Origin of the sequence: Actinomadura sp. B10D3, assembly GCF_039871695.1 — a bacterium.
Taxonomy (GTDB): Bacteria; Actinomycetota; Actinomycetes; order Streptosporangiales; family Streptosporangiaceae; genus Spirillospora; species Spirillospora madurae.
Genome location: NZ_JBDPLY010000009.1, coordinates 57,258 through 170,553 on the forward strand (window position 1 = coordinate 57,258; position 113,296 = coordinate 170,553).

At 71.5% G+C, this 113,296-nt stretch carries 108 protein-coding genes and 1 riboswitch (1 of these 109 running past the window's edge); of the genes, 25 read left to right on the top strand and 83 right to left on the bottom strand.

The genetic code is table 11. From position 1 onward, the window contains the following. Positions 1–270: the 3' portion of a DUF742 domain-containing protein gene (locus ABGB11_RS16070; RefSeq protein ID WP_347633400.1), read on the top strand. It extends 165 nt beyond the left edge of the window; the window shows 270 of its 435 coding nt (coding positions 166–435); its start codon lies beyond the left edge, outside the window; it ends in the stop codon at positions 268–270. After that, the gene (locus ABGB11_RS16075) at positions 251–865 is read left to right on the top strand and encodes an ATP/GTP-binding protein (protein WP_347633402.1); all 615 of its coding nucleotides are present in this window, start codon (positions 251–253) and stop codon (positions 863–865) included. The genes ABGB11_RS16070 and ABGB11_RS16075 overlap by 20 nt, the downstream gene beginning before the upstream one ends. 302 nt (positions 866–1,167) lie before the next feature. Here ABGB11_RS16075 and ABGB11_RS16080 read toward each other — a convergent pair whose 3' ends face one another. The 19 genes from ABGB11_RS16080 to ABGB11_RS16170 all read right to left on the bottom strand — a co-directional run bounded on the left by ABGB11_RS16080 (position 1,168) and on the right by ABGB11_RS16170 (position 21,838). Further along, positions 1,168–2,208, bottom strand: coding sequence for a polyprenyl synthetase family protein (locus tag ABGB11_RS16080; RefSeq protein ID WP_347633404.1), 1,041 nt, complete (start codon positions 2,206–2,208; stop codon positions 1,168–1,170). Positions 2,209–2,218: 10 nt separating this feature from the next. Continuing rightward, positions 2,219–3,808, bottom strand: a complete 1,590-nt coding sequence (gene nuoN / locus ABGB11_RS16085; protein WP_347633406.1) for an NADH-quinone oxidoreductase subunit NuoN — start codon at positions 3,806–3,808, stop codon at positions 2,219–2,221. Continuing rightward, entirely contained in the window at positions 3,805–5,385 is a 1,581-nt protein-coding gene (locus ABGB11_RS16090; protein ID WP_347633408.1) for an NADH-quinone oxidoreductase subunit M, read from the bottom strand. The genes nuoN and ABGB11_RS16090 overlap by 4 nt, the downstream gene beginning before the upstream one ends. Next, a complete protein-coding gene (nuoL, locus tag ABGB11_RS16095) occupies positions 5,382–7,298 on the bottom strand; it encodes an NADH-quinone oxidoreductase subunit L (protein WP_347633410.1) in 1,917 nt (638 codons plus the stop codon). Before nuoL ends, ABGB11_RS16090 begins: the two co-directional genes overlap by 4 nt. A 10-nt stretch (positions 7,299–7,308) precedes the next feature. Continuing rightward, complete coding sequence (gene nuoK, locus ABGB11_RS16100) at positions 7,309–7,608, bottom strand: NADH-quinone oxidoreductase subunit NuoK (RefSeq protein ID WP_021593191.1); 300 nt, start codon at positions 7,606–7,608, stop codon at positions 7,309–7,311. After that, entirely contained in the window at positions 7,605–8,525 is a 921-nt protein-coding gene (locus tag ABGB11_RS16105) for an NADH-quinone oxidoreductase subunit J (RefSeq protein WP_347633413.1), read from the bottom strand. The genes nuoK and ABGB11_RS16105 overlap by 4 nt, the downstream gene beginning before the upstream one ends. Further along, positions 8,522–9,187, bottom strand: a complete 666-nt coding sequence (gene nuoI, locus ABGB11_RS16110) for an NADH-quinone oxidoreductase subunit NuoI (RefSeq protein ID WP_347633415.1) — start codon at positions 9,185–9,187, stop codon at positions 8,522–8,524. Before nuoI ends, ABGB11_RS16105 begins: the two co-directional genes overlap by 4 nt. Then, a complete protein-coding gene (gene nuoH / locus ABGB11_RS16115; protein ID WP_347633417.1) occupies positions 9,174–10,523 on the bottom strand; it encodes an NADH-quinone oxidoreductase subunit NuoH in 1,350 nt (449 codons plus the stop codon). The genes nuoI and nuoH overlap by 14 nt, the downstream gene beginning before the upstream one ends. Beyond that, the gene (locus ABGB11_RS16120) at positions 10,520–12,982 is read right to left on the bottom strand and encodes an NADH-quinone oxidoreductase subunit G (protein WP_347633419.1); all 2,463 of its coding nucleotides are present in this window, start codon (positions 12,980–12,982) and stop codon (positions 10,520–10,522) included. The genes nuoH and ABGB11_RS16120 overlap by 4 nt, the downstream gene beginning before the upstream one ends. Further along, entirely contained in the window at positions 12,979–14,277 is a 1,299-nt protein-coding gene (gene nuoF, locus ABGB11_RS16125) for an NADH-quinone oxidoreductase subunit NuoF (protein ID WP_347633421.1), read from the bottom strand. Before nuoF ends, ABGB11_RS16120 begins: the two co-directional genes overlap by 4 nt. After that, entirely contained in the window at positions 14,274–15,053 is a 780-nt protein-coding gene (gene nuoE, locus ABGB11_RS16130; protein ID WP_347633423.1) for an NADH-quinone oxidoreductase subunit NuoE, read from the bottom strand. Before nuoE ends, nuoF begins: the two co-directional genes overlap by 4 nt. After that, a complete protein-coding gene (locus tag ABGB11_RS16135) occupies positions 15,050–16,396 on the bottom strand; it encodes an NADH-quinone oxidoreductase subunit D (RefSeq protein WP_347633425.1) in 1,347 nt (448 codons plus the stop codon). The genes nuoE and ABGB11_RS16135 overlap by 4 nt, the downstream gene beginning before the upstream one ends. Next, a complete protein-coding gene (locus tag ABGB11_RS16140) occupies positions 16,393–17,172 on the bottom strand; it encodes an NADH-quinone oxidoreductase subunit C (RefSeq protein WP_347633427.1) in 780 nt (259 codons plus the stop codon). The genes ABGB11_RS16135 and ABGB11_RS16140 overlap by 4 nt, the downstream gene beginning before the upstream one ends. 95 nt (positions 17,173–17,267) lie before the next feature. Then, positions 17,268–17,813 carry an NADH-quinone oxidoreductase subunit B gene (locus tag ABGB11_RS16145; RefSeq protein WP_021593182.1) on the bottom strand — a complete coding sequence of 182 codons (546 nt, stop codon included), beginning with the start codon at positions 17,811–17,813 and terminating at the stop codon, positions 17,268–17,270. A 1-nt stretch (position 17,814) separates the two neighbouring features. Next, positions 17,815–18,174 carry an NADH-quinone oxidoreductase subunit A gene (locus tag ABGB11_RS16150; RefSeq protein WP_132201706.1) on the bottom strand — a complete coding sequence of 120 codons (360 nt, stop codon included), beginning with the start codon at positions 18,172–18,174 and terminating at the stop codon, positions 17,815–17,817. A gap of 145 nt (positions 18,175–18,319) precedes the next feature. Next, complete coding sequence (locus ABGB11_RS16155; protein WP_347633430.1) at positions 18,320–19,576, bottom strand: geranylgeranyl reductase family protein; 1,257 nt, start codon at positions 19,574–19,576, stop codon at positions 18,320–18,322. Between the two features lie 148 nt (positions 19,577–19,724). Continuing rightward, positions 19,725–20,441, bottom strand: a complete 717-nt coding sequence (locus ABGB11_RS16160; RefSeq protein WP_347633432.1) for a demethylmenaquinone methyltransferase — start codon at positions 20,439–20,441, stop codon at positions 19,725–19,727. A gap of 92 nt (positions 20,442–20,533) precedes the next feature. Beyond that, positions 20,534–20,788, bottom strand: coding sequence for a DUF4229 domain-containing protein (locus tag ABGB11_RS16165; protein WP_347633434.1), 255 nt, complete (start codon positions 20,786–20,788; stop codon positions 20,534–20,536). Positions 20,789–20,845: 57 nt separating this feature from the next. Beyond that, the gene (locus tag ABGB11_RS16170) at positions 20,846–21,838 is read right to left on the bottom strand and encodes a threonine/serine dehydratase (RefSeq protein WP_347633436.1); all 993 of its coding nucleotides are present in this window, start codon (positions 21,836–21,838) and stop codon (positions 20,846–20,848) included. A 261-nt stretch (positions 21,839–22,099) separates the two neighbouring features. Here ABGB11_RS16170 and ABGB11_RS16175 point away from each other — a divergent pair, with 261 nt between their 5' ends. After that, positions 22,100–22,303: a BldC family transcriptional regulator gene (locus ABGB11_RS16175; protein ID WP_021593176.1), complete on the top strand. Its 204-nt coding sequence runs from the start codon at positions 22,100–22,102 to the stop codon at positions 22,301–22,303. 76 nt (positions 22,304–22,379) lie between these two features. Here ABGB11_RS16175 and ABGB11_RS16180 read toward each other — a convergent pair whose 3' ends face one another. The 9 genes from ABGB11_RS16180 to ABGB11_RS16220 form a co-directional block, all read right to left on the bottom strand. Beyond that, complete coding sequence (locus ABGB11_RS16180; RefSeq protein ID WP_347633438.1) at positions 22,380–22,679, bottom strand: hypothetical protein; 300 nt, start codon at positions 22,677–22,679, stop codon at positions 22,380–22,382. 50 nt (positions 22,680–22,729) lie between these two features. Then, complete coding sequence (locus tag ABGB11_RS16185; RefSeq protein WP_347633440.1) at positions 22,730–23,722, bottom strand: hypothetical protein; 993 nt, start codon at positions 23,720–23,722, stop codon at positions 22,730–22,732. Positions 23,723–23,856: 134 nt separating this feature from the next. After that, the gene (ccsB, locus tag ABGB11_RS16190) at positions 23,857–24,879 is read right to left on the bottom strand and encodes a c-type cytochrome biogenesis protein CcsB (RefSeq protein ID WP_347633442.1); all 1,023 of its coding nucleotides are present in this window, start codon (positions 24,877–24,879) and stop codon (positions 23,857–23,859) included. A 4-nt stretch (positions 24,880–24,883) separates the two neighbouring features. Beyond that, on the bottom strand, positions 24,884–26,590 hold the full coding sequence (locus tag ABGB11_RS16195) for a cytochrome c biogenesis protein ResB (protein ID WP_347633444.1): 1,707 nt from the start codon (positions 26,588–26,590) through the stop codon (positions 24,884–24,886). 1 nt (position 26,591) lies between these two features. Further along, positions 26,592–27,326, bottom strand: a complete 735-nt coding sequence (locus ABGB11_RS16200) for a cytochrome c biogenesis protein CcdA (RefSeq protein WP_347633683.1) — start codon at positions 27,324–27,326, stop codon at positions 26,592–26,594. A 5-nt stretch (positions 27,327–27,331) separates the two neighbouring features. Next, entirely contained in the window at positions 27,332–27,925 is a 594-nt protein-coding gene (locus ABGB11_RS16205; RefSeq protein ID WP_347633446.1) for a TlpA disulfide reductase family protein, read from the bottom strand. A gap of 49 nt (positions 27,926–27,974) precedes the next feature. Then, positions 27,975–28,613: a histidine phosphatase family protein gene (locus tag ABGB11_RS16210; protein ID WP_347633448.1), complete on the bottom strand. Its 639-nt coding sequence runs from the start codon at positions 28,611–28,613 to the stop codon at positions 27,975–27,977. Between the two features lie 65 nt (positions 28,614–28,678). Then, positions 28,679–30,466 (bottom strand): serine/threonine-protein kinase, encoded by a 1,788-nt coding sequence (locus ABGB11_RS16215; protein ID WP_347633450.1) that lies wholly within the window; start codon positions 30,464–30,466, stop codon positions 28,679–28,681. 75 nt (positions 30,467–30,541) lie between these two features. Continuing rightward, positions 30,542–31,468 (bottom strand): LysR substrate-binding domain-containing protein, encoded by a 927-nt coding sequence (locus ABGB11_RS16220; RefSeq protein ID WP_347633452.1) that lies wholly within the window; start codon positions 31,466–31,468, stop codon positions 30,542–30,544. 72 nt (positions 31,469–31,540) lie between these two features. Between ABGB11_RS16220 and ABGB11_RS16225 the strand changes: the two genes are divergently transcribed. Together ABGB11_RS16225 and ABGB11_RS16230 are read left to right on the top strand one after the other, a co-directional pair. Next, positions 31,541–32,476, top strand: coding sequence for an EamA family transporter (locus ABGB11_RS16225; protein ID WP_347633454.1), 936 nt, complete (start codon positions 31,541–31,543; stop codon positions 32,474–32,476). 5 nt (positions 32,477–32,481) lie between these two features. Further along, positions 32,482–33,369, top strand: coding sequence for a dihydrodipicolinate synthase family protein (locus ABGB11_RS16230; protein ID WP_347633456.1), 888 nt, complete (start codon positions 32,482–32,484; stop codon positions 33,367–33,369). Here ABGB11_RS16230 and hemL read toward each other — a convergent pair. After that, positions 33,366–34,667 (bottom strand): glutamate-1-semialdehyde 2,1-aminomutase, encoded by a 1,302-nt coding sequence (gene hemL / locus ABGB11_RS16235; protein WP_347633458.1) that lies wholly within the window; start codon positions 34,665–34,667, stop codon positions 33,366–33,368. The genes ABGB11_RS16230 and hemL overlap by 4 nt on opposite strands. An 87-nt stretch (positions 34,668–34,754) precedes the next feature. Between hemL and ABGB11_RS16240 the strand changes: the two genes are divergently transcribed. Continuing rightward, positions 34,755–36,446 (top strand): serine/threonine-protein kinase, encoded by a 1,692-nt coding sequence (locus ABGB11_RS16240; RefSeq protein ID WP_347633460.1) that lies wholly within the window; start codon positions 34,755–34,757, stop codon positions 36,444–36,446. Between the two features lie 70 nt (positions 36,447–36,516). Here ABGB11_RS16240 and ABGB11_RS16245 read toward each other — a convergent pair whose 3' ends face one another. From ABGB11_RS16245 to ABGB11_RS16280, 8 genes are all read right to left on the bottom strand, one after another. Then, a complete protein-coding gene (locus ABGB11_RS16245) occupies positions 36,517–37,161 on the bottom strand; it encodes a bifunctional DNA primase/polymerase (protein WP_347633685.1) in 645 nt (214 codons plus the stop codon). 143 nt (positions 37,162–37,304) lie between these two features. Then, positions 37,305–38,288: a porphobilinogen synthase gene (gene hemB, locus ABGB11_RS16250; protein ID WP_347633462.1), complete on the bottom strand. Its 984-nt coding sequence runs from the start codon at positions 38,286–38,288 to the stop codon at positions 37,305–37,307. Positions 38,289–38,314: 26 nt separating this feature from the next. Further along, positions 38,315–39,844: a uroporphyrinogen-III synthase gene (locus ABGB11_RS16255; RefSeq protein ID WP_347633687.1), complete on the bottom strand. Its 1,530-nt coding sequence runs from the start codon at positions 39,842–39,844 to the stop codon at positions 38,315–38,317. A gap of 185 nt (positions 39,845–40,029) precedes the next feature. After that, on the bottom strand, positions 40,030–40,950 hold the full coding sequence (gene hemC, locus ABGB11_RS16260) for a hydroxymethylbilane synthase (protein WP_347633464.1): 921 nt from the start codon (positions 40,948–40,950) through the stop codon (positions 40,030–40,032). After that, positions 40,947–42,434, bottom strand: a complete 1,488-nt coding sequence (locus ABGB11_RS16265; RefSeq protein WP_347633466.1) for a glutamyl-tRNA reductase — start codon at positions 42,432–42,434, stop codon at positions 40,947–40,949. The genes hemC and ABGB11_RS16265 overlap by 4 nt, the downstream gene beginning before the upstream one ends. Positions 42,435–42,573: 139 nt before the next feature. Beyond that, entirely contained in the window at positions 42,574–43,314 is a 741-nt protein-coding gene (locus tag ABGB11_RS16270) for a redox-sensing transcriptional repressor Rex (protein WP_347633689.1), read from the bottom strand. 365 nt (positions 43,315–43,679) lie between these two features. Next, a complete protein-coding gene (locus ABGB11_RS16275) occupies positions 43,680–43,931 on the bottom strand; it encodes a glutaredoxin family protein (RefSeq protein WP_347633468.1) in 252 nt (83 codons plus the stop codon). Between the two features lies 1 nt (position 43,932). Further along, positions 43,933–45,240, bottom strand: a complete 1,308-nt coding sequence (locus tag ABGB11_RS16280; RefSeq protein WP_347633470.1) for an antibiotic biosynthesis monooxygenase — start codon at positions 45,238–45,240, stop codon at positions 43,933–43,935. A 132-nt stretch (positions 45,241–45,372) separates the two neighbouring features. Here ABGB11_RS16280 and ABGB11_RS16285 point away from each other — a divergent pair, with 132 nt between their 5' ends. The 4 genes from ABGB11_RS16285 to ABGB11_RS16300 all read left to right on the top strand — a co-directional run bounded on the left by ABGB11_RS16285 (position 45,373) and on the right by ABGB11_RS16300 (position 50,603). Beyond that, positions 45,373–46,050, top strand: coding sequence for a sigma-70 family RNA polymerase sigma factor (locus tag ABGB11_RS16285; protein WP_347633472.1), 678 nt, complete (start codon positions 45,373–45,375; stop codon positions 46,048–46,050). A gap of 178 nt (positions 46,051–46,228) precedes the next feature. After that, on the top strand, positions 46,229–46,417 hold the full coding sequence (locus ABGB11_RS16290; RefSeq protein WP_347633474.1) for a hypothetical protein: 189 nt from the start codon (positions 46,229–46,231) through the stop codon (positions 46,415–46,417). Between the two features lie 9 nt (positions 46,418–46,426). Then, on the top strand, positions 46,427–47,314 hold the full coding sequence (locus tag ABGB11_RS16295; protein ID WP_347633476.1) for an HAD-IB family hydrolase: 888 nt from the start codon (positions 46,427–46,429) through the stop codon (positions 47,312–47,314). 112 nt (positions 47,315–47,426) lie between these two features. Beyond that, positions 47,427–50,603, top strand: coding sequence for a BTAD domain-containing putative transcriptional regulator (locus ABGB11_RS16300; RefSeq protein ID WP_347633478.1), 3,177 nt, complete (start codon positions 47,427–47,429; stop codon positions 50,601–50,603). Here ABGB11_RS16300 and ABGB11_RS16305 read toward each other — a convergent pair. Further along, complete coding sequence (locus ABGB11_RS16305; RefSeq protein WP_347633480.1) at positions 50,581–51,366, bottom strand: ABC transporter permease; 786 nt, start codon at positions 51,364–51,366, stop codon at positions 50,581–50,583. The two genes, ABGB11_RS16300 and ABGB11_RS16305, sit on opposite strands and share 23 nt — an antisense overlap. After that, positions 51,363–52,340 carry an ATP-binding cassette domain-containing protein gene (locus ABGB11_RS16310; RefSeq protein WP_347633482.1) on the bottom strand — a complete coding sequence of 326 codons (978 nt, stop codon included), beginning with the start codon at positions 52,338–52,340 and terminating at the stop codon, positions 51,363–51,365. The genes ABGB11_RS16305 and ABGB11_RS16310 overlap by 4 nt, the downstream gene beginning before the upstream one ends. Before the next feature lie 491 nt (positions 52,341–52,831). On the opposite strand from ABGB11_RS16310, the gene ABGB11_RS16315 reads away from it, so the two are divergent. After that, a complete protein-coding gene (locus ABGB11_RS16315) occupies positions 52,832–54,310 on the top strand; it encodes a DUF222 domain-containing protein (protein WP_347633484.1) in 1,479 nt (492 codons plus the stop codon). An 895-nt stretch (positions 54,311–55,205) separates the two neighbouring features. Here the strand turns inward: ABGB11_RS16315 and ABGB11_RS16320 are convergent. Further along, the gene (locus ABGB11_RS16320) at positions 55,206–55,418 is read right to left on the bottom strand and encodes a hypothetical protein (protein ID WP_347633486.1); all 213 of its coding nucleotides are present in this window, start codon (positions 55,416–55,418) and stop codon (positions 55,206–55,208) included. On the opposite strand from ABGB11_RS16320, the gene ABGB11_RS16325 reads away from it, so the two are divergent. Beyond that, positions 55,417–55,770, top strand: a complete 354-nt coding sequence (locus ABGB11_RS16325) for a hypothetical protein (RefSeq protein ID WP_347633706.1) — start codon at positions 55,417–55,419, stop codon at positions 55,768–55,770. The genes ABGB11_RS16320 and ABGB11_RS16325 overlap by 2 nt on opposite strands. Here ABGB11_RS16325 and ABGB11_RS16330 read toward each other — a convergent pair. Together ABGB11_RS16330 and ABGB11_RS16335 are read right to left on the bottom strand one after the other, a co-directional pair. Continuing rightward, positions 55,734–56,126: a hypothetical protein gene (locus tag ABGB11_RS16330; RefSeq protein ID WP_347633488.1), complete on the bottom strand. Its 393-nt coding sequence runs from the start codon at positions 56,124–56,126 to the stop codon at positions 55,734–55,736. The two genes, ABGB11_RS16325 and ABGB11_RS16330, sit on opposite strands and share 37 nt — an antisense overlap. 186 nt (positions 56,127–56,312) lie before the next feature. Beyond that, a complete protein-coding gene (locus tag ABGB11_RS16335) occupies positions 56,313–57,413 on the bottom strand; it encodes a hypothetical protein (RefSeq protein WP_347633490.1) in 1,101 nt (366 codons plus the stop codon). Positions 57,414–57,757: 344 nt separating this feature from the next. Here ABGB11_RS16335 and ABGB11_RS16340 point away from each other — a divergent pair, with 344 nt between their 5' ends. Beyond that, the gene (locus tag ABGB11_RS16340) at positions 57,758–58,609 is read left to right on the top strand and encodes an SDR family NAD(P)-dependent oxidoreductase (protein WP_347633492.1); all 852 of its coding nucleotides are present in this window, start codon (positions 57,758–57,760) and stop codon (positions 58,607–58,609) included. Between the two features lie 459 nt (positions 58,610–59,068). Here the strand turns inward: ABGB11_RS16340 and ABGB11_RS16345 are convergent, their stop codons facing one another. After that, entirely contained in the window at positions 59,069–59,671 is a 603-nt protein-coding gene (locus tag ABGB11_RS16345) for a helix-turn-helix domain-containing protein (RefSeq protein WP_347633494.1), read from the bottom strand. Between the two features lie 249 nt (positions 59,672–59,920). Next, on the bottom strand, positions 59,921–60,766 hold the full coding sequence (locus tag ABGB11_RS16350; RefSeq protein ID WP_347633496.1) for a cytochrome P450: 846 nt from the start codon (positions 60,764–60,766) through the stop codon (positions 59,921–59,923). Positions 60,767–61,212: 446 nt separating this feature from the next. Here ABGB11_RS16350 and ABGB11_RS16355 point away from each other — a divergent pair, with 446 nt between their 5' ends. After that, positions 61,213–61,671, top strand: coding sequence for a hypothetical protein (locus ABGB11_RS16355; protein ID WP_347633498.1), 459 nt, complete (start codon positions 61,213–61,215; stop codon positions 61,669–61,671). 328 nt (positions 61,672–61,999) lie between these two features. On the opposite strand, the gene ABGB11_RS16360 is transcribed toward ABGB11_RS16355, so the two are convergent. The 6 genes from ABGB11_RS16360 to ABGB11_RS16385 all read right to left on the bottom strand — a co-directional run bounded on the left by ABGB11_RS16360 (position 62,000) and on the right by ABGB11_RS16385 (position 67,103). Beyond that, complete coding sequence (locus ABGB11_RS16360) at positions 62,000–62,929, bottom strand: lysophospholipid acyltransferase family protein (RefSeq protein ID WP_347633500.1); 930 nt, start codon at positions 62,927–62,929, stop codon at positions 62,000–62,002. A 13-nt stretch (positions 62,930–62,942) separates the two neighbouring features. Then, the gene (locus ABGB11_RS16365; protein WP_347633502.1) at positions 62,943–63,944 is read right to left on the bottom strand and encodes an NAD-dependent epimerase/dehydratase family protein; all 1,002 of its coding nucleotides are present in this window, start codon (positions 63,942–63,944) and stop codon (positions 62,943–62,945) included. 47 nt (positions 63,945–63,991) lie between these two features. Next, the gene (locus tag ABGB11_RS16370; protein ID WP_018654693.1) at positions 63,992–64,090 is read right to left on the bottom strand and encodes an AURKAIP1/COX24 domain-containing protein; all 99 of its coding nucleotides are present in this window, start codon (positions 64,088–64,090) and stop codon (positions 63,992–63,994) included. 389 nt (positions 64,091–64,479) lie between these two features. Beyond that, positions 64,480–64,683 carry a helix-turn-helix domain-containing protein gene (locus tag ABGB11_RS16375; RefSeq protein WP_021591693.1) on the bottom strand — a complete coding sequence of 68 codons (204 nt, stop codon included), beginning with the start codon at positions 64,681–64,683 and terminating at the stop codon, positions 64,480–64,482. Positions 64,684–65,035: 352 nt separating this feature from the next. Then, on the bottom strand, positions 65,036–65,881 hold the full coding sequence (locus tag ABGB11_RS16380; RefSeq protein ID WP_347633505.1) for a phosphatase: 846 nt from the start codon (positions 65,879–65,881) through the stop codon (positions 65,036–65,038). A gap of 7 nt (positions 65,882–65,888) precedes the next feature. After that, positions 65,889–67,103 carry an acetoin utilization protein AcuC gene (locus tag ABGB11_RS16385; RefSeq protein WP_347633507.1) on the bottom strand — a complete coding sequence of 405 codons (1,215 nt, stop codon included), beginning with the start codon at positions 67,101–67,103 and terminating at the stop codon, positions 65,889–65,891. Between the two features lie 154 nt (positions 67,104–67,257). On the opposite strand from ABGB11_RS16385, the gene ABGB11_RS16390 reads away from it, so the two are divergent. Beyond that, positions 67,258–68,235 carry an alpha/beta hydrolase gene (locus tag ABGB11_RS16390; protein WP_347633509.1) on the top strand — a complete coding sequence of 326 codons (978 nt, stop codon included), beginning with the start codon at positions 67,258–67,260 and terminating at the stop codon, positions 68,233–68,235. On the opposite strand, the gene ABGB11_RS16395 is transcribed toward ABGB11_RS16390, so the two are convergent. The 9 genes from ABGB11_RS16395 to ABGB11_RS16435 form a co-directional block, all read right to left on the bottom strand. Beyond that, positions 68,232–68,387, bottom strand: coding sequence for a hypothetical protein (locus ABGB11_RS16395; RefSeq protein WP_347633511.1), 156 nt, complete (start codon positions 68,385–68,387; stop codon positions 68,232–68,234). The genes ABGB11_RS16390 and ABGB11_RS16395 overlap by 4 nt on opposite strands. A 113-nt stretch (positions 68,388–68,500) precedes the next feature. Continuing rightward, complete coding sequence (locus ABGB11_RS16400) at positions 68,501–68,938, bottom strand: hypothetical protein (protein ID WP_347633513.1); 438 nt, start codon at positions 68,936–68,938, stop codon at positions 68,501–68,503. A gap of 80 nt (positions 68,939–69,018) precedes the next feature. Next, entirely contained in the window at positions 69,019–69,813 is a 795-nt protein-coding gene (gene proC / locus ABGB11_RS16405; protein ID WP_347633515.1) for a pyrroline-5-carboxylate reductase, read from the bottom strand. Positions 69,814–69,901: 88 nt separating this feature from the next. Continuing rightward, positions 69,902–70,822: a proline dehydrogenase family protein gene (locus ABGB11_RS16410; protein WP_347633517.1), complete on the bottom strand. Its 921-nt coding sequence runs from the start codon at positions 70,820–70,822 to the stop codon at positions 69,902–69,904. Positions 70,823–70,882: 60 nt separating this feature from the next. Further along, positions 70,883–72,040, bottom strand: coding sequence for an LCP family protein (locus ABGB11_RS16415; protein WP_347633519.1), 1,158 nt, complete (start codon positions 72,038–72,040; stop codon positions 70,883–70,885). A gap of 110 nt (positions 72,041–72,150) precedes the next feature. Continuing rightward, positions 72,151–72,885, bottom strand: a complete 735-nt coding sequence (locus ABGB11_RS16420; RefSeq protein WP_347633522.1) for an ABC transporter permease — start codon at positions 72,883–72,885, stop codon at positions 72,151–72,153. Next, positions 72,882–73,631, bottom strand: coding sequence for an ABC transporter ATP-binding protein (locus tag ABGB11_RS16425; RefSeq protein ID WP_347633524.1), 750 nt, complete (start codon positions 73,629–73,631; stop codon positions 72,882–72,884). The genes ABGB11_RS16420 and ABGB11_RS16425 overlap by 4 nt, the downstream gene beginning before the upstream one ends. Before the next feature lie 51 nt (positions 73,632–73,682). Next, positions 73,683–74,288 carry a TetR family transcriptional regulator gene (locus ABGB11_RS16430; protein ID WP_347633526.1) on the bottom strand — a complete coding sequence of 202 codons (606 nt, stop codon included), beginning with the start codon at positions 74,286–74,288 and terminating at the stop codon, positions 73,683–73,685. Beyond that, a complete protein-coding gene (locus ABGB11_RS16435; RefSeq protein WP_347633528.1) occupies positions 74,285–75,172 on the bottom strand; it encodes a sugar phosphate isomerase/epimerase in 888 nt (295 codons plus the stop codon). Before ABGB11_RS16435 ends, ABGB11_RS16430 begins: the two co-directional genes overlap by 4 nt. A gap of 145 nt (positions 75,173–75,317) precedes the next feature. Here ABGB11_RS16435 and ABGB11_RS16440 point away from each other — a divergent pair, with 145 nt between their 5' ends. From ABGB11_RS16440 to disA, 4 genes are all read left to right on the top strand, one after another. Next, positions 75,318–76,016 (top strand): class I SAM-dependent methyltransferase, encoded by a 699-nt coding sequence (locus ABGB11_RS16440; RefSeq protein WP_347633530.1) that lies wholly within the window; start codon positions 75,318–75,320, stop codon positions 76,014–76,016. Between the two features lie 27 nt (positions 76,017–76,043). Then, positions 76,044–77,144, top strand: coding sequence for an alpha/beta hydrolase (locus ABGB11_RS16445; protein WP_347633532.1), 1,101 nt, complete (start codon positions 76,044–76,046; stop codon positions 77,142–77,144). Positions 77,145–77,204: 60 nt separating this feature from the next. Continuing rightward, complete coding sequence (radA, locus tag ABGB11_RS16450; RefSeq protein WP_347633534.1) at positions 77,205–78,626, top strand: DNA repair protein RadA; 1,422 nt, start codon at positions 77,205–77,207, stop codon at positions 78,624–78,626. Positions 78,627–78,739: 113 nt separating this feature from the next. Continuing rightward, positions 78,740–79,822 carry a DNA integrity scanning diadenylate cyclase DisA gene (gene disA / locus ABGB11_RS16455; protein WP_024935731.1) on the top strand — a complete coding sequence of 361 codons (1,083 nt, stop codon included), beginning with the start codon at positions 78,740–78,742 and terminating at the stop codon, positions 79,820–79,822. A 128-nt stretch (positions 79,823–79,950) separates the two neighbouring features. Here disA and ABGB11_RS16460 read toward each other — a convergent pair whose 3' ends face one another. After that, the gene (locus tag ABGB11_RS16460; RefSeq protein WP_347633536.1) at positions 79,951–80,559 is read right to left on the bottom strand and encodes a hypothetical protein; all 609 of its coding nucleotides are present in this window, start codon (positions 80,557–80,559) and stop codon (positions 79,951–79,953) included. A 68-nt stretch (positions 80,560–80,627) separates the two neighbouring features. Between ABGB11_RS16460 and ABGB11_RS16465 the strand changes: the two genes are divergently transcribed. Further along, positions 80,628–81,506, top strand: coding sequence for an A/G-specific adenine glycosylase (locus ABGB11_RS16465; RefSeq protein ID WP_347633538.1), 879 nt, complete (start codon positions 80,628–80,630; stop codon positions 81,504–81,506). A 1-nt stretch (position 81,507) separates the two neighbouring features. On the opposite strand, the gene ABGB11_RS16470 is transcribed toward ABGB11_RS16465, so the two are convergent. Next, positions 81,508–82,629: an NADAR family protein gene (locus ABGB11_RS16470; RefSeq protein WP_347633691.1), complete on the bottom strand. Its 1,122-nt coding sequence runs from the start codon at positions 82,627–82,629 to the stop codon at positions 81,508–81,510. Between the two features lie 154 nt (positions 82,630–82,783). Between ABGB11_RS16470 and add the strand changes: the two genes are divergently transcribed. Then, entirely contained in the window at positions 82,784–83,761 is a 978-nt protein-coding gene (gene add / locus ABGB11_RS16475; protein ID WP_347633540.1) for an adenosine deaminase, read from the top strand. A gap of 28 nt (positions 83,762–83,789) precedes the next feature. Here add and ABGB11_RS16480 read toward each other — a convergent pair whose 3' ends face one another. The 6 genes from ABGB11_RS16480 to ABGB11_RS16505 all read right to left on the bottom strand — a co-directional run bounded on the left by ABGB11_RS16480 (position 83,790) and on the right by ABGB11_RS16505 (position 90,618). Then, positions 83,790–84,458: a hypothetical protein gene (locus ABGB11_RS16480; protein WP_347633542.1), complete on the bottom strand. Its 669-nt coding sequence runs from the start codon at positions 84,456–84,458 to the stop codon at positions 83,790–83,792. A 105-nt stretch (positions 84,459–84,563) separates the two neighbouring features. Continuing rightward, positions 84,564–87,098, bottom strand: a complete 2,535-nt coding sequence (locus tag ABGB11_RS16485) for an ATP-dependent Clp protease ATP-binding subunit (RefSeq protein WP_250373036.1) — start codon at positions 87,096–87,098, stop codon at positions 84,564–84,566. A 359-nt stretch (positions 87,099–87,457) separates the two neighbouring features. Next, a complete protein-coding gene (locus tag ABGB11_RS16490) occupies positions 87,458–87,781 on the bottom strand; it encodes an Lsr2 family protein (protein ID WP_024936089.1) in 324 nt (107 codons plus the stop codon). An 896-nt stretch (positions 87,782–88,677) separates the two neighbouring features. Further along, on the bottom strand, positions 88,678–89,298 hold the full coding sequence (locus tag ABGB11_RS16495; RefSeq protein ID WP_347633544.1) for an RDD family protein: 621 nt from the start codon (positions 89,296–89,298) through the stop codon (positions 88,678–88,680). Between the two features lie 7 nt (positions 89,299–89,305). After that, positions 89,306–90,085, bottom strand: a complete 780-nt coding sequence (locus tag ABGB11_RS16500; RefSeq protein ID WP_347633546.1) for an RDD family protein — start codon at positions 90,083–90,085, stop codon at positions 89,306–89,308. A 5-nt stretch (positions 90,086–90,090) separates the two neighbouring features. Beyond that, positions 90,091–90,618 (bottom strand): amino-acid N-acetyltransferase, encoded by a 528-nt coding sequence (locus ABGB11_RS16505; RefSeq protein ID WP_347633548.1) that lies wholly within the window; start codon positions 90,616–90,618, stop codon positions 90,091–90,093. Between the two features lie 160 nt (positions 90,619–90,778). Continuing rightward, a riboswitch (cyclic di-AMP (ydaO/yuaA leader) is annotated at positions 90,779–90,981 on the top strand. Between the two features lie 57 nt (positions 90,982–91,038). Here ABGB11_RS16505 and ABGB11_RS16510 point away from each other — a divergent pair. Then, on the top strand, positions 91,039–91,980 hold the full coding sequence (locus ABGB11_RS16510) for an NlpC/P60 family protein (protein WP_347633550.1): 942 nt from the start codon (positions 91,039–91,041) through the stop codon (positions 91,978–91,980). A gap of 237 nt (positions 91,981–92,217) precedes the next feature. On the opposite strand, the gene ABGB11_RS16515 is transcribed toward ABGB11_RS16510, so the two are convergent. Then, positions 92,218–92,448 carry a LuxR C-terminal-related transcriptional regulator gene (locus ABGB11_RS16515; protein ID WP_021591725.1) on the bottom strand — a complete coding sequence of 77 codons (231 nt, stop codon included), beginning with the start codon at positions 92,446–92,448 and terminating at the stop codon, positions 92,218–92,220. 414 nt (positions 92,449–92,862) lie between these two features. On the opposite strand from ABGB11_RS16515, the gene ABGB11_RS16520 reads away from it, so the two are divergent. Both ABGB11_RS16520 and ABGB11_RS16525 read left to right on the top strand, forming a co-directional pair. After that, positions 92,863–93,957 (top strand): LacI family DNA-binding transcriptional regulator, encoded by a 1,095-nt coding sequence (locus tag ABGB11_RS16520; RefSeq protein ID WP_347633553.1) that lies wholly within the window; start codon positions 92,863–92,865, stop codon positions 93,955–93,957. A 14-nt stretch (positions 93,958–93,971) separates the two neighbouring features. Then, the gene (locus tag ABGB11_RS16525) at positions 93,972–94,538 is read left to right on the top strand and encodes a cytochrome P450 (RefSeq protein ID WP_347633693.1); all 567 of its coding nucleotides are present in this window, start codon (positions 93,972–93,974) and stop codon (positions 94,536–94,538) included. Here the strand turns inward: ABGB11_RS16525 and lysX are convergent. The 12 genes from lysX to ABGB11_RS16585 form a co-directional block, all read right to left on the bottom strand. Next, the gene (gene lysX, locus ABGB11_RS16530; RefSeq protein WP_347633695.1) at positions 94,525–95,979 is read right to left on the bottom strand and encodes a bifunctional lysylphosphatidylglycerol synthetase/lysine--tRNA ligase LysX; all 1,455 of its coding nucleotides are present in this window, start codon (positions 95,977–95,979) and stop codon (positions 94,525–94,527) included. The two genes, ABGB11_RS16525 and lysX, sit on opposite strands and share 14 nt — an antisense overlap. Positions 95,980–96,090: 111 nt before the next feature. Beyond that, positions 96,091–96,873, bottom strand: a complete 783-nt coding sequence (locus ABGB11_RS16535) for a type III pantothenate kinase (protein ID WP_021591730.1) — start codon at positions 96,871–96,873, stop codon at positions 96,091–96,093. A 14-nt stretch (positions 96,874–96,887) separates the two neighbouring features. Continuing rightward, entirely contained in the window at positions 96,888–97,745 is an 858-nt protein-coding gene (nadC, locus tag ABGB11_RS16540) for a carboxylating nicotinate-nucleotide diphosphorylase (RefSeq protein WP_347633556.1), read from the bottom strand. Next, positions 97,742–99,460 (bottom strand): L-aspartate oxidase, encoded by a 1,719-nt coding sequence (locus tag ABGB11_RS16545; RefSeq protein WP_347633558.1) that lies wholly within the window; start codon positions 99,458–99,460, stop codon positions 97,742–97,744. The genes nadC and ABGB11_RS16545 overlap by 4 nt, the downstream gene beginning before the upstream one ends. Positions 99,461–99,557: 97 nt before the next feature. Further along, a complete protein-coding gene (gene panD / locus ABGB11_RS16550; RefSeq protein WP_347633560.1) occupies positions 99,558–99,974 on the bottom strand; it encodes an aspartate 1-decarboxylase in 417 nt (138 codons plus the stop codon). Beyond that, positions 99,974–100,825: a pantoate--beta-alanine ligase gene (gene panC / locus ABGB11_RS16555; RefSeq protein WP_347633697.1), complete on the bottom strand. Its 852-nt coding sequence runs from the start codon at positions 100,823–100,825 to the stop codon at positions 99,974–99,976. Before panC ends, panD begins: the two co-directional genes overlap by 1 nt. A gap of 19 nt (positions 100,826–100,844) precedes the next feature. Then, the gene (locus ABGB11_RS16560; protein WP_347633562.1) at positions 100,845–101,819 is read right to left on the bottom strand and encodes a DUF2520 domain-containing protein; all 975 of its coding nucleotides are present in this window, start codon (positions 101,817–101,819) and stop codon (positions 100,845–100,847) included. 107 nt (positions 101,820–101,926) lie between these two features. Continuing rightward, positions 101,927–104,422 (bottom strand): FtsX-like permease family protein, encoded by a 2,496-nt coding sequence (locus ABGB11_RS16565; RefSeq protein WP_347633564.1) that lies wholly within the window; start codon positions 104,420–104,422, stop codon positions 101,927–101,929. A 3-nt stretch (positions 104,423–104,425) separates the two neighbouring features. Then, entirely contained in the window at positions 104,426–105,199 is a 774-nt protein-coding gene (locus ABGB11_RS16570; RefSeq protein WP_347633566.1) for an ABC transporter ATP-binding protein, read from the bottom strand. A gap of 263 nt (positions 105,200–105,462) precedes the next feature. Beyond that, positions 105,463–105,747 carry a chaplin family protein gene (locus ABGB11_RS16575; protein ID WP_347633568.1) on the bottom strand — a complete coding sequence of 95 codons (285 nt, stop codon included), beginning with the start codon at positions 105,745–105,747 and terminating at the stop codon, positions 105,463–105,465. Between the two features lie 159 nt (positions 105,748–105,906). Continuing rightward, the gene (locus tag ABGB11_RS16580) at positions 105,907–106,611 is read right to left on the bottom strand and encodes a response regulator transcription factor (RefSeq protein ID WP_347633570.1); all 705 of its coding nucleotides are present in this window, start codon (positions 106,609–106,611) and stop codon (positions 105,907–105,909) included. Between the two features lie 75 nt (positions 106,612–106,686). After that, positions 106,687–107,856, bottom strand: coding sequence for a sensor histidine kinase (locus ABGB11_RS16585; protein WP_347633572.1), 1,170 nt, complete (start codon positions 107,854–107,856; stop codon positions 106,687–106,689). A 110-nt stretch (positions 107,857–107,966) separates the two neighbouring features. Between ABGB11_RS16585 and ABGB11_RS16590 the strand changes: the two genes are divergently transcribed. After that, on the top strand, positions 107,967–108,998 hold the full coding sequence (locus ABGB11_RS16590; protein ID WP_347633574.1) for an SAM-dependent methyltransferase: 1,032 nt from the start codon (positions 107,967–107,969) through the stop codon (positions 108,996–108,998). 227 nt (positions 108,999–109,225) lie between these two features. Here ABGB11_RS16590 and ABGB11_RS16595 read toward each other — a convergent pair whose 3' ends face one another. The 3 genes from ABGB11_RS16595 to ABGB11_RS16605 form a co-directional block, all read right to left on the bottom strand. Beyond that, positions 109,226–110,434 carry a cytochrome P450 gene (locus ABGB11_RS16595; RefSeq protein ID WP_347633576.1) on the bottom strand — a complete coding sequence of 403 codons (1,209 nt, stop codon included), beginning with the start codon at positions 110,432–110,434 and terminating at the stop codon, positions 109,226–109,228. Between the two features lie 99 nt (positions 110,435–110,533). Beyond that, entirely contained in the window at positions 110,534–110,758 is a 225-nt protein-coding gene (locus ABGB11_RS16600) for a hypothetical protein (RefSeq protein WP_347633579.1), read from the bottom strand. A gap of 298 nt (positions 110,759–111,056) precedes the next feature. Then, complete coding sequence (locus ABGB11_RS16605) at positions 111,057–112,370, bottom strand: SGNH/GDSL hydrolase family protein (RefSeq protein WP_347633581.1); 1,314 nt, start codon at positions 112,368–112,370, stop codon at positions 111,057–111,059. Positions 112,371–113,296: the final 926 nt, after the last annotated feature.

Consider the following 113,296-nt stretch of genomic DNA (forward strand, 5'->3'; position numbering starts at 1 on the left):
CTGATCACCCTCGTGGTCGCGGTCGGCCCGGAGCCGGAGACCACCGTCGGGCTCGGCCCCGAGCACCTGGAGATCATCAGGCTCTGCCAGAACGTCATGTCGGTCGCCGAGCTCACCGGCCACCTCGACCTTCCCGTCGCGACCGTCCGGGTCATGCTCGGCGACCTGCTCGACAAGGGATTCGTCTCCATGCAGGAACCCGAACCGGAGGCGGACATGCACGACATCAGGCTCTACAAGGCGGTGATCGATGGTCTCCGGGCCCTCTAGGCGCGACATGCGCGCGCGCCGGCTCCCCACCGCGGTCAAGATCGTGATCGCGGGCGGTTTCGGGGTGGGGAAGACCACCATGGTGGGCACGGTCTCGGAGACCCAGCCGCTGCGCACCGAGGAGATCCTCACCGACGAGAGCATCGGCGTCGACGACATCTCCGGGGTGGAGCGCAAGAACACCACCACCGTCGCCATGGACTTCGGCCGCATCACCATGCGGGACGAGTACGTCCTGTACCTGTTCGGCACCCCCGGCCAGGAGCGCTTCTGGTTCATGTGGGACGAGGTCTCCCTCGGCGCGCTCGGCGCGGTCGTCCTCGCCGACACCCGCCGCCTGTCCGACTGCTTCCCCTCGGTCGACTACTTCGAGCGCCGCGGCACCCCGTTCATCGTCGCGGTGAACTGCTTCGACGGAGCCAAGCAGTACGACCTCGCGGAGATCCAGCTGGCCCTCAACCTGGGCCCCAAGGTCCCCGTCATGCTTTGCGACGCCCGCCGCCTCGACTCCTGCAAGCAGGTCCTCATCGACCTCGTCCTGCACGCCATGAAGTCCCGCGGCGTCACCGAAGACCCAGAACCCCAGAACGCCTGAACGCAAGAAGCGGGGCCGGTTGCGCGTCGACTGCCGTCGACGCGGGGCCGGCCCTGCGCAGTCACACACCTCGCCCGTGACACAGCCCACGGGGCGACGTACCCGCACGATGGCACGGCCCGCGCACTCGCCCGGCCCGCCTGTCACGAAGCTCGCGGATTGACAAGCTCGCACGACGACACGCCGCGGACGGCTACACGGCTCACGGACTCCCCGACCCGCCTGTCACATGGCCCGCAGGGTGACGTGCCCGCGCGATGGCGCGCCGTGGGGGACGACGCGGCTCGCGCGGTGACGACGGGTCAGCCGGTTCGGGTTATGACGTAGTCGCAGAGGTTGGTGAGGGACTCTCGGGCGGGGATTTCGGGGAGGGTGAGGAGTTCGGTGCGGGCGTCCTCGGCCCAGCGGCGGAGGTCGGCGCGGGCGCGGTCCATGGCGGGGTGGGCGCGCAGGAGGGTGAGGGCCTCGGCGTGGAGGGCGTCGTCCGTGAGGTCCTGGGTGAGGAGTTCGCGGAGGCGGGCGTCGTCGGAGCCGGAGGAGGTGCCCGCGAGGACGTGGTGCATCGGGAGGGTGCGGATGCCTTCGCGGAGGTCGGTGCCGGGGGTCTTGCCGGACTCCTCGGTCTCGGAGGCGATGTCGAGGATGTCGTCGGAGAGCTGGAAGGCGATACCGATCTTCTCGCAGGCGGAGGTGACGGTGTCGACGACGTGCGCGGGGGCGCCTGCGAGCAGGGCGCCGAACTGGCCGGAGACGGCGATGAGGGACGCGGTCTTGTCGGCGACGACCTGCAGGTAGTGCTTGAGGGGGTCGGCGTCGGGGGTGGGGCCGACGGTCTCCTGGATCTGGCCGCGGACGAGGCGGGCGAACGCGCGGGCCTGGATGCGGACGGCCTCGGGGCCGAGGTCGGCGAGCAGGTCGGACGCGCGGGCGAACAGGTAGTCGCCGGTGAGGATCGCGACGGTGTTCGTCCAGCGGGAGTTCGCGGACTGCTGGCCGCGGCGGACGGTCGCCTCGTCCATGACGTCGTCGTGGTAGAGGGTGCCGAGGTGGGTGAGTTCGACGACGACGGCGGCGGGGACGACGCCCGGCGCCGACGGGTCGCCGAAGTGGGAGGCGAGCAGCACCAGCATCGGCCGGAACCGCTTGCCGCCCGCCTCGACGAGGTGCCGTGAGGCCTCGGTGAGCAGCGGGTCCTCGCCGCGCACGCACTCCTGGAGGAGGGCTTCGACGGCGGCGAGGCGCTCCCTGGCGTCGGCCGCGAGGGCGGCGTCGACGGGAAGCCCGAACGGGCCGGTCTCCTCGAAGGCCGGCCCGCCGGGCTTCTCAGCGGATGGGTTCGTCACCCAAGACTCCCTACCGGACGAACATGTGGGTCGTGGCGGTCCCCGCGAGGTCCAGGACGGGCTGCGGGATCACGCCGAGTACCACAGTAGCCGTCACTCCGAGGGCGACCGCGACCGCGGTCGCCGGCCCGGCCACCACGACCGGGCCTTCGGCGTCCGGCTCGCTGAAGAACATGACGACGATCACACGGACGTAGAAGAACGCGGCGACGGCGGAGGAGACGACCGCGACGATGACCAGGGGTGTCGCGCCCTCCTCCACGGCCGCCTTGAACACCGCGAACTTGCCGGTGAACCCGCTGGTGAGCGGGATGCCGGCGAACGCCAGGAGGAAGAACGCGAACACGCCCGCGACGACCGGGGAGCGCTTGCCGAGGCCCGCCCAGCGGGACAGGTGCCCGGCCTCGCCGCCCGCGTCCCGCACCATCGTGACGACGGCGAACGCGCCGACCGAGGTGAAGCCGTAGGCGACCAGGTAGAACATGGTGCTGGACAGCCCGTCCGGGGAGCTGGCGATCACGCCCATGAGCAGGAAGCCCGCGTGCGCGACGGAGGAGTAGGCCAGCATCCGCTTGATGTCGGTCTGCGTGATCGCGATGATCGACCCGGCGACCATGGTGAGAATGGCCACACCCCACATGACGGGCCGCCAGTCCCAGCGCAGCGTCTCGAACGCGACGTAGTAGACGCGCAGGATCCCGCCGAACGCGGCGACGACGGTGCAGGACGCCATCAGCGCCGTGATCGGGGTGGGGGCGCCCTGGTAGACGTCCGGCTTCCACATGTGGAAGGGGACGCCGCCGAGCTTGAACAGCAGCCCGACCGACAGCAGCGCGACGCCCGCGAGGAGCAGGGTCTCGCTGCCGGCGTCCTTGCCGATCTGCGCGGAGATGTCCGACAGCCGCACCGACCCGGCGTACCCGTACAGCAGCGCGGCGCCGTAGAGGAAGAACGCCGAGGAGAACGCGCCGAGCAGGAAGTACTTGACCGCCGCCTCCTGGGAGAGGAGGCGCCGCCGGCGGGCGAGCCCGCACAGCAGGTACAGCGGCAGGGACATGACCTCCAGCGCCACGAACATCGTGAGCAGGTCGTTGGAGGCCGGGAACATCATCATGCCGCCGACCGCGAACATCATCAGCGGGAACACCTCGGTCTGGGTGAACCCGGCCGCGGTGGTGCGCTGCTCGGCCTCGGTGCCGGGCAGGGCGGACGCCTGCGCGGCGAAGTGCCCGCCGGCGGCGCGGCCGTCGCCCCGCTCGGCGATCAGCAGCGTGCTGACGAGCGCCAGCACGAGGATGGTGCCCTGGATGAACAGGGTGGGGCCGTCCACGCCGAGCGCGCCCTCGGCGGCGACGTGGTGCGGGTCGTCGCGCCACGCCAGCACGATGGTCCAGACGAGGCCGCCGGCGAGGCCGAGGAACGCGACCGGCACCTGCGTCCAGTACCGCCCCCTCCGGCCGATGAACGCCTCGACGAGCACGCCCAGGACGGCGGCGCCGAGGACCACGAGCAGCGGGCCGATCTGCCCGTACTCGATGTGCGGCGCGGGGATGTCACCCCCCTGGGCGAGGACGCCGCTCACCTGACTGGTGGTGCTCATGGACGGGCTCCGTTCTCGGCGACGTTACCGGTGATGTCCGGCGCCGGATCATGCTTGTCGACGCGGGCCAGCGTGTGGTCCACCGACGGGTTGATCACGTGCAGCACCGGCTGCGGGAAGAGGCCCATCGCGACGATGATCGCGATGATCGGGGCGATCGCCCACTTCTCCCGGGCGGACAGGTCCTTCATGCCCTCGACCGCGGGCGCCTTCGGGCCGCCCATGGTCCGCTGGTACATCCACAGGATGTAGATGGCGGCGAGCACGACGCCGCTGACCGCGAGGACCGCCGCCCACCGGTGGGTGCTGAACGTGCCGACGATGACGAGGAACTCCGACACGAAGGTGGACAGGCCCGGCAGCGACAGCCCGGACAGGCCGGCGATCAGGAACGTCCCGGCGAGGACGGGCGCCGCCTTCTGCACGCCGCCGTAGTCGGCGATCCGCGCCGACTTCCGCCGGACGATGAGGAAGCCGACGATGAGGAACAGCGCGCCGGTGGAGAACCCGTGGTTCACCATGTAGAGCGCGGCGCCGGACTGCCCCTGCGACGTCATCGCGAAGATGCCGAGGACGATGAACCCGAAGTGCGACACCGACGTGTAGGCGATGAGGCGCTTCATGTCGACCTGGCCGATCGCGAGGATCGCGCCGTAGATGATGCTCAGCACCGCGAACGCGAGGACGACCGGGGTGGCCCACTTCGCGGCGCCGGGGAACAGCTCCAGGCAGAACCGGAGCATGCCGTACGTGCCGACCTTGTCCAGCACGCCGACGATCAGCACCAGCGCGCCGGTCGGGGACTGCTGCGCCGCGTCCGGCAGCCAGGTGTGCACCGGCACCATCGGCGCCTTGATCGCGAACGCGACGAAGAAGCCGAGGAACAGCCACTTGGCCGTCGTCGGGTCGATGTTCATCGTCGACAGCTCGTCGAACATGAACGTGCCGTGCCCGAGGCCGCCCTGGTCGACGGACTTCGCCGACAGCGGGTACAGCCAGATGACGGCGACGAGCATCAGCAGGCCGCCGAACAGCGAGTACAGCAGGAACTTGACCGCCGCGTAGGAGCGCTGGGCGCCGCCGTAGTACCCGATGATGAAGTACACCGGGATGAGCATCGCCTCGAAGAAGACGTAGAAGAGGAACACGTCGGTCGCCGCGAAGACGCCGATCATGGCCGCTTCCAGCGACAGCAGCAGCGCGAAGTAGGTCTTCAGCGACCGCTTCGCGGGGACGTCCACCCCGCCGGACCGGTCGGCCTCGCTCCAGGACGCCAGCATGACCAGCGGGACGAGGATCACCGACAGCAGGATCATCACCAGCGCGACGCCGTCGACGCCGAGGGCCCAGTGGACCCCGAACTCCTTGATCCACCAGTACTTCTCGGTGAACTGGAAGCGGTCGCCGCCCGCGTCGAAGCCCGCCGCCATGACGCCGGCGAGGGCGGCGACGACGAGGGAGACGCCGAGCGCGAACTGCTTGACCAGCGCCTCCCGCTCGCGCGGGATGACGCTGAGCAGCACGGCGCCGGCGAGCGGCAGCGCGATGAGGACGCTCAGCCAGGGAAAGTCGCTCATGACACGTTCACCACCAGGAGCGCCGCCACCACGAGGGCGGCGCCGCCGAGCATCGACAGGGCATAGGAGCGGGCGAAGCCGGTCTGGACGCGCCGGAGCCGGCCGGAGCTGCCGCCGACCCCGGCGGCCGTGCCGTTCACGGCGCCGTCGACGCCGCGTCCGTCGAACCAGACCGCGAGCCGGGTCAGCCACTGGCCGGGGCGCATCAGCAGCGACTCGTTGAGCGCGTCGCCGTAGAGGTCCTTGCGGGCCGCGACGGTGACGAAGGAGCCCTTGGGCGCCTCGCGCGGCACCTTCCGGCTCCCGTACTGGACCCAGGCGATCCCCGCGCCGACGATCATCAGCACGAAGGTGGCGGCGCTGGCGGCGGTGAAGGGCTGGAACTCGTGCTCGTGCTCGGGCGCGCCCACGACCGGTTCGAGGAAGTGGGCGAACGGGCCGAGGACGAGGTAGCCGCCCGCGAAGACGGACCCGACGGCGAGCAGGATCAGCGGCCACGTCATGACGGCCGGCGACTCGTGCGGGTGGACGTCGTCCTCCCAGCGCTTCTCACCGAAGAACGTCATGAACATGACGCGCGACATGTAGTACGCGGTGATGCCGGCGCCGATGAGCGCGCACGAGCCGAGGATCATCCCGGACGTGCCGCCCTTGTCGTACGCGGCCTCGATGATGCCGTCCTTGGTGAACCAGCCGGACAGGCCGGGGAACCCGATGATGGCGAGGTACCCGAGCCCGAACGTCGCGTAGGTGATCGCCATCACCGAGCGGAGCGCGCCGTAGTGGCGCATGTTCACGTCGTCCTTCATGCCGTGCATGACCGAGCCGGCGCCGAGGAACAGGCCCGCCTTGAAGAAGCCGTGCGCGATGAGGTGCGCGATGGCGAAGACGTAGCCGGGCTTGCCGAGGCCCGCGGCGAGGTGCATGTAGCCGATCTGCGACATCGTCGACCCGGCGAGGGCCTTCTTGATGTCGTCCTTGCCGCACCCGATGATCGCACCGGCGAGCAGCGTGGCCGCACCGACGATCGTCACCACGAGCTGCGCGGTGTCGGACATCTCGAAGATCGGCCCGGACCGGACGATGAGGTAGACGCCCGCGGTCACCATCGTCGCCGCGTGGATGAGGGCCGACACCGGGGTGGGGCCCTCCATCGCGTCCAGCAGCCAGGACTGGAGCGGGAGCTGCGCCGACTTGCCGCAGGCACCGAGCAGGAGCAGGAGCCCGATCGCGGTGGCGGTGCCGGTGCCGAGCTGGGACGCGAGGCCCAGGTGCTCGGCCCCGGTGCCGAGGACCGGCCCGAAGTCGATGGTGCCGAACGTGGCGAAGATCAGCGCAATCGCGATGATCAGCCCCATGTCGCCGACGCGGTTGACGACGAACGCCTTCTTCGCCGCGGTCGCCGCGGTCGGCTTGTGCTGCCAGAACCCGATGAGGAGGTACGAGGCGAGGCCGACGCCCTCCCAGCCGAGGAACAGGATCAGGAAGTTGTTCCCGAGCACCAGCAGCAGCATCGCCGCGACGAACAGGTTCAGGTAGGCGAAGAACCGCCGCCGGTCGGGGTCGTCGGCCATGTAGCCGATCGAGTAGATGTGGATGAGCGAGCCCACCCCGGTGATCAGCAGGACGAAGCTGATGGACAGCGGGTCCACCAGCAGGTCCATGCCGATCTTGAACGTGCCGACGTCGATGAAGTCCCACAGGTGCAGGGTGCGGCGCCGCGCCTCGGCGTCGTACCCGATCATCTGCGCGAACATCGCGACGCCGACCGCGAACGACGCGACCGACATCGCGGCGCCGAGCAGGTGGCCCCACTTGTCGGTGCGCCTGCCTCCCAGCAGGAGGATCGCGGCGCCCGCGAGCGGGAGCGCGATGAGGAGCCAGGACGCGGCCTGGACGCCTTCCGCTTTCATCCCAGGCCTCTCAGTACTTCAGCAGGTTCGCGTCGTCGACCGACGAGGACCTGCGGGTCCGGAAGATGGTCATGATGATCGCCAGGCCCACCACGACCTCCGCCGCGGCCACCACCATCACGAAGAACGCGATGATCTGGCCGTCCAGGTTGCCGTGCATGCGGGAGAACGAGACGAACGCGAGGTTCGTCGCGTTCAGCATGAGCTCGACGCACATGAACACCACGATCGCGTTGCGCCGCACGAGGACGCCGAGCGCTCCGATGGTGAACAGGATCGCCGAGAGCGCCAGGTAGTGCCCCGGACTCATTGACCAGCCTCGCCTTCACTCGCGCCGCCGCCCGCGGCCGGCGACCCCGACTTGACCGCGCGTGACTCGGCGTCCGCGTCCTCGGCCTCTTCGGTGGCCGCCTTCACCGCGGCCACGTCCCGTTCGAGGGCCTCCTCCTCGGTGCCGCCGAACAGGTCGGCGTGCCGCTCCGCGGTGTCGGTGCGGGCGGCGATGACCGGGTTGACCGACAGCTCCGACGGCGTCCCGTCCGGCAGCAGCGCCGGCATGTCGACGGCGTTGTGCCGGGCATAGGTGCCGGGGCCGGGCAGCGGGCCCGGGTGGTCGCCGGACAGGAACCGCGCCTTGGACAGGTCCCGCTGCGTCGCCTTCGGCTCGGTGCGCTCCCGGTGCGCCAGCACCATCGCGCCCAGCGCCGCGGTGATCAGCAGGGCGCTGGTCGCCTCGAACGCGAACACGTACTTGGAGAACAGCAGCCGGGCCAGGCCGATCACGTTGCCCTCGGCGTTGGCCTGGTTCAGCCCGGCCGAGTCGCCGAGCGCGGCGTTGCCGAGCCCGACCGTCAGCAGGACGATGAAGCCGACCGCGGCGATCACCGCCCAGAAGCGCTGGCCCCGGATCGTCTCCACCAGCGAGTCGGTGGAGCTGACCCCGACGAGCATCAGCACGAACAGGAACAGCATCAGCACCGCGCCGGTGTAGACGATCACCTGGACGAACGCCAGGAACGGCGCGTTCTGGATCGCGTACAGCGCGGCGAGGCAGAGCATCACGGTCGCCAGCAGCAGCGCCGAGTGCACCGCCTTCCGCATGAAGATCATGCCGAGCGCGGCGAGCACCGACACGACGGCGAGCAGCCAGAAGAAGAACGGCTCGCCCGACTGCTTGTCGGCGACGTCGGCCGCGAGGACCTGCGCGCCGGCCAGGGAGGGCGTCATTTCCGATCACCGCCCTTGCGCGCCTTCTCCCGCTTGACGGCTTGGTCGACGCCGGCGCGTCCGCCGCCCTCGGAAGGCACGTTCGGAGCCGAAGGCGCTCCGGGGGGCGTGGGGGGTCGTCCCCCCTCGGAAGGCACGTTCGGCGCGTCTTCCGACTGGAGGCCGAGACGGTAGTAGTCCTCCTCGGTGTCGCCGAGCCGCATCTCGTGCGGCGGCGCCTCCATGCCCTCGCGCAGCGGCGCCAGCAGCATCTCCTTGGTGTAGATGAGGCTCTCGCGGCTGTCGTCGGCGAGCTCGTACTCGTTGGTCATCGTCAGCGCCCGGGTCGGGCACGCCTCGATGCAGAGACCGCAGAGGATGCACCGCAGATAGTTGATCTGGTAGGTGCGGCCGTACCGCTCGCCCGGCGAGTACCGCTCCTCCGCGGTGTTGTCGGCGCCCTCGACGAAGATCGCGTCAGCGGGGCACGCCCACGCGCACAGCTCGCAGCCGATGCACTTCTCCAGGCCGTCCGGCCACCGGTTGAGCTGATGGCGGCCGTGGAAGCGCGGCGCCGTCGGCTTCTTCACCTCGGGGTACTGAACGGTCTCGCTCTTCATGAACATCTGGTGGAACGAGACCCCGAACCCCTTGACCGGGTTCAGGAAATCAGTGAGTCCCACTGGTGACCTCCTCGGGAGGGTTTTCGATCGTGGCCTGCCCGCGCGGCTCCCGGGCGCGGCCGTGGTAGTGGGGCGCGTCCATCGGCGGCACCGGGTACCCGCCCGCGGCCGGGTCGGTCCGCGTGCCCGCCGCGGCCCCCGGGACGATCTCCTTGTCGTCCTCGCCGCGGAACATCTCCCAGACCACCGTGGCGACCAGCACGACCGCGGCGGCCACGGCGGCGACGATGACGATCTGCCGCATGTCGTAGCCGTCGTTGCGCAGCGCGCGGATGGTCGCGACCAGCAGGATCCAGCCGAGCGAGAAGGGCATCAGCACCTTCCAGCCGAGCTTCATCAGCTGGTCGTAGCGGACGCGCGGCAGCGTGCCGCGCAGCCAGACGAAGAAGAAGATGAACAGGAAGATCTTGACCAGGAACCACAGCACCGGCCACCAGCCGGAGTTGGCGCCGGCCCAGACCGTGGAGATCGGCGCGGGAGCGCGCCAGCCGCCGAGGAACATCGTGGTGGCGAGCGCCGACAGCGTCGCGAGGTTGATGTACTCCGCGAGGAAGAACATCGCGAACTTCAGCGACGAGTACTCGGTGTGGAAGCCGCCGACCAGCTCGCCCTCGCCCTCGGGCAGGTCGAACGGGATGCGGTTGGACTCGCCCATCATCGTGATCACGTAGACGACGAAGGACGGCGCGAGCAGCACCACGAACCACTTGTCCTGCTGCGCCGCGACGATCTGCGAGGTGGACATCGAGCCCGCGAACATGAACACCGCGACGAACGACAGGCCCATGGCGATCTCGTAGGAGATCATCTGCGCGGACGAGCGGAGCCCGCCGAGCAGCGAGTACGGCGACATCGACGACCAGCCGGCCAGCACGATGCCGTAGATCGCCATCGACGACATCGCGAGGACGAGCAGCACCGCGACCGGGAGGTCGGTGCCCTGCAGCGCCGTCTCGTGCCCGAAGATCGACACGCGCGGGCCGAACGGGATGATGATGAACGAGATGAACGCCGGGACGGCCGCCATCACCGGCGCGAGGATGAACACGACCTTGTCCACCTGGCGGGGGACGATGTCCTCCTTCAGCGCCAGCTTGATGCCGTCGGCGAGACCCTGCAGCAGGCCGAAGGGCCCGGCGCGGTTCGGGCCGACGCGCAGCTGCATCCGGCCGATGATCCGCCGCTCGATCCACATCGTCATCAGCACGGTCACGACGAGGAACGCGAAGATGACGAGGACCTTGCCGCCGATCAGCCACCACGGGTCGGTGCCGAAGCCCTCCAGCGCGGGGTCGGCCGCCGGCGCGGCCGGGACGGCGGCGGGGAGCGGGCTCATTCGGCACCTCCAGCGTTCCCGTTCGCGCTCGCGAGCGCCCCGCTCGCGATCTTGACGATGCCGCCCGCGGCCGCGCCCAGGTCCCGGTACAGCGCGCAGCCGGCCGAGTTCGTCGGCAGCCACACCACCCGGTCGGGCAGGTCGGGGGTGATCTCCAGCGGGAGCGTGACCTCGCCGCGCGGCCCCGACACCGTCACCGCCGCGACCGCGCCGATCTCCGCGGCCGTCGCGGGCGACAGCCGGGCGACCGCGTCCTTGGCGGTGCCCGCGAGGAACGGCTCGCCGTCCTGGAGGCGGCCCCGGTCCAGCAGCAGCCGCCACGTCGCGAGCAGCGCCTCGCCCTGCTCGGGGTGCGGAGGCAGCGGCTGCGCCACGTCCGGCGCGTCCGAGCGGGTGCCGCGGTAGGCGCCGAGGGCGGTCAGCTCGCGGCGCGCCGCGTCCGGCCCGGGCAGGCCGAGGTGGACGTCCATCTCGTCGGCGAGCGCCTGCAGGACCCGCAGGTCCGACATCCGCCCGGCCGACTTCAGCACGACGTCGAACGGCCGGCCGCGGCCCTCCCAGTCGACGAACGTCCCGGACTTCTCCGCGACCGCCGCGACCGGCAGGACGACGTCGGCGCGGTCGGTGACCGCGCTCGGCCGCTGCTCCAGGCTCACCACGAACGGGGCGGCCTCCAGCGCCCGCAGCATCGCCTCCGGGTCGGGCAGGTCGTAGGGGTCGACGCCGCCGACGAGCAGCGCGCCGCGCCGCCCCTCCACCGCCGCCGCGATGATGCCCGCGGTGTCCTCGCCGGGCCCGGTGGGCAGCTCCGCGACGCCCCACGCGCGGGCGACCTCGGCGCGCGCCTCCGGGTCGGTGACCGGACGGCCGATCGGCAGCAGCCCGGGCAGCGCCCCGGCCTCGATCGCGCCGCGCTCCCCGGCCCGGCGCGGCACCCATGCCAGCCTGGCGCCGGTGACCTGCGCCACCCGGACCGCCGAGGTGAGGGCGCCGGGGCTGGTGGCGAGCCGCTCGCCGACCAGGATGACGGCGCCGGGCGTCTCCAGCAGCGTCCGGACGTCGGCGCGGTCGTCGTCGCCGATGAGCGAGCCGAGCGTTTCGGCCTCCGCGCCGGGCGCGGTCGGCAGCAGCGTGCCGCCGAGCTTCGCCAGCCCGCGCGTCGCGAACGGCGCGGCGGCGTACACCGGGAGCCGGTTCTTGCGGAACGCCTTGCGGAGCCGCAGGAACACGATCGGCGACTCCTCCTCCGGCTCCAGGCCGGCGAGGAGGACGACCGGCGCCTTCTCCAGGTCGGAGTACGACACCTCGATGGAGCGTCCCGCCACGGACGAGGCGAGGAACCGCGACTCCTCGTCCGACAGCGGGCGGGCCCGGAAGTCGACGTCGTTGGTGCCGAGCGCGATCCGGGCGAACTTGGCGTAGGCGTAGGCGTCCTCAAGGGTGACGCGGCCGCCGGCCAGCACACCCGCGGAGCCGCGCGCCTCGGCGAGGCCGCGCGCCGCGATCGTGAGCGCCTCCGGCCACGACGCCGTCTCCAGCACGCCGTCCTCGTTGCGGACGAGCGGGTGGGTGAGGCGGTCGGGTTGCGTCCCGTAGGTGAAGGCCCAGCGGCCCTTGTCGCAGTTCCACTCCTCGTTGACCTGCGGGTCGTCCCCGGCCAGCCGGCGTGTGACCTTCCCGCGCCGGTGGTCGGTGCGCAGCGAGCAGCCGGACGCGCAGTGCTCGCAGACGCTCGGCTGCGACACGAGGTCGAACGGCCGGGACCGGAACCGGTACGCGGTGCCGGTCAGCGCGCCGACCGGGCAGATCTGCACGGTGTTGCCGGAGAAGTAGGAGTGGAACGGGTTACCGTCGGCGGTCCCGACCTCCTCCTTCGCACCCCGGGCGAACAGGTCGATGAACGGGTCGCCGGCGATCTGCTCGGAGAACCGGGTGCAACGCGTGCACTGGATGCAGCGTTCCCGGTCGAGCAGCACCTGGCTGGACAGCGGAAGCGGCTTCGGCCAGGTGCGCTTGGTCTCGGTGAACCGCGTCTCGCCGCGCCCGTTGGACATCGCCTGGTTCTGCAGCGGGCACTCGCCGCCCTTGTCGCAGATCGGGCAGTCCAGCGGGTGGTTGATGAGCAGGAACTCCATGATGCCGTGCTGGGCCTTGTCGGCCACCGGCGAGGTGAGCTGGGTCTTGACGACCATGCCCGGCATCACGGCGGTGGTGCAGGACGCCTGCGGCTTCGGCATCCCGCGGCCGTTCCCGGCGTCGGGGATCTCCACCAGGCACTGCCGGCAGGCGCCGATCGGGTCGAGCAGCGGGTGCTCGCAGAACCGGGGGATCTGGATGCCGAGCAGCTCGGCGGCCCGGATGATCAGCGTGCCCTTCGGCACCTCGATCTCGAAGCCGTCGATGGTGCAGGAGACCATCTCGACCTTCTCCACCGCCGACGCGTCGTCGGTGACGGTCACTTGGCACCTCCCCAGAGGGTGGACTTGGCCGGGTCGAAGGGGCAGCCGCGCTGCTCGAAGTGCTGGAGGTACTCGTCCCGGAACAGCTTGATGGACGAGACGACGGGGCTGGTCGCGCCGTCGCCGAGGGCGCAGAACGCGCGGCCGAGGATGTTGTCGGAGATGTCGAGCAGGGTCTCCAGGTCCTCCTCGGTGCCCTGGCCGGCCTCCAGCCGCTTCAGCATGAGCTTGTACCAGTAGGTGCCCTCGCGGCACGGCGTGCACTTGCCGCACGACTCGTGCGCGTAGAACTCCGACCAGCGCAGCACGGCCCGGACGACGCAGGTCGTCTCGTCGAAGATCTGCAGGGCGCGGGTGCCGAGCATGGACCCGGCGGCGCCGACGGACTCGAAGTCCAGCGGCACGTCCAGGTGCTCCTCGGTGAAGAGCGGCGTGGACGACCCGCCGGGCGTCCAGAACTTCAGCCGGTGGCCCTCCCGGACGCCGCCCGCCATGTCGAGCAGCTCCCGCAGCGTGATGCCGAGCGGCGCCTCGTACTGGCCGGGCCGGGTGACGTGCCCGGACAGCGAGAAGATCCCGAACCCCTGGGACTTCTCGGTGCCCATCGCGGCGAACCATTCCGGCCCGTTCCCGATGATCGCGGGAACCGACGAGATCGACTCGACGTTGTTGATGACGGTGGGTCCGCCGTACAGGCCCGCCACGGCCGGGAAGGGAGGCTTCAGCCTGGGCTGACCGCGGAAACCCTCAAGGGAGTCCAGCAGCGCCGTCTCCTCGCCGCAGATGTAGGCCCCGGCGCCGCTGTGGACGACGACGTCCAGGTCGTAGCCGGACCCGAGGATGTCCTTGCCGAGGTAGCCGGCCTCGTACGCCTCCGCCACCGCCTGGTGGAGGCGGCGGATGACGTGCAGCACCTCGCCGCGCACGTAGATGAACGCGACGTTCGACCTGATCGCGTACGAGCTGATGACGATGCCCTCGACGAGCACGTGCGGATTGGCCATCATCAGCGGGATGTCCTTGCACGTGCCCGGCTCGGACTCGTCCGCGTTCACCACCAGGTAGCGCGGGTTCGGGCTCGTCGGCGGCAGGAAGCCCCACTTCATCCCGGTGGGGAAGCCGGCGCCGCCGCGGCCGCGGAGGCCGGAGTCCTTGACCGCCTGGACGATCTCGTCCGGCTCCATGCCGAGCGCCTTGCGCAGCGCCTTGTAGCCGCCGCCGCGCTCGTAGCCTTCGCGGGTGAAGGAGTCGGCCTGATCCCAGTTCTTGGTGAGGATCGGGGTCAGCGTGGTCACTTGTTCCGCCCCTCCTGGCTCCCGGGCTTCGCCTCGCCGGGGACGGGCCTGCCCGGCTCGTGCGGCGGCGCGGAGATCTGCTCCGGCTTCACCGGCTCCTCCGGGCGCTCGCGGTCGACGTCGCTGGACGGCGCCGTCCACCCCCGCTCCTGCGCGATCTTCAGGCCGACCAGCGACTCCGGCCCGGCCTGGACGCCCTCGCCGGCGCGCCCGTCCGGGAACCCGGCGAGCACGCGGGACGCCTCCTTCCAGGTGGCCAGGTGCTCGGCGCCGCGCGACGGAAGCACCTGCTTGCCCGAGCGCAGGTCGTCGACGAGCCGCTTCGCCTTCTCGGGAGTCATGTTGTCGAAGAACTCCCAGTTGACCATCATCACCGGCGCGAAGTCGCAGGCGGCGTTGCACTCGATCCGCTCCAGGCTGACCCTGCCGTCCGGGGTGGCCTCGTCGTGCCCGACCCCGGTGTGCTCGCTCAGCTCGTTCCAGATCTGGTCGCCGCCCATGATGGCGCACAGCGTGTTGATGCAGACGCCGACGTGGTACTCGCCGACCGGCGCGTGCTTGTACTGCGTGTAGAAGGTGGCGACGCCCATCACCTGCGCCGGGGTGATGCCGAGCTGCTCCGCGCAGAACTCGATCCCGTCCTCGGTGACGTGCCCCTCCTGCGACTGCACCAGGTGCAGCAGCGGCAGCAGCGCCGACCTCGGCCGCGGGTAGCGGCCGATGATCGCCTTGGCGTCCGCCTCCAGCCGCTCCCGAATCTCCGGTTCGTACGTCATCGGTCCACTCCCCCCATGACCGGGTCGAGGCTGGCGACCGCGGCGATGACGTCGGCGACCATGCCGCCCTCCGCCATCGCCGGGGTGGCCTGCAGGTTGACGAAGGACGGCTCGCGGAAGTGGACGCGGTACGGCCGGGTACCGCCGTCGCTGACCACGTGGGCGCCGAGCTCGCCGCGCGGCGACTCGATCGGCGCGTACGCCTGCCCCGCCGGCACCCGGAAGCCCTCCGTCACCAGCTTGAAGTGGTGGATCAGCGCCTCCATCGAGGTGCCCATGATGTGCGCGATGTGCCGGGGCGAGTTGCCCATGCCGTCCGCGCCGATGGCGAGCTGCGCCGGCCAGCCGATCTTCTTGTCCTCGATCATCACCGGGCCCTTGGCGGACTGCAGCCGGTCCAGGCACTGCTCGACGATCTTCAGGGACTGCTCCATCTCGTCCATCCGGACGAGGTAGCGGCCGTACACGTCGCAGGTGTCCTGCGTCGCGATCTCGAAGTCGTAGGTCTCGTAGCCGCAGTAGGGCTGCGACTTGCGCAGGTCCCACGGGATCCCGGTGGCGCGCAGGACGGGGCCGGTGACGCCGAGCGCCGTGCACCCGGTCAGGTCCAGGTACGCGACGTCCTTCGTCCGCGCCAGGTAGACCGGGTTGGCGTCCATCAGCTTGCGCAGCGCCTGGATCCGCTTCGGCATCCGGTCCAGGTAGTCGCGGATCTTGCTGGTCGCGCCGCTCGGCAGGTCCTGCGCGACCCCGCCCGGGCGGACGTAGGCCATGTTCATCCGCAGCCCGGTGATCTCCTCGAACAGGTCGAGGGTGTACTCGCGCTCGATGAAGCCGTTCAGCATGACCGTCGTCGCGCCGAGCTCCAGCCCGAACGTGGCGATCGCGACCAGGTGCGAGGAGATCCGGTTCAGCTCCATCATCATCACGCGGATGATCTGGGCCCGCTCCGGGACCTGCTCGGTGATGCCGAGCAGCTTCTCCACGCTCAGGCAGTACGCCGTCTCGTTGAAGATCGGCGCCAGGTAGTCCATCCGGGTGCAGAACGTGGTGCCCTGCGTCCAGGTGCGGAACTCCATGTTCTTCTCGATGCCGGTGTGCAGGTACCCGATGCCCACCCGGGCCTCGTTCACCGTCTCACCGTCGAGCGTCAGGATGAGCCGGAGCACGCCGTGCGTGGACGGGTGCTGCGGGCCCATGTTGACGACGAGCCGCTCGTCGCCGAGGTCCTCGGCGCCCGCGACGACCTGGTCCCAGTCCTGCCCGTTGACGTCGAAGACCTTGCCCTCGGCCGCCTCTTCCGCGGCGTAGGCGTCGTACTCGGTGTACTTCGTGGAGCTCATGCGTACGACCGCCTTTCGTCGGGCGGCGGGATCTCCGCCCCGCGGTATTCGACGGGGATGCCGCCGAGAGGGTAGTCCTTGCGCTGCGGATGCCCCACCCAGTCGTCGGGCATCTCGATCCGCGTGAGCGCCGGGTGACCGTCGTAGACGATCCCGAAGAAGTCGTAGGTCTCCCGCTCGTGCCAGTCGGCGGTCGGGTACACCGGCACCAGCGACGGGACGTGCGGGTCGGCGTCGGGGCAGGTCACCTCCAGCCGGACGCGCCGGTTGTGCGTGATCGACAGCAGGTGCACGACGGAGTGCAGCTCGGCGCCCTCGTCCTTCGGGTAGTGGACGCCCGACACGCCGGAGCACAGCTCGAAGCGCAGCGACGGGTCGTCGCGCATCGTCCGGGCGACCTCGACCAGGTACTGGCGCCGCACGAAGAACGTGAGCTCACCGCGGTCGACGACGACCCGCTCGATCGCGTCCCCGAAGTCGGGGCCCGCCTTCTCCGCGGACGACTCCGAGGAGCCGAGCGCCCGTTCGAGCTCGTCGGCGATCTCGTCGAACTCGCCGGCCTCGGCCGCGCCGCCGGGCCCGCCGTAGGGGCGCTGCGCGGACACCTTCGGACTCTGCCGGACGACCAGGCCGCCGTAGCCGGACGTGTCGCCGGTCGTCTTCGCGCCGAACATCCCCTTGCGGACGACCGGTTGTTCCTGACGGTCTTCAGGGGCGTGCGCGGGAAGCTGGTCGGCGCCCTGCTCGGCCCGCTGCTCAGGATGCTGCGAACTCATCGCGACCACCTCCTGGGGGGCCGACCCCCCAGACCCCCCGGCAACTGCGCGTGAACGCTGACCTGCACTCCGCTGCGCTCCGTTCCGGTCATCGTTCACGCTCCCTGTCCCAGCAAAGGCAGCTGGCGGCGCTTGGCCTCTTCGAGCTCGGCGATCTGCTTCGCGCGCTGCGCCCCGAGCTTGGTGTTGTTGATCTTGTCGTGCAGCTTCAGGATCGCGTCCAGCAGCATCTCCGGCCGCGGCGGGCAGCCCGGCAGGTAGATGTCGACCGGGACGATGTGGTCCACGCCCTGCACGATCGCGTAGTTGTTGAACATGCCGCCCGACGACGCGCACACGCCCATCGCGATGACCCACTTCGGCTCGGTCATCTGGTCGTAGATCTGCCGCAGCACCGGCGCCATCTTCTGGCTCACCCGGCCCGCGACGATCATCAGGTCGGCCTGCCGCGGCGTCGCCGAGGCACGCTCCATCCCCCAGCGGGAGAAGTCGTGCCGGGGGTCGCCGGTCGCCATCATCTCGATCGCGCAGCAGGCCAGGCCGAACGTCGCCGGCCACATCGAGCTGCTGCGCCCCCACCCGGCGAGCTTCTCGACCGTGGTCAGCAGGAAGCCGCTGGGGAGTTTCTCCTCAAGACCCATCTCAGTCCCACTCCAGACCGCCGCGCCGCCAGATGTAGGCGTACGCCACGAGGACGGTGACGATGAAAAGAACCATCTCGACAAGGCCGAACAGCCCCATCCGGTCGAACGCGACCGCCCAGGGATAGAGGAAGATGATCTCAATGTCGAAGACGATGAACAGCATCGCCGTCAGGTAGTACTTCACCGGGAAGCGCCCGCCGCCCACCGGCTGCGGGGTCGGCTCGATGCCGCACTCGTAGGCGTCCAGCCGGGCCCGGTTCCACCGCTTGGGCCCCGTGAGCGCGGCCATTCCCACCGAACCGGCCGCGAAGGCGAAGGCGAGCACCCCAAGCACGATGATCGGAATATAGAGATCCATATCCCTACAGCCTCTCCTCGGGACGTACGACGTTGTACGGGGCGGGCCGTCTGCGACCCGCCACCCTAGCCAAGGTGATCAATAGCGCTCCCCTCAGGGGGTCGGGTACTGCACTTTAGTCCGCTCACCTGCGGAAGCTTGCATTTCATGCCGCCGGCGCCACCTTCTGCATCGCGTTGATGACCCGGTCCATCGCGTCCCCGCCCTTCGGGTCGGTCAGGTTCGCCAGCAGCTTGAGCGTGAACCGCATCAGCGTCGGGTGCGGCAGGCCGTGCGCGGTGAGGAACTTCATGATCCGCGGGTCGCCGATCGCCTGCACGAACAGGCGGGCGAGCGTGAAGTAGCCGCCGTGCTGGTCCTTCAGGATGCGCGGGTACTCGTACAGGGTCCGCTCGCGCTGCGCCGGGGTACGGCGGGCGAGCGCCTGCACCATGATGTCGGCGGCCAGCCGGCCGGACTCCAGCGCGTAGTCGATGCCCTCGCCGTTGAACGGGTTGATCATGCCGCCGGCGTCGCCGACGAGCAGCATCCCGCGGGTGTAGTGCGGCTGCCGGTTGAAGCCCATCGGCAGCGCCGCGCCGCGGATCTTGGACGTCGCGTGGTCCTCGTCGAACTGCCAGTCCTCCGGCATCTGCGCGCACCAGCGCTTCAGCATGCCGCGGTAGTCGACGCTCTGGAACGCCTTGCTGGTGTTGAGCAGGCCGAGCCCGACGTTGGACGTCCCGTCGCCGACGCCGAACACCCAGCCGTAGCCGGGCAGCAGGCGCTGGCCGTCCCACAGCTCCAGCCACGCCTCCATGAAGTCGTCGTCGTGGCGGGGGGTCTGGAAGTAGCGCCGGACCGCGACGCCCATCGGGCGGTCCTCGCGCCGGCGCAGCCCCATGGCGAGCGACAGCCGCGTCGAGTTGCCGTCGGCCGCGACGACGAGCGGCGCGCGGAACTCGATCTCCTCGCCGCCGTACTCGGCGGTGACGCCGACGATGCGGTCGGTGCGCTCGTCCAGGATGGGGCCGGTGACGGTGCAGCCCTGCAGGAGCTTGGCGCCGGCCTTGGCGGCGTGCTCGGCGAGGAGCTGGTCGAGGTCGGTGCGCTTGCGGACGAGCCCGTAGTCGGGGAAGGACGCGAGCTCCGGCCAGGGCAGCTCGACCTTCACGCCGCCGCCGTAGATGCGCAGGCCCTTGTTGCGGCCCCAGCCCGGGTCGTTGACGTCGACGCCCATGCCGATGAGGGCGCGCACGGCCCGCGGGGTGAGGCCGTCGCCGCAGATCTTGTCGCGCGGGAAGGTGGCCTTCTCCAGCAGGTGGACGTCCAGTCCGGCCTGCGCGAGCCAGTAGGCGGTCGACGATCCGGCGGGGCCCGCCCCGACGACGATGGCATCCGCGTGTCGGGTGGAGTCGGTCACGATGGTTCCTTCGCTCGTTCGCTTGTGAAGTACTTCACAAGGATCCGTTGGGGAGTCTATTCCTTTATCACGACTGGTGGGTACTTCTGGGGCGGTCCGAGTTTGGAGCGGTCCGGGCCCCCGGGCCTGTCGCCGGCCCGGGGAGGGCTCAGCCGGGGTTGACGGCGTGGTGCAGCGCGGCGACCCCGAACGTGAGGTCGCGCCAGCGCACCTCGCCCCAGCCCGCGTCCTGGATCAGCCGCGCCAGCGCCGCCTGGTCCGGCCAGGCCAGCGTCGACTCGGCGAGGTAGCGGTAGGAGTCGGGGTTGGAGCTGACCCGGGCCAGCAGCGGGAGCCCGTACCGCAGGTGCGCCCGGTGGCCGAGCGCCAGCAGCGCGTTCGGGGGGTGGCTCACCTCGCAGACCAGCAGCCGCCCGCCCGGCTTGGCGACCCTGCGGAGCTCGCGCAACGCGCGTCCGGTGACGGCGACGTTGCGCAGGCCGAAAGAGATGGTGACGGCGTCGAAGGAGGCGTCCGCGAAAGGGAGGCGCAGCGCGTCACCCGCCACGAAGCTCAGCCCCCGGGCGCCGCCCGGCCGCCCCCGGCCGTGCCGGCGCACCCCGACGCGCAGCATGCCGAGCGAGAAGTCGCACGCGACCGTGTCGGCGCCGGCCTCGGCGAACGGCACCGACGAGGTGCCCGTCCCCGCCGCGAGGTCGAGGACGCGCTCACCCGGCCTGGCCGCCAGCGCCCGGACGACCTCCCGGCGCCAGCGCCGGTCCTGGCCGCCGGTCATCAGCGTGTTCAGCAGGTCGTACCGCTCGGCGGTGCCGTCGAACATCGCCGCGACGTCGGCGGGCTGCTTGTCGAGTGAGGCGCGGGTCATGCCCCCACCCTAAGAGGCCGCCCGCACCGCCGGACGCGAGGGGCGCGCGGTGTCGGCCGGCGCGGTGTCACTCGACGCGGAGGCGCGCGGTGTCACTCCGCGCGGGGCGCGCCGTCCTCCTTGCCGATCGACTTCTCGAAGCGCTCCCGCTGGGCGCGCACGCCCCGGGTGACGGTGGCCGACATCCTGTCCCGCTGGGCGGACAGCAGCACGTAGCTGACGATCCCGCTGATCAGCAGGGCCAGCAGCAGGAGCAGGTATCCGCGGGCCCCGAAGAGCGCGAGCACGCCCGCGGTGGCCGCGAAGATCGCGAGCCGCGCGAGGGTGTAGAAGAGGACGGAACGCATGACCCTTCGAGGGTATCCCCGCGATCCCGCCGCCCCCGCCCGGGGTCGCGGAGGCGGCTACCCCCGCTCCAGCACCTCCAGCAGGAGGGCGGGGTCCACGTTGCCGCCGGAGAGGATCGAGACGTAGGTCCGGCCCTCCGGAAGCTCCGCGCGGTGGTGGAGGTAGGCGGCGGTGGCCACGGCCCCGGCCGGCTCGGCGATGAGGCGCGCCTCGCGGGCGAGGCGGCGCATCGTCCGGCGGATCTCGTCCTCGGTCACCGTGACGATGCCGTCCACGTACGCGCGCATGTGCGCGAACGGCAGGTCGCCGACCTGCTGGACGCGCAGCGCGTCGGCGACCGTGCGGGCGGTCTCCTCCGCCGTCCAGGCGACCGGGCGCCCGGCGGCCATCGACTCGCGGGCGTCCGCGGCCAGCTCCGGCTCGACGCCGATCACCTTCGCCTCGGGGCGCAGCTCCTTCACCGCCGTGGCGATGCCCGCGAGCAGCCCGCCGCCGCTGACCGGGACGAGCACCACGTCCACGTCCGGCCGGTCCTGGACGATCTCCAGCCCGGCGGTGCCCTGGCCCGCGATGACCCGCGCGTCGTCGTAGGGCGGGATCATCGTGAAGCCGTGCGCGGCCTGGAGCTTGCGAGCGGTCTCCACGCGGGCCTGCGACGTCGGCTCGACGTGGACGACCTCGGCGCCGAGCGCGATGCACGCGTCGACCTTCACGCCCGGGGCGGTGTGCGGCATGACGAGGACGGCCCGGATGCCGAGGGCGCGGGCGGCGTAGGCGACGGCCTGCGCATGGTTGCCGCTGGAGTGGGTCACGACGCCGCGCTCGCGCTCCCGCGGTTCCAGCGACGCGATCGCGGAGTACGCGCCGCGGATCTTGAAGGCGCCGATCGGCTGCAGCGACTCGGCCTTCACGAACAGCGACGGCTCTTCCGCGCCGCCGCCGGCGGGGGCGGGGTCGCGGGGAAAGGGGACGAGCGGTGTCCGGAGGGCGACGCCCGCGATGCGCTCGGCGGCCCGCTCGATATCCGGCGGCGAAACGAGATCCGACATGTCCGGGAGACTACTTCGGGCGCCGTTCCTCCCGATCCGCCGGGGACGGCCTTTCGGGACGCGTCTCGGGCGTGACTTGGCAGGTCAAACGGGGTCAGCGTGATCCCTGTGACCCATGCCGCGATTACCGTTCGTCATCGCGCCAGCTCGGCGAACTACGGTCGGTGATCTTTTGCGAAAACAAGGGAGAAATCGGTCTTGACCCGCCACACTGTAAACAGTCCACCCGCGCCGAGAGCGGGACAAAGGGGGAGAGAAAACGTGGAGAGCACGAGCGAGCGCCTGCTGACCCCTGGGGAGGTCGCCGCCCTCTTCCGGGTCGACCCGAAGACGGTCACCCGGTGGGCCGCCGCGGGCCGGATCAGCAGCATCCGCACTCCGGGAGGCCACCGGCGCTTCCGCGAGTCCGAGGTGCACGCGCTGCTGCGCGGCGAGGAGCCCGTCGCCGAGCATTCGGCCCGCTGACGAGGACCCAGCCGCCCGGACTGCCGCGCCGAAAGGCAGTCCCTCCGCCGGGCGGCCGGGACGCCTCCCCGCGCGCTCAGTCCTCCCGGCCCCCCGCCTTCCACTCCTCGAACCGGCGGAGCAGATCCGCGTCCTCGTCCCGCCACCGGCGCCGCCGGTCCTCCAGCTCCTCCTCCGTGAGCGACTCGTCGAGCAGCCGGTCGTAGTCGGGGTCGTCCGGACCGATCTCGATGTACGCGTCGGCGATGATCCGTCCCTCGCGCGCCTCGTCCCCGGCCTCACCGGACCCGCCCTCGGCGGACTCCGCGTCGCCGGACTCGGCGAGCACGCTGTGGGGCACCCGGAGCGTGCCGTCGGGGAGCCGGATCACGTACATCGTCGTTCCCCTTCGCTCTGCGCCGCCGCACGGCCTGCCACCGCGGCCTCCTAGATCCCGTACCGGCGGTTGAAGAACAGCATGACCTCCAGGGCCGTCCGGATGTTGCCGGCGAGCATATCCACCAGCGCCGGCCGCTGCCGGGACGAGATCGCGGCGAACGCGTCGGCGAAGAACTCGCGGCGGCCGAGCGCGTCCGGCTGCCGGTGGAACTCGCTCGCGAGGTGCGGGCGGCACTCCTCGTACAGCGCGCGGAAGGCGGGGCTGTCGGAGGTCCACTCGCCGTCGTCGCCGTCGATGTCGTCGAGCGCGTGGCCGACCTCGTGCAGCATGACGTCCGGCGTCGGGGACGGCCGGTCCCCCACGACGATCTTGTGGTCGCCGTAGGCGCCGGCGCAGATGTCCCATGTGGCGCGGCCCGACGGCAGCGGGCGGTCGCGCAGGTGGCCCATGTCGTCCAGCTGCGGGACGCCGCCGGGGCCGACGTAGATGCCGTCCAGCCCGTCCGCGAGCTTCTCCTTCAGCGGCTCCGGCAGCGACGCCAGGCTGTCGACGGCCCCGATCACCTCCGGGGGCGGCGGGCCCTCCCGGACGTCCCACTGCCGGTAGAGGACGCTCTCCAGCACGCCGCAGTGGCGGCGGCCGTCGGCGGCGTGCGGCGTGCCCGGCGGGTAGGGCTCCACGCGCAGCCGCTCGTCCTCCAGCTCGAAGTCGCGCCAGGAGTAGTCGCCCGCCCGCGGCCGGCCGTGCCCGCGCCGCCCGAACCGGCCGGTCAGCCCGCGCGGCCCGCCCGCCGTGTCGACGGGCCCGGCGGCGTCGGGACGGTCCCGTCCGACCGCGTAGTCGTCGTCGCGGCCCGCCTTGCGGAAGCGGCCGAACCGGTCGCGGGGCTGGTTGCTGCGCGGCCGCACCTGCCCGGAGTCGGGCGGGGACGGCGCGTAGGCGACGTCGTCCGCGGCCGCGTCCGGGCGGTGCCGGCCGCCGCGGAACGCCTCCCGGGGTCGCATCTCCCGGGTCTTGCGGTGCACGCCTTTGAAGCGCATCGGGCTCCTCTGTCAGCGGGGACCCGCGGGGGTGCCGCGCGGCGTCCGCGCGACCGGGTCCCGGAGGAAGGGTAAGCCGGAACCCGACATTCCGTCATCCCGGGGAGTCACGGGACAGGGCCGCCCAGGAGGTGTCAGGCGTAGGAGTGCAGGCCGGAGAACATGTAGTTCACGCCGAAGAAGTTGAAGAGCAGCGCCGCGAACGCCAGCAGCGACAGGTACGCGGCCTTGCGGCCCCGCCACCCGGCGGTGGCGCGGGCGTGCAGGTAGGCGGCGTAGACGACCCAGGTGATGAAGGACCAGATCTCCTTGGGGTCCCAGCCCCAGTAGCGGCCCCACGCCTGGTCGGCCCAGATCGCGCCCATGATGATCGCGGCCGTCCAGATCGGGAACGCGAACATCGTGACCCGCATCGAGAGCCGGTCGAGGCTCTCCACCGACGGGATGCGCGCCAGCACGCCGCCCGCGGCGACGCCGCCGCGCGCCTCCGCGCGGTCCTTGACCAGGTACAGGACGGTGGCGGCGCCCGCGACGGTGAACGCGCCGGTCGCGACGATCGCGGCGGTCACGTGGATGGCGATCCAGTAGGAGTTCAGCGCCGGGCTGACCGGGCCCACCGAGTCGTACAGCCAGATGTTGGCGACGCCCAGCGCGATGGCCGCGGCGGCCATCACGAACGCGCCGAGGAACCGCGCGTTGTACCGGACCATCACGACGATGAACGCGGTGACGGCGGCGAACGAGATGGCGGTGAGGAACTCGTACATGTTGCCCCACGGCCACCGGTTCGCGGCCAGCCCGCGGGTCACCAGGACGCCGAGGTGCGCGCCCCAGCCGAGCACGTTCAGCAGCACGGCGAGGCGGATCCAGTCGACCCGGGGACGCTCGGCCGCGTCCCCGGCGCTGTCCCCTTCCGCGACCGTTTCCGGGTCCACCCTGGCGGGGGAACCGTCGGAGGCCGCGGCCCCGGCGGAGCCCACCAGCACCTTCGCCCCCGCCTTCGCCGGGACGGCCTCGGCCCCCGCGGCGGTGCCGGCCACCGCGCGGCGGCGGCCGAAGCCCAGGTCGGCGGCGTAGGCGACCAGCGCGATGACGTACATCAGCACGGTGGTCAGCATGAGCTTGTCGCTCAGGTTCGCGAGGTCGGCGTTGCTCACCTCGTCACTCCTTCGGTTCGGTCGCCGGCCCGGAGGGGCGGTCGGCGGGCTCGGTCTCGCCGGACTCGGTGCCGGCCCCGTCTCCCGGGGCGGGCTCGCCGTCCAGGGCGGGCTCGTCGTCGGAACCGCGCAGCGCGGCCACGATCTCGTCGAACTCGGGGGTCGGGTTCCCCAGCGTGAGGCCGCCGACCTCCACCACCGTACGCCCGCTCTCTCCGGCGCTCGCACGGACCCACACCCTGCGGCGCCGGACCATGAACGAGGTCGCGACGCCGAGCACCGCGAGGACGGCGGCGATCAGCGCGGGGATGCGTCCGGGGTCGTGGTTGACCGACAGGCTCGTCCACTCCCGGAGCCCGTCGAACGTGATGGAGCCGGCCCCGTCGGGGAGCGTGAACGTCTCCCCCGGCTCCAGCAGCTTCTGGCCGCCCTTGACGGGATGGAGCGTCTTGCCGATGCCCTCCAGCTTGTAGACCGACTGGGGGCTGCCGGAGTCCAGCCCGATGTCGCCCTTGAAGGAGGAGATCGTGACGACGGGGCGGATCGGCGCGGGGAACGCCGAGACGATCTGCTTGCCGTCCTCGCTGGCGACCGCGGTCGGCCACAGGATCGCGTAGAAGGCGAGCTGGTCGGGCTGCGAGTCCGGGACCTTGATGACACCCTCGGACGTCAGGTTCCGCGGCTCCAGTTCCAGGAACGGCACCGAGTCCTGGAACGCCACGTTGCCCTTGGCGTCCCGGACGGTGAACACCGGCGCGTACCCGTGCCCGAGCAGGTACACCTTGGCGCCGCCGACCTTCAGCGGATGGTTCAGCCGCAGGTCGTACTTCTTCTCCTTGCCGTCCGGCGTCGCCCGGTAGCGGATGTGCGCGTCGAACGCGGTGGCCTGACCGCGCTTGTCGCCCTTGGGCTCGTACTCGGCCTTGAAGTCGTCGAGCGTGACCGTGAACGGGGCGAGCTCGCCGCCCTGGAAGGCCCGTCCGGGCGTGAACTGGTCGTACTGGCTCAGCGAGTTCGCGAACGTCTTGCCCTCGCCGAGCAGGACGTTGCCGCGGTAGCCGAACAGGTTCCCGAGGCCGAGCGCGAACAGCAGGGCGAGCAGCGCCAGGTGGAACAGCAGGTTGCCCGACTCGCCCAGGTAGCCCTTCTCGGCGGACGCGGCGCCGCCGGAGACGTCCACCCGGAACCTGCGCCGCCGCAGGACCTGCCGGGCCTCGGCGAGGACGTCGTCGGGCGCCGCGTCCGTCTCGTACGTCGCGGACTGCGGCAGCCGGCCCAGGTTGCGCGGCGCCGCCGGGGGGCGCGCCCGCATCGACCTGTAGTGCTTCACGGCGCGCGGGATGACGCAGCCCGCCAGCGACACGAACAGCAGGATGTAGATCGCCGCGAACCAGGGCGCGGCGAACACGTCGAACATCGAGAACCGGTCGAGCCACGGCCCGAGCGCCTCGTGCTCCTCCAGGTAGGCCGCTACCTTCTCGGGGGCCTGCCCGCGCTGCGGAAGGACCGAGCCCGGCACCGCGCCGAGCGCGACCAGGAACAACAGGATCAGCGCGGTCCGCATCGTGGTGAGCTGCCGCCAGCCCCACCGCAGCCAGCCGAGCGGCCCGATGCCGGAGGGCCGCGGAACCTCCTCCGGCGCCTGCCGCCCGGCCGGGGAGTCCATGGCAGAAGACTCGGTGGCCTGGACGTCGTGCTCGATCTCAGTCATCTCATATCACCGGTTCGAAGCCGCTGATCCACGACTTCAGCTCGATGGTCAGGTCACCCCACAGGCCGCTCACCAGCAGCACCCCGATGAGGACGAGCATCCCCCCGCCGGTCCGCATCACCAGGGGGTAGTGGCGCTTCACGGCGCCGAACGCGCCGAGCGCGTAGCGGTAGGCGAGCGCGGTGGCGACGAACGGAAGCCCGAGCCCCGCACAGTACGCCAGGGACAGCAGTGCGCCCCGTCCGGCGCTCGCCTCCGTGACGGCGAGGCTCTGCACCGCCCCGAGCGTCGGGCCGATGCACGGCGTCCAGCCGAGGCCGAACAGGACGCCGAGGAGCGGCGCCCCGGCGAGGCCGGCGGCCGGGAGGCGCCCCGACTTCATCGTCCGCTGCAGGCCGGGGACCAGACCCATGAACGCCAGCCCGAACACGATCGTGACGGCGCCGAGGACGCGGGTGATCGAGTCCTGGTACTCCAGCAGCCACCGGCCGAGGCCACCGAAGATCACCCCGTAGCTGACGAACACGGCGCTGAACCCCGCGACGAACAGCAGCACGCCGGCGAGGAGCCGCCCGCGCCGCTGCTCGGCGATGTCGACGCCGGTCATCCCCGTCACGTACGACAGGTAGCCGGGGACGAGCGGCAGGACGCAGGGGGAGGCGAACGAGACCAGCCCGGCGAGGGCCGCCAGCGGCGCCGCCACCACCAGCGACCCGCTCGCGACCGTCTCGCCGATGGGGCTCACCGCTCTGCGAGGGCCTTGGCGACCAGCGGGTTCAGCTTCGAGTACGTCGTCGCGCCGATGATCCGGGCGGCGACGCGGCCCTGCCGGTCCAGCACCAGCGTGCTCGGGATCGCGCTCGGCGGGACCTCCCGGAACGCCAGCGTGACCTGGCCGTCCGCGTCGAACAGGCTCGGGTAGGTGACCTTGAACTTGCGCTCGAACGCCTGCGCGTTGGGCTTGGAGTCCTTGAAGGCGACGCCGAGGAACTCCACGCCCTTCGCCTTGTTCTCGTCGTAGACGTGCTGGAGGGACGGCGCCTCGCCGCGGCACGGCGCGCACCACGACGCCCAGAAGTTGACGACCACGACCTTGCCCTTGAACTCCGACAGCGCGAACGGCTTGCCGTCGAGGCGCTGCCCGCCGACGTCCCGGACGCTCTTGCGGTCGGCGGGCTTGTACTCGGTCACGTTCCCGTCGCCGGCGATGAAGCGGTTCTCGCCGCCGTCCGGCCCGTTCTCCGCGGCGCCCGTCCCGGCGCAGCCGGCCAGCAGCCCGGCCAGCGCGACGGCAGCGGCGGCGGCGCGGAGCGGGGGGGTTCGGCGGGGGTTCAACGGACCCTCCTCCTACTACTACAGGACGTAGTACAACTTACCGGTGCGGTCAGGCGCCCGCGACACTGGGGCCCTTCGCGATCCCGGCCGCGGGCTCGCAGTAGGCGACCTCGACCAGCCGGCTGCCCTCGAACGTGAGGCTGGTGAGGCTGGCGAGCGCGCACTGCCGCCTGCTCGGATGGTGCCAGAGCCGGCGCCGCTCGGCGTGCAGCCGCAGGATCCAGATCGGCAGCTGGTGGCTGACGCACACGGCCTCGTGGCCGCGCGCCGCCTGCCTTGCCCGGATCACGGCGGCGCGCATCCGGGCGGCCAGCTCCCGGTACGGCTCGCCCCAGGACGGCCGGAACGGGTTGACCAGGTGCCGCCAGTGCTCGGGGCGGCGCAGCGAGCCGGCCCCGGCGCCGAACGTCAGCCCCTCGAAGTGGTTGTCGGCCTCGATCAGACGATCGTCCACCGTGACGGGCAGGTCCAGCGCGTCGGCCAGCGGCGCCGCCGTCTCCAGCGCCCGCTGCATCGGCGAGGAGAACAGCGCGGCGACGTCCCGGTCGCCGAACCACTTCGCGGCGGCCTTCGCCATGAGGACGCCGTCCTCGCTGAGGCGGTAGCCGGGCAGCCGCCCGTAGAGGACGCCCTCGGGATTGTGCACCTCGCCGTGCCGCAGGAGGTGAACGGTAGTCGTCTCAGTCATCGCCAGGTCAGATTACCCGCGCCACCAGCCGCTCCCGTCCACCGGCCGGGCCACTGGGACACGGCTCAGCGGCGGGTGGACGCGACGAAGTCGGCGATGCGCTTCGCGGCGCGGTCGAGGTCGGCCTTGGCGGGTCTGCCCTCCTGCACGCCCTGGATGTACCAGTAGGTGAGCGCGGCGGTGCAGATGTCGGCGTTGGCCAGCGGCGCGGTGCAGGAGATCGGCCACGCCACGCCCTTGGTGCCGAGCGTGGACAGCCTGGCCGACACGTAGGGGGACGGCGGCGCCTCGCTCGGCGTCTCGGCGACGATCATCGCCCGCACGCCGGAGACCCCGGTCGGGATGTCCTGCCGCCCGGTCAGGGAGGACGTGCAGTCGCCGGTCTCCTCGCGCTCCCGCACGGCCTGCGGGGAGTCGGGGAAGTACTGGCACAGCGAGCTCCTGATCCCGCCGACCGACCCCTGCCACTCCTGGACGACCCTCGCGGTCCGGACGTCCCCGGCGGTGCTGAGGCCCGAGTTGACGCCCATCGACCCCTCGCATCCGCCGCCCTCGGGGCCGATCACCGGACCCTGCTGCGTCCAGTAGACGACGGTGTCGCGGGGCATCCGCACCTGGACGGGGAGCGTCACCCTCGCCGGGCCCGGCGACACGCTGATCGGCCCGCCGCCCGGCCCGGTGACCGGGCAGCTCCGCACGTCCGCCACCGTGGCCGCCGCCCTCGTCGCGGTGGGCCTCGGCTCGGGGTCCTGCCGGGTGACGCGGTCGACGCCGACGGCGGTGACGCCGACGACCACGACCGTCCCGACGGAGACCGCGGTCAGCCCGGCGCCGCTGCCGAGGAACGCCTTCACCGCGGAGCCCCCGGCGACCTTGCCCGCGGTGGACGCCGTCCCCGACACCGCGCCGGCCGTGCCCCCCGCGCCCGCGGTGCCCGCCGCACCCGCGGTACCCGCCGCGCCGGCCGCCCCGGCGCCGGGCACCAGCCAGGCGGCGAGCGGGAACAGCGCGGCGAGGGCGGCGGCGGACACGGCGAGGGTCCGGACGCCGCGCGCCTCCCAGTCCGCGCCGTAGGTCTCGCGGGCGGTGCGCTCCAGGTCGTCCACGAAGGGGGCGGCGCCGTCCGGGCGGTCCTCGGGCGCCTTGGCCATCCCGCGCCGGACCAGGTCGCGGAGCGCCTCCGGCACGTCCCCGACCGGGACGTCACCGGTCAGGTGGGCGCTCATCAGCGCCGCCCGGTCGCCGGTGTAGGGTCGCCGCCCGGTCACGCACTCCACGAACACGCAGGTCGCCGCGTACACGTCGGACGCGGGCGTGGCGACGTGCCGGCTCCACTGCTCGGGCGCCATGTAGTACGGGGTCCCGGCGCCGCCGGCCTCCCGCCCGGCCGGGGCGGCGATGCCGAAGTCGACGAGGCGGCTGCGCCCGTCCGCCGGGACCACCACGTTCGCGGGCTTGTAGTCGCGGTGGACGACGCCGACGGCGTGCGCGGCGGCCAGGCCCAGCAGCGAGCCCTTCAGGACGGCCAGGGACGCCTCAGGGCCGAGCGCCCCGTGCCGCGCCAGCAGCTCCTTGAGGGAGACCCCGTCGACGGCCTCCATGATGATGGCGCTGGTCTCCGGGCCCTCGATGAGCCGGAAGAGCCGCGCGACGTGCGGGCTGTCCGCCTGGCCGAGCATCAGCGCCTCGTGCCGCAGCCGCTCCCGCTCGGCCTCGTCCGCACCGGTCGCCAGGTACTTGATCGCGACGGGCGTGCCGGACGCCTCGTGCCGGGCGAGCACGACCCGCCCCTGCGCGCCCGCGCCGAGCTCCCGCACCTCCGCGAACCCGTCGGCCCGCCATTCGCCGTCCACGTGCCCACCGCCGCCACTCGATCCAGGGGAAAACGTCCGGTAAGACGATCATGCCCCGAACTAGGTTCGGACGGATCACCCGGGCGCGCCCACCAGCTCCGCGGCATCGGCCGGGACGGCGGCGCGCAGCGCGGTGAGGGCGGCGCGGATCGCGGGACGCCGGGCGGCCTCCTCGCGCCACACCGCGTACACGCGGCGGGACAGCGGAGCCGACAGCGGCACGATCGCCACCCCCGGCGGCACGTCGCAGCGGCCGAGGCGGGGCAGGATCACGTTGCCGAGCCCGGCGGCCACGAGCGACAGCTGCGTCGCGAACTCGTAGGCCATGTGGTCGATGCGGGGTTCGCTGTCGATGGCGCGCAGCGTGCGCAGGAGCCAGTCGCAGCAGATGCTGTCGGGCGAGGAGCTGATCCACGGGTCGCCGGCGAGCTCCTTCAGGTCGATCGTGTCGCGCCCGGCCAGCTCGTGGCCGGCCGGCAGCGCCACGTCGGCGACGTCGTCGCAGATGACGCCCTTGTGCAGGCCCTCGGGCAGCGGCAGCGGCTCGTTGTTCCAGTCCTGGACGACGGCCATGTCGAGGTCGCCGCGCAGCACGAGCGGCATGCTCTGCATCGGGTCCTCTTCGCGGAGCAGGACGCGCAGGTCGGGGTGGTCGGTGCGCAGGGTCCGCAGCGCGGCGGGCATGAGCCCGCGGACGGCGGTGGGGAACGCGGCGACGGTGAGCTGCCCGACGACGGAGCCGCGGTGCGCCTCCAGGTCGGCCTGCGCCTGCTCGACCAGCGACAGGATCCGCTCCGCGTGCGCGACCAGCAGCTCGGCCGCGTCGGTGAGGCGGACGCCGCGGCCGTTGCGTTCGAGGAGCTTCTGGCCGGTCTCGCGCTCCAGCTTGGCGAGCTGCTGGGAGACCGCCGACGTGGTGACGTGCAGGACGTCGGCGGCGGCGCTGACCGACCCGTAGGTCGCGACGGAGTGCAGGGCGCGCAGCCGTTCCAGATCAAGCATGAAGCAATACTAAAGCGAGGTGTCAAGAAGTTCTCGCTTGTCCTAAAGCAAGTGTTTCCTCACGATCGGGTTATGAGCACCCGCCACGTCCTGCTGGCCACCCTGATCGCCGCGCTCTGGGGCTTCAACTTCGTGCCGATCAAGGTGGCGCTGGACGACCTGCCGCCGCTGCTGATGGGCGCGGTGCGGTTCACGGCCGCGGCGGTGCCCGCCGTCTTCTTCGTCCGGCGGCCGCCGGTCGCGGCGCGCTGGCTCGTCCTGGTGGGGGTCCCGCTCGGCGTGGGCCAGTTCGGGCTGCTCTTCCTCGGCATGAGCCTCGGCATGCCCGCGGGCCTGGCCTCGGTCGTCCTCCAGGTCCAGGCGATCTTCACGGCGCTGTTCGCGGCCGTGCTGCTGCGCGAGCGGCCCGGCGCCCGGCAGATCGGGGGGATGGTCGTGGCGTTCGGCGGCGTGACGCTGCTCGGCCTGGCGCAGGCGGAGGGCGGCAGCCCGGTGGGCGCGTTCCTGATCAGCCTGCTGGCCGCGGCCAGCTGGGGGCTCGCCAACGTGGCGATGCGCCGGATGAACCAGACCGCCGGGGAGCCGGTCGACGCGTTCGGGTTCATGGTGTGGATGTCGCTCGTCCCGCCCCTCCCGCTCTTCGCGCTGTCGCTGATCTTCGAGGGTCCGGCGGCCGTTCCCGCCGCGGCGCGCGACCTGACGCTCCCGGGCGCCGCCTCCATGGCGTTCATCGCCTACGTCTCGACGCTGTTCTGCTTCGGCGCCTGGGGCTGGCTGATCCGCCGGTACGAGGCCGGCACGGTCGCCATGTACTCGCTGCTCGTCCCGCCGTTCGGCCTCGCCTCCGCGACCGTCCTGCTCGGCGAGCACGTGGACCCGGTGCGGCTCACCGGCGCCGCGCTGGTCATCGCGGGGGTCGCGGCCGGCAGCCTCCGCCTGCGGCTCCGCCGCCCCGCGGCCGCGGACGTCCCGCCGGCACCCGGCATCGCTCCGGCACGCACGAGGTGAGACCCATGCACGGAATCCACGCGTCGCTCGTGACGCCGTTCACCCGCTCCGGCGAGGTGGACGCCAAGTCGCTCGAACGCCTCGCCTCCCACTGCCTGGAGGGCGGCGCGGACGGGCTGGTCGCGCTCGGCACGACCGGCGAGGCCGCCCTGCTGAGCGCCGCCGAGCAGCGGACGGTGCTGGAGGTGTGCCGCGCCGTCTCGCTCGAACACGGGACCCCGCTGACGGTGGGCGCCGGGACGATGGGCACCGAGGACTCGATCCGGCAGGCCCGCGAGCGCGCCCCGCTCGCCGACGCGCTGCTCGCGGTCGTCCCGTACTACCTGCGCCCGTCGGACGACGGCGTCGTCGACCACTTCGCCGCCGTCGGCGCCGCCGTGGACGTCCCCCTCGTCCCCTACAACGTGCCGTACCGGACGGCGAAGCCCCTGTCCGCCGAGACCCTCCTGCGGATCCTCGACCTCGACTGCGTCGCGGGCATGAAGCACTGCGCGGGGGCGATCGACCAGGACACCCTCGCGGTGCTCGCGTCCCGTCCGGACAAGGCCGTCCTGTGCGGGGACGACGCGTACATCTACCCCATGCTCCAGCTCGGCGCGTCCGGCGGCGTCGCCGCGTGCGCGTGCCTGGCGCCGGCCGCCTACGCCGCGATGGCGGAGGCGGCGCGCCACGGGAACGCGGCACGCGCGCTGGCGCTCCACAACGCGCTGCTGCCGATGGCGGTGGCGCTGTTCAGCGAGCCGTCGCCGGCGGTGCTCAAGGCCTGCCTGGCCGAACAGGGCCTCATCGACGACCCCGCGGTGCGCGCACCCCTGCACGCACCGCGCCCTGAGCCGGTCACCGAGGCCCTGGCGGCGTTCCGGGCGCTGCCCCCTCTGGCCGGGCCCGTCTAGGTTGCGGCGGACGCCCGTGCCGCGGCCTTGGCGGCATGCGGGAGGGCGTCCAGGATCCGCCCCAGAGCCTCCTCGTCATGCGCGGACGAGAGGAACCACACCTCGTACGCCGACGGCGGCAGGTACACGCCGCGCTCCAGCGCGGCGTGGAAGAACGCCCCGTAGGCGGCGGAGTTCTGGCGCTGCGCCGCGGCGAAGTCGCCCACGGCACCGTCGGTGAAGAAGATCGAGAACAGGGTGCCGGCGGTCTGCAGCGAGTGCGGGACCCCCTCCCGCTCCAGCGCCTCGGACGCGGCCTTCGACACGACCTCCGCCGCATGGCCGACCGCGGCGTACACCTCGTCGGTGGCGTGCCGCAGGGTGGCGAGCCCGGCGGCGGTGGCGAGCGGGTTCCCCGACAGGGTGCCGGCCTGGTAGACGGGCCCGGCGGGGGCGAGGTGGTCCATGACGTCGGCGCGCCCGCCGAACGCGGCGGCGGGCAGGCCGCCGCCCATCACCTTCCCGAACGTCATCAGGTCGCCCGGCACGCCCTCGATCCCGAACCACCCGGTCCTGGACGCGCGGAACCCGGTGAGCACCTCGTCGATCACCAGCAGCGCCCCGTGCCGCTCGCACAGCCGCTTGAGCAGCGCGTTGAATCCGGCGATCGGCGGGACGACGCCCATGTTGCACGGCACCGCCTCGGTGATGACGCAGGCGATGTCGGGGCCGTGCTCGTGGAAGGCCGTCTCCACGGCGGTGACGTCGTTGTAGGGCAGGATCAGCGTGTCGGCGGTGGCCGCGCCGGTCACGCCCGGCGTGTCGGGCAGCCCGAACGTGGCGACGCCCGAGCCCGCCGCGGCGAGCAGCGCGTCCACGTGCCCGTGGTAGCACCCCGCGAACTTCACGATCTTGCTGCGGCCGGTGAAGCCGCGGGCCAGCCGGATCGCCGTCATCGTCGCCTCGGTGCCCGAGTTGACGAGCCGGACCCTCTCCGCGGGCGTCCGGGCGACGATCTCCTCGGCCAGCGCGACCTCGCCCTCGGTCGGCGCCCCGTAGGAGGTGCCGCGGCCGGCCGCGTCCCGCACGGCCTCCACCACGGCCGGATGGGCGTGCCCGAGGATCAGCGGTCCCCAGGAGCACACCAGGTCGACGTACTCTGTGCCGTCGGCGTCGGTGAGGTACGGGCCCCGCGCGGACGCCATGAAGCGGGGGGTCCCGCCGACGGCTCCGAAGGCCCGCACGGGCGAGTTGACGCCGCCGGGGGTCACCGCGGCGGCACGGTCGAACAGCTGCCGGGAGCGATCGAAATCAGTCACGGTCGCAGTCTCTCAGTTGCAGTTCGGCGACTTGCCTTGACCTCATGCCGTACGGGCCGATATTCCACCAAGTACGACATCGGAGGGATGGCTTTCACCGTGGTTGACGGCTGGACGGTCCCGGGCTTCACCCACGAGCGGGAGCTGGGTGACGGCGCCGCGGGCCGGGTGGTGCTGGCGGTCGACGATCTCACCAGCACGCGGGTCGCGATCAAGTACCTGGACAGGGCGCTCGGCGCCGACGAGTCCTTTCTGGCGCGGTTCCGGGCGGCGGCCCGGAACCTGTCCCAGCTCGAGGACCCCAACGTGGTCGACTTCTACGACTTCGTGGAGACCGCGGACGGCGCCGCGATCGTGATGCAGTGCGTGGAGGGCGTGAGCCTGCGCCGCGTCCTCGCCGCGCAGGGGCCCACCGGCCCGCTCGCGGCGCTGTCGATGCTGGGCGGAACGCTCCTCGGGCTCGCCGCGGCGCACGAGCACGACGTGGTGCACGGCTCCATGCGCCCGGCGAACGTGCTCGTGGACGGCGAGGGCAACGCGCGCCTCACCGACTTCGCGACCGCGCCGGCGGGCACCGAGGCGCAGCTCGGTCCGCCGTACGCGGCGCCCGAACTGTGGGACGGCGCGCCCGCCACGGTCGCCACCGACCTGTACGCCGCCACGGCGATCTTCTACGAGTGCCTGACCGGCCATCCTCCCTACGCCGGGCGGAACATGGCCCGGCAGCACCGCGAGGCGCCCATCCCCGCCGACGAGGTCCCCGGGCCGCTGCGCGGGCTGATCCACCAGGGGCTCGCGAAGGACCCGGAGCAGCGCCCGAAGTCGGCCGCCGACTACCTCGCCGCCCTGGAGGAGGCCGCCGTCTCCGCGTACGGGCCGTCGTGGGAGGCGCAGGGCCGCGGCCGCCTCACCGAGCTGTGCGCGCAGGCCGCGCAGCGGCCGGAGCCGCCGAAGCCGAAGCAGTCCCGCAGCAGCGGCCGCAACGCGATCGTCGCCGGCGGGCGGCCGGGCGGCGGGTCGCGGGTGCGCTGGGTCCTCGCCGCCGTCGCCGTCCTCGTGATCGCGGGCGCCGGGGCGGGCGCGGCGGCGGTGCTGAAGAAGGACGACAAGCAGCCTCCCGAGCCGACGCCCGCGCAGAGCAGCTCCCCGCAGCCGACGCTGCCGGCCGGCGGCGTCGACCCCGCGCCCCTCGTCGCGCGGATCGACCAGGCCATCGCGCAGGCGCCCGGCGCCGCGTTCAGCTACCGGCAGACGGGCTGCTGCGGCTTCCCCGTCAACGGCCGGGGGACGTTCGGGCTGGCCCAGGGCGGGCAGGCGTCGTACACGCTGACGCTCGCCGGGACGGGCTCGGCCCGCAAGCCGGTGCGGGCCGTCATCGTCCAGGACCGGCTGTACGTGCGCGCGGGCAAGAAGTGGCGGTCCTCGCCGCTCGGCGGGCGCGGCTACGCCGGGGCGGCCGACCAGGTGCGGCAGGGCTCGTCCGTCGGGAACCTGACGGCGCTGCTGCGGGCGGCGACCAAACTCACCCGGTCCGGGTCGATCTACGAGGGCGAGGCCCCGGCCGCGAAGCTGGCGCAGGCGCCCGGCGTCGGCCCGATCTACGCGCGGATGTCGCAGTCGACCGGCGCCCAGCAGATCGCCTTCGCCATCAAGTTCGACTCCGGCTACCGCCCGGTCCGGTTCTGGGTGCGCGCCGGTCCCGAGAAGGGCCGCAACCAGATGCAGCACGGCTCCTACTCCAAGTGGGGCCGCAAGCCCGCCGTCAAGGCACCCCGCTGACCCGCCCGCCGACCACACCCGCTGGTCGTCCGCCGCCCTCGCGGCGGGCGGCCAGGCGCCGTCGGGCGTCCTAGGCGCCCTCACAGGCGTCCGAGAGGACCTCCAGGAGCCGCAGCGGGTCGGGCAGCGGGTCACGGGACGGCGGGCGCAGCCAGCCCACCTCACGCCCGTACGGGAGGACGGACGGCGCCGCGACGACGTAGCTGTCGCGGCAGTGCCAGCGCATGCCGGGCGTCTCGGCGACGTCCTCCGGCAGGGTGTCCAGGTGGCACGACCACCACTCGTCCTCGTCGACGGGAGCGCCGCGCGTCGCGACGAAGAACAGGTGCCGGTCGCCCCCGAACGACGCGACCGGACCGACGGGAAGGTCGTCCCGCTCGATCCGGTCGAGGGCGATGGTCCCGGCGGCGGCCGGGATGTCGAACACGTCGAAGACCCGGCCCGTCGGCAGGATGATGTTGGCCTGCGGGCGCTCCTCCCACCACCGTGTGATCACGTCCGCGTCGACGCTGGCCTGATGCGCCCAGGCGGCCGACACCGGATGCGCGCCCGGGTCGGGACAGCCGATCCGGTCGCACGAACACGCCCGGTCGCCCCCGGCCGGGGAGTGGGCCCCGGGATAGCAGGGCCAGCCGAGATCCGCGTACTCCCGCGCCGCCGCGGCCATCCGGTCACGCGCCGCCTTCAGCCGCCTGTTCCCCGAGACCGCCAGCATCTCGCCCCCCAATACCCAAGGTCGCACGCAGGTTCCTTGGTTATCGATGATGCCCGGCGGCGGGAAGCGCGGACACGGCAACCCCCGGAAAACGACCCCAAGTGACTAGAGGGAGTCCCGGGATACCTGTGATCAGGAGATGATCAGGAGAGCCTGCGGGCCACCTCCGTGGCCCAGTAGGTGAGGACGATGTCGGCGCCCGCGCGGCGGATCGCCAGCAGCGACTCCATGATCGTCCGGTCGCGGTCGATCCAGCCGTTCCCGGCGGCGGCCTCGACCATCGCGTACTCGCCGCTCACCTGGTAGGCGGCGACGGGCACGTCCACGGCGTCGCGGACGCGGCGGACGATGTCGAGGTACGGGCCGGCGGGCTTGACCATGACCATGTCGGCGCCCTCGTCGAGGTCGAGGAGCGCCTCGCGCAGCGACTCGTCGGCGTTCGCCGGGTCCTGCTGGTGGCTGGCGCGGTCACCGGACCGCGGGGCGCACTCGGCGGCCTCGCGGAACGGCCCGTAGAAGGCGGAGGCGTACTTCACAGAGTACCCCAGGATCGCGATGTCGGCCTGGCCGGCGCCGTCGAGCGCCGCCCGGATCGCGCCGACCTGGCCGTCCATCATCCCGGACGGCGCGAGCACGGCGGAGCCCGCCTCGGCCTGCGCCAGCGCGATCGAGGCGTACCGCTCCAGGGTCGCGTCGTTGTCGATCTCGTCCGCGTCGGTGAGGATGCCGCAGTGCCCGTGGTCGGTGTACTCGTCCAGGCACAGGTCCGAGATGAGCACGGTCGCGTCGCCGAGGTCGGACGCCAGGTCGCGCAGCGCCCGCTGGACGATGCCGTCCGGGTCGTCGGCGGCCGAGCCCCGCGCGTCCTTCACCGCCGGGATGCCGAACAGGATGATGCCGCCGACGCCGGCCTCGACCGCCTCGTGCGCGGCCTTGCGGAGGCTGTCGCGGGTGTGCTGGAACACGCCCGGCATCGACGAGACCGGCTGCGGCTCGGAGATGCCCTCCTTGACGAACATCGGCAGCACCAGCTCGGACGGGCTGAGCCGGGTCTCGGCGACGAGGCGCCGCATCGCGGGGGTGCGCCGCAGCCGCCGCGGGCGCGCGACGGGGAACTGAGCAGACATGATCCCTCTGGATTTCCTCGGGTGTGCTATCTCCTGCGCCGGGCCCCCCGGCGCATCTGGCTGGGCTTGCGGAGCGGATCCCCCGCCTCGATCTGGGCCGCCCGCCGCTTGGCACCGTACTCCGCGAGCGCCTCAGCGAGGGCGGATACCGACGGCTGGTCCGCCTGGACGTCCACGCGGAGCCCGTACTCGCGCGCCGTCTTGGCCGTCTGCGGGCCGATCACGGCGATGACCGTCACGTTGTGCGGCTTGCCGGCGATCCCGATGAGGTTTTTCACCGTGGAGGACGAGGTGAACAGCACCGCGTCGAACCCGCCGCCCTTGATCGCCTCACGGATCGGCGCGGGCGGCGGCGCGGCCCGGACCGTCCGGTAGGCGGTCACGTCCTCGCACTCCCAGCCGAGCTCGGTCAGCCGGGCGATGAGCACGTCGGTGGCGATGTCGGCGCGCGGCAGCAGCACCCGGTTGATGGGGTCGAGGTCCTCGTCGTAGGGCGGCCACTCCCGCGCCAGGCCCTCGCCGGACTGCTCCCCGGACGGCATCAGGTCGGGCTGGACGCCGAACTCGACCAGCGCGGCGGCGGTCTGCTCGCCGACGGCGGCGACCTTGAGGCCGGCGAACGCGCGGGCGTCCAGACCGTAGTCGGTGAACTTCTCCCGGATCGCCTTCACCGCGTTCGTGGAGGTGAACACCACCCACTCGTAGCGGCCGGTGACGAGGCCCTTCACGGCCCGGTCCATCTGCTGCGGGGTGCGCGGCGGCTCGACGGAGATCGTCGGGACCTCGTCCGGGACGGCCCCGTACCCGCGCAGCTGGTCCGACAGCGACGCGGCCTGCTCCTTCGTCCGCGGCACGAGCACCCGCCAGCCGAACAGCGGCTTGGTCTCGAACCAGGACAGCTTGTCGCGCCAGCCCACCACGTCCCCGACGATGATCAGGGCGGGCGCCTCCATGCCCTTGGTGTCGGACGCGAGCTTCTGCAGCGTGGAGACCACGGTCTCCTGCTCGGTCGTCGTGCCGAGGCTCGTCATCGCGGCGAGGGTGGAGTCGGGACGCCCCGCGGCGACGAGGCCCTTCGCGACCTCCGCCACGGCGCCCTCGGCGCCGAGGATGACGAGGGTCGTGTCCCGGGCCGCGTAGCGCTCCCAGTCGACGCCGCCCTCGGAGGCGTCCACGATCCGGATCTCGCGGTTCTTGTCGTCCGTCAGCGGGATGCCCGCGTAGCCGGGCACGCCCGTCACCGACGACACGCCGGGCACCACCTCGAACGGGACGCCGGCCTTGGCCAGCGCACCGCCCTCGGCGGCGAAGCTGCACGCCACGCCCGGGTCGCCGCGGAACAGCCGGACCACCCGGCGGCCCGCCTTCGCGGCGCGGGCGGCGTGCTTCACCGGGTCGCCCTCCGCCGTGTCGATGATCTCGGCGTCGGGGCGGCAGTGCGTCAGGATCTCGGCCGGGCAGTGCGCCCGGCTCACGATGACCGTGTCGGCGCGCTCCAGCTCGGCGGCGGCGCGCAGGGTCAGCAGCCCGGGGTCGCCCGGGCCCATGCCGACGATCGCGACCGTGCCCGGGTCGGCCGTCCGGCGGGCGGACCCCGCCCCGGCGGCCCGCGCCGGGGCGCCCTTCGCGGTCGTGGCGGTGCTCTCAGCCGTGCTCCCCGCGGCGGACCTGCCTGCAGCGGGCTTGTCGGCGGGCTCGTCGGTGGTGGTCTTCTCGGCGGCGGTGGACTTCGCGGCGGGGCTCAATCTCGCTCCCCCATCAACTGGTCGGCCCCCTGCGCGAGCAGCCGGGACGCGAGGTCGCGCCCGATCTGCTCGGCGGCGTCCGGGTGGCCGCTTGCGGACAGCCGCACCTGCCGGCTCCCGTCGTACGCCGCGACGGTCGCCGTGAGATGCAGCTTTTCATCTATCTCGGCAGCGTATGTTCCCACGGGAGCGGAACAGCCCGCCTCCAGCACGGCCAGCACCGTGCGCTCGGCGGTGACGGCCCGCCGGGTCGGCGGGTCGTCGACCGTTCCGAGCAGCTCGCGGAGGTCGTCCCGGTCGGCGCGGCATTCGAGCGCGAGCGAGCCCTGCCCGGGGGCCGGCAGCATCTGGTCCGGCTCGAAGACCTCGCCGACCGCGTCCAGCCGGCCGATCCGCTTCAGGCCGGCGTGCGCCAGCACCACGGCGTCCAGCTCGCCGTCCGTGACCTTGCGCAGCCGGGTGTCGGCGTTGCCGCGGATCGGGATGATCTCCAGGTCGGGGCGCAGCGCCCGCAGCTGCGCGACGCGGCGCGGCGACCCGGTGCCGATGCGCGCCCCGCGGCGCAGGTCGGCGAGCTTCGCGGGCGCGCAGAGGGCGTCGCGCGGATCGTCGCGGACCGGCGTCGCCGCCAGCGCGATCCCCGGCGTCTCGGATGTCGGCAGGTCCTTCAGCGAGTGCACCGCGAAGTCCACCTCGCCGGACAGGATCCTGTCGCGGAGCGCGTTGACGAACACTCCGGTCCCGCCGATCTGGGCGAGCAGGGCCTTGGAGACATCACCCTGCGTGGTTACCCCGACCAGCTCGACGGCATGCCCCGTCAACTGCGACAACGCGTCCGCGACGCCCCGGGACTGGGTCATCGCCATCAGGCTCTTGCGGGTGCCCAGCCGCAGCGGGCCCCTGCTCGCCGTACTCACTTCTCGTCTCCTTCACGCCCCGGGACCGTGTCCCGGGCGCTGACCGCCCGGACGCTCGCGGCCTGGGCGTTCACCGTCTCCACGTTCACGCCGTCCGGCGCCGTGGCACTCCTCGGTGCGGACACCGGGCTGACGCAGTCGGCCTCCGCGCATCCCGGGTCCAGCTTGGGCTCCTCCTCGCGCATGTCCGCGCGGGCCACCGCCTCGGGGGCCTTCGGGTCCAGGTCGAACAGCTCGCGCAGCGCGTCGGCGTAGGAGTCGCCGCCCGGCGCCGCCGCCAGCTCCTTCACCCGGACGGTCGGCGCGTGCAGGAGCTTGTCCACGACGCGCCGGACCGTCTGCTCGATCTCCCCGCGGGCCCGGTCGTCCATCCCGGGCACCCGGCCGGTGAGCCGGGCCAGCTCGGCCTCGACCACCTCGGCCGCCTTGCTGCGCAGCGCGACGACGGTCGGCGCGACGGCGGCGGCACGGGCGGCGCTGAGGAACGCCTCGACCTCCTCGCACACGATCCGCCGGACGGCCTCGACCGCCTCCGGGCCGATCGCCTGGGCGGCCTCCTGCGCGGTGCGCAGGTCGTCCAGCCCGGCCAGCTCCACGTCAGGGAGGTCGCCGGCGCTCCGCTCGACGTCGTGCGGCAGCGCGAGGTCGAGGAAGAAGCGGCGCCGCCCGTCCGAGCCGACGCCGCGGGACGTCAGCTGCCCGGTGGTCACCACCAGCCCGGTCGCGCCGGTGCACGACACCACCAGGTCGGCCTCGGCGATCGCCGCGTCCAGGACGGACAGCTCGATCGCGCGGGACGGGACGTCCAGCGACCCGGCGAGGCGCACCGCGTTCGCGTGGGTGCGGTTGGCGACCACGACCTCGCGCGCCCCGGCCCGGCTCAGCGTGGTGGCGGCCAGCGAGCTCATCGATCCGGCGCCGACGACGAGCGCGCGCACGCCGGTGAGCGGCCCGAGGTGCCGGGCGGCGATGTCCAGGCCCACGCTGACCAGCGACGCGCCGGCCTTGTCGATGCCGGTCTCGTGGTGGGCGCGCTTGCCGACCCGCAGGGACTGCTGCAGGACGTCGTGCAGGTCGCGGCCGAGCGTGCCCTCGTCCTGGGCGAGCCGGAACGCCTGGCGGATCTGCCCGAGGATCTGGCCCTCGCCGACGACCATCGACTCCAGGCCGCACGCCACCGCGAACACGTGCTGGACGGCGCGCTCCTCGTAGTGCACGTAGAGGTGGCGCGACAGGTCGTCCAGGGGGACGCCCGAGTGCAGGGCCAGCAGTTCGGAGATCGCCGAGACGCCGCCGTGGAACTTGTCGACGACCGCGTAGATCTCCACCCGGTTGCACGTCGAGACGATCGCGGTCTGGGCGACGTTCGCGGACTCGTGCACCGCGTGCAGCAGCTTGACCAGATCGTCGCCCGCGACCGCCGCGCGCTCCAGCACCGCCACGGGCGCGCTCCGGTGGCTGAGGCCCACGACCAGAATGCTCATTTGCCGTCTCCAGCGTCTCCGCTTGCCCGCCCTGCCTCGCTTGCCAGTCCTGCTCTGTTGGCCCGTTCCCTGCTGGCCCGTTCCCCGCTTGCCCGTTTTGCCTTGCTTGCCCGTGTTGCCCGTGTTGTTGCTGTACGGCTCATAGTTCCACCGTCTCCACGTACTGCGTCGCGCCGGGGGGTTCCTCGGAGCCGGCCAGCGGGGCGACCCCGTCCGGCCCGCCCGCCTTGCGCTGCTCGTGGAACGCGAGGATCTGCAACTCGATGGAGAGGTCGACCTTGCGCACGTCCACCCCGTCCGGCACCGACAGCACCACCGGGGCGAAGTTCAGGACGCTCGTCACTCCGGCGGCCACGACGCGGTCGCACACGCCCTGGGCGGCGCCCGCCGGGGTCGCGATGACCGCGATGGACACGCCGTGGTCGGCGATGATGTCCTCCAGCCGGTCGATGTGCTCCACCGTCATGCCGGAGATCTCCTGGCCGACGATGGACTCGTCCGCGTCGAGCAGGCCCGCCACGCGGAAGCCGCGGGACGCGAAACCGCCGTAGCCCGCCAGCGCACGGCCCAGGTTACCGACACCGATGATGGCGACGACCCAGTCCTGGGTGAGGCCGAGCTCGCGGGAGATCTGGTAGACGAGGTACTCGACCTCGTAGCCGACGCCGCGCGTCCCGTAGGAGCCGAGGTGGGACAGGTCCTTGCGGAGCTTGGCCGAGTTGACGCCGGCCGCCGCCGCGAGCTCCTCGGAGGAGACGGTCGCGACGCCGCGCTCCTGCAGGCCGGTGAGGGCCCGGAGGTAGACCGGGAGCCGCGCCACGGTGGCTTCGGGGATACCGCGGCCCGCGCGGTCGCGGTGGCGGTTCTGTCGAGGTGTCACGGCCTGCTCTTCGGGCTCGACGCTGGGAATGGTCATGGGGATGACCAGCGGCCCTCGGCACGCGCGGGCGGGCGGCGGCCTCACGGCCGCGCCCCGGCCGCCCCAGGGCCGTCCACCAGGTTAAGCCTTTGTGAATACACGCACAAAGTCACCCCCCGGTTGTGGGGTCCGCGGGCGATCCGCCTGATTTACCGAAAGGCCCGTCTAGCAGGGTCTTCCACACTAAATCCGGAAAGGCTCGGCGGAGCAGGGATGTGACCGACGAGACAAAATTTGTCCTATCGTCCCACGCGCTCGTCCCGCGCGCCCGCGGGCGGCGGCGGGGCGAGGGGGCCGCGGTCGGCGGCGACGGTGAACGGCGGCGGTCAGCGGAGCTTCGCGATGGCGGCGCGGAGGCGGGCCTCGTCGACGCGCCAGAAGTCGTGCTGGACACCGTTGATCAGAGTGACGGGGATCTGCTCCCAGTACCGCTCGGTGTCCTGCTCCGACCGCGTGATGTCGCGCTCCTCCCACGGCACGTCCAGGTCGCGGGCGACGCGCTCGATCACCGCGCGGGCGTCCTCGCACAGGTGGCAACCGGGCTTGCCGAGCAGCGTGATCATGATATGCGCCGGCATGTCACCTCCCGGGGTACTCCGGCGCGGGCAGCGGCACCTTGGCCGCGCCGAGCTTCAGCTCGATCACGTTGGTGGCGATCACGTGGGTGCGGGACTCGGCGAGGAAGCGCTGCAGGTGCGGCTGGCGGCGGTGCGCGGCGAACGCCGCCTCGTCCCGGAACATCTGGTAGAAGATCCGCTGCGTGGGGGCGCCCACCACCTCGTGCGAGGCGAAGATCAGCGTCTCCGGCTCGGCGGCGAGGGCCGCCTTCACCAGGTCGGCGGCGAGCCGGTCGAAGGCGCTCTCGCGCCCGTCCAGCAGCGTGTAGACGGTGATCTGGCCGCACGCGTTCGCCAGCTCGCCGCCGAGCGCGCCCTGCCTGGCGAGGCCGGCGAGCGGTGACTGGCCGATCCCGTCGACGGCCGTGGGACCGGCCGGGTTGGGCGCCGGGCTCTCGGGATAGGCGGGCTGCTCGGGGACCGGGATGCTGGTGTTCTCGGGGAAGCGCAGCTCTTCGGAGGACGGTTCGGGGAAGCGCAGCTCGCCGCGCCGCTGGTCAGGCGGCGGGGTCGGCGCCGGGACGGGCTCCGGCCGGGACGCGGGCGCGTAGCCCTGCTCCTCGTAGCCGGTGGCGGGCTCGTCCTCGTAGTCGTCGTAGCCCTCTTCGTCGTACACCGGGATCGTGCGCATCGCGCCGTACCAGACGAGCCCGGCGGCGGCGCCGAGCGCGATGACGGCGAGCGGCGCGGGCAGGAACCCGCGGGTGCCGCTGACCACCAGGACGCCGGCGAGGGCGACGAGCGCGACCGGGATGAGCAGCTCCGCGGCCTCCTGGTCCTGCTTGCTGGCCAGCCAGGCGGTCACGCCGGTGCAGCCCGCGAGCGCGAGGACCGCGACGACGTGCGCGCCGTCGATCAGCAGCAGCGGCAGCGCGTCGTAGGTGTCGCCCGGCTTGGGCAGGCTCTTGGACAGCGAGCCCTTGAGCGGGTCGAGGATCAGGATCACGATCGCGACGACCGTGTAGGAGATCGCGAACAGCCAGGCGGCGAAGCGGACCTGCACGTACCGCGCGATCAGCTCGATCATGCCGAGCGCGAGCCACACCGGCCCGATCAGCGCGGCGCCGAGCTCCATGACGCGGAACAGCAGGCCGTTGTACCCGGCGAGGAAGCCGACGCCCATGGACAGCAGGGCGAGCGTGAGCCCGACCTGCGTGAACGACCAGGCGATCAGATAGAGCAGCCGGTCTTTGGAGGCGCGCTGGATCAGCAACCCGGTCGCCGCGAGGGCACCAAGGGTCGCCAGTAGCGCGAGAAGAGCATCGACCATCGCGCCCCATGGTGCCCGATGGCGGGGGCGGACGGGTAACCGCTCCCCGGAACGCACCATTGCCTTGCGTACCTTTCGGTCTCTAGAGTGGCAGATCACGCCGGAGGTCGCGTACGCCCCGAGGAGAACTGCATGAGCAGCCTGACCCTCGATGCCGGGGTTCTCCCGATTCCTCGGCATTCCCGGGGCGGGCTGGTCCGTCCGGCCACAAGACCCGCGGGCCGTCCCACCGACCGTGTTGATGACCGTGTTGGCGACCGGGCCGAGGTTCTGAAGGCGCTCGTGCTGCGGGCGCGGGACGGCGACGCCGAGGCGTTCGGCTCCCTCTACGACCACTACGTCGAACTCGTCTACCGGTACATCTACTACCGGGTGGGAGCGCACTCGCTCACCGAGGACCTGACCAGCGAGACGTTCCTGCGGGCCCTCCGCCGCATCTGCGACTTCCACTGGCAGGGCAAGGACTTCGGTGCCTGGCTGGTGACGATCGCCCGGAACCTCGTCGCCGACCACTTCAAGTCAGGCCGGTACCGGCTGGAGGTCTGCACCGCCGAACCGGCCGAGCCGGAGCACCACCAGGAGGGGCCGGAGCGGGCCGTCCTGGACGCCATGACCAACCGGACGCTGCTGCTGGCCGTCCGGCGGCTGGGGTCCGAGCAGCAGGAATGCGTGGTGCTGCGGTTCCTGCACGGGCTCACCGTCGCCGAGACCGCCCTGATCATGGACAAGAAGCCGGGCGCGATCAAGGCGTTGCAGTACAGGGCCGTCCGGTCCCTGGCCCGCATGCTCCCGCAGGACCTCCGCGGCTGAGGCCCGGCCGGGGCGCGCCCGCCGCTTTCGGGACGCCGCCCCCTTGCGCGGCGGCTATTGCATTGTTTATCAAGGAACCTTCGGGCCGTAACCCGGCCCGGAGCCCGCTCGTTCAGCGGGCAGGAGCGCGTTCGCGCCTGGAGTAGTCCGCAAGGGAGCGGCCAGTGAGAACCGGGACGTGAAGACGAGGCGGGGAAAGATCGCAGAGCAGGGGAACGTGCTGGCGCGGCTGCGGGCGGGCGACCCGAGGCCGGACCCGCGGTTCCGCGCCGTCCTGCGCGAGCGGCTGGTGGCGGCCGCGGGCGACCGGAGTGAGGACGGTCGCAATCACGGCCGTGCGGACGGCCACGGGGAGCCGGTTGACTAGGCTTCGCTCATGCGGCGAATCTGGCAGCGGGACTTCTGGGGCCGCGGCAGGGACGAGGACCACAAGAGCGCCGGAGAGGCCGCCGCGGCGGCGGCCGAACTGGGACCGCTCCCGGCGCCCGACCCCGCGGCCGCGGCGTTCTTCGACGTCGACAACACGATGATGCGCGGCGCGTCCATCTACTACTTCGCGCGGGGGCTCGCCGCGCGCAAGCTGTTCACCATGCGCGACCTCGCCATGTTCGCCTGGGGCCAGGCCGCGTTCCGGCTGCGCGGCACCGAGAACTCCGAGCACATCGGCAGCGCCAAGGAGGCCGCGCTCGCGTTCGTCGCCGGGCAGCGGGTCGACAAGATCGTCAACCTGAGCGAGGAGATCTACGACGAGGTGATGGCCGACCGCATCTGGCACGGCACCCGCTCCCTCGCCCTCCAGCACCTCGACGCCGGCCAGCAGGTGTGGCTCGTCACCGCCACGCCCGTCGAGGTCGCCCGGACGATCGCGCACCGCCTGGGTCTGACCGGCGCGCTCGGCACCGTCGCCGAGACCAGCGACGGCCTCTACACCGGGCGGCTCGTCGGGAACCTGCTGCACGGGCCCGCGAAGGCGGAGGCCGTGCGCGCCCTCGCCCAGCGCGAAGGGCTCGACCTGGCGCGCTGCTCGGCCTACAGCGACTCGGTCAACGACCTGCCGATGCTGACCGCCGTCGGCCACCCGCACGCGGTGAACCCCGACGCCGAGCTGCGCGCCCACGCCCGGGACCACGGCTGGCCGATCCACGACTTCCGCACCGGCCGCAAGGTCACGATGGTCGCCCTCCCCGCCGCCGCGGGCGCCGGCGCCATCGCGGGCGGCGTGGCGGCCGGCATCGCCCTCCGCCGTCACTACCGCACAAGCTGACCGCGGCCGCTCGGCCCTGCCTGTCTATAGTCGGCCTGTCTATAGTCGGCCCGTCTCCAGTCGGCTTGTCTGCTCAGCCCGGTTCTGGTCGGCCCGGCTCTAGTCTGTCCCCGTGACCGTCGAGCTGAGGCTGTTGTCCCGCGTCGCCTGTCGTGGGCGGGATGTCACGAGTCCTCGGCTGCGGGGGCTTCTCGCGCTGCTCGCGGGTGAGCCGCGCACCGGCGTGTCCGTGGTGCGGCTGGTCGAAGGGCTGTGGCCGGACGACCGTCCGGAGAAACCGGCGAAGGCCCTCCAGGTCGCCGTCTCGCGGGCACGGTCCCAGCTCGGCGCGGACGTCATCGCCAGCACGCCCACCGGGTACCGGCTCGGCTTGGACGAGTCCGCCGTGGACGCGTCGGCCGTGGTGCTCTCCGCGTCCGCGAGCTCCCGGTGCTCTCGGGACGGCGACCATGCGGGCGCGCTCGCGCACGCCGAGGAAGGGCTCGCGCTGTGGGAGGGGTCGCCGCCTTCCGAACGGGACGCGGGGGACGATCCGGTGTCCGTCCTGCGGGCGGAACGGGTGCCGACCTACTGGACGCTGATGCGCGCCCGCGCACTCGCCCTGGCGCGGCTCGGGCGGCACGCGGAGGGGTTCGACGCGCTCACCGGTGTCGTCCGCGAGTATCCGCGGGACGAGGAGGTGCTCGCCGGGCTGCTGCGATGCGAGGCGGCCACGGCCGGTCCTTCGGCCGCGCTGGCTCGGTACGAGACCTACCGGCGTTCGCTGCGGGACGAGCTGGGCACCGATCCGGGGACGCCGCTCCAGGAGCTGCACCGTGAGCTGCTCCAGGACGAGGCGCCCGCCGTCCGGCGCGGGGTCGCGCACGAGCCGAACCCGCTGCTCGGCCGCGGCGGGGACCTCGCCGCCGTGCTGGGCCTGCTGCGGACGTCCCGTGTCACCTCGATCGTCGGTACGGGTGGTCTGGGCAAGACGCGGCTCGCGAACACCGTCGCGCGGGAAGCCCCGCAGCGGGCGGTCCACTTCGTCGCGCTCGCCGGTGTCGCGCGGGACGAGGACGTGGCCGGGGAGGTCGCATCGGTCCTCGGCGTGGGCGAGTCCCCGCGAGGGCGCCTCGGCGGGCCGGCCGACCTGGTCTCCGCGATCGCGGACGTCCTCGGCCCGGGGCCGGTGCTGCTCGCCCTGGACAACTGCGAGCACGTCATCGACGGCGCCGCCGGCCTGGCCGGTGCCCTGGTGTCCCTGACACGGGATCTGCGCGTGCTCACCACGAGCCGCGCGCCCCTCGGGCTGTCGTCGGAGTCGGTGTATCCGCTGCCCGCCCTGGACCTGCCGACGGCCGTGGAGCTGTTCCGGCAGCGTGCGCACGCGGCGCGTCCCGGCGTCGACCTGCCGGACGGAGCCGTCGAGGAGCTGTGCCGCCATCTCGACGGGTTGCCGCTCGCGATCGAGCTGGCGGCGGCGCGCGTCCGGGTCATGTCCGTGTCGGAGATCGCCCGCGGCCTGGACGACCGGTTCGCGCTGCTGCGGGGGAACGCGCGCGACGCACCGTCCCGGCACCGGACCATGCACGCCGTCGTCGACTGGAGCTGGAACCTGCTCTCCCCGTCGGGACGGGCGGCCATGCGGGCGCTGTCGATCTTCCCCGCCGGGTTCACGACCGACGCGGCGCGCCATCTGCTGTCCGGTGGTGAAGTGCTGGAGGTCCTGGAGGACCTCGTCGACCAGTCGCTGCTCGAAGTGGTCGAGGGCGTGCCGGGGACCCGGTTCCGGATGCTGGAGAGCGTCCGCGAGTTCAGCGCGTCCCACCGGGAGGCCGAGGGCGAGACGGAGCGCGCGGTCGCCGGGCTGCTCGCCTGGGCGCGCGAGTTCGGCGCGATGCACCACGGGCCTCTCTTCGGCGCCGAGCCGTTCGACTTCGTGGAGCGCGTCCGGGTCGAGCAGGACAACCTGCTCCACGTGCACCGCCACGGGCTCGCCCGGCAGGACGGCGCGGCCGTCGCGGCGGTGGCCGCCGTCCTCGGCGGGATGTGGACGCTGGAATCCGCCTACAGCCGGCTGATCGTCCTGCTGGAGGAGAGCGCGGGGCTGCTGAGCCGGTTCCGCCCCGGGCCGGAGGACGTGGAGGTCACCCGGACGGCGCTCGCCCTCAGCGTCCTGATGACGTCCATGCTGAAGGGGCCGCGGGCGACGCGCGCGCTCGTCGCGCTGCGGCGCCTCCCGGCGCCGCCGCCGACCGACCCCGTCCGGGCCATGGCGCTCATGATGGCCTCGCTGCCGGAGATCCTCGGGCCGGACAGCCCCGCCCTCACCGCGATGTGCGAGAGCGACGCCCCCGCGCTCGCCGCCGTCGCGAACTTCGGCGCCGGCTACATGCACGAGAGGAACGGGGATCTGGAACGCGCGGTCGCGTCCACCGAGAGGATGCTCGCAGGGGCAGGTACGTCGCCCGCCCCGTGGCTGCTGCTGCTCGCCCACTCGCGGCTCAGCGAGCTTCTGGCGCAACTCGACCAAGGCGAGCGCGCGCTGCACCACCTCCACACGTCGCTGGAGTTGATGGAGCGGCACAGGTGGCCCGACACGTTCGGGCTGATGTGGGCGCTCGCCGCCGCTCACATCTCGCTCGGGCAGTGCGACGAGGCGGAGCAGTGGCTCGACCGGTCGCTCCTCCAAGGGCAGGGGCCGGACGACGAGTACGGCACGGCCACCTTCAACCTCGGTGCCCGCGCGGAGATCGCGATCGCCCGCGGCGACGTGGACACCGGGCTGCGGCTGTGGCGGGAGGCCGTGGACCGGCTCTCCCGCGAGCCCAGCCCGATGGCGGCCTCCGACCTGGACCCGTACGCGCTCGAAGCCCACTGCGTCGCCGTCGTCGCCCACGCCGGGCACGGCCGGCCCGACCTGGTCGAGGACATCGTCGCGGGGCTGCCGGCCAAGCTCGCCGTCCTGCTCTCCGACCGGCAGGAGCCGCTGCCGTCCTTCTTCATGGACCTGCCCGTCTGCGGCGGTCTGCTGCTCGCCCTCGCCATGGCGGAACTCGCTCGTCCCGACGTCGGCCCGGACGGTCTCGCGTGGGCCGCACGTGCGATCGCGCTCGCGGAGCGGCTCCACCACATCAGGGCGTTCCAGCCGACGATGTCGTCCGCGGCCGCGCGCCGCGCCGCCGAGGACGCCGACGGGCCGGCGTACGCCGACGCGGTGTCGGAGTACGCCGGCCTCGGCCGTGGGGGGCTGCGGGACGCGGCCCGCCGGCTGATGGAAGCCCGCGTCAGCGGGGCGCCTTCCGGTTGAACAGCACCTTCGAGTACACGTAGCCGCCCAGGGCCAGGCCCGAGCACCACGCGAGGGACAGCATCACGTCGCGTCCGTCCGGCGTGGTCAGCAGCAGCCCCCGCACCGTCTCGATGATCGGCGTGAACGGCTGGTACTCGGCGAACCACCGCACCCCCGCGGGCATCGACTCCGGCGGGACGATCGTGCTGCCGAGGAACGGCAGGAACTGGATGACCATCGGCGAGTTACTCGCGCCCTCCGGGTTCTTCGCCAGCAGCCCCAGCGCGACCGCCACCCAGGTCAGCGCGAACGTGAGCAGCAGCATCAGCCCGATCGCCGCGAGCCAGTCGAGGACGCCGCCGCGCGTCCGGAACCCCATCGCGACCGCGACGGCGATGACGCCCGCCGTGCTGATCAGCGTCTGGATCATGCTGCCGACGACGTGCCCGGTCAGCAGCGAGGACCGCGAGATCGCCATCGTCCGGAACCGGTCGACGATGCCCTCGGTCATGTCCGTGCAGATGGCGACGGACGTCGCCATGCACCCGGAGGCGATCGCCATCAGGATGATCCCCGGCGCCACGTAGTTGATGTAGTCGCCCTTGGCCGCCCCGCCGACACCCGCGCCGAGCGCGTTGCCGAAGACGCCGACGAAGAGCAGCAGGATCAGGATCGGCACCATCATCCCGGCCAGCGTCAGGGACGGGTACCGGAGCGCGTGCCGCAGGTTGCGGCGCAGCATCGTCGCGGAGTCGGTCGCCGCCTGCGTGAGCGTAGTCATCGCGAACTCACCCTCTCGTCCTGGTTCTCGTGCTCGCGCTTGGTCTGGCCGGTGAGAGCGAGGAAGACGTCGTCCAGATCGGGGGTGTGGACGGAGAGATCGTCCACCTCGACCGACGCGTCCCCCAGGCGGCCGAGCAGCGATTGCAGCGATCGGACGCCGCCGTCACTCGGCACCTGCAGGGCGAGCGCGTCGTCGTCACGGGTCGCGTCGCCGAGCGCCCGCGCCGCCGCGTCCAGCCGGGCCGGATCGGCGAACCGTAGCCGTACATGGCCGCCCGGGACCAGCCGCTTCAGCTCGTCCGCCGTGCCCTCGGCGACCAGCCGGCCGCCGTCCAGCACCGCGATCTTGTCGGCGAGATGGTCCGCCTCCTCCAGGTACTGGGTGGTGAGGAAGATCGTCACTCCGCCGTGGACGAGCTCCCGGATGATCTCCCACATCGTCCGCCGGCTCCGCGGATCGAGCCCGGTCGTCGGCTCGTCCAGGAAGATGATCTGCGGATCCCCGATCAGCGTCATCGCGATGTCGAGCCGCCGCCGCATGCCGCCCGAGTACGTGGCGGCCGTCCTGCCCGCCGCATCCACCAGATCGAACCGCTCCAGCATCTCGTCGGCGATCCGGCGGCCGTCGGCCTTGCCGAGGTGGTGCAGGTCCGCCATCAGGATCAGGTTCTCCCGGCCGGTGAGCAGGCCGTCGACCGCCGAGTACTGCCCGGTCACCCCGATCGCCCGGCGCACCCCATCGGGGTCCGTCGCCAGATCCCGCCCGGCGATGCGCGCCCCGCCGCCGTCCGCGCGGATCAAGGTGGACAGGATCCGCACCACCGTCGTCTTCCCGGCCCCGTTCGGCCCGAGCAACGAGAAGACCGTCCCGCGCGGCACGTCCAGATCGATCCCGTCGAGGACGACCTTCTCCCCGAACGCCTTCCGCAGCCCGGTCGCATAGATGGCCGTCTGCCGTGCTTTCGTGTTCATGCCATGGAGCTTGGGCCTTCCCATTTTCAGCGCGCTTTCGTTCGGGTTTCATCTGTGTTTTAGACGTGAAACCAGCGTCGAATCTGGTCGTTAGTTCCATGCATTGTTCGGCATGCGTTCGTTCGTTTGACCGGGCGGTGGGGGCGGCGCTGCGTACGGGGCCGCCCCTCCAAAGTCAAGGGCGCCTTCGGCGTCGCTTCGCGATGGGACTCCGTCCCACCCTTGACTTCGGAGCCTCTACGGCCCCTAGGTGCAGCTTTCAACGGGCAGGCTCCGCCTGCCCCCCGCCGACGCGCCGCCCCCACCGCCGTCCAAGAGCCGACAAACCATCAACCCAAAGCGGACAATAGTGGCGAAATACAAAAGCCGCTAGATTCCACACGTGCCAATCTTTCGGCGGATTGACGTCGAACTCCGACGTATCCGGGTGGTGACAATAATCAAACCGGCAATCGATCATTCAAGGCACGCGAATCGCATACAATAAAACCATGGAAGTCGCGGTCGACCTCGAATCGGCGTCCACCATGGAATTGGTGAACGCCGCGTCCGCGATCGCCGTCGAACTCGCCAGGCGCACCCCACCACCCTCGGCGCCCGCCTGCATGGAACTCACCGAAGCCCTCGCCGCCGCCACCGACATGCACGAAGCCGCCCTCGCCGGATTCATCGGGGTGGTCGACACCGGCCGCGAAGTGCAACGGTGGGGCTTCCCCTCCACCCAGTCATGGCTGCGCAACCGCCTGGGCATGCGCGACGCCCGCGCCAAAGAACGCCTCACCCTGGCCCGCCAGCACCACCGCCTCCCCCGCGTGGCCGAACAGTGGGCCGCAGGCGAACTGTCCTTCGGCTACGCCGCCACCATCGCAGGCGCCGTCGCCCGCCTGGACGACCACGACTGCGCGACGGCCGAAGAAGTCCTGCTCGACATGGTCGGCAGGGACTTCTCCGCCGGGAAGATCGCCGCCTTCGGCCGTCGCATCCGCGACATCATCACCGAACGCGACGGCACCGAACCGGCCCCCGACGACACCCGGCGCGGATACGAACGCTCCTGGATCGACTCCACCCGCTCCCTGGACGGCGGCCGCTACATCAAAGGCTGGCTCAACGCCGAAGACGCCGCCATCTGGGACGGCACCCTCGGCCCCCTGGCCAAACCCACCGGCACCGACGACCACCGCGACCTGGCCGAACGAACCGCCGCAGCGCTGACCGCCGTCCTCTCCGGCGGCCACCGGGCCACCAAGGTCACCGTCCTCTGCGACCTGGACACCCTCACCGGCGGCACCACCCCCGCCCGGCTCCCCGACGGCACCCCCATCCCCGCCGAACAAGCCCGCCGCATCGCCCTGTCCGCCGGCGTCTCCCCCCTCCTCCTCGGCCAGGGCGGCATCCCGCTCTACCTAGGCCGCACGGAACGCTTCGCCACCCCCGCCCAGCGCCGCGTCCTCGAAGCCCTCAACCCCACCTGCGCCGTACACGGCTGCCAAGTCCTCGGCACCCTGTGCGAAGTCGACCACGTCCACGGCTGGGCCCTCGGAGCCCCCACCGACATCGACCAACTCACCCTCACCTGCGGCTGGCACAACCGCTACAAGGCCACCAACCCCGACCGCATCCACATAACCCGAACCCCCACCGGCCGCCACATCTACCGCCTCCGCCCCCCAAACACCCGACAGCCTGCCGCCCCGCCCCCTTGGATCATCGACCCCAAACCCACCACAGCCCCTCACCCCGCAATCCCCCTCGAACGATCACCCCAACACCAACCACCCACCCGGCGCCCCCTAACACCCCACCCCAGTACCACCCCTCGCCTCGCCGCCGAGGGGTCACCAATCCCTAAACCCCACCGCCCCGGTCCCCCGTTAGTCGCTGGATCAGTCGCGGCCACCCACGATCGTCCTGGCCCACGCCAGCCTCACGCCGCACCCCGACCACCACCTACTCCAGGGCCGGAATAGGGAACGAGCGACGCGACCGGCACCGCATCCCCGGCGGAGCCCACACCCGGCACGCCACACCGCCCTCCACCAACTCCTCGACGAACACGACCGCCACCCGTCCAGACACACCTGCCGAGGTCGAGGACGCGCTGCCGCGCACCCTGCACCGCCTCGACCACCACCAACCCCGTCCACCATCTCCTCGGCGAACACGGCTGCCACACCGTCCGGACAAGCCCGCCGAAGGACGCCCCGCTCGCGTAGCCAGCACCGCAGGTCGACGTAGCCACTGCCCTCATCACCGTGCAGCTTGCCTAGACCTCCTCGGCACTGCCGCACTGGGGCAGCCCACACCATCGACCGGTAGATAGATCTTCCACGCTTGCTCAAGATCGGGGACGTGCTGCCGCGCACCCCGCGCCGACCATCCCGTAGCCCCGCCCACCTGCTCCTCGGCCGCAACCAGGGCGACCGACGCGACCACCGACAGCGACTCTGCGGGGCCACGCACCCAGCACGCCACACCGCCCTCCAGTTCCCCAGCGAACCCGACCCCCCATCCCACCCAGGCACACCTGCCGAAGGACGCCCGCACGCGTAGCCAATACTCGCCTCCGTGTCGGCGAGCCGCTCCACCCAAGCGCAGCCAGCAGCTTCAGGACCCGCGCCCGCATCGCCGCCACCCGGACCGCCGTCCTCGAACCCCGCTAGGCCTTGCGAGCCGATGAGCGAGAGCTGGCGCGTGCTCCTCGTGGACGACAAGGCCAACATGCGCGACCCGATCCACCGAGGGCACCTGAACTTGAGACGCGTCCAACACGACAGCCTGCCAGGGCGTAGCGTGCGCGGCCGACCTGCCTTGCAGGACGCCTCATCCGACCGGAGTTCCACCTCCCACGCGATGGCCGCCGCGTCAGCCCTTGAGGGAGGGCGCTGCGACGAGCGCACCGCGGGCGGCGACCACGATCGTTTCGACCGTGGTGTTGCTGGCGAGAGCTGACCGCAGTTGCTCGTCGGGCGTGACCGCGGCGGTGTTGCGGTGAAGTCGTTGTTCGTGAGTTTCGACCGCACCGTGTGGCGTTCGGTGAGGCGCTGGACGCGCTTCGTAGTCGAGGAGCGTCCTCATGCCCCCTTCGAAGGTCGAGTTGTACGCCGCGATCCGCCGAGATGCCCGCGCGGGGATGTCGGGCCGTGCGATAGAGCGGAAGTACCGTGTGGGCCGGCGGACGATCGTCAAGGCGCTGTCGTCGGCGTGGCCTGAGCCGCGGAAGAAGCCGCCGCCTCGGGGTTCGAAGCTGGATCCGTGCAAGCCTGCCATCGACGAGATGTTGCTGGCGGACCTGGACGCGCCGCGCAAGCAGCGGCATACCATCACGCGGATCTATCACCGGCTGATCGACGAGCACGGGATGTCGGATGTGTCCTATCAAGTGGTCCGGTCCTATGTCGCGGAGCGTAGGCGGAGCAGTTGGTCGTAGGCGGCGACCGAGGGCAGCGGCCGGGTATCGGGCGGCAGCTTTTCCAGGCGGCGCGCGGTCAGCGAGGTGACCGCGGCAGGGTCGGCCGGCCCGTTGTCATCGGTGGCCGTCTGGTCGCCGGCGTCGGCGGCCTTGCGGGCCTCTAGCCCGACCGCGTCCGCGGTCAGCGCCCCGGCCCGCAGTGCGGCTGCCAGCCCGGCAACGACGTGCTCGCCGTCCATGTGCCGGTGCAGCAGCAGGACCTCGACCAGCGCACGCGTTCCAGCGGCATCGCCGTGCGCCTTTCGCGCCGCTGCCCACCAAGCGTCGTGCACGGGGGTCCGCAAGGCTGCGGCCCCCCGACGCAGCGCGGTCACCTCTCACAGACATTGATCACGCATCCGGCCATCCTGTGCGGTCAGAACTCACGAACAAACGCGGTCACTTCTCGCCAGCAAAACCACGACCGCCTAGCCAAGGTGGTGCCACAGTCGGAAGCTGGCAACGACCTGCACCGCCTGGGGCGTCCCCTGCCGCACACCGCCACCAAGGCAGCCTCAAAATCAGAGTGCGAACGCGGTCCGAACCTCCTGAAGGAGGCTGGGGTAGTCGGTACCGAAGGCGGCCGCCGCAGCCCAGAGGGCGTCGAGCGCCGCCTGCAACGGGTCGGATTCGACGGCCCCGAACAGTGCGGGAATGGCGGCGGCCTGCTGGGAGAAGTTGTGGGTCCGTCCATCGGGAAGTGTGACCGTCGTACTCGGCACGCGCTCGTCAGCCCACAGCACCTGCCAGACCTGTTCAAAGTCACCGAAAGGCGATGGGAGCTCCCGTCCCTGGTCCATGGCGTGCAGCGCGGGGGCGATCCAATCAATACTCGTCAGACCGGCCACGTCGTAGGCGCGGCGCGCCACCCATCGGGCGACCTCGCCCTGCACCTGCGGGTCAGCGGCGGCTAGCGCCTCACCTAGTTCGCGGTCGAGGCGCGCCATGGCGCGCGCGTTACCGGACACGCTCCGAAGTTGCTCGCTGGGCAAGCGCCCGCCCCACGACTGTGCCTCGAACCGCAGCCTGGCCTGCTCCCTTTCGCGCTCTTTCTCCAGTTCGGCCAGACGCGCCGCCTCTGCTCGCTCCTCGGGCGTGGGAGCCGGTGGCAGACCACGCGCGAATCCGTGCCAGTACGCCGCGTGCTCCGTGGTCTGCTTCAGCACACGATCGGCCTCGGGCGGGGCGGGCCAGAATTGCAAGAGATAACGGTCGATTTGTGGCTCGTCATCGAGCCTGGTGTCGGCGTCCCTGGCCGCCTGCATGCCGCTCGCGCAGTACCGGACGCGGTAGTCGACCCGATCCAGGTCCAGGCTCCGCGTGGCCTCAGCAGCCCACTGCATCAGGGTCACGTCATCGGTCTCGGGTGTGAAAGAGACCTCGACGATGTCCTCCCAGTCCTCATCGACCGGAGGCGGCTCGTCGTGCGACTCGACGACGAACCCGACGTCGCCGGTATGCAGTCCGGTGATCAGGTACAGCGCACCTGGTGACGCTGCGCCGCACAGCCCGTTCTCCTGCCCCAGGAAACAGACTTGCAGGTCAGGTATAAGGTCCGGCGAACTGGTGACGTACAACTGACTGTAGTGAACGTGCACCTCGCCGCTGAACAGTACCTGCATGGCCGACTCTCCAATACTCAAGTGAAACGCCGGCACCGAGTCTGTCGCCTGTCACTGACAAACGAGATCTTCAACCTCCATGCGCTGGCACGCGAGTTGCTCGCGGGCCATCAGCGAACGGTCGAGCACAACCCGTGGCACGACCGAACGGCGCCACGCCCGGAGGTGGCGTCTGAGGGTTCCTCGCGGCCGCCATCAGCGGCCGGACCGGTGAGTCCGTACGCCTGCTCACCAGGGGCGTGAGACATCTATGGTGCAGGTCACGTAGCGACACCTGTCACGGGGATCGGTTGGTCGGCGTCTTGTGTCCGAATCAACAACGACCCGAAGGACGGAACGTCATCATGAGCAAGGTCTGGTTCGTCACCGGTGCGTCGCGCGGTCTGGGGCGCGAATTCGTCGAGGCCGCCCTGGCGCGCGGCGACAAGGTGGCCGCGGCCGCCCGGAACACTGCGAGCCTTGATGAGCTGGTTTCCGCCCATAACGACGCGGTGCTTCCGCTCGAACTGGACGTGACCGACAAGGGCGCCGTCTTCGACAGCGTGAAGAAGGCCAAGGAGCACTTCGGCCGTCTGGACGTCATCGTGAACAACGCCGGGTACGCCCAGGTCGGCGCGGTCGAGGAACTGACCGAGCGGGAGTTGCGCGACCAGATGGAGACCAACCTGTTCGGCGCGGTGTGGGTGATCCAGGCCGCGCTGCCGTACCTGCGCGAGCAGCGCTCGGGTCACATCGTCCAGTTGTCCTCGGCGGCCGGGGTCATCGCCATGCCGCTCGGCGGCGCGTATCACGCCTCCAAGTGGGCCCTTGAGGGCTTGAACGAAGCCCTCGCCGGCGAGGTCGCCAACTTCGGCGTCAAGGTGACCATCATCGAGCCCGGCGGCTTCGCCACCAGGGACGGCAAGAACCCTGATCCGCTCGCCAACGGCCACATGGCCCAGACCGCCCCGGCCTACGACGCTCTCCGCCAACGCCTCGGTGCGGTCGCCGGAAGGCAGCCCGCCGGTGACCCGGCCGCCGCTGCCCAGGCACTCCTCAAGCTCGTCGACTCCGACAACCCGCCCCTGCGGGTGCTGTTCGGCCTGGGCTTCTACCCGATGCTTCAGCAGGCCTACGCCGACCGGCTCAAGACCTGGGCCGACTGGCAGGACCTTTCAGCGGAGGCGCACGGCGAACTCGACCAAGAAAATCGGTGACTCCCGCCCCAGGCTCTTTCAGCCACGAGCCGAAGTGGCCTTCAAGGCGACCTTGCGTTGGAGTGCCGGCTTGTTCGCGCCGACCGTACCGGGCGCGGACAAGCCACTCGGCGCCCCCCCGACAAGACTCCGCGTAAAGCCGGGAAATGAGAGTGATGCTGCCGCGCGGTGGCATTTGAGCCGATCGATACCGCACTCGACGGTATGACCGACCGGTCCATGGCGCGCGGACGGCCACCTTCTGGATTGGCTCCCTGGATACCGGTCTTCACCACCTCGAAAGGCTGGTCGACCACGCGCCAATCCCCCCCATGAGGCGGTGTGGCCGCCTCGTAGCTTGGACGAGACTGGGCCACACTCCCACCCCTCCTCGCGTGGCCCGGCGATCGGTGTTCAGCCGTAGGTCGTGATCTTCGTGGCTGAGTGGCTCGCGGGGCCGTCTGGACTGCGCTTGCCCTTTCAGCGGGCGCTGTCGGCCGGTGTCGAGGGAGTGTCCGTGCCTTGTCTGATCAAGAGGACGAGGCGCTCTGCTTGAGTGGCGTCCGTGGCGGTCAGTGCGATCCCGTTGGCCAGGGCGAGTAGTTCCGACGCGCTGAGGTCGGGCCGCACAGCGCCAGCGCTTTGTGCCCGGGTCAGCAGAGCGGACGCGGCTGTGTGCATCGACTCGTGCCAGCGATCGAACAGGGCGGAGCGCTGACCAGTGATCGACAGCGCCAGGTCTCGTTTGGTCGCCACGTGTGCGATGAAGTCCGCGAGCCAGCCGAAGAGGGCGTCGCCAGGAGGATCTTCGGTCAGCAGGGCCTGGCTTCGGGCGCAGAGCGCGTCCACTTCCTCGGAGTAGACGGCGATGATCAGTTCGCGGCGCGTCGGGAAGTGCCGGTACATCGTGGCGTTGCCGACGCCGGCTCGGCGGGCGATGTCGTCGAGCGGTGCGTCGACGCCCTGGTCGTGGAAGACGTCCCTGGCCGCGGACACGAGCAGGTCGTAGTTGCGCCGAGCGTCCGCGCGAAGACGACGCTGGGGTTCCGGACGCTGCCCAGGTCCGGCGCTCTGCGGTGGCATGACCCTCCTTGCTAACCGGGGACTTCCCCAGTTAGCGTAGCCGAACGCGGCAACCGGGGTACTCCCCACTTGCTGCCTCGCCCGTCCCCACGGAGGAGCATTCGCATGTCGCAGGGAACAGCGGACACCTCGCACCCAGGACCGGGAGAGATTCACCGGCGCAGCGTCGAGGGTTACGCGCAGGTCCTGGAAGGCCGGATCGAAGACGCCAATCGACGGCGGGATGCTCAAGACGGTCTGAGCCCCGGGTCACCAGGTCAGCGGGAGGGCGTCCAGGCCCAGGACGAGGCTGGCGTGCTCGACGGGTTGTTCATCCGGGGAGATGCGGTAGCCGGGGATTCGGGCATGCCATTCGCGCAGGGCTATCTGGAGTTCGAGGCGGGCGAGGTGGGCGCCGAGGCAGCGGTGCGGACCGGCGCCGAAGGCCAGGTGGCGGGTCGGAGGCCGGTCGATGTCGATGGTGGACGCGGCGGGCATCGTGCGCGGGTCGCGGGCGGCCATGGCGAGCGGGAGCATGACCATGTCCCCGGCCTTCATCGGGCACCCGTGCATGTCGATGTCGCGGGTGAGCTTGCGCGCGGGGAGGACGAGGGCGTAGACGCGGAGGAACTCCTCGATCGCGTCCGGGATGACGTCCGGTTCGGCGACGAGCCTGGCCCTGTCGGAGTCGTGGCGGGCCAGATGCCAGAAGGTGAAGGACAGATGGGCGGCGACGGTGTCCAGCCCGGCGAGGAAGAGCAGGATGCACAGTTGCAGCAGTTCGTCGTCGGTGACCGGACGTCCGTCGACGACGAACGTGGTCGCGGCGCTGACCAGGTCCTCGCGCGGGTGGGCCCGGCGGTCCTGGATGAGCTCGGTGAAGCAGGTCGTCAACGCGCCCATGGCCTCGCGCCGTCCGGAACCGGAGGGCGGTGGATGCAGGATGGCGTACTCCCACGCCAGGAATTCCTCCAGCCGTTCGGTGGGCAGGCCGAGCAACTCCAGGAAGACGGTCGTCGGGTAGAGCCGGGCGAAATCCGCGACGAAGTCGCAGGAGCCCCGGCTCGCGATGCCTTCGATCAGCGATATGCAGTGCTGCGTTATCCGTTTCTCCATCACCGCGGCGGCCACGGGAGAGAACAGGGGGGCGCAACAACCGCCGCCAGGTCGTGTGCAGCGGCGGGTCCAGCATGACCGGAATCCACTGGTGTGCGGGGTCGGGTTCGATGACGGCGATCGCCCGGCTGGAGAACGTTTCCGGATCCCGTAACGCGGCGAGGATGTCGTCGTAGCGCGTCAGGACCCAGAATCCGTGCCCGGCGTCACTTCGAAAGGCGGTGTGCTGCTCCCGCAGTTCGTCCAGCCTTGAATGGGCCTCACCGGCCGGCCTTGCCCCAACGAAGGGGTCGAAGAACACGTGCGGCGCGTTCATGGCGCCTCCATCCTGGTGGCGGACCGAACCCACCTATGATCACACGCGGACCGTCCCTCGTCCGGCGGTGGTCGGCCCGCCGTAGCAGGTACGGACTGCGGATACGGGCGTCGGGCGGAGGAGAACGGTATTGACGCTGCGCTCGAATTTGACGGCATTGCTCGCCGACGCGGGAATCATCGACGTGGACATTGACGAGGCCGTTGAGGACGAGCACGCCCGCTTGGACGCATACCGCAAGGTCATCGCAGTGGTCGCCGCCTCACGGCGCCGTTTCGACGACGGTGCCGCGGCGGCGATCCTGCGCGACCCCGTCGCGACCGTGTCCAAGACGGCCATTGTCGAACTCGTGGACACGGTCGCGATGAAGGCCGCCGATCCAGATGAATTCCAGCAGTGGGCGGCCGGCTTGCCTTTGCCCGGAGACGATGGCCACCGTCGGTTCGTCCGGCGTCGTATCGACGATTGGACGGTCTACCTGGCCATTCGAGGCGACCGAAAGCCGGAGAGCAGCTTGTTGACGGGCATCACCGTATGGATGCAGCGCATCATCGCCGAAGAATCAACGTCGTCCCCAACGGCTGGGTAGACGTGGATTTCGGTGCGCTCGTCGGCGGTGTGCTTGGGCAGGCCCACTCTGGCTATGAGTTGGAGCGGTGCGCGGCCCGGTGGGACGTCGGTGAAGCTGTCGAGTTGGCCGACATCGTCTACACCGCCGATGATCCGGCCGGAGGCGTCGCGGAAGATGCCCGACACGTGCATGGTCGGCACCGGCCGCCCTTGGGCGTCGACGAAGTCCACCTTGAGCTGCGGGATGCCGCGCGTGGTCCGATCATCGCCGCTCCCTCGCGTTCCGCTCCGCGTCCGGATCTTGTGGCGCGGACGCCGGGAGAGGGGTTCCCGAGTGGCGCGGGCGGTCAGAGGAAGGCGGGGCCGCGGCGGAGCAGCGTCTCGTAGAGCATCTGCTGGATGTTCTCGCGGACGTGGTCGGTGATCTCGAAGACCGTCATGGGGTCGTCGGCGGCGTCGGCGTCGTACTCGTCCAGCGTCATCGGCTCGCCGAAGCGGATCACCCACTTGGACGGGAGCGGGATGAGCCCGGCGAGGCCGAGCAGAGGGAACGTCGGGGTGATCGGGAAGTACGGGAGGCCGAGGAGGCGGGCCAGCGGGCGCATGTCGGCGATCTTGGGGTAGATCTCCTCGGCGCCGACGATGGCGCAGGGGACGATCGGCACCCCGGCGCGCAGGGCGGTGCCGACGAAGCCGCCGCGGCCGAAGCGCTGGAGCTTGTAGCGGTCGGCGAACGACTTGCCGACGCCCTTGAAGCCCTCCGGGAAGACGCCGACGAGCTCGCCCTTGGCGAGCAGGCGCGACGCGTCGGACTTGCAGGCGAGCGTGTGCCCGGCCTTGCGGGACAGGTGCCCGAGCAGCGGGATCTGGTAGACGAGGTCGGCGCCGAGCAGGCGGACCTGCCGGTCGGCGTGGTCGTGCAGCGCGACCGACAGCATGAGCGCGTCGATGGGGACGGTGCCGGAGTGGTTCGCGACGAGCAGCGCACCGCCCTCGGGGATGTTGTCCACGCCGTCGAGCTCGACGCGGAACCAGTGCTCGTAGAGGGCGCGGGCGAGCGGCAGGACGACCGTGGCGTTGAACTCGGGGTCGAAGCCGAACTCGTCGACCTCGTACTCGCCGGACAGCCGGCGGCGCAGGAACGCCAGGCCGGAGGCGATCCCGCGCTCCAGCGGGGTTCGCTCCGGCGGGTCGTCGCCGGTGGAGTCGTCGCGGACGGAGGCGAGCCGGATGACCTGCGCGCCCTCGTCGTCCTTCGGCTGGTGGGCGTTCATCATGCCGGCTCCCCTCTCAGGTGCGTCCCAGCAGTCCGGCCAGGCGGCCGTGCCCGTGGCCGAGGCCCTGGGCGGCGGCGAAGTCGGCGAAGGCCGCCTCGGAGCTGTACTTGGGACGCCACGACAGCTCGTTCTCCAGCGCGGTGGTGTCGATGACCCGCCCGTACGTCAGCCAGCGCAGCAGCTCTGGGGAGAATCCGGACAGGCCCGCGAAGCGGCGTCCCATGTCGCCGAGCACCGAGATCGACGGGGACGGCACGGGCAGGTACGGGCGCCCGGCGCGGCGGAGTGCCTGGGAGAGGAGCAGCACGCCGTCCCCGGCCACGTTGAAGCAGCCGGGGTGGTCCTCGGTCGTCATGCGGCGCAGCACCTCGACGCCGTCGTCCTCGTGGATGAACTGGAGGCGCGGGTCGAAGCCCAGCACCGTCGGGACGACCGGCAGGTGCAGGTACCGGGTGAGGGGCGAGTCGACCCCCGGCCCGAGGAAGTTCGCGAACCGCAGCACCGACACGGCGAGGTCGGAGCGGCGCCGCATCAGCCCGCGGACGTAGCCCTCGACCTCGACGGCGTCCTTGGCGTAGCCGGTCCTCGGCGGCTCGACGGGCTCGTCGCGCTCGGTGAAGACGGCCGGGTCCATCGGCGAGGAGCCGTAGACGGCGGCCGACGACCGGACGACGAGCTTGCGCATGTCGGGCGAGCGCTGGCAGGCCGCGAGCAGCTGCATCGTCCCGATGACGTTGAGCTCTTTCACCTTCGCCCGCGGGACGGACGAGGAGGTGACGAGGTTGAGGTGCACGACGGTGTCCACCGCCGCCGACGCGATGATCTTCGCGATGCCGGGCGTGCGGATGTCCACCCGGACGAACTCGGTGCGGCCGAGGGACTCGACGGGCGGTACCGTGTCGACCCCGATGACGCGCTCGATGCCCGGGTCGGCCTGGAGGGCGTTCGCGACCCGCGCCCCCAGGAAACGGGAGACGCCCGTGACGAGGACGACACGGGCCGCGGCGGCGGGCATGGAGGACACTGTGCGCCCCACCCCTTACGGCTGAACGGCCGGCGTGATCACTTCTTGTTGCGGCGCTGGATGCGCGTCTTCTTCAGAAGCTTGCGGTGCTTCTTCTTGGCCATCCTCTTGCGACGCTTCTTGATGACAGAGCCCACGGGACCTCGCTCGGCGTATCGGGTGATGTGCAGGAGACGGGCGTGCCGCAGGCGAGCATGATGGCTCTGGGAAAAGCGCGCACGGTCCGCCGACCAAGACTACCGCTCCACCGATGGAGATCATGCCGCGGCCTGCCCCGCGGTGGTGGGCACGGGTGTGGACACGACGGTACGGACGGCGGCCGGCACCGCGACTCGCACGGCGCCGGGCACCGTTCCGTCCGGGCGGGCGTGGCCGCCGGCCATCGCCCGTCCGCTCGGTGTCCGGACCGTTCTGCCGGTCCTCGTCCTGCTTCCCCAGCTTCGGGCCGGTCCCTCGGGACCCGCCCGACGCCCCCTGCACGGCCGGGTATGGAGTTCGCGGCGAGGTCATGCCCCGCCCCTACCCGTTATCCGGCTTCGATGTACGCGTCGCGCAGGTAATCGTGAACGGCCTGCTCGGGAACCCGGAACGAGCGGCCCACGCGGATCGCGGGAAGCTCGCCCGAGTGGACGAGACGGTAGACGGTCATCTTGGACACCCGCATCACCGCCGCCACTTCGGCGACGGTCAGGAACCTGACCTCGCTCAGAGGTCGCTCGCCTGAGGTCATCGGACGCCCTCTTCCACACGTGCCGCGCACCGGCCCTTCGGGTGACTTTGATCACGCACGTGTACTTCCTCCAGCGTAAATCGCGTATCGGCAGTCGCAAGAGGGGAGTTCCGCACATTTCTGTATCCGACCTGACCGGGTGGATACAGTCCTGATGCTCTACACAACGTGGACCTGACGGGACAACGCGTGGCACGACGAACGCTTGTCAACCGGAACCCCGTGTTGACCTGCGGTTCCGCCGTACCCGACGGCTCCCGGCAAGCCCATGAGCCCCGTTACGGCCGCCCTGTCACACGGAGTGACAGGGCGCACGGCGGCCGGTCCGGCCGGAGCGGGGCGGGCGCGAGGGTCAGCCGGCGGCGCTCCGCCGCGCACGATCAAGGATGTAGGCGGTCAGAGGCTCGTAGTGGTGCGCGGAGACGCCGTCGTCGAGCGGGACGACGACGTCGATCTTGCCCTCGGCGGCGCCGGCGAACAGCGCCGGGTCGTTACAGTCCGCGAACCCGACGGTGTCGATGCCCGCCTGGCCGGCGGCGCCGGCCCAGCCGTGATCGGCGATGGCCAGATCCGGCCAGATATCGGGTTTAGCTTCCGCGTCGCCCTCAGAACCGATATCAGCGAGCTCCCGGAGCATCGCCTCCATCGGGTGCGGGTCGTGCGTGTGGTGCGTCCGGAGGTCGCTGCCCTCCAGCATCGCGACGCCGGGGTCGGCGTAGACGATGCGGCGCAGGTCCGAGCCGCCGTAGCCGGTCTCGATCTCGTACGTCCAGCCGGCCGCGGGGGTCAGGATCCGGCAGCCCGCCTCGATCAGCTCCCGCGCGACCGCCTGGTACAGCGGCGTCAGCGTGGCCGGATGGCCGGTCGCGAGGACCACGTTCTCCCGGCGGCGGGCGGCGAGGCCGATGCGGTCGCCCATCGCCTCCAGCGTGTCGAGCGTGATGTCGGGGTCGATGGTGTCGTCGCCGTACAGGTGGTGGGGATCGGGGTCGACGCCGCAGCGCTCGACCATCATCTCCAGGACGGTCTGCTCCGTCCATGACGGCTTCAGCTCCAGGCCGAGCTGGTAGTACGGGTTGCCGGCGGCCATCCGCCGGTAGTGCAGCAGGTTGTTCTGGCGCGGCGTGGCCACGTCGCCGGCGATCATCGTCCGGACGAGGTGGGCGCGCAGCTCGTCCCGGGTGGGCGCGGATCTCATCGGCGGCTCACTCGTCCGTCATCGGGTCGAGGCCGTGCTCGGGGAACACCGCGCGCCGCGTCGCCAGCACCGCCTGGTCGACCGGGTTCCCCGGGTCGTAGCCGTCGCCCCACCTGCTGACCTCCACCGCGTCGGTCCCGTCCGTCATCCTGAGGGGGGCGATCTCCTCCGTCCGGAGCCGGACGAAGTCGCGCCAGCCCTCCGGGGTCGCCGTCCGCGGGGGGATCGGCTCGCCCGAAGCCTCGGCCAGCAGGTGCGTCCACGCCCGCGGAACGACCTGGACCAGCTCGTAGCCGCCGCCTCCGGTGAGCATCCAGCGGCCGCCGGCGGTCTCGTGGGCGAGCCGGTGCAGCCACGCGTAGGCCGTGCGCTGCCCGTCGACGCTGAGCGTCAGGTGCGCGAGCGGGTCGAGCGCGTGGCCGTCGGCGCCCTGCTGGGTGACGAGCACCTCGGGGCGGAACCGGCGCAGCAGCGGCGGGATGATCGCGTCGAAGGCCCGCAGCCAGTGCCGGTCGCCGCAGCCGGGCGGCAGCGAGATGTTGACGGACGTGCCCTCCGCGCCGGTCTCGTCGGGGAATCCGGTTCCCGGGAACAGCGTCCGCGGCGACTCGTGCAGGCTGATCGTCAGGACGCGGGGGTCGTTGTAGAAGGCCTCCTGGACGCCGTCGCCGTGGTGGACGTCGATGTCGACGTAGGCGACGCGCTCGGCGCCGTTCTCCAGCAGCCAGGCGATCGCGATGGCCGGGTCGTTGTAGACGCAGAACCCGCTGGCGGCGCCGCTGAGCGCGTGGTGCAGGCCGCCGGCGATGTTCGCGGCGTGCTCGGAGCGTCCCGTCCAGACCGCCTCGGCCGCGGCGACGGACGCGCCGGTGACCAGGGCGGACGCCTCGTGCATCCCGAGGAACACCGGGTTGTCGGCGGTGCCGAGGCCGTATCGCGGGTCGGGCAGCCCGGTGGCGCCGGCGTGCTTGACGGCGGCGATGTACGGCTCCTCGTGGACGAGCCTGAGCAGCTTGTCGTCGGCGGACTCGAACCCCGAGACCGTCACGTTCGGGCGGTCGAGGACGCCGAACTCCCGGGCCAGCGCCATCGTCAGCTCGACCCGGACGGGGTTCAGGGGATGCCCGGAACCGAAGTCGTAGGAGATGAGCCGCTCGTCCCAGAAGACGTTGAGCCCGCAGTTCTCGGGGCCGGGGGGCGGGGACGGATCGGCACTGCTCATGACCTCACGGTATCGCGCGGCTCACGTGACCTGGCCCACACGGGACCCGCACGATCCCTTTACCGAACCGGCCCGCGCAACACGCCTGTGACGTGAATTACACGCCGGAAACGGGCATACCGATATCAGGCAGAAATCTCCTATAGGGGGGTAAATGGACGGGCCGAGCGTTCGCAGCCGCGCGATCAGCAACGCGCTTCGCCTGGGCGTTCGTCCGTTCCTGAACTACCTCCCCGGCCCGGGCAGCATCCGCACCGCCCGGTCGACCGTGGACGTCGCGGCCCTGCTGATGCGGCACGGCTCCCGCGTCCGGTTCGACTCGCTGGACGAGCCGCCGCCCGAGGACGCCGGTGACCGCCCGGTCAAGGGCGAGTGGGTCATCTGCCGGGACGTCGCCGAGGACGACGCGCGGGGCGCCGTCCTCTACCTGCACGGCGGTGGCTACGTCGCCTGCTCGCCGCGCACGCACCGTCCGATCACGTCGCGGCTCGCGCTCGACACGGGCCTGCCGGTCGTCGCCGCCCGGTACCGGCTCGCCCCCGAGCACCAGTTCCCCGCCCCGCTGGAGGACGCCCTCGCCGCCTACCGGTGGCTGCTGGCCCGCGGCGTCCCGGCGTCCGGCATCGTGCTCGCGGGCGACTCGGCCGGCGGGCACCTCGCCGCCGTGCTGACCGGCGAGATCTGCCGGCTGGGCCTGCCGAGACCGGCCGGCCTGCTCCTTTTCTCCCCCTGGGTGGACCTCACCTGCGAGCTGTCCATCCAGGCGCAGGCCCGCGCGCACGACCCCTACATCAGCGCCGCGTCGGCGCGCCGGGTCGCGCGCCTCGTCGTGGGGCCGGAGGGATTCGACGACCCGCGGCTGGCCCTGCTCTCCTGCGCCTGGGACGGCATCCCGCCCGTCCTCATCCAGGTCGGCGGCGCCGAGGTCCTGCGCGCCGAGGCCGAGGCGTTCGCGGAGGCCCTGCAGAACGGGGGGGCCGCCTGCGATCTGGAGGTCTGGAACGGGCAGATGCACGTCTTCCAGATCCTCAACCGCGTCCTGCCGGAGGCGGGGGACGCGATGCGCTCCGCCGCCCGCTTCGTCGGGCAGGTGACCTCCACCGCGTCCCCGGGGAAGACGGCCGCGGCCTAGCGTTCGCGGGTGTCGCGCTTCCGCAGGTTCGCGGCGAGGAGGGCGGCGGCGTGGTCGGCCATGAAGCGGGGGACGCGCAGCTTGATCAGCGCCCGGTGCAGCGCGGACGCCGGGAACGGCAGGTCCTCCGGACGTGCGCGCCGCTCTCGCATCCCCTGCCCCCCGGGTTCTCAAGATCAACCAAAATATAGGCCGACCGGGGCCGGGGCCGCCGGGCGTTTCGGGACGCGGCCAGTCGTGCGTGTGGGAGCCATGGGGGCTCGGATCAGAAGCTGCTCGCGGGCTCGCGTTCGTAGAACTCGTCGTCCTCGGTGCGCCGGCCGCGTCCCACGGTGAAGAACCCGACCAGCGCGGCCAGCGCGGCGCCGCCCTCGCCGGCAAGGCTGACCGTCTTCTCCAAGTACCAGACGGGCTCGTACATGTCGGGCATCGGGCCGAGCGCGCCCATGTCGACGTAGTAGTACAGGACGAGGGCGCCGACCGCGCTCCCCGCGACGAGGAACGCGAGCGCGTAGGACCAGCGGGTCGCGTAGGTGAGGATGATGACGGCGGCCACGCCGGCGACCGCGGCCTGGATGCGGAAGAGCAGGTCCCCGTCGATGGACCCGCCCTGCACGTAGGCCATGTCGGGCGCGAACTTCCAGTGCACGATCGCGTCGGCCGCCAGCCCGGCGGCGACGATCAGGCGGAGTATGAGTCCCATATCTGTAACACGAACGGGACCCCGGGGTCGGATCAATGTTCAAAGATGAACTTTCATTCGGTTCCGCACCCCGACGCGGATCAGCCGCCCGCGAGCTCCCGGCCCCGGTTCCGGGCGGCCTCGATCGCCTCCAGGACGGCGGCGCGGACCCCGTGCCGCTCCAGCTCCCGGATCGCCGAGATCGTCGTCCCGCCGGGGGACGTGACGGCCTCGCGCAGCAGCACCGGGTGCTCGCCGGAGTCGCGGAGCATGACGGCGGCGCCGACGGCCGACTGGATCACCATCTCCAGCGCGGCGGCGCGCGGCATGCCGAGCAGGATGCCCGCGTCCACCATGGCCTCGACCAGGTAGTAGAAGTACGCGGGCCCGCTGCCGGACAGGGCCGTCGCGCCGTCCTGCAGCGACTCGGGGATGCGCAGCACCTTGCCGACGGGCGACAGCAGCTCCTCCGCCAGCTTCAGGTGCTCCTCGCCGGCGTGCGACCCGGCGGAGATGACGCTCATCGCCTCGTCCACGTGGACGGGCGTGTTCGACATGACGCGGACGACGGGGACGCCCTCCGGCAGCCGCGCCTCGACGAACCCGGTCGTGATCCCCGCCGCCATCGAGATCACCAGCCGCCCCGGCGGGACGTGCGGGCCGATCTCGTCCAGCAGGACGCCCATGTCCTGCGGCTTCACCGCGAGGACCAGCGTCCCCGCCTTCGCGGCGGCCTCCGCGTTCGGCAGGATGTCGATGCCGTACCGCTCGCGCAGCAGCGCCCCGCGCTCCTCCCGGCGCGCGGTCGCCACCAGCTCGGACGGGCGGCGGCCGGCCCGGAGCACCCCGGACAGCAGCGCCTCGCCCATCTTCCCGGCACCCAGAATCGCGATCATCGGCCACCCTCGGATCTCATCTCAGCGACGCGTCCACCCTAGTCCCGGGCCGGATCCCCGCGAGGAACGCCCTCCGAAGAACGCCTGGTCAGGACCGTCCGGCGAGGGACCGCATGAAGAAGCGCAGGTTGGCGGGCCGCTCGGCGAGCCGGCGCATGAAGTACTGGTACCACTCGCGGCCGTAGGCGACGTAGACGCGGACCTGCGCGCCCTGCGCGGCCAGCCTGCGCTGCTCCTGCGGACGGATCCCGTAGAGCATCTGGTACTCGAACGTGGAGGCGTCGCGCTCGTGCAGGTCGGCCAGCGCGCCCGCGATCTCGATGAGCCGCGGGTCGTGCGTCGCGAGCATCGGATAGCCCTTGCCGGCCATCAAGACCTTCATGCACCGCACGTACGACCTGTCGACCTCTTCCTTGTCGGTGAAGGCGACCGCCGCCGGCGCCGCGTACGCGCCCTTGCACAACCGCACACGCGAACCCTCGTAGGCCAGTTCGGTGCAGTGCTCCTCAGCGCGGCGCAGGTAGGCCTGGACGACCGCGCCCACGTCCGGGAAGTCCCTCCGCAGCTCCTGGACGATCCGCAGCGTCGAATCGACGGTCGTGTGCTCCTCCATGTCGAGGGTGACCGTCGTGCTGGACGAACGGGCGGCTTCGCAGACCCGCCGGGCGTTCTCCAGGGCGAGGTCTTCGTCCAGCGTCTGCCCCACCGCGGACAGCTTCATCGACACCTCGGCGCGCGTACCGAGCCCGGCGTCACCCAGCCGTTCCAGGAGCTCGACGTAGTGCGTGGCGTTCGCCTCCGCGCGGTTCTTGTCGCTGGTGTCCTCCCCCAGGACGTCCAGGGTGACGAGCAGCCCTTCGCCGCTCAGCTCCTCGGTGACGCGCAGCGCGTCCTCGATCGTCTCCCCGGCGACGAACCGGCGGACGACGTCGCCGGTGAACGGCGCGGTCTCCATGATCCGCCGCGCGCCGCCGCTGCGCGACGCGGCGAGCAACGCCTGACGAAGCACTGTGCGAACCCCTTGTCCGTGCGCGTACCGTCCCAGGTTAAGCCCGGGACGGCCCCGCGATCACGACACCGTGCCGAGGCTGTTCCCCGCGCCGTGCTGCTTGACGTACTCGGCCATCCGCGCGCTCTTGACGGCGTCGAACAGCGCCCTGGCCTTCGTCCCGTCCAGGAACACCACGCTCTGCTTGGCGCGCATCCCGGTGCCCTTGTTCGGCAGCGTCATGAACATGACGTCCGACGCGCGGATGCCGCGCATGCTCAGCGCCAGCGAGCGCAGGTCGCCCGCCGACACGCCCTCGTCCACGCTGATCGACTTGGTGAGCGCGGACAGGAACCGGTCGAGCTTGAGGGGGTTGGTGAGCGTCCCGCGGTCGGCGGCCTGCTTGGCGAGCGCGCCGAGGAACGCCTGCTGCCGCTTGATCCGGTCGAAGTCGCCGTTCGGCAGGTTGTAGCGCTGCCGGACGAACAGCAGCGCCTCCTCGCCGTCGAGCTTCTGCCGGCCGGCCGTCCACTGCTTCTTGCGCGCCGGGTCGTACACGCTCTGCTTGATGTTGACGGTGACGCCGCCGAGCGCGTCCGTCATCGACTTGAACCCCTCGAAGTCGATCGCGCCGAAGTGGTCGACGCGGATCCCGGTGAGGTTCTCCATCGTCTCGATCAGCAGCTTCGGCCCGCCGAACGAGAACGCCGCGTTGATCTTCTGCCGGCCGTAGCCGGGGATCTCCACCCACGAGTCGCGCGGGAACGAGATGATGTAGGCCTTCTTCCGGTCCGCCGGCAGGTGCAGCAGCATGATCGTGTCGGTGCGCTGCTGCCCCGGCTTCCAGACCTGGTTCCCCTCGCCGGTGGTGGCGGCCTCGGCCCGCGAGTCCGACCCGACCAGCAGCCAGTTCTCGGTCCCGGCGACGTTCGGCCCCGGCCGCTTCGCCCCGTCGTCGGGCATCACGCCCTTGATCCGGTCGATGTTGCCGTTGTAGGACGACTGCCGCTGCCACACCAGGCCGCCGAGCCCCGCCACGATCAGCGCCACGAACACGCCGACGGCGATCAGGATCCGCGGCCACCGCCGCCTGCGCGCGGTCGCCGTCCCGTCCCCGCCGCCCCAGAACGCGTTCTCGGCCTCGCTCCCCGGGGCGGCCGGCGCCTCGGTGGCCTGCGCCCCCGGAGCCGCCTCGGGCCGCTCCGACGCCTGCGAACCGGAAAGATCAGGGGAGGTCATGGCGCGAAGCTACCAGCCTGAACGGGTGGGGATAGCCGACTTAGCCCCACCTGTCCGATTAAGGCGGATCTCCTCTTCCCGGGTAAACCTCACCCCCGCCTCACGGGTCGTCATGCCGTTCTGCGGCGGAGGGTCACCGCTCCGAGGAGGAGGGCGACCAGGACGAAGGCGGCGATCACGCTCACGTCGACGGTGAGGGTGGTGGTGAAGTCGGGGTTGGCGCTGATCTCCCGCATGCCCTCGACCGCGTACGAGAGCGGCAGGACGTCGGAGATGGCCTGGAGCCAGCCCGCCATGTTCTCGCGCGGGATGATCAGGCCGCAGAGCAGCAGCTGCGGCAGGACGAACGCGGGCATGAACTGGACGGCCTGGAACTCGGTGCGGGCGAACGCGCTGGCGAACAGGCCGAGCGCCATGCCGAGCAGGGCGTCCAGCAGGGAGACGAGGACGAGCGAGCCGAGCGAGCCGTTCAGGTCGAGGTCGAGCCAGGTGAGCGAGATGGCGAGCACGACGGCGACCTGGACGAGCGCGAGGAGCCCGAAGGCGAGGGCGTAGCCGAGCAGCAGGTCCAGCTTGCCGAGCGGCATGGTCATCAGCCGTTCGAGGGTGCCGCTGGTCCGTTCGCGCAGGGTGGCGACGCTGGCCACGACGAACATGACGATGAACGGGAACAGGCCGAGCAGCATGGGCCCGATCCGGTCGAAGACCTCCGGCTGGTCGAACACGTACCGCAGCAGGATCATCAGCAGCGTCGGGACGCCGATGAGCAGCGCGAGCGTGCGGTGGTCGTGCTTGAGCTGCGCGAGGATGCGGCGCATCGTGGCGAGGGTGATGGCGGCGCTCATGCCGTACTCCCGGCCTTCTCGGTGATCAGGTGGAGGAACGCCGCCTCGAGGTCGGGCGTCCCGGTGCGCGAGCGCAGCCCGTCCGGCGTCCCGTCGGCGAGGATCACGCCCTCGCGTATGAGCAGGAGCCGGTCGGTGCGTCCCGCCTCGTCCATGACGTGGCTGGACACCACCAGGGTGGCGCCGCGGTCGGCCAGCTCGCGGAACAGCTCCCACAGCTCCTGGCGGAGCACGGGGTCGAGGCCGACGGTCGGCTCGTCCAGGACGAGCAGTTCGGGCGAGCCGAGCAGCGCGACGGCGAGGTTGGCGCGGCTGAGCTGCCCGCCGGACAGCGTGGCGGCCGTCTGGTCGCGGCTGCGGCCGAGGCCGACCTCGTCGATGACGCGGTCGACGTCGGAGCGCGGGGCCCGCAGGACGGACGCGAAGTAGCGCAGGTTCTCGGCGACGGTCAGGTCGGCGTAGACGGCGGGCGTCTGCGTGGAGTACCCGACCCGGCGCCGCAGGCCGGGGGACCCGGCGGGCTCGCCGAGGACGGCCACCGTCCCGCTCCGGACGATCTGGACGCCGACGAGCGCCCTCATCAGGGTGGTCTTCCCGCAGCCGCTCGGCCCGAGGAGCCCCACGATCGAGCCGCGCGGGACGTCGAAGGAGAGCCCGTGCAGCACCTCCCGGCCGCCGCGGACGACCCGCAGGTCCCGCACGTTCACCGCCGGCTCGGCCTTGCCCACCGGACTAGAACTCATCATATGTTGAATTTATGCCCGCACAGAGGCCCGGTCAAGGGCGTTACGAAGGGCTCAGGACGTGAGGTAGCGCTGGAGGGTCGGCGCGACCAGCTCGATCAGCTCGTCCTCGGACGCGGACGCGAGCGGCTCGACGCGCAGCACGTACCGCAGGATCATCAGCCCGATCATCTGCCCGGCCGCCGCCTGGATCCCGAGCGGCGGCGCCGCCGTGACCTGCTTGGCCCGCCCGAACAGCGCGGACGTGACGAACTCCCGCAGCAGCGCCGCCGCCCGCTCGTTCGTCATCGCCGAGCGGAGCATCGCCAGCATCGGCGCGCGGCGGTCGGCGTCCCCCCACACGCTCAGGAAGGTGCGCACCATCGTCTCGCCGAGCCGGTCCCGGGGGGCGGTCAGGATCTGGGGCAGCACGACGGCCGGGTCCACCGGGAAGCGCATCGCCTCGATGAACACGCCTTCCTTGTTGCCGAAGAAGTGGTGGACGAGGGCCGGGTCGACCCCGGCGGCGCGGGCGATGGCGCGCAGCGACGCGCCGTCGTACCCCTTCTCGGCGAACAGGCCGCGGGCCTCGGCCAGGATCTTCTCGCGGGTCTCGGTGGGGCCGGGCCGGCGCCCCGGGCCCCGCGTCCGGCCCCGGGCGGGTCCGGCCGCGTCGGTCACCGCCGCACGCCCCGGCGGGTGATCTCCCCGGCCGAGGTGACCTCCCAGGTGTGGTCGGCGGCGGCGAGGTGCAGGCGCGCGAACGCCAGGGCCTCCGCGAGGTCCTCCATCCGCTCGGCCCGGTTCGACGCGCGCCGCGTGTTGACCTCCAGGACGATGTGCCCCCGGAAGCCGCCCTCGGCGAGGTTCTCCAGCATCGGCCCGCACGGCTGGTTGCCCCGCCCCGGGACGAGGTGCTCGTCCTTGTTCATGACGCCGACGCCGTCGGCCAGGTGGACGTGCCGCAGCCGGTCGCCGAGGCTCCCCGCCATGTCGACGGCGTCGGACCCCGAGACGGCGGTGTGCGACAGGTCGAGCGTCACGTACGGGTAGTCCTGGTCGACGGGGTTCCAGTCGGGCAGGTACATGCCCGCCTCGGCGCCGCGCGCCTTCAGCGGGAACATGTTCTCGACCGCGAACAGCACGTCCGTCTCGTCCTGCATGCGGGCGAGCCCGTCGACGAACTCCTTGGCGTAGTCGCGCTGCCAGCGGAACGGCGGGTGCACGACGACGACCTCGGCCCCCAGCTCCTCGGCGACGTCCTTGGAGCGGATCAGCTTGCCCCAGGGGTCGCGTCCCCAGACCCGCTGGGTGAGCAGCAGGCAGGGCGCGTGGATCGACTTGATCGGCACCTGGTGGTAGTCGGACAGCCGGCGCAGGACGTTCAGGTCCTGCGACGAGGCGTCCGTCGAGACCATCACCTCGATGCCGTCGTACCCCAGCAGCGCTGCGATCTCGAACGCGCTCGGTACCTTCTCCGGGTAGACCGACGCGGTGGAGAGCGTGATCGGCGCGTCCGGCACGCGGAGCGCGGGTGAAGCGGCACCGTTGTACTGCGGGGTCAAGGCTTCCTCGCCAGGAAAGATCGCTCGGCAGTTGTCGACAGAGACGGGTATGCAAAGGAAAGCCTATGCGGCGACGGCCGTGATGAAACACTCGCCCGGAGTGATCTGGCTTCCCCCGCCCGTCGCGCCGCTACGCTCTGTCCCCGTGGCCGAGATCGCGCCGGGCGCCGTGCCGAGCCCCAACATCTGGAACTCCCCCCAGGTCTACGAACTGGAGAACCGCGCCGTCGACCCCGACGGAGTGCTGGCCGCCGCGATGCGCGCGATCCGGCCGTGGCAGGGCGCCGACGTCCTCGACCTCGGCTGCGGCACCGGCTACCACCTGCCGTTCTTCGCCGCGGACGCGCAGCGGGTGATCGGCGTCGAACCGCACGCGGGCCTCGCCGAGGCGGCCGCGCGCCGCACCCGGAACCTGGGCAACGTGACCGTCCGCGTCGGCGCCGCCCAGTCGCTGCCGCTCGCGGACGCGTCGGTCGACGTCGTCCACGCCCGGTGGGCGTACTTCTTCGGCCCGGGATGCGAGCCGGGGCTGCTCGAACTGAACCGGGTCGTCCGGCGCGGCGGCGCGGTCTTCGTCATCGACAACGACGCGACCCGCTCCACGTTCGGCCGCTGGTTCCAGCGCAGCCTCCCGAAGTACGATCCCGCCGAGGTCGAGCGGTTCTGGACGCGGCACGGCTTCACCCGCGAACCCCTGATGATCCGGTGGTCGTTCCAGAAGAGGGACGACTTCGCCGCGGTGCTCCGCATCGAGTTCCCGCCCGATCTGGCCGAGGCCTGCCTGCGCGAACACGACGAGCTTGAGGTGGACTATGCCGTCAATTTGTGGTGGCGTTGCCTCTGAGTTACTGACGAGTCGGAGGGACGGACCATGGCCCGCGCCGCCAAGACGAGCCTAGTGACCTCTGGGGCGACGCCCGCCAAGGCCCGCGGCAGGACGCTCCTGAACATCCTCGCCGTCACCGCCCTCGCCTCGGCCGGGGCGGGCGCCGGCGTGGTCGCCCAGCGGCGCGCCATGCGCCGCCTGCAACTGCGGCCGGACCCCTTCGCCGGCGAGCCGTTCGGCTCCCTGCGCGGCCGTCCCGTCCCCGTCCGCGCCGACGACGGGACGCGCCTGTACGCCGAGATCGACGGCGCGGACCGCACCGACCTCGCCGTCGTCTTCTCCCACGGCTGGACGCTCACCCAGGACTCCTGGCACTTCCAGCGCAAGGCCCTGCGCGGCCTCGGCCGCCTCGTCTTCTGGGACCACCGCGGCCACGGCCGCTCCGACGGCGGCGCCCGCGACGGCTACGCCGTCCCCCGCCTTTCCCGCGACCTCGCCGCCGTCATCGACGCGACCGTCCCCGCCGGCACGCCGATCGTCCTCGTCGGCCACTCCATGGGCGGCATGACCATCCTGCGGTACGCCGACGAGAACGCCGGCCTGCTCGGCCGCAGGATCCTCGCGACCGGGCTGCTCTGCACGTCGTCCGGGGGCCTCAGCGAGGTCACGCTCGGCATGCCCGCGCTGATCGCGCGCACCACCCACCGCCTCCTCCCCCGCGCGCTCGGCGCGCTCGGCGCGGGCTCCGGCGCCGTCGAGAAGGTCCGCCACCTCGGCCGCGACGCCGCCACCCTCGTCGAGGACCTCGTCGCCTTCGGCCCCGACGCCAGCCCCGCCGCCGTGGCGTTCGCCGAGCAGATGATGACCGAGACCCGCATGGACGCCTTCGCCGACTTCTTCCGCTCCATGCTGACCACCGATCTGATCAGCGACTGCGCGTCCCTCCGCGGCGCCGACTCCCTCGTCATCGGCGCCGAGCACGACCGCCTCACCCCGGTCGAGCACAGCCTCAAGATCGCGTCCTGCGTCCCGTCCGCGCGCCTGGAGGTCGTCCCCGGCGCCGGCCACATGGCCATGCTCGAACGCCCGAGCATCGTCTCCGACCACCTGGGCGACCTGATCGAAAGAGCCCGCAAAGAAGCCTGACCCCGAACCCGACCCGCGCCGGGGCCGGCACTGTCGTGGGCAGGCTCTACGCTTCCGCGCATGGCGAAGGCTAAGACCGCGAAGGCGGCCTACCGGTGCTCGGAGTGCGGGTGGCAGACGTCGAAGTGGGTGGGGCGCTGCGGGGAGTGCCAGACGTGGGGGACGGTCGCCGAGGCGGCGTCGGCGACGCCCGCGCGGGTGGTGTCGGCGGGGCCGGTCAGCGCGCCGGCGCGCCCGATCGGGAAGGTGGACGTCCGGTCGGCGCAGACGCGGCCGACGGGCCTGGACGAGCTCGACCGGGTGCTCGGCGGCGGCATCGTGCCCGGCGCGGTCCTGCTGCTGGCGGGCGAGCCCGGGATCGGGAAGTCGACGCTGCTGCTGGAGGTCGCCGCGCTGGCGTCGACGGCGGGCGGGGGCGAGCCGGCGAAGAACGTCCTGTACGTGACGGGTGAGGAGTCGGCCGAGCAGGTGCGGCTGCGCGCCGACCGGGTCGGGGCGATCACCGACGACCTGTACCTGGCGGCGGAGACGGAGCTGTCCGCGATCCTGGGGCATATCGACGCCGTGGAGCCGGCGCTGCTGGTGGTCGACTCGATCCAGACGATCGGGACGTCCGAGGCCGACGGCGCGCCCGGCGGTGTCACGCAGGTCCGCGAGGTCGCGGCCAACCTGATCAGGGTGGCGAAGGAGCGCGGCATCACGGTCGTGCTGGTCGGGCACGTCACCAAGGAGGGCGCGATCGCCGGGCCGCGGCTCCTGGAGCACCTGGTCGACGTCGTCCTGTACTTCGAGGGCGACCGGCACTCCCGCCTCCGCATGATCCGCGCGGTGAAGAACCGGTACGGGCCGACGGACGAGCTGGGCTGCTTCGACCTGTCGGAGGTCGGCATCGTGGGCCTGCCCGATCCGAGCGGCCTGTTCCTCACCCGCCGCGAGGAGCCCGTCCCGGGGACGTGCGTGACCGTGACCCTGGAGGGGCGGCGGCCGCTGGTGGCGGAGGTGCAGTCGCTCGTCGCGAAGTCGCACCTGCCGGCGCCGCGGCGCGCCACGTCCGGGCTGGACACCTCCCGCGTGGCGATGGTCCTCGCGGTCCTCGCGCAGCGGTGCAAGATCTCCATGCACGAGCAGGACGTGTACGTCTCGACGGTCGGCGGCGTGCGGCTCACCGAGACGTCGGTCGACCTGGCGCTCGCCCTGGCGGTCGCCGGGTCCACGGTCGAGCAGTCGCTGTCGGGCAGCCTGATCGCGGTCGGCGAGGTCGGCCTCGCCGGGGAGGTGCGCGTCGTGCCGGGCGTGCAGCGGCGGCTCGGCGAGGCGGCGCGGCTCGGGTTCAAGCACGCCGTCGTCCCGCGCGGGTCGCTCGACCTCGCGGACGGGCCGCTGAAACGCGCGGATCCCCAGCTCACCAGCTACGAGGGCATGAAGGTGATGGAGGTGGACAGCCTGCAGCAGGCGCTCCAGGTGGCGTTTACGGCGCCCTGACGGAAGTCACGCCAGAGTATTACTGCACACAACACACGCTTGCGACCTGGGGAGGAACCGGGACGCGGCCCGCCTCGGTAAACTGACGCCGTCCAGCGACCTCCGGGGGTCAGGTGCCATCACACGACAAGGGTCATGACGAACGACGCCGCGCCACGTTGGCCGCGGTGGCTCCGGGCACCCAGATCCGCGACGGACTCGAACGGATCCTGCGGGGCCACACCGGCGGCCTGATCGTGCTCGGCTACGACAAGACGGTCGAGGAACTGTGCTCGGGCGGCTTCGAGCTCGACGTCCAGTTCTCCGCCACGCGGCTGCGCGAGCTCGCGAAGATGGACGGCGCGATCGTCCTCGACGACAGCCACAGCCGCATCGTGCGCGCCGCCGTCCACCTCGTGCCCGACTCGACCATCCCCACCGAGGAGTCCGGCACCCGCCACCGCACCGCGGAGCGGGTCGCCCGCCAGACCGTCTACCCGGTCATCTCGGTGAGCCAGTCGATGCACATCATCGCGCTGTACCTCGACGGCATCCGCTACGTGCTGGAGGACTCGGCGGCGATCCTGTCCAAGGCGAACCAGGCCCTGGCGACGCTCGAACGGTACAAGCTGCGGCTGGACGAGGTGTCCGGCACGCTCTCCGCGCTGGAGATCGAGGATCTCGTCACCGTGCGGGACGTCAGCGCCGTCGTGCAGCGGCTGGAGATGGTGCGCCGCATCGCCGACGAGATCGAGGGCTACGTCGTCGAGCTCGGCACCGACGGCCGGCTGCTCTCGCTCCAGCTCGACGAGCTGGTCTCCGGCGTGGACGCCGACCGCGAGCTGATCGTCCGCGACTACCCGTCCGACGACACCCGGGCCCGCGGGGTCGACGCCATCCTGTCCGCGCTGGACACGCTGTCGGCGACGGAGCTGCTCGACCTGTCCACGGTGGCCGAGGTGATGGGCTTCGCCGGCCCCGACGCGCTCGACCTGCCCGTCAGCCCGAAGGGTTTCCGCCTTCTCGCGAAGGTGCCGCGCCTGCCGAGCATGGTCGTCGAGCGTCTCGTCGAGCACTTCGGCGGCCTGCAGAAGCTCCTCGCCGCGAGCATCGACGATCTCCAGGCGGTCGGCGGGGTGGGCGAGTCCCGCGCCCGCAGCGTCCGCGAGGGCCTGTCACGCCTGGCCGAATCGTCGATCCTGGAACGCTACGTCTGAGTTTGCTTTTTCTCCTCCTTCGGGCCTGGCGGCCCTCCATCGTCGAGAAAAGCGGGCGATCGCGCATCGCTCCGGCTCGGCCCAGCGACTCACTTCGCGACCTTGTGGCAGGGGTGGGCGGTCAGGGGTCAGCGGAGGCGGAAGATCTGTTTCTTGGCGTCCGTGCCCTTCAGGGCGGCCACGTAGGTGCCGGGGCGGGCCGGGGTGGCGCCCTTGCAGCCGCGTCCACGGTTCCAGGTGACGTTGTCGACGTACGGGACACCGCGCTGAAGGACCTTCTTGGGCGCCTCACCGTGGCGGCATCTGGCGGAGGACCAGATCTTGTCCGTGCCGGACGTGATGCGGACGTCCAGGGAGCCGGTGTCGAACGTGCACGCGCCCTTGCCCGCGTTGACGACCGTGATGCGGAACTCGGGCCGCCGCGGGGTCGCGAACGTGTCCCCGGCGGCCGACATGGTGACCACGAGGTCGTCGTCGTCGCAGGGGCCGCCGTCGGCCGGGGTGGGCGTGGTGGTCGTGGTGACGGTCACCGTCGGCATCGCGCTCGGCGGCGGCGGAGGGCTCGCGCTCGCCATCGCCCCCGCCTGCTGGACGGGCTCGCCCTCACCGGTGCCGCCGGAGCACGCCCAGGCCAGCAGGCCGACGGCGCCGAGAATGCCGGCCAGGGCCACCGCGCGGCGCCGCCAGTATTGATCGGGCCCGGATCCGCCCCGGTCACGTTCAGTGTTCGCCCCCATGCGGTCAGTATGCAATCAGCGCTGGGGAAAGAGGGGACGACCCGCCGCGTGCCACAATGGCGGCGCACATGAACCTGAACTCCGTGTACACCGCTCCGATCCTCGACTGGTACGAGGCGAATGCCCGGGACCTCCCGTGGCGGGCGCCGGACGCGACACCGTGGGGCGTCCTCGTCAGCGAGATCATGCTCCAGCAGACGCCGGTGTCCCGCGTCCTTCCGGTGTGGGAGGCCTGGATGGCGCGCTGGCCGGACCCCGCCGCGCTGGCAGCGGAACCGTCCGGGGAGGCCGTCCGGGCCTGGGGGCGGCTCGGCTACCCGCGCCGCGCCCTGCGCCTCCACGAGAGCGCCCGCGCGATCACCGAACGGCACGGCGGCAAGGTGCCGTCGTCGCACGCGGACCTGCTGGCGCTGCCCGGGATCGGCGCCTACACGGCCGCGGCGGTCGCCAGCTTCGCGTTCGGGCAGCGGCACGCCGTCCTCGACACCAACGTCCGGCGCGTCCTGGCCCGCCTCCTGGCGGGCGACGAGTACCCGCCGAAGTCGCAGACGAGAGCCGAGGTCGAGCTGGCCGAGGGCCTGCTGCCGGCCGCCCCGGCCACCGCCGCCCGCTGGGCCGTCGCCGTGATGGAGCTGGGCGCGCTGGTCTGCACGGCCCGCACGCCCCGCTGCGTCGACTGCCCGGTGCTCGATCGCTGCGCCTGGCAGCGCGCGGGCCGCCCCGCCTACTCCGGGCCGCCGCGCCGCGGGCAGACCTACGCCGGCACCGACCGCCAGTGCCGCGGCCGCATCCTCGCCGTCCTCCGCGACGCCGAAGGCCCGGTGGCGAAACCGGCCCTCGACGCCGTGTGGGCAGACGACGTCCAGCGGGAACGAGCCCTGGACGCCCTGATAGCGGACGGCCTGGTGGACCCTCTCGACGACGGCCGCTACGCCCTCCCCGGCTGAGTCACGGCACAGGAATGCCGGCCTTCCGGGCCTGGAGTTCGGAGCGGACGAGTTCGAGGAGCCGCCCGACCCAGTTGCGGCCCGTCGCCCCGTGGGTGCCCCAGTGCTCAGAGCCGGTCCCGCCGTGGGCGAGCGGCGAATCCCCCGTACCGAGCAGAATCTCCGCCAGGTCGGGGTGCTGGTCGTACTTGGCGCGCAGAAGTCCTGCCATGACGGCCGTGCGGGCCTGTGCCCAGTTCTCGACGCGCGGCGCCTCTTCCGCCATCTTCTTCGCGTCGTAGGGGCGCTCGGCCAAGCGGATCCGCTCCCGTACCTCAGGCTCGGACGTGGACAGAGCCCAATAGGCGTGCTTCACCGATGGATAGACGACGTTTCCGACCTCGATCTGGGACGGGTAATCGTTCTGCAGAGCATCGATTCCCGCGTCCTCGGGCCAGCCCTTCGGAAACATTCGACCACCGAAGTGGATCGTTCCGCCCACGGGTTCCGTCGGATCATCTGCGGGGCGCTTCGATTCATACTTCGCGCGCTCACTATCCTGGTCGGCGAAGTACTGAAACGCCCATTCACGCATGGCTTCGGTGACGACTTCGTCCCCGAACCAACCGCCAATCGGAGGCTCGCCGATATCTGTACATAGGAAGACGAGCGGACGATCCTTGTGGTCCATGTCACCCAGGGCATAGCGGCGCTTGTGCTCGGGAATCACCAGGTAGGCGTCCCGGAGCGCACGGCGGTCGTCCTCGTCCCGCGTCTCCAGGTACCGGTCCAGCACCGCCAGGCAGCGGTCTGTGGAGTCGGGGCGCCCGTTCAACTCCTCGATGTCGTCGGCCACCTCGCCCAGCAGCATTTCCGGAGTGAGACCGAACATCGGCTCCGCGGCCTTCCAGCGGCCCAGCTCGAACGCGCTGATCTCACCGCCCTCGGGCACTTCGGTGACCACCCAGCCGCATTCGAGCTTCTCCCGCAGACCGTCCAGATCCACCCATTCCCAACAGTGAATGGCCCCATCCGCGTACACGAGCAGATTCGTGAGGTGGTATGAGAAGTTGTGAATAAAGATGGGTCGAGCAACGCCATCGATGCGCCGCCCGTCCTCAACGCGATGGATACGGTTAAGCACAGCGCTCAAGCACTCCTCACAGGGTCACCAGCCGCTCAGGGCCACGCTTGGCGGCCAGGCGGGTGCTCACCAGCCGAATCATGGCCGCGGCGCCCCGCTCGGTCAACGTGAAATTGGTTGGCCGACCCAGCCGGCGGACACGTACCGTACGGGCGTGCGCGATCTGCTGACTCTGCCCAAGGCCCACCTGCACGTCCATCTGGAAAGCACCGTGCGCTGGTCGACGCTCCGCGAGATCGGCAAGGCCAACCAGGTGCAGGTGCCCGACGAGGCGGGCACGTTCGGGGATTTCGCCTCCTTCTTCGCGCAGAACGACCTCGTCCGCGCCTGCCTCCGGCGGCCCGCCGACTTCCGGCGGGTCGCCTACGAGTTCTGCGAGGACGAGGCCGCCGAAGGCACCCGCTACGCCGAGGTCTCCTTCACGGCCGCCGGGCACGGTGAGCGCCTCGGCGACCTCCACATGCCCCTCACGGCCGTCCTGGAAGGCCTGGAGGCGGGCCGGGAGGCCTTCGGGATCGAGTGCCGCCTCATCCTCGACCACTCCCGCCGCCGCTCCGTGGAGCGCGCCTGGCGGACCTTCGACCTGGCCCGCCGCCACGACCGCGTGGTCGCCGTCGGCCTCGCCGGCGACGAGGCCCACCCCGCGGACCCGTTCACCGAGGTCTTCGCCGCCGCCCGCGACGCCGGACTCCACGTCGTCCACCACGCGGGCGAGGGCGCGGGCCCCGCCAGCATCCGGGAGGCGCTCGGCCCCGGCCGCACCGAAAGGCTGGGCCACGGCATCCGCGTCCTGGACGACCCGGACCTCGTGGCCGAGGTGCGGGAGCGCCGCATCCCGCTCGAGGTGTGCCCGTCCTCCAACGTCGCCCTCGGCTTCGCCCCGACCCTCGAAGCCCACCCGCTGCCCCGCCTCCGCGAAGCGGGCCTGGTCGTCACCCTCAACACCGACATCCCGGCGCTGATCGGCACCCCGCTCACCGCCGAGTACACGCGGGTCCGCGACGCCTTCGGCTACGACGACGCGATCCTCGCCGAGCTGGCCCACGCGGCCGCCGGCGCCTCCTTCGCCCCGCCATCGACCAAGACCCGCCTCCACACGGAGATCGACGCCTGGCTGGCCACCGCCGCCTGACACGCCCTTGGCCGCCGAGGCGGTGTGGTCAGAGCCCGGTCAGGGGGCCGGTGCGGATCTCGCGGAGGAAGGGGTCGGTGTCGTCCCGCCACTGCTGCGGCGTGCGGACCACCGGATGGACCGGGAGGCCCAGCCGGGCGGCCGCCTCCTGGGCGGCGTCGAAGGCGAGGTCGGGGCCGATCTCGCCGATCGCCAGAACCTCGACGTCGCCGGGCGGGGCGCCGGGGACGCCGTCGTGGCGTTCCGCCCACGCGCCGAACAGATAGATCTCGCGGACCGACGGCAGACGTCCGAACTCCTCCGCCACCACCGCGGCGGGACCGAAGGTCAGCATCAGGAGGCGGGCGAGCGGCTCGTACAGCGGGCTGCTCGTGTCACGCGCCACCACCCGTCCGGCCATGGTGCGGCGCAGTACGAGGAGGCCCGCCCGCGCCAGCCTCTCCGCCTCGCGCATCACGGACGCGAGGTCGGTACGGAGCATCACCGCCAGGTCGAGCATGGAGACCTCGCGCGCGGGCCCCAGCAGCAGCCGTGCGAGCAACTCGCCCTGCAGCCGCGACCGGAAGATGGGGAACTGCTCTGGTGCGCGCGCCCGCACATCCCGCCGGTACGCGTCCGCCACCCGCGCCTCGCTCGCCGGCACGCGCGCCTTCCGCCGCCGGAACTCCGCCGCCGCCCCGACCACACTCGATCGCATGTTCGAATACTATGCCTCGCCTCCGACATCTCACCGGACCGACTGAGATGCCCCAAGACGACGAAGAGGCCCGCGGCGGAGCGCCGCGGGCCTCTTTGCGGGACGTCAGTCCTTGTTGAAGTTGACCGCGCCCTCGATGGGGGGCGGGCTGTCCGGGACGGTCGACGGCTTCGGCACGCCCTTGAAGGTGAACTTGGCGTTCTCCGCCGAGTCCTTGTTCTCGGGGTCGAAGCCCTCGGTGCCCACGATCACGATCTGGCCGGGCTTGAGCTCGTTGTACAGGATCTTCTCGGACAGGCTGTCCTCGATCTCCCGCTGGATCGTGCGGCGCAGCGGCCGGGCGCCGAGGACCGGGTCGTAGCCCCGCAGGGCCAGCAGGTCCTTGGCCTCCTGCCGCAGCTCGATGCCCATGTCGCGGTCGCGCAGGCGCTCGTCCACCTTGGCGATCATCAGGTCGACGATCTGGATGATCTCCTTCGGAGTGAGCTGGTGGAACACCACCGTGTCGTCGACGCGGTTCAGGAACTCGGGGCGGAAGTGCTGCTTGAGCTCCTCCGACACCTTCGCCTTCATCCGCTCGTACGAGCCCTGCTCGTCGTTCTGGCGGGCGAAGCCCATCGAGACGCCCTTGGAGATGTCCTTGGACCCCAGGTTCGTCGTCATGATGATGACGGTGTTCTTGAAGTCCACGACGCGGCCCTGCGCGTCGGTGAGGCGGCCGTCCTCCAGGATCTGCAGCAGCGAGTTGAAGATGTCCTGGTGGGCCTTCTCGATCTCGTCGAACAGGACGACCGAGAACGGCTTGCGGCGCACCTTCTCGGTGAGCTGGCCGCCCTCCTCGTACCCGACGTAGCCGGGCGGGGAGCCGAACAGCCGCGAGACGGTGTGCTTCTCCATGAACTCGGACATGTCGAGCTGGATCAGCGCGTCCTCGTCACCGAAGAGGAACTCGGCGAGCGTCTTGGACAGCTCCGTCTTACCGACGCCGGACGGGCCGGCGAAGATGAACGAGCCGCCGGGACGCTTCGGGTCCTTCAGGCCGGCGCGGGTACGCCGGATCGACTGGGAGAGCGCCTTGATGGCGTCCTCCTGGCCGATGACGCGCTTGTGAAGCTCGTCCTCCATGCGCAGCAGCCGGGTCGACTCCTCCTCGGTCAGCTTGAAGACCGGGATGCCGGTGGCGGTGGCGAGGACCTCGGCGATCAGCTCGTCGGTGACCTCGGCGACGACGTCCATGTCGCCGGCCTTCCACTCCTTCTCCCGCTGCGCCTTCTGGCCGAGCAGCTGCTTCTCGGAGTCGCGCAGCGCCGCGGCCTTCTCGAAGTCCTGCGCGTCGATCGCGGACTCCTTGTCGCGCCGGACGTCGGCGATCTTCTCGTCGTACTCGCGCAGGTCCGGCGGCGCGGTCATGCGGCGGATGCGCATCCGCGAGCCGGCCTCGTCGATCAGGTCGATCGCCTTGTCCGGCAGGAACCGGTCGCTGATGTAGCGGTCGGCGAGCTGCGCGGCGGCGACGAGCGCGCTATCGGTGATCGACACGCGGTGGTGCGCCTCGTAGCGGTCCCGCAGGCCCTTGAGGATCTCGATCGTGTGGGACAGCGACGGCTCGGCGACCTGGATCGGCTGGAAGCGGCGCTCCAGCGCGGCGTCCTTCTCCAGGTGCTTGCGGTACTCGTCCAGCGTGGTCGCGCCGATGGTCTGCAGCTCGCCGCGCGCCAGCATCGGCTTGAGGATGGACGCGGCGTCGATCGCGCCCTCGGCGGCGCCCGCGCCGACGAGCGTGTGCAGCTCGTCGATGAACAGGATGATGTCGCCGCGGGTGCGGATCTCCTTGAGGACCTTCTTCAGCCGCTCTTCGAAGTCGCCCCGGTACCGGGAGCCGGCGACCAGCGCGCCGAGGTCGAGGGTGTAGAGCTGCTTGTCCTTCAGCGTCTCGGGCACCTCGCCCTTGACGATCTTCTGCGCGAGGCCCTCGACGACGGCGGTCTTGCCGACGCCGGGCTCGCCCACGAGGACGGGGTTGTTCTTGGTGCGGCGGGACAGCACCTGCATGACCCGCTCGATCTCCTTGTCCCGCCCGATGACCGGGTCGAGCTTGCCCTCCCGCGCGGCCTGCGTCAGGTTGCGGCCGAACTGGTCGAGCACGAGGGAGGTGGACGGAGCCGACTCCGAGGGGCCACCGGAGGCGGCCGGCTCCTTGCCCTGGTAGCCGTGCAGCAACTGGATGACCTGCTGGCGGACCCGGTTCAGGTCGGCGCCGAGCTTCACCAGCACCTGGGCGGCGACGCCTTCACCCTCGCGGATCAGCCCGAGCAGGATGTGCTCGGTACCGATGTAGTTGTGGCCGAGCTGCAACGCCTCGCGCAGCGACAGCTCAAGGACCTTCTTGGCACGCGGAGTGAACGGGATGTGGCCCGACGGCGCCTGCTGGCCCTGGCCGATGATCTCCTCGACCTGCTGGCGGACAGCCTCGAGGCTGATCCCCAGGCTCTCCAAGGCCTTGGCAGCGACGCCCTCACCCTCGTGGATCAGACCCAGGAGGATGTGCTCGGTGCCGATGTAGTTGTGGTTGAGCATCCTGGCCTCTTCCTGAGCCAGGACGACAACGCGCCGCGCGCGGTCGGTGAACCTCTCGAACATCTCGTCGCTCCTCACAGAGCGGTTGGGCAGAGTCCGGAACGTCCGGAACTGTCCTTCCGCATGCTAGCCCGCCCCGAGGAGGCCGCCCGGTGCACTCCCACCAGGAGACGTTCCCCAGCTATGCGCTGTTCAGTCTCATCCAACTACCGCATCGGTGCGTCATGTTCCCGCTACGCCCCAAGCGAACGGGGGCTTTTCGCAGGTAGGTCTAGGCGCGGGCCGAGAGTGCCGAATGGGGGTGGAGTTTCCACCCGCGCGGCCTGTGTACCTCACCGGGGGCGCACCGAACCGCACGCGCGCTACGCCACAAGCGAACGGCCCGTCTCACGATCGGAGACGGGCCGCGGAGGACGGGCGGGTCAGTTGGCCGCCTCGTACTGCTCGATCACGTGGGCGGGGATCCGGCCGCGCTCATTCACCTTGATGCCATTGTTCTTGGCCCAGGCACGGATCTCCGCACTGCGCTCCCGGCTGGACGCGCCCCGCTGCCGGCGGCGGCGCGACGGCGTGCCCGCCTTACGGGACTTCTCGACGAACGGCTGCAGCGATTCCCGCAGCTTCGTCGCGTTGGCGCCGCTGAGGTCGATCTCGTAGGAGGCGCCGTCGATCGAGAACGCTACGGTCTCGTCCGCCTCGCCACCGTCGAGGTCGTCGACGAGAAGCACCTGAACCTTCTGTGCCATGGGGACAGACCTTTCGGCTGGAGCAAACTTCAATCGGTTGACAAAGATATACCGAGAACTTCGCCGATGACAATTCCAACACTCAAGATGAACCGGCGCGGACGCGAAGTCGCCCTACCGGCCATGAACCGGCACTGACGGGGAAGTCGCCTTGCCATGCACCGGCCGTAATCAGGCTCGTCGTTTCCGGTGCGGACCGGACGGCGGGCGGGCACGCACCGGCCGGCCCGGCGCCATGAATTCCCGGCGCGGGCGGGCCGGACCGAGGTTTTGGGACGTGACCCGCGTCACGGCCCACCGCGCTGACCTGCGGGGTCGTTCGCAGATTGGCTCGGGTTTGGGGACGGCGCCGCCGCTGTTGCCGTTTAACCCCGCCGTAACCGCACTAAGCCCGCCGTCCGGTGGTAATGCGCCGGTGGCGCGCCGTGGCTGATCAGGCTCTGACCGGCCGATGTGGAGGGATAACGAGGAACGGCCCGTCGTCGAAATCTGTTGCCATGTCGTGGTCGGAGGAAGTTGCGGGCCCGGGATCCGCCGCCCGGAACCCGCCCGCCATGGTTCATCTGAAATCGGGAGATCAAGGCACAATCCCACCGCCCGTCCCACTTCTTGGACCGGGCGCCAAGACCCGCCGGCGCCGCGTCCCGGCTCCGCTCCCCTCGCGGCGGGCATGTCGCGCGAAAGGTCCGTTCAGAGTGAGACGGCGTCCCAACCGAAGTAAGTCCACTACCGCCTAACAACCGACGCCTAGGGCGTTCCCGCAACGGCGCGCGCGGGCAACTTCCAAACGGAGGGAGCGTCCGGGGACGAGACACATCCCACTCCGATTCGGGTCCGTAACCGGAACGAGCCCGCGGGACGGCCGGGAAGATCTTCCAGGCGCTTCGGAGAGGCCGTCAGAAGGCCGGGGAATCGGAGTCCGGCCGTTTCACCACGACCGTCCCGGCGAGCCTGTCATGGACGGCCTGGCGGCGCGTGCCTTCGAACAGCATCCCCGCGTTCCCGACCCAGAAGATGCTCGCGAGCAGACCGAGAACGGGAATCGGGCGCAGCGCGATCGGCAGCGAATAGACCGCGGCCCGGGCAACGGCATGCAGAACGTCCAAGCGCGCGCCGGCGGGAGCGCGCTTCCCGGACGCGCCGCGTTCTCCGGCCGGGCCTTCGCCTCCCGACGAGGCCGCCGTGGGCACGAATCCGGGCACGGACGCGGGAATCAAGGGCACGGGGCCGGGCTCCGCGTCCCCCGCACCCCCTGGCGACGGCTGATCGGCCTCCTGGCGCGTCGCGGCGACGACCTCGATGCCCGCGACGCGCTTGCCGAGCGTCCGCCCCCACAGGGCGAGCTGGACGGCCTCGTACACCAGCATGCATCCGGCGAGGACGGGCGGAGCGACGACGTCCACCGCGGGGCCGGAGACGAACGCGCGCACGACGAGGATCACGGGGACGCCGACGACGAGCGTGTCGACGACACGTGCCAGGAGGCGCTGGCCTGGCTCGGCGAGCGGGACCGCCATCGCGGTCCTACTCCGCGTACTCGGAGTACTCGTCGTACGCGACCCGCTCATCGATGACGAGCGTGCCGGCGAAGCGGTCGTGCAGTGACTGGTGCAGGGGCTGGTCCCAGATCGCCCACAGGTAGGCCATCAGCGCACCCGCCCAGACCAGCACCATCCCGTATGCGGCGTAGTCCCACACCATCACCGCCAACACGAGGAAGAAGAAGACGCCGAGCTGGTAGCCGATGTGGGTGATGCCGGCCCGCCAGATCGCCTGCGTCGTCGTCAGGGGGCTACCTGCCGGACGCGCCTGGACGATTCCCAGCCCCAGGACCCGCTTTCCTAGCGTCCGTCCCCACATGGACAGTTGGACGGCCTCGTAGATGAACGGGAGCAGGGACAGGACGCAGAACAGGGTGAAGATGATGGGCCAGTTCCACACACCCCCCTCGTCCTCGGTTTTGCTGCCTGGCTTGCCCAGGCCGAAAGCACCGATCGTCACCGGAAGGACGAGCGCGAAGCCGAACACCGCGACGAGCGCGTTGTCCATGATCCGTGCGCCCGCGCGCCGGTAGATGGGGGCCAGTACCGGATCGCCACCGCCATGGGCGCCGTACTCGTCGTAGGGGGCCTCGTAAGTCTGGTCCCACTGCTGCTGAGGCTGCTGCCACTGCTGTTGCTGGGGCTGTTGCCACTGCTGCTGGGGTTGCTGCCTCTGCTGGGCCTGATACGGGGGCGGGGGGCCGTACGAACCCTGGCCCTGCTGGGGCCGGTAAGGCCGCCCGCGGTGAGGGGAATCGCTCATTTGGGTCAGTCCTCCAGGCGAAGCAACATCCGGGTGTTGCCCAACGTATTCGGCTTGACCCGGTCGAGGTCCAAGAACTCTGCCACGCCATCGTCGTAGGAGCGGAGAAGTTCTTCGTACACCTCCGGCGCAACCGGAGTCCCCAGTATCTGCTCGAAGCCGTGGCGGGCAAAGAAGTCCACCTCGAAGGTAAGGCAGAACACCCTCCGGACGCCGAGTTCTCTGGCGGTCTGGAGAAGGCGCGTCACGATCCGGTGCCCGATTCCGCGCCCGCCGTATCCCTTGTCCACGGCGACCGAGCGGACCTCCGCCAGGTCCTCCCACATCACGTGCAGGGCGCCGCAGCCGATGATGCGGCCCGGCGCCCCGTGCTGGACGTCCTCGGCGACCCAGAACTCCTGTACGTCCTCGTACAGCTTGACGGTCGTCTTCTTCAGCAGGCGGCGCCCCGATCCGGCGTACAGATCGACCAGCCTGCGGATTTCCTGGACGTCGGCGGTGCGGGCCCGCCGGATCACGACTTCCACAAGCAAGCGAGATTATCCAACGCCGGCGCCCGGCCGCCGACCACGGGTGCCGAACCGGTGGTTCCCCCGCCCGCCATCGCGACGACCTGGGATTTCGCATGTTCCGGTTGGCATCCAATGCGGGTTCCGTTAGTGTCCATCGCTGACATCGGCCGACCGCAGAACGGAGGCCGAACCGCCGAGTCCGCGGGCCGCACCCAGCGCCCCGGGGAGCCGGGGACCCACTTTCGGAGCGTTCGGGGGATCGCCCCTGGGCTGACGCCGTCAGGGGTGAATCCGCAGCGCACGGCAGATGCCGGCGTGCTCGCGGAGGGGCTGCTCCGGTCCCAACCCGTCAGCTAACCCGGTAGGCGGATGAGGAGAGGAGAATTCGTGCAGCGATCGCGGTCTGCTTCCCTTTCGCGATTTCGCGGCCGCGCGGCCGTCGTGGCCGGCGCGCTCATCGCCGTCTCGGCCGCTCCGCACGCGATCACCCCGCAGAGGATCGCCGTCGCCCACGCCGACCCCGAGCCGTCCACCAAGGAGCTCCGGGCCAAGGCGCTCAAGCTCGCCGACCAGCTGGAGCAGCTGACCGAGCAGTACAACGGGCTGAGGGTCAAGCTCTCCCAGTCGCAGCGCGCGGCCAAGGTCGCCAAGGAGAACGCCGAGCGGCAGGAGAAGTCGCTGGAGGAGCTCCGGCAGAAGGTCGGCGCCCTCGCCGCGACGAGCTACATGCAGGGCGGCTCCGACCCCACGGTCTCCTTCGTCGCCTCCCAGGACCCGCAGGCCGTCCTCGACCAGGCCGCGACCCTCCACTACTTCGCCAAGCAGGACAGCACCCAGGTGCTCGGCCTGATGCAGGCCATGCAGTCCGCCCAGCGGGCCCGCAAGTCCGCCGAGGCGCGCGCCAAGCAGGTCAAGGAGCTGCGGACGCAGCTGGAGTCGCAGCGCAAGAAGGTCACCGGGACCTACGAGAAGGTCCGCGGCAAGCTCGTCGACAAGGACCCCACCCAGCTCGCGAAGCTCCCCGTCGTCGGCACCGGCAAGGCCGCGCAGGCGCTCCGGTACGCGATGACCAAGATCGGCCGCCCCTACGTGTGGGGCGCCGCGGGCCCGAGCACCTTCGACTGCTCCGGCCTGACGATGTGGGCCTACAAGCAGGTCGGCATCAACCTGCCGCACTACACCGGCAGCCAGTGGAACGCCGGCACCCACGTGTCGCGCGGCCAGCTGCAGCCGGGCGACCTCGTGTTCTTCTACGCCGACCTGCACCACATGGGCATATACGTCGGCGGCGGCAAGATGCTGCACGCCCCCCAGACCGGGGACGTCGTCAAGATCGCCCCCATGGCGGGACGGCCCTTCGCCGGCGGTGTCCGGGTCGCCTGACCCGGTCGCGGGTCCGCACCGCCGGCGGCCCAAAACCATCGGTACCGCCATCGGCACCCGAACACCGTCCGCGGCGACGCCTCCTGCAGGGACCTACCTGCCAGGGGTCGCGGCGCCGCCGCCGCGGGGTCGGACGGGATTCGAACGTGCCGGCTGATTCCTTGATGACGCTGTGTTCCTTGATGACGCTGGTCGCCGATGCGCTCGCCGTCCCCAGACGAGCGCCAGGGGGTTCGGCTAGATGAGCTGCCTCCGGGCCGCCCACACCACGGCCTCGATAGGGGTGTTGACCTCCAGCCGGTCGCAGATCGTCCGCAACCGGCGCCGCAAGGTCCGTGCGCTCAACTCCAGCTTGCGTGCCGCCACATCGGCGGTGACACCGCTGGCGATCTGGGCGAGCAGCCGGATCTCTTCTTCGCTCAGCCCGAAATCGTCGGTGCCACGACGTGCGAGTGTGGCTGTTTCCACTCCGTCCTCCCTCGTCCGTGGTGATGACCGCGGGGATGCAGCCGTCCGCTGCACAGGCACGGGTTTCGATCTGTACGCGCGTTGGGTTGCCGGGTCCGGAGCCCTTCCGGACTTAGATCATCGGTTTCCTTTGCTGTCTCGCGAGCTTGGCCGGAGGTGGCCGCCTGGCCGATTGCGGGGGTGTACGGGGGAACTCCGGGTGACGATTCAGTCGTTGGCCTGCCGAGGGAGACGGGATGAGGTCGCCAGCCATCCGTACCCGCCCCTTCTCGTCGAAGTCACCGGATCTCCTGCTGAACGAAGATCGTGAATCGTTTCAAGCTACGCTTCGGCTCGGAACGCTAGGCGGCCGGATCCGGCCCGTCAAGCGTTCAACGATGGCGGGATGTGCACGATTCGCCACGGTCCGTGACCGTGCATTCTGCGCGACGCCGTGAAAAACTCCACTACCTGGGAAAACTTCCACGGAGCGGGACGAGGAGCGAGTTGCCACAGACCAGTATTCGCGAAGTCGCGAGGCGGGCTGGAGTCTCAGTTGGGACCGTTTCGAATGTCCTAAACCGGCCAGACCTCGTGGCCGAAGCTACCCGTGACCGTGTTCGCGCGGCGATCGAGGAGCTCGGATTCGTCCGGAACGAGTCCGCGCGGCGGCTCCGCCGCGGCCCCGAGCGGACCGCGGGCGAGTTCCACGACCAGCCGCGCCGCGCCTTCGGCATCGTCGTCGAGGACCTCACCAACCCGTACGCGACCGACGTCGCGCGCGGCGCCGAGGCCGCGCTCAACGCGGCCGGCCACGACGCCCTCTGGCTGTCCAGCGACCATTCCGCCGCCAAGGAGCGCCGGTCGCTGGACCTCCTGGTCGAGCAGCGCGCCGCGGGCGTCCTGATCATCCCGGTCGGGATGGGGTCGGGGGACATCTCCCGGCTGCGGGCGACCGGCATGAGCGTGGTGCTCATCGACCGCGCGTCGTCCGACACCTGCTCCGCCCAGGTCGACCATGTCGCCGGCGGTGAGATCGCCGCCGCGTACCTGCTCGGCATAGGCCGCGAGCGCATCGCGTTCGTGACCGGCGTCCCGGAGCCGCAGCCCTGCGTCGAGCGCCGCGACGGCGCGGCCCGAACGATCGTCGAGGCGGGTCTGGGGCGGCCGCGAACGCTGGTCCAGGACGCCCTCAGCCCGACCGAGGGGCAGGCGGCGGCGCACCAGATCATGGCGATGTCCCCGCGGCCCGACGGCGTGTTCTGCGCCAACGACCTGCTGGCCATCGGGCTGATCAACGAGCTGACCCGGCTCGGGGTCCGCGTCCCCGAGGACATCGCGGTGATCGGCTACGACGACATCGAGCTGGCCGCGAGCGCCGCCGTCCCGCTGACCACCGTCCGCCAGCCGCGCCGCGAGCTCGGCTGGGAGGCGGCCGAGCTGGCGATGGCCGAGGTCGGCGAGGGCGCGTCCCACCAGCACCGCCAGGTCGTCCAGCGGCCCGAACTCGTGATCCGGGAAAGCGCTTAGCGGAGTCCCCGCCGCTGCTGATTCCATTGCCCGCGTCCGAGATCGCCCGGCGGGACGAGGCGCGCGAGGAGTTCGCCGCGTACTTCCGGGACCTGGCCGCCAGGCGCCGGGCCGAGCCCCGGGACGACCTCCTGAGCGCCCTTGTGAGCGTCTCTGACGGCGGAGACGCCCTTTCCGAAGAGGAACTCCTCGCAACGTGCGTCCTGCTGCTCGTGGCGGGCCATGAGACGACCGCGAACCTCATCGGGAACGGCGCCCTGGCGCTGCTCCGCGACCCCGCGCAGTTGGAGCTCTTCCGCGCGCGGCCGGGGAACGTCCAGGCGGCCGTGGAAGAGCTGCTGCGCTACGACCCGCCGGTCCAGCTCACGCGCTACACCGGGGGACGCGACACACCGAGGCACCTGTCGCTCGGGCACGGCATCCACTTCTGCCTCGGTGCGCCGCTGGCCCGCCTGGAGGGCCAGGTCGCTCTCGCGAAACTGTTCGAGCGCGACGTGGCCCTCGCCTCCGGCGATCTCGCCCACCGGGACGACCTCGTCCTGCGCGGCCTACGTGACCTGCCGGTCACTATTCGGGCTTGACCAGCGGGAACAGGATCGTCTCCCGGATCCCCTTGCCGGTGAACGCCATGATCATCCGGTCGATGCCGGCGCCCATCCCGCCGGTGGGCGGCATCGCGTACTCCAGGGCGCGCAGGAAGTCCTCGTCCAGCTGCATGGCCTCGGGGTCGCCGCCCGCGGCGAGCAGCGACTGCTCGGTGAGGCGGCGGCGCTGCTCGACGGGGTCGATCAGCTCGGAGTAGGCGGTGCCGAGCTCCGTCCCGAACCCGATGAGGTCCCACTTCTCGGTGAGGAGGGGCTCCTCGCGGTGCTGGCGGGTCAGCGGCGACGTCTCGACCGGGTAGTCCATGACGAACGTCGGCTGGACGAGGGTGTGCTCGACCAGCTCCTCGAAGATCTCCTGGACGAGCTTGCCCTGCCCCCACTTCGGGTCCCAGGAGACCTCGCGGGCGTCCGCGAGCTTGCGCACGCTCTCGATCGGCGTGTGCGGGGTGATCTCCTCGCCGAGCGCCTCCGACACCGACCCGTACAGCGTGATCCGCGGCCACTCGGGCAGCCCGAGGTCGATCTCGGTGCCGTCGTGAACGACCACCGTGGTGTCCAGCGCGGCCACGACGGCCTTCTGGTACATCCGCTGGGTCAGGTCGGCCATGTCGTTGTAGTCGAGGTACGTCCCGTAGGCCTCCAGCATCGTGAACTCCGGGTTGTGCGTGGAGTCCGCGCCCTCGTTCCGGAAGTTCCGGTTGATCTCGAAGACCTTCTCGATGCCGCCGACGACGAGCCGCTTGAGGTACAGCTCGATCGCGATGCGCAGGTAGAGGTCCATGTCGTAGGCGTTGATGTGCGTCGTGAACGGACGCGCCGCGGCGCCGCCGTGGATCGGCTGCAGCATCGGCGTCTCGACTTCCAGGTAGCCCTCGTCGTGCCAGAAGTCGCGGACGGCGCGGACGGTGGCGCTGCGGATGCGCGCCATGGTCCGCGCCTCGTCGTTGACGATCAGGTCGACGTACCGCTGCCGGACCCGGGCCTCCGGGTCGGTCAGCCCGGCGTGCTTCTCCGGCAGCGGCCGCAGGCACTTGGAGGTGATCGCGAACCGGTCCGCCATGACCGACAGCTCGCCGCGGCGGGACGTGATGATCTCGCCCTCGACGCCGACGTGGTCGCCGAGGTCGACCTCGCGCTTCCAGAAGTCGAGCTGCTCCTGCCCGACCTTGGCCAGCGACAGCATGACCTGGAGGTCGCCGGATCCGTCCCGGATGGTGGCGAAGCAGAGCTTGCCGGTGTTGCGGATCAGCATGACGCGCCCGGTGACGCCGGCCTTCTCGCCCGTCTCGGTGCCCGGCTCCAGGTCGCCGTGTTTCTCGCGGATCTCGGCGATCGTCGCCGTGCGCGGGAAGGTCACCGGGTAGGGGTCGATCCCGCTCTCGCGGAGCCGGTCGAGCTTCTCCCGGCGCACACGCATCTGCTCCGGGAGCTCGTCGAAGGTCTCGTCACTCACATCGCAAGGCTATCCAGGCCGTCCGGTGCGCCGCGAACGACTTGCGCCCGATCGGCCCGGGTGTCGCGGCGGCCGTCAGGGGGTGTTCCGCTCGTAGATGAGGCGCAGGCCGATCAGGGTGAGCCATGGCTCGAACACGTCGATGCTGCGGGACTCCTCCAGCACGAGCGGCGCGAGGCCGCCGGTGGCGATGACCGTGACCTCCTCGGGCTCCTCGGCGAGCTCCTCGGACATGCGCTCGACGATGCCGTCCACCTGCCCGGCGAAGCCGAAGATGATCCCGGACTGGAGCGCCTCGACGGTGTTCTTGGCGATCACGCTGCGCGGCCGGACCAGCTCGATCTTGTGGAGCTGCGCGCCGCGCGAGGACAGCGCGTCGATCGAGATCTCGATGCCGGGGGCGATCGCGCCGCCCACGTACTCGCCCTTGGCGGAGACGGCGTCGAACGTCGTGGCGGTGCCGAAGTCGACGACGAGCGCCGGGCCGCCGTGGGTGTGGACGGCGGCGAGCGCGTTCACGATGCGGTCGGCACCGACCTCCTTGGGGTTGTCCATCCGGACGGGGACGCCCGTCTTGACGCCGGGCTCCACGATCACCGCGGGCACGTCGCCGTAGTAGCGGCGGCACATCTCCCGCATCTCGTGCAGGACGGACGGGACCGTGGAGCACAGCGCGATGCCGCTGATGTCGGTCTCCGCCAGCAGGGGGCTCTGCTGGACGAGGCCCTGCAGGACGACCGCGATCTCGTCGGCGGTCCGCCGGGGGTCGGTGTTGATCCTCCAGTGCTCGATCACCTCGTCGCCCTCGAAGAGGCCGAGGACGGTCTGGGTGTTACCGACGTCGATGGTGAGCAGCATCCGGTCCCCGCTGGTCAGGAGAAGTCAAGGCCGATGTCGAACACGTGCGCCGAATGCGTCAGCGCGCCGACGGCAAGGTAGTCCACCCCGGTCACGGCGACGTCTCGGGCCCGCTCCAGGGTAAGGCCACCACTGGCCTCGAACTCCGCCCGCCCCGCGGCGAGGCGCACCGCCTCGGCCATCTCGGCGTCGGTCATGTTATCCAGCAGGATGCTCGTCGCGCCCACCGCCAGAGCCTCCTCGACCTGCGCGAGGGTGTCGCACTCCACCTGGATGTGCAGGGACGGGTACACCGCCCGGATCGCCTCGTACGCCTTGGTGACGCCTCCGGCCGCCGCGACGTGGTTGTCCTTGATGAGCGCGGCGTCGTGCAGGCCCATCCTGTGGTTGACGCCGCCGCCGCACTTGACGGCGTACTTCTGCAGGGCGCGCAGGCCGGGCAGGGTCTTGCGCGTGTCGCGGACCTTGGCCTTCGTGCCTTCCATGGCGTCGGTCCACTGCCGGGTGGCCGTCGCGATTCCGGACAGGTGGGTGAGCAGGTTCAGGGCCGTCCTCTCGGCCCGCAGCAGGGCCCTGGTCGCCCCGCTGACCGAGATGAGGACCTGGCCGGGGACGACCCGGTCCCCGTCCTCGACCCTCGTCTCGTACGCCACGTCCAGGGCCTCGAACACGACGCACGCGACCGGGACGCCGGCGACGACGCCGTCCTGCCGCGCCCGGAGGTCCCCGGCGGCGGTGTCCTCCGGTGCGAAGATCGGCGTGCTGGTGACGTCGACCTCGCCGTCCTCGGCCAGCGCCGTCCGGACGAGGTTTTCCACAGCCTGTGGATCGAGCCCGGCGGCGGCGAGCGCCTGGGAGAGTTCCGGTGTCATGAGCGCTTTCCTTCCACGGGTTCGTAGGTGGTCGTCAGGGCGTTCCCCGCCAGCCGGGTGACGAGGTGGCCGCGCCACGTCCCGTCCGCGCGCTCGGGGAAGTCCTCGCGCCAGTGGCTCCCGCGCGTCTCCTCCCGCCGCCGCGCCGCCGCCACGATCGCGGACGCGACGGTGTGCAGGTTGGTGGCCTCCCAGGCCCCCACCCCCGGTTCGGCGTGCCCGCCGCCGAGCGCGTCGAGCTCGGCCGCCGCCCGCTCCAGCCCTTCGGCTCCCCGCAGCACGCCCGCGTAGGAGGTCATCACGCGCTGGATCTCTTCCCGCAGCCCGCCCGCGAGCAGCCCGCTCCCGGCCGAGCCGCCGCGTGCCACGCCCTCGCCCGGCGTCCGGCCCGGCACCGTCCCACCGGACGTCCTGGACGTGCCCGCCGCACCGCCGGCCGCCTCGCCGGTCGAACGCGTCGCAGGGCCGGTATCGGCCAGGTCCTGGACGAGGGCGCCGGCGATCCGGGCGGCGAAGACGAGCCCTTCGAGAAGGGAGTTGGACGCGAGGCGGTTGGCGCCGTGGACGCCCGTGCACGCGACCTCGCCGCAGGCGTAGAGGCCCGGGACGGACGTGCGGCCGTGCAGGTCCGTACGGACGCCGCCGCTGGCGTAGTGCGCGGCGGGGACGATGGGGATCGGCTCCGTCACCGGGTCGATGCCGTGGTGCCTGCACGCGGCGAGGATGGTCGGGAACCGGTGCTCCCACATCGCCGCGCCGAAGTGCCGCCCGTCGAGGAACATGCAGGACGCGCCGGTCTCGGCCATCCGGTTCGTGATCCCCTTGGCGACGACGTCGCGCGGGGCGAGTTCGGCGAGCTCGTGCCGTCCGACCATGAAGCGCTCGCCGTCGCGGTCGACGAGGCGCGCCCCCTCCCCCCGCACGGCCTCGGAGATCAGCGGCTGCTGGCCCGTCGCGCCGCGGCCGAGCCACAGCACCGTCGGGTGGAACTGGACGAACTCCAGGTCGGTCACCTCGGCCCCGGCGCGCAGCGCGAGCGCGACGCCGTCGCCGGTCGACACCTCCGGGTTCGTCGTCGCGGAGAACACCTGCCCGAGCCCGCCGGTGGCGAGCACCACGGCCCGGGACCGGACGGCGCCGACGCCGCCGGGCTGCCCCTCGCCCATGACGTGCAGGGTGACCCCGGCCGCGCGCCCGGCGGCGTCCTTCAGCAGGTCGAGGACCAGCGCGTGCTCGATCACCTCGACGCCGGAGTCCTTGAGCGCGGCGAGCAGGGCCCGGCTGATCTCGGCGCCGGTCGCGTCCCCGCCGGCGTGCGCGATGCGCCTCCGGTGGTGGCCGCCCTCGCGGGTGAGCTCGAGGTCGCCGCCGGAGCGGTCGAACGCGGTGCCGAGCTCGATCAGCCCGCGGACCGCGTCCGGTCCCTCGGTGACGAGCGCCCGGACGGCGTCCTCGTCGCACAGCCCGACCCCGGCGGTGAGGGTGTCGGCGAGGTGCTCCTGCGGGGTGTCGTCGGGGTCGAGCGCGGCGGCGATGCCGCCCTGCGCCCAGCGGGTCGATCCCGCGTCGAGCAGTGCCTTGGTGACGAGCAGCACCCGCCCGTGCGGGCGGCACCGCAGCGCGGCGACCAGCCCGGCGATGCCGGACCCGATCACGACGACGTCGGTGTCGCGGGTCCAGCCGGGTGCGGGGGCGTGGAGAACGGAAGGGATCACGAGCCCTCCTCCGGGGTCGGTTCTCGTCATTATGACCCTAACCCCGGATCGCGCTCGCGACCGCCCCCCTCTCACCGCCCCCGGAGGGCGGACCGGGTCAGTTGCGGATCAGGTCGCCGCGGGTGGTCTTCGTGCCGGGGACGGGTTCGGCGGGGTCGTCGCCCAAGGAAATGATCTTGTTGGAGCGGTCGACGTGGACGACGGAGGGGGTGAAGTCGCGGGCCTCGGCGTCGGTCATCTGGGCGTAGCTGATGATGATGACCAGGTCGCCGGGCTGGACGAGGCGGGCGGCGGCGCCGTTGATGCCGATGACGCCGGAGCCGCGCTCGCCGGCGATCAGGTAGGTCTCCAGGCGGGCGCCGTTGTCGATGTCCACGACGGAGACCTGCTCGCCGGGGAGGAGGTCCGCGGCGTCCATCAGGTCCTGGTCGATGGTGAGCGAGCCGACGTAGTGCAGGTCGGCCTGGGTGACCGTCGCTCGGTGGATCTTCGACTTGAACATCGTCCGGAACATCAGCGCTCCTTGCCGAAATGGAGGGACATGTTGTCGATCAGGTGGGTGGAGCCGACGCGGCCTGCGACGGCGAGGACGGCCGGGCCGGTGTAGGACGGCGTGACCGGGATGAAGGTCGAGGGGTCGACGAGGACCACGTAGTCGAGGGCCAGCGGCGGGTCGGCGGAGACCGCCTTGTCGAGGACGGTGCCCGCGGCGGCCAGCACCGCGTCCGGGCCGGCGGGGACGGCGTCCGCCCCGGCGCGCAGGGCGCGCGACAGGGCCAGGGCCGTCCGGCGCTCGGCGGCGGACAGGTACCGGTTGCGGCTCGACAGCGCCAGGCCGTCCGGCTCGCGGACGGTCGCGCCGCCCACGATCCGGACGGGCACGTTCAGGTCGGCGACCATCCGGCGGATCATCGCGAGCTGCTGCGCGTCCTTCTCCCCGAAGATCGCCACGTCGGGGCGGACGAGGTTGAGCAGCTTCAGCACGACCGTGAGCATCCCGTCGAAGTGGCCGGGGCGCGTGGCGCCCTCCACGACCTCGCCCATGGGGCCCGATCTGATCGTGACCTGCGGCTCGTCCGGGTACATGACCTCGCGGCCGGGCGCGAAGACGACGTCGACGCCTTCTGCCTCGCAGGCCTCGATGTCGGTCTCGAACGTCCGCGGGTAGCGGTCGAAGTCCTCGCCGGGGCCGAACTGGAGCGGGTTGACGAAGATGCTGACCGCGACCGCGTCCGCCAGGCCGCGGGCCTGCCGGATCAGTGAGCGGTGCCCCTCGTGCAGCGCGCCCATGGTCGGGACGAACGCGAGCGTGCCCTCCGCCCGGGAACGGGCCTCGGCCAGCTCCTCCCGCGTCCTCGCGATGATCACCAAACCTCCCTGGGGGTCAGTCGGCCAGCGCTTCGAGGAGCCGTTCGGCGTCCTCGGGCTTGAGCAGTCCGGCGCCGAGCGCCCGGTCGGCGGTCAGGCGGGCGAGCGCGACGTAGGCGCGGCGGCTCTCCGGCGACACGGTGGCCAGCTCGGCGACGTGGTCGGCGACGGTGCCGGCGTCGCCGCGGGCGACCGGGCCGGTGAGGCCGTCGATGCCGAGGCGCAGGCCGTTGTCGAGCGCGGCGCCGAGGAGCGGGCCGAGCATCCGGCCGGGTTCGGCCACGCCGGCGCGCGACAGCAGGTCCATCGACTCGACGACCAGCGTGACCAGGTGGTTCGCGCCGCCGGCGAGCGCCGCGTGGTAGAGCGGGCGGGCCTCTTCGGTGATCCAGACGGGCTCGCCGCCCATCTCCAGGACGAGGGCCTCGGCGACCGGGCGCAGCGGCTCGGGCGAGGTGACGCCGAACGAGATGCCGGTGAGCCGGTTCACGTCGTCCGGGCGTCCGGTGAAGGTCATCACCGGGTGCAGGGCCAGCGGCAGGGCCCCCGCGCGGGTGAGCGGGTCCAGGACGGCGGTTCCGTACCGTCCGCTGGTGTGCATGACGAGCTTGCCCGTGACCGGGACGCCCGCCGGGACCAGGCCGCCGGCGAGCTCGGGCAGCGCGTCGTCGGGGACGGTCAGCAGCACCAGGTCGGCGGCGGCGACCACGTCCTGCGGCGGGGCCGTCGCCGCGCCGGGGAGCCGTTCCTCGACGCGTGCCCGGGACCGCTCGGAGACGGCCGCGGCGGCGACCACGCGGTGGCCGGCGCGCGACAGCGCGGCGCCGAGCGCCGTGCCGACGCGGCCGGCGCCGACGACGCCGACCGCGAGGCGCGCGGGCCGTTCCGCAGGTGTCTCCTCGCTCTTCCGGGGGGTGCGGGGGGCCGTCCCCCCGGAAGAGCCCGGCCCGTTTCCGGGCGTGCCGGAAGAGGGCGTGACCTCTGGGTCCATCGGTTTCGTTCCAGTCCTCAGGTAGGTACCGGACGTGCGCGCACCAGGCTACCCGCGGGACCCGGCCGCGCGGTCCGGTGGGTGACGATCGTCACCCCGCCCCCCATTCAGTCATGCGCGAGGGACTCCACGACGGACGTCTTCGCGGCGCGCCGCGCCGGCATCACCGCGGCGATCATTCCGGCGGCGCCGGCGAGGACGACGAACCCGGTCACCTGGAGGTAGGGCAACGCGAAGATCGAGTCGGTCGCCATCGCGTTCGTCGCGGCCCACCCGAACCCGATGCCGAGCACGACCCCGGTGAACGCGCCGATCACGGCCATGACGAGCGCCTCGACCGACAGCATCCGGCGGAGCTGGCGCTTGGTGAGGCCGAGGGCCCGCAGCAGCGCCGACTCCCGCGTCCGCTCCACGACCGACAGGGTCAGCGTGTTCGCGATGCCGAACAGCGCGATGACGATCGCCAGGCCGAGCAGCCCGCCGAAGACCATCAGCACCGTGTCGACCGCCTTGCTCAACGACTCCTCGAACTCGGCGGACGACACCACCTTCGCGGCCGGGTAGGGACGCGCGGCGTCCTCCATCGCCCTGCGGGCCTGGGAGGCGGGAACGCCGTCGCGGGTCTTGACGTAGATCTCGGCCGGGTCCCGGACGCCGAAGTACCGGGTGAAGTCCGCCTCCGGAACGATGATCCCGCTGAGGCTCGACCCCTCCCGGTACACCGCGGTGATCTTCACGGGGACGGTGCCCCGCGACGTCTTGACCTGGAGGGTCTGGCCGATGCCCCGGCCGGACACCTTGGCCGACATCTCGTCCACCATCGCGGTGCCCGGCTTCTGCGCGGCGGCGAGCGTGCCCTGCTTCATCTCGGGCTTGAGAATCGTGCCGAGCGCCGAGGGGGTGATCGTGGAGATGGTGCCGTCGTCGCCGGCGACCGTGGTCTCCTCGCGGCGCATCTCCACGGCCTCGGTGACCTCGGGGCGCTTCCGCAGCGACTCGGCGAGCGCGTGCGGGACGGTCCCCTCGTAGTCCTGCGTCCGGATCTGGAACTGGACGGGGAACTGCTCCTCCAGCTGGGACGACGCCGTCGCCTTGCCGCTCGCCGCGACCACCGCGAACAGGCTCATGAGCCCGACGCCGACGGTCAGCGCGATCGTGGTGGTGGCGGTGCGGCGGGGCGCGCGCTGCGCGTTCGCCACCGCGAGCCGTCCCGGGACGCCGCCGAGCCGGGCCGGGACCGCGCCCGCGAGCCGCCCGAGCGGGCGGACGAGCGCCGGCATCGCCGCGATCACGGCGAGGAAGAACACGCCGCCGGCGAACGCGACCACGTACATCGCGGTCTCGCCCTTCTCCATGACGACCGAGCCGAGCGTCCCGAGGGCGAGCCCGGCGGCGCCGAGCAGGACGGCGACCCCGGTGCGGATCCAGCCGAGCCGGAAGCGTCCGCTGCCCGGCTCCAGGTCGGCGCGCAGCGCGGCGACCGGCGCGACGCGGGTGGCGGCGCGGGCCGGCAGCAGCGCGGACAGGACGGTCACCACGACACCGACCAGCAGCCCGACGACGATCGTGCGGACCGCCAGGGACGGCCCGGCGACCGCCACGCTGGCGTTCAGCCGGTTGACCACGACGAGCGCGCCCTCGCCGAGGCCGACGCCGGCGGCGAGCCCGAGCAGCGAGCCGACCAGGCCGACGGCGAAGGACTCCACCAGGACGCCGCCGAACACCTGCCGGCGGGTCGCGCCGACGCAGCGCAGCAGCGCCATCTCCCGCATCCGCTGCGCGATCAGGATCGAGAACGTGTTGTAGATGACGAGGGCGGACACGAGCATCGCGACCAGCCCGAAGATCAGCAGCCCGGTGCGGATGATCTTGGTGTCGGCGCCGGCCGCCTTCGCCAGCCGCGCGCCGAGCTCCTCGCCCGTGAACACGTCGTAGGCGCCGCCCGTGGCGGCCTTCACCGCGGCCTTGTCGCCGCCCGCGACGTCGATTTCGCGGTAGGTCTTCTCACCGGTCATCCGCAACGCGGTCGCGGGGTCGAAGCCCACGGCGCCGCGGAAGCTCGCCTCCTGGTCGATGCCGAAGTCGACCAGGCCGGCGACCCGGAACCGGTGCGGCCGGTCCTTCCCGTCGAGGACGGTCACGGTGTCGCCGACGCCGTAGCCCTCCCGCTTGGCGAGCTCGGTGTCCAGGACGGCCTCGCCGCCTCCGGACGGCGGCCGTCCCTTGTCGACGTCGTAGCGCAGCAGCCGTCCCGACGGCACGGACATGCCGGCGGTGGGGAAGTCGCCGACCGCCTTGCCGTCCTTGCCGACCAGCGCGGCGTCGCCCTGCACCACCCCCTGCGCCTCGGTGACGCCGGGCAGCGCCCTGACCTTGCCGAGCAGGTCGGCCGGGACGCCCTCCTCGGGGTCGTCGCCCTTGGGGACGACCGCGAAGTCCACCTTGTCGGCCGACTTCGCGAACGTCTTGGAGATGCCCTTGTCCATCGTGTCCGTGAGGACGAACGTCCCCGAGATGAACCCGACGCCGAGGGTGATCGCGACCGCCGTCAGCAGCAGCCGCAGCTTGTGGGCCCGCAGGCCCGCCAGGGTCGTCCGCAGCATCTCTCAGGCCCCCAGGCTCTTCAGCCGGTCCAGGACGGCGCCCGGGGTCGGCTGGACGATCTCGGAGACGATCTCCCCGTCGCGCAGGAACACCACCCGGTCCGCGTGCGAGGCGGCGACCGGGTCGTGGGTGACCATCACGATCGTCTGCCCCATCTCGCGGACCGAGGTGCGCAGGAACCCCAGCACCTCGGCGCCCGCGCGGGAGTCGAGGTTGCCGGTCGGCTCGTCCGCGAAGATCACCTCGGGGCGGGCGACGATCGCGCGGGCGCACGCGACGCGCTGCTGCTGCCCGCCCGACAGCTCGTTCGGACGGTGCCCGAGCCGGTCGCGGAGCCCGAGGGTGTCGACGACGTGGCCGAACCACGCCCGGTCCGGCTTGCGCCCGGCCAGCTCCATGGGGAGCAGGATGTTCTGCTCGGCGGTGAGCGTCGGCAGCAGGTTGAACGCCTGGAACACGAACCCGACGCGGTCGCGGCGCAGCAGCGTCAGCCGCCGGTCGCCCATCCCGGTGATCTCGGCGTCGCCGAGCACGATCCGCCCGCCGGTGACGGTGTCCAGCCCGGCGAGGCAGTGCATCAGCGTCGACTTCCCGGAACCGGACGGGCCCATGATCGCGGTGAACGCGCCCCGGGCGAACCCGACGCTGACCCCGCGCAGCGCGTGCACGGCCGCGTCCCCGGACCCGTACACCTTCGACACGCCCTCGGCGGTGACGGCCGGCGGGACCGCGGCGGCCGGGGCTCCCCGGGGCGGTTCGGCGAACGTGCTGGTCACGGTGACTCCTTCTGGTCGTGGATGATCGTGCTCCACGCTAGGAATCCGCGGCGCCCCTGCCATCGACCCGGCGTCGACGCTCCGCGTCACTCTCACGGCTATCCGCGACGCCTCCGTACGACTTGAGTCGTACGGCCGCGTCCCCCCGGCCACCGACCGTCCCGGTGTCCGCCCCGCTCCGGGCCGGGCATGCGAAAGCGCCGGAGACCTGGCAGGTCTCCGGCGCTCTTCGGTCACGGGCTCGAAGCCCGCACGGGCGATCGTCAGTTGTTGACGGACGCGCCGCCCTTGCAGCCCGCCTGGGCGCCGCCGATGACGGCCACGGCGTTGCCGCAGACGTCGACGGGGATGGAGATCGGCACGAAGACCTGGTTCCCGTTGAGGAGCCCGACGTTGGGGCCGGTCTCGTTGTCGTTGAACGAGCCGTGGTGCTTCTTGCCGTGGTGGCCGTCGCCACCGAGGGCGGCCGCGTAGGCGGGCGTCGCGGCCAGAGCGGAGCCGGCGACGGCGAGGCCGAGGATGCCGGTGGCGGCAAGCTTCTTGATCACGAGTGTCCTCCCGTACGTGGGCCATGAGACCCGGTATGACTGATGCCGACGTCCGCCATGTGGACGGCGTCGCGTACGGTAGTTACCCAGCTACTCTTAGGTAGACCAATCCCCCACGTCACGATGAATGCAAAAAGTCGCCATCGAGTGACCAGGCCGTTACGTTGAGTGACCTCTTTGGCCGCTTTTGACCAGGCCTGTCTCGTAGGCGAACACGACCGCCTGGACCCGGTCCCGCAGGTTCAGTTTCATCAGGATCCGCCCCATGTGCGTCTTCACCGTCGCCTCGGAGACGTACAGCTTCCCCGCGATCTCCGCGTTCGACATCCCCCGCGCGACGAGCCGCAGCACCTCGCCCTCCCGGTCGGTCAGGCTCTCCAGCGCGGCGCTCGCGGCCTGACCCGAATCCGGCAGGTGCACGGCGAACCGGTCCAGCAGGCGCTTGGTCGTGCTCGGCGCCACCACCGCGTCCCCCGAGTGCACCGCCTTGATCGCCTCGATGAGCTGCGCCGGGCCCGCGTCCTTCAGCAGGAACCCGCCCGCGCCGGCCTTGATCGCCGCGAACGCGTACTCGTCCAGGTCGAACGTCGTCAGGATCACCACCTTCGGCCCCGACCCGGCCGCCGCCACCCGCCGCGTCGCCTCGATCCCGTCCATCCGCGGCATCCGGACGTCCATGAGCACGACGTCGGCGCGCGTGCCGCGCAGCAGCTCCAGCGCCTGCACGCCGTCCCCGGCCTCACCGGCGACCTCGATGTCGGGCTGCGCGTCCAGCACCATCCGGAACCCGGCCCGCACCAGCTCCTGGTCGTCCACGAGCACGACCCGGATCGGCGGCGCCGGCTCGGCGTCCACCACGTTCACTCCGACCTCCCGCGGACAAAGCCCACACATACCGTCATGCGGACATCCTGGAGTACGCGGCCCGCCTCGCGCTCGTCATGCCGGAACCTCCTCGCGCACCGGGATCGACGCGACGACCTCGAACCCGCCTCCGGCGCGCGGTCCCGTGCGGACGCTGCCCCCGTACACGGCGACCCGTTCCCGCATGCCGGCGAGACCGTGGCCCCGCCCGTCGTCGGACGCCGACGCGCCACGCCCGTCGTCCTCCACGCGGATCTCCAGCGCGTCCTCGGCGTACCGGAGCCGGACCGACACGTCCGCCCGCGGGCCCCCGTGCTTGAGCGTGTTGGTCAGCGCCTCCTGGACGATGCGGTAGACCGTGAGCTGGCGGCCCTCCGACATCGTCGCCGGCGTCCCCTCGACCTCGTAGGCCACCGTCAGCCCGGACGCGCGGACCTGCTCGACCAGGTCGTCCAGCTGCGCGACCCCCGGCTGCGGCGCGAACGCCCCGGCGTCGTCGGTCTCGCGCAGGACGCCGAGGAGCCGCCGCATCTCCGCCAGCGCCGTCCGCCCCGTCGAGGAGATCGTGTCGAGCGCCTGCCTCGCCCGCCGCACATCGGTGTCGATCGCGTAGGCCGCGCCGTCCGCCTGCACCACGATCACGCTGACGTTGTGCGCCACCACGTCGTGCAGCTCCCGGGCGATCCGCGCGCGCTCGGCCGCCATGGCCATCCTGACCTCGTTGTCGCGTTCGAGCTCCAGCCGCGCGGCGCGTTCCTCCACCGAACGCAGGTACGCGCGCCGCGTCCGCATGTGCAGGCCGAGGATGTACACGCCCGCCACCATGACCGTCAGCATCGTGAACGCGAACCTGCGGTCCTGGGCGCCTTCCGGATACCGGATGGTGGCCATGACGGAGCCCGTCTCGGCGACCAGCACCGCGGCGACCCCCCACCGGAAGGTGCAGTTCGCGGTGACCGTGTACAGCCCCATCAGGACCGCCAGGTTCGCCGGGACCGGGATCGCTCCGACAAGGCACTGCACGCCCGAGACGACCACGACCGCGACGAACACCGCGCGCGGGAACGTCCGGCGCAGCACGAGCGGACCGATCAGCGCCGCCGACAGCAGCGCGTACCTCACCGAGCCCAGACCGGAGGTTCCGCTCAGCATCGACGGCAGGGCGAACAACACGACCGGAAGCGCGAAGAATCCGTCGACGAGCAGCTTCCTGCGCCGCAGCCACTCCCATGCCCTCGCCACCATGCCGACAGAGTACGGAGGCGCGGATCCGTCCGGGATCAGCCGCAGGTCGGACGTGCGTCCACCGCGAGGATGGCGGCCGGGACGGCGTCGCCCACGGTAACGTCGCAACCGTGGCGTCGTTGGTTTCCGGATGGCAGACGTGGCGGACCGCGATGGAGCGGGCGCTGTACGGGGAGGACGGCTTCTACCGTCGCGGTGAACGCCCCGCCGAGCACTTCCGCACCTCGGTGCACGCCTCGTCGCGCTTCGCCGCCGCCATCACCCGCCTCCTCGTCGACGTCGACGACCTGCTCGGCCGCCCCGACCGGCTCGACCTGGTCGACATCGGCGCCGGGTCCGGGCACCTGCTGAGGAACATCCTGGCCTGCGCACCCGCCGACCTGGTCTCCCGGCTCGCCCCGGTCGCGGTGGAGATCGCGCCCCGCCCCGCGGAGCTGCCGTCCGGCATCGAGTGGCGCCCGGACCTGCCCGCCCGCATCACCGGCCTCGCCGTGGCGAACGAGTGGCTCGACAACGTCCCGCTGGACGTGGTGGAGCACACCCCCGACGGCGTCCGGACCGTGCTGGTCGACCCGTCCACGGGCACCGAACGCCCCGGCCCGCCACCGTCGGACAAGGACAACGACTGGCTGGAACGCTGGTGGCCCCTCCGCGAACCGGGCGACCGCGCCGAGATCGGCCACCCGCGCTGCGCCGCCTGGGCCTCGGTGGTGCGCCGCCTCTCGCGAGGCCTCGCGATCGCGATCGATTACTCCCACTTCCGAGAAACACGACCGGTCTACGGGACGCTGACCGGCTACCGCGACGGCGCGACCGTCCCCGCCGTCCCGGACGGCTCATGCGACGTCACCGCCCATGTCGCGCTCGATTCCTGCGCCGCCGAGGGCGAGCGCGCCGGCGCGACGTCCACCCTGCTGACCACCCAGCGCGACGCCCTGCGCGCCCTAGGCCTGTCCGGCACGCGCCCACCGCTGGACCTGGCCCACCGCGACCCGCGCGCCTACGTCGCCGCCCTCTGCCACGCAGGCGAGGACGCCGAACTGACCGACCCCTCCGGCCTGGGCAGCTTCGGCTGGCTGGCCCAGGCGGTCGACATCCCCATCCCACCCACCCTCACCCCCGAGCCCCAACCCCACCCGTAAGGCCCACGGGGATAGACGGCCTCCACCCCTCAACACACAACAGCCACCGCCCACGACGCCGCCGAGACACCACTTTGGGTCACGAGCCAGGGCCGCACGCCGTGCACACCACCTGTGACCCCACCCTGCTCACCCAGGCCGACCCCAGGCGGGCCGGCTGGCATCGTCGGTCGCTCGAAGCAGGCGTGCTCACGCCTGCGAAACGTCACCGACGAGCAGAGCCACGGTCAGCACTCCACGTGTAGGGCCTGCAAGCCTCGCAGGACGTAGCCGGGCTTCCAGGTCGGCTCTTCGGACAGGCGGAGGCCGGGCGCCACGCGGAGCAACGTGCCGAAGGACTCGGCGAGTTCGATGCGTGCCAGGGGCGCACCGAGGCAGTAGTGGATGCCGAGTCCGAAGGTGATGTGCGGGTTGGGGTCGCGTTCCAGGTCGAGACGGTTCGGCTCAGCGAACACGTCCGGGTCACGGTTGGCGGATGCGAAGTGCAGCGCCACCTCGGCACCGCGGGGAATGTCGACACCCGCGACCGTGATGTCCTCCAGGACCCACCGCTCGAACATCGGCGCCGGGGTGTCGTAGCGCAGCAATTCCTCGACGGCCGTGGGGACGAGGTCCGGACGGGCCCGGAGCCGCTCCAGCTCGCCCGGGTTGCGGAACAGCGACCACCAGCCGTTCCCGGTCGCGTTCACCGTCGCCTCGTGCCCGGCGTTGAGCAGCAGGACGCAGGTGCCGATCAGCTCGTCCTCGGTGAGCCGGTCGCCCTCGTCCACGACCTGGGCGAGGGCGGTGATGAGATCGTCGCGGGGCTCGTCCCGGCGGGTGCGGGCGAGGGCGCGCAGGTAGTCGGAGAACTCGACGGCGGCGCGGACGGCGGTCCGCTGCGCCTCCTCGGAAGGGTTCAACTCGTACATGCCGCATATGTCGGCCGACCAGGGGCGCAGCAGGTGGCGGTCCTCGACGGGGACGCCGAGCATCTCGGCGATCACGTTCACCGGCAGCGGCTCGGCGACCTCGGCGAGCAGGTCGCCGCCGCCCTTGTCCGCGAGGGTTCCGACCAGCTCGCCGGCGAGGCGCCTGATCATCGGACGCAGGCCCTCGACCATCCTCGCCGTGAACGCCTTGGACACCAGACGGCGCAACCTCGTGTGGGTGGGCGGTTCCACGTCCAGCATCCCGGCGCGGATGAGATCCCAGAACGGCTTCAGGAAGTCGGCTTCCGGGGGCTGGCCGAACTCCTCATGGCCGGCGATATGGAGGTACGAGCGGCCGAGCCGCCGGTCCCGCAGCAGCGCGTTGACGTCCTCGTACCGGCTGATCACCCACTGGCCGGTGGGCTCGTGGAAGAACACAGGACGCTCGGCGCGAAGCCGCTCGAACACCGGGTATGGGTCCGCCACGAACGCGGGGGACCAGGGGTCATAGTCCAAATCGCTCATGATCTGACGATTTTCGCATCACGGACTTATCCACAGCAAAACCATGCAACGGATCCGAACGAGGCACTCCCCGTCACCCCGACCCGCCGGGCGCGCACTTCAGCGACCGCTCGGCCATTCGTCCACAACGCGCAACACCGTCCAGCGCCAGCAGCCGCACCCCGTCCACCATCCGTCCACCGTCCCGTCCAGCGACACCGCTGACAAGATCCGCATCACCGCCGACAGGACCCGGGCCACCGACTGCGCGTTCCCATGCCCGATCAGCGTCCGGAGGTCCGCGCGCCACCACTCCCCGGTGTTGGCCGCCTCCGGTCCGGGCACCAGCCCGGCCCCCCAGACAGCGACCTCAACCGCAGGTGTCGGAGATCACCTGCGGCCCGTACACCGGCCGCCGCGGCGTCCATGCCATGGTTGCTCCCACTACTCGGCGGACGTCCGCGGCGACCGGCGCGTTCGTGCTGACCCACGGCCCGGGATTCCTGACCTCCCCACGACCGCGGCCCTCGTGCGTTCGCGTCCTCCTGACGTCGTCGGGCCTGAACGGGCCTGACCGGGGCGTGGACGGGGTCGACTCGGCGGGGCCCAGGCGGGTGGGCTCATGCGTGGGCTCGCGGTGCGGTCAGTTGAAGCCGAAGGTTGGTGACAGCGGCCTCTGCCGGAAGAGAGAGGCTGGAACAGCGTCAGCAATGGCCTTGTAGCCTGCCGGGTTCAGGTGCAGATGATCGCCGACGTCGTAGGACGGCAGCAGCCTCCTCGGGTCTGAAGGATCGCGGGTCGCGCGATCGAAGTCGATCACGGCATCGAAGCGGCGACTGGTGCGGATCCACGCGTTGACCGTTTGGCGGGCCTTCTCGCGGTAGCCGTCGGGGTCGTCATAACCGGTATTGCCCCCGAACGGTGTGAGCGTCGCCCCATGGACACGGATGCCCTGCGCGTGTGCACGGACGATGATCTGGTCGTAAGCCATGATGAGGTCGTCGGCCACCTGCTTCTGAGCTGCCGGTGTGGCCTGGGCGGTGCCGATGTCGTTCACCCCCTCGAACACGACCAGCCATTCGACTCCGCTCTGGGCCAGCACGTCGCGGTCCAGGCGGGCGAGAGCGTTGGGACCGAGCCCGTCATTGAGGACGCGGTTGCCGCCCGCCGCCTGGTTGACGATGGCGATCCCGCTGGTGGACGGGTGGGACTGAAGACGGTCGAGGACTTGGTCCGGCCAGCGGTCATTCATGTTCGTCGTGGAACCCCGTCCGTCGGTGAGGGAGTCCCCGAGGACCGCCACGGCCGCCGCGGAGGGCTTAGCCCATACTTCGAGGCCGCTGAGGAAGTACCAGTGGTCGGTGGACGTCGCGCCTGGCATGTCGGTGTCCGCGGTGTGGTCCCCGGCCAGCATGTACGACGTGGTCCTGGAGCCGGGATGGGACGTGATGTCGGTGGAGGCCTGGCCGTCCGCCAGGTAGACGGTCACCGTGAGGATCGACCGAGGCGCCACCGGGAAGGTCAGCGGGTCGGACACCATCTGGGCGCCGACGGGGATGGTCAGTGCGGACCGGCCATGAAAGGTCACGGGCCGGGACGACCCCGGTTCGATCGCGCTGACGCCCGCCTTCCCGCCGTCCGGGAGCGCGACCGACACCTTGGAGATCGGGAGCGCCGCACCGCCGAACGCGTTGGAGAACCGCAAGCGCACATTCCGGCCACCAAGCGAGACGCGGATGGTCTGCCGCAAGGTCGCGTCCTCGAAGACCTTGTCGTCCTGGGTGAACGGGGGCGGCGGCATGTTGCCGGGCTCCGTCAGCTGTGGCATCGATACCCAGCTGTCCACCCAGTGCCCGCTGATCTTCGGGGCGGCCGGCCCGCCCGCAGCGCGAGGCGCGCCGTCCGCACCAGTAACGGGAACCACGAGCGAGGCCGCCACGAGCGCCGCCGTGAGCATCACGGCCGCCGTCGCCCAACCGATCGGAGACAGCGCGTTCAGACACCGCAAGAACGCACCTGCCCGCACGACCGGGCGCCGGACGCGGACATACCGGAAACGTCTCACCACAGGCCTCCGATCACCCCGAATCGTCGAATTGTTTCGAAGCTTTTCGAGTCTTTGTCGAACGTACGCCGACCTGATCACCCCGTCAAGAACACGCTCCTATCACTGACGCCGCCCGAAGAGGGCCGTTGACACCACCAATGAAGACGAGCCCCCTCAGCGCGATTTCGCGCCAAGCACCTCGCCCTTCAAGCCATCCCTCAACCCCACGCGCGACGCACACGCCATCGCCCCCGCCCAGCAGGCCAGGGGCGAGTGCGGTGACCTGCCTGGAAAGCAGTCAGGTGCGAGACCCGCCGTCCGGAGCTCGCCGTCGAGAACTTCGCCGTCCTGCCGAATACCGGTGGCGAACAAACATCGAGAGGGCGCTGCTCCAACAACCCAGCGCATCCCCAAATTCGACGACAACCGTTGACCACAGACCAACAGCGGCCATGTCTCTGCCCCAGCATTCTCGAAACTTTTGCGACGATCGTTGATCAACGGCCGAGCATCGCGGAGGCGCGTGGTCCGGCGAGGCGTCAGCCCGCCCGCCCCCTCGGGCGGACCGACGGATTTCATCGTCGTTCAGGCGGGACGGGCATGGAACTAGAACGTGATTCTGTGGAAAACGGCCGCGAGTGGTTGATCACGCCGGCGTCCGGGAGGAGAGGCAGCGCATCGCACCGTGTTCTCGGCGTCTGGCCCGCAAGTAGCTTCCCGGTTGATGTCTTCGGAGGTCACCGAGGCATTGGCGAGCGCCTCACCCTCCTGGAACAGGCGCCGTGCGGTCCCGTCTGTCAGTCCAGGCCAGGCTGGGTTGGATCAGCCGCCCTGAA

Bases quoted from the DNA above. Each gene is read 5' to 3' on its own strand.
- ABGB11_RS16090 (WP_347633408.1), bottom strand. From the start codon at position 5,385: ATGAGCGACTTTCCCTGGCTGAGCGTCCTCATCGCGCTGCCGCTCGCC.
- nuoN (WP_347633406.1), bottom strand. From the start codon at position 3,808: ATGAGCACCACCAGTCAGGTGAGCGGCGTCCTCGCCCAGGGGGGTGAC.
- ABGB11_RS16210 (WP_347633448.1), bottom strand. From the start codon at position 28,613: ATGACTGAGACGACTACCGTTCACCTCCTGCGGCACGGCGAGGTGCAC.
- nuoK (WP_021593191.1), bottom strand. From the start codon at position 7,608: ATGAGTCCGGGGCACTACCTGGCGCTCTCGGCGATCCTGTTCACCATC.
- ABGB11_RS16460 (WP_347633536.1), bottom strand. From the start codon at position 80,559: ATGGGGGCGAACACTGAACGTGACCGGGGCGGATCCGGGCCCGATCAA.
- radA (WP_347633534.1), top strand. From the start codon at position 77,205: ATGGCGAAGGCTAAGACCGCGAAGGCGGCCTACCGGTGCTCGGAGTGC.
- ABGB11_RS16605 (WP_347633581.1), bottom strand. From the start codon at position 112,370: ATGCTCACGGCGGCGCTCGTGGCGGCCTCGCTCGTGGTTCCCGTTACT.
- ABGB11_RS16225 (WP_347633454.1), top strand. From the start codon at position 31,541: ATGAGCACCCGCCACGTCCTGCTGGCCACCCTGATCGCCGCGCTCTGG.
- ABGB11_RS16160 (WP_347633432.1), bottom strand. From the start codon at position 20,441: ATGACCCGCGCCTCACTCGACAAGCAGCCCGCCGACGTCGCGGCGATG.
- ABGB11_RS16150 (WP_132201706.1), bottom strand. From the start codon at position 18,174: ATGGATCTCTATATTCCGATCATCGTGCTTGGGGTGCTCGCCTTCGCC.
- ABGB11_RS16420 (WP_347633522.1), bottom strand. From the start codon at position 72,885: ATGAGCGCCGCCATCACCCTCGCCACGATGCGCCGCATCCTCGCGCAG.
- ABGB11_RS16135 (WP_347633425.1), bottom strand. From the start codon at position 16,396: ATGAGCTCCACGAAGTACACCGAGTACGACGCCTACGCCGCGGAAGAG.
- ABGB11_RS16105 (WP_347633413.1), bottom strand. From the start codon at position 8,525: ATGACGCCCTCCCTGGCCGGCGCGCAGGTCCTCGCGGCCGACGTCGCC.
- panD (WP_347633560.1), bottom strand. From the start codon at position 99,974: ATGTTCCGGACGATGTTCAAGTCGAAGATCCACCGAGCGACGGTCACC.
- proC (WP_347633515.1), bottom strand. From the start codon at position 69,813: ATGATCGCGATTCTGGGTGCCGGGAAGATGGGCGAGGCGCTGCTGTCC.
- nuoH (WP_347633417.1), bottom strand. From the start codon at position 10,523: ATGAGCCCGCTCCCCGCCGCCGTCCCGGCCGCGCCGGCGGCCGACCCC.
- ABGB11_RS16415 (WP_347633519.1), bottom strand. From the start codon at position 72,040: ATGACCTCCCCTGATCTTTCCGGTTCGCAGGCGTCGGAGCGGCCCGAG.
- ABGB11_RS16165 (WP_347633434.1), bottom strand. From the start codon at position 20,788: ATGCGTTCCGTCCTCTTCTACACCCTCGCGCGGCTCGCGATCTTCGCG.
- hemB (WP_347633462.1), bottom strand. From the start codon at position 38,288: ATGTCTGCTCAGTTCCCCGTCGCGCGCCCGCGGCGGCTGCGGCGCACC.
- ABGB11_RS16560 (WP_347633562.1), bottom strand. From the start codon at position 101,819: ATGGACCCAGAGGTCACGCCCTCTTCCGGCACGCCCGGAAACGGGCCG.
- ABGB11_RS16185 (WP_347633440.1), bottom strand. From the start codon at position 23,722: ATGCGCTTCAAAGGCGTGCACCGCAAGACCCGGGAGATGCGACCCCGG.
- nadC (WP_347633556.1), bottom strand. From the start codon at position 97,745: ATGACACCGGAACTCTCCCAGGCGCTCGCCGCCGCCGGGCTCGATCCA.
- ABGB11_RS16350 (WP_347633496.1), bottom strand. From the start codon at position 60,766: ATGGAGAAACGGATAACGCAGCACTGCATATCGCTGATCGAAGGCATC.
- ABGB11_RS16320 (WP_347633486.1), bottom strand. From the start codon at position 55,418: ATGAGGACGCTCCTCGACTACGAAGCGCGTCCAGCGCCTCACCGAACG.
- ABGB11_RS16565 (WP_347633564.1), bottom strand. From the start codon at position 104,422: ATGCTGCGGACGACCCTGGCGGGCCTGCGGGCCCACAAGCTGCGGCTG.
- ABGB11_RS16495 (WP_347633544.1), bottom strand. From the start codon at position 89,298: ATGGCGGTCCCGCTCGCCGAGCCAGGCCAGCGCCTCCTGGCACGTGTC.
- ABGB11_RS16380 (WP_347633505.1), bottom strand. From the start codon at position 65,881: ATGAGATCCGCGCCCACCCGGGACGAGCTGCGCGCCCACCTCGTCCGG.
- ABGB11_RS16375 (WP_021591693.1), bottom strand. From the start codon at position 64,683: ATGACCTCAGGCGAGCGACCTCTGAGCGAGGTCAGGTTCCTGACCGTC.
- ABGB11_RS16595 (WP_347633576.1), bottom strand. From the start codon at position 110,434: ATGAGCGATTTGGACTATGACCCCTGGTCCCCCGCGTTCGTGGCGGAC.
- ABGB11_RS16275 (WP_347633468.1), bottom strand. From the start codon at position 43,931: ATGCCGGCGCATATCATGATCACGCTGCTCGGCAAGCCCGGTTGCCAC.
- lysX (WP_347633695.1), bottom strand. From the start codon at position 95,979: ATGCGTGTGCGCCGGGAGAAGCTCGACCGGCTCCGCGAGAGCGGGATC.
- ABGB11_RS16245 (WP_347633685.1), bottom strand. From the start codon at position 37,161: ATGCTGGCGGTCTCGGGGAACAGGCGGCTGAAGGCGGCGCGTGACCGG.
- ABGB11_RS16265 (WP_347633466.1), bottom strand. From the start codon at position 42,434: ATGAGCATTCTGGTCGTGGGCCTCAGCCACCGGAGCGCGCCCGTGGCG.
- ABGB11_RS16360 (WP_347633500.1), bottom strand. From the start codon at position 62,929: ATGATGAACGCCCACCAGCCGAAGGACGACGAGGGCGCGCAGGTCATC.
- ABGB11_RS16145 (WP_021593182.1), bottom strand. From the start codon at position 17,813: ATGGGTCTTGAGGAGAAACTCCCCAGCGGCTTCCTGCTGACCACGGTC.
- ABGB11_RS16480 (WP_347633542.1), bottom strand. From the start codon at position 84,458: ATGCGATCGAGTGTGGTCGGGGCGGCGGCGGAGTTCCGGCGGCGGAAG.
- ABGB11_RS16280 (WP_347633470.1), bottom strand. From the start codon at position 45,240: ATGGTCGATGCTCTTCTCGCGCTACTGGCGACCCTTGGTGCCCTCGCG.
- ABGB11_RS16310 (WP_347633482.1), bottom strand. From the start codon at position 52,340: ATGAACACGAAAGCACGGCAGACGGCCATCTATGCGACCGGGCTGCGG.
- ABGB11_RS16485 (WP_250373036.1), bottom strand. From the start codon at position 87,098: ATGTTCGAGAGGTTCACCGACCGCGCGCGGCGCGTTGTCGTCCTGGCT.
- ABGB11_RS16170 (WP_347633436.1), bottom strand. From the start codon at position 21,838: ATGTCGGATCTCGTTTCGCCGCCGGATATCGAGCGGGCCGCCGAGCGC.
- ABGB11_RS16465 (WP_347633538.1), top strand. From the start codon at position 80,628: ATGAACCTGAACTCCGTGTACACCGCTCCGATCCTCGACTGGTACGAG.
- ABGB11_RS16445 (WP_347633532.1), top strand. From the start codon at position 76,044: ATGGCCCGCGCCGCCAAGACGAGCCTAGTGACCTCTGGGGCGACGCCC.
- ABGB11_RS16305 (WP_347633480.1), bottom strand. From the start codon at position 51,366: ATGACTACGCTCACGCAGGCGGCGACCGACTCCGCGACGATGCTGCGC.
- ABGB11_RS16400 (WP_347633513.1), bottom strand. From the start codon at position 68,938: ATGGGACTCATACTCCGCCTGATCGTCGCCGCCGGGCTGGCGGCCGAC.
- ABGB11_RS16535 (WP_021591730.1), bottom strand. From the start codon at position 96,873: ATGCTGCTCACCATCGACGTCGGTAACACCCAGACCGTCCTCGGCCTC.
- ABGB11_RS16390 (WP_347633509.1), top strand. From the start codon at position 67,258: ATGGACGGGCCGAGCGTTCGCAGCCGCGCGATCAGCAACGCGCTTCGC.
- ABGB11_RS16140 (WP_347633427.1), bottom strand. From the start codon at position 17,172: ATGAGTTCGCAGCATCCTGAGCAGCGGGCCGAGCAGGGCGCCGACCAG.
- ABGB11_RS16220 (WP_347633452.1), bottom strand. From the start codon at position 31,468: ATGCTTGATCTGGAACGGCTGCGCGCCCTGCACTCCGTCGCGACCTAC.
- nuoL (WP_347633410.1), bottom strand. From the start codon at position 7,298: ATGAAAGCGGAAGGCGTCCAGGCCGCGTCCTGGCTCCTCATCGCGCTC.
- ABGB11_RS16385 (WP_347633507.1), bottom strand. From the start codon at position 67,103: ATGAGCAGTGCCGATCCGTCCCCGCCCCCCGGCCCCGAGAACTGCGGG.
- ABGB11_RS16315 (WP_347633484.1), top strand. From the start codon at position 52,832: ATGGAAGTCGCGGTCGACCTCGAATCGGCGTCCACCATGGAATTGGTG.
- ABGB11_RS16075 (WP_347633402.1), top strand. From the start codon at position 251: ATGGTCTCCGGGCCCTCTAGGCGCGACATGCGCGCGCGCCGGCTCCCC.
- ABGB11_RS16395 (WP_347633511.1), bottom strand. From the start codon at position 68,387: ATGCGAGAGCGGCGCGCACGTCCGGAGGACCTGCCGTTCCCGGCGTCC.
- ABGB11_RS16295 (WP_347633476.1), top strand. From the start codon at position 46,427: ATGCGGCGAATCTGGCAGCGGGACTTCTGGGGCCGCGGCAGGGACGAG.
- ABGB11_RS16345 (WP_347633494.1), bottom strand. From the start codon at position 59,671: ATGCCACCGCAGAGCGCCGGACCTGGGCAGCGTCCGGAACCCCAGCGT.
- nuoE (WP_347633423.1), bottom strand. From the start codon at position 15,053: ATGACGTACGAACCGGAGATTCGGGAGCGGCTGGAGGCGGACGCCAAG.
- ABGB11_RS16500 (WP_347633546.1), bottom strand. From the start codon at position 90,085: ATGAGCGATTCCCCTCACCGCGGGCGGCCTTACCGGCCCCAGCAGGGC.
- ABGB11_RS16230 (WP_347633456.1), top strand. From the start codon at position 32,482: ATGCACGGAATCCACGCGTCGCTCGTGACGCCGTTCACCCGCTCCGGC.
- ABGB11_RS16490 (WP_024936089.1), bottom strand. From the start codon at position 87,781: ATGGCACAGAAGGTTCAGGTGCTTCTCGTCGACGACCTCGACGGTGGC.
- ABGB11_RS16285 (WP_347633472.1), top strand. From the start codon at position 45,373: ATGAGCAGCCTGACCCTCGATGCCGGGGTTCTCCCGATTCCTCGGCAT.
- ABGB11_RS16195 (WP_347633444.1), bottom strand. From the start codon at position 26,590: ATGACTGAGATCGAGCACGACGTCCAGGCCACCGAGTCTTCTGCCATG.
- ABGB11_RS16240 (WP_347633460.1), top strand. From the start codon at position 34,755: ATGGCTTTCACCGTGGTTGACGGCTGGACGGTCCCGGGCTTCACCCAC.
- ABGB11_RS16340 (WP_347633492.1), top strand. From the start codon at position 57,758: ATGAGCAAGGTCTGGTTCGTCACCGGTGCGTCGCGCGGTCTGGGGCGC.
- ABGB11_RS16335 (WP_347633490.1), bottom strand. From the start codon at position 57,413: ATGCAGGTACTGTTCAGCGGCGAGGTGCACGTTCACTACAGTCAGTTG.
- ABGB11_RS16325 (WP_347633706.1), top strand. From the start codon at position 55,417: ATGCCCCCTTCGAAGGTCGAGTTGTACGCCGCGATCCGCCGAGATGCC.
- ABGB11_RS16365 (WP_347633502.1), bottom strand. From the start codon at position 63,944: ATGCCCGCCGCCGCGGCCCGTGTCGTCCTCGTCACGGGCGTCTCCCGT.
- ABGB11_RS16425 (WP_347633524.1), bottom strand. From the start codon at position 73,631: ATGATGAGTTCTAGTCCGGTGGGCAAGGCCGAGCCGGCGGTGAACGTG.
- ABGB11_RS16585 (WP_347633572.1), bottom strand. From the start codon at position 107,856: ATGGTGGCGAGGGCATGGGAGTGGCTGCGGCGCAGGAAGCTGCTCGTC.
- ABGB11_RS16180 (WP_347633438.1), bottom strand. From the start codon at position 22,679: ATGTACGTGATCCGGCTCCCCGACGGCACGCTCCGGGTGCCCCACAGC.